Genomic DNA, 109,601 nt, shown 5'->3' with positions numbered 1-109,601 from the left:
TCTCGACAGCGGAATCGGAGGTGAGAGTCATGGTAGACGCCGGACTGCTTGACGCGATCGTCCAGGGCCTGATAACCGGATCTATCATCGCCGGCGGGGCGCTCGGACTCTCGCTCATCTACAACATCGCCGAGGTCCCGAACTTCGCACACGGCGACATGATCACCATCGGCGCGTACCTCGCGCTGGTGTTCAACAACCCCGCCGAGATACCGTTCCTGCCGGCCTTCGGCTCGGCCCCGCTTCCGGCGGCGGCTATCGTCGGCGTCGTCCTCGCCGGGGCCCTCGGCGCGGCCTACGAACTGACCATCTTCCGGAAGTTCCGGCAGAAAGACGCCGACATCATCACGATGGTCATCGTCTCGCTCGGGCTCGCGCTCGTCTTGCGAAACGTGGTGCTGTTCCTCGTCGGGTCGAAGAACATCCGTTACGAGAGCGCGAGCGTCTCGAACACGAACTTCGACTTCCTGGTGACCGGCGCCGGGATGACGGTCAGGACGACCCAGCGCCAAGCTGGCGACGTGGTCACGACAGGCCTGTGGGGATACCCGTGGTGGCTCCTCGCCGGCGGCCTGATCCTCGCGACTGCCGTCGGGTACGGCGTGTTCCGTGCCTACCGCCGGGAGGAGGGATTCGACACGGTGTATCTCGTCCCGCCGAAGATACTCGGCACTGCGGTGGCCATCGCGACCGCCATCGTCCTGGGCGCGCTGATCCAGTTAGCACCGCAGGGCACCGACCCGATCGTCGCGACGCGCATCGGCCTGAGCATCAAGCACCTCACCATCGTCGGCGTGGTCCTGGCAGCGATGTTCGCGCTGAACGTCGCGCTGAAGACGACGAAGTTCGGGCGAGCGATGCGAGCGACCGCCGACAACATGGACCTCGCCGAGGTCCGCGGCGTCGACGCCGACCGCGTGCAGTTGCTCGTCTGGGTGATCGCAAGCATGCTCGCCGCGCTCGCGGGCGTCCTCACCGGCTGGTTCGCCACGAACCTCACGCCGAACATGGGGTTTACGCTGCTGTTGCCGATATTCGCCGCGGTCATCCTCGGCGGCATCTCGTCGCCGTACGGAGCCGTCGCCGGAGCGATGATCATCGGCGTCAGCATGGACGTGAGCGTCTACCTGCTCCCGTCGCACTTTGCGACCTATCGGATCGCAGTCGCCTTCCTCATCCTCATTGGGGTGTTGATGATCAAACCCGAGGGACTGTGGGGTGACGTCTGATGGCGGTCGCTGACTTCCTCATCACGCTGGTGACGTTCATCGCCATCTACAGCCTGTTCGGCATCGGACTGAACCTCAAGTTCGGGTTCACGGGGCTGATCGACTTCGGCCACGTGGCCTACTTCATGGTCGGGGCGTACGTCACGGTGGTGTTGACGCTCCCGGCGGACGCGGCGACGTACGGCGGTATCGGCGGGTTCGACCTGCCGGGCCTGTTCGCCGCCCTCGGTCCGCTGGGGAGCCTGTTCGGCTGGGTCCTCGGCGTCGTCGGCGGCATGGTCGCCGCCGCACTCGTCTCGCTCGCAGTCGGGGTTCCGACGCTCAGACTGCGCGAGGACTACCTCGCGATCACGGCGCTCGGAATCGCGACCATCCTCAACACCGTCGTCAAGGACGAAGACTGGCTGTTCAACGGCCCCTACGGCATCAGCGGCATCCACAAGCCGCTCGTCGACGTGTTCCCCCTCAGTCTGGGGAGTTTCACCGTGAACATGGCCGTCTTCGGCCTCCTCTCGGTGGCCGTCTTCGCCTACGTCGCTTACTGGCTCGTCAACCGGTTCCGGGAGGCCGGTCGCACCGGCCGAATCGCGATGGCGGTCAGCGTCGGTCTGGTCAGCCTGTGGTACTTCGTGATGCCCGCCATCGACGGCGGGACCGTCGAACTCACGAAGAACGTCCTGTGGCTGTTCGACCCCACCGCAGGGCCAAACGGCGGACTGGACTACGACCGCTTCGTCCTGATCCTCGCCGTCGGCTTCCTCGCCGGTGGCTACCACTGGGTCGAACGGACGATCAACAGTCCGTACGGCCGCGTCCTGCGGGCCATCCGCGAGGACGAGGACGTGCCCCAGGCGCTCGGCAAGGAGACCTTCCAGTACAAGATGCAGGGCCTGATGTTCGGGTCGGCGCTGGCCGGTGCGGCCGGTGCGCTGTGGGCCGTCAACATCGGCTTCGTCTCGCCGGACCAGTTCGCGTCGACCATCACGTTCTTCGCGTTCACCGCCGTCATCATCGGCGGCACCGCGAACAACAAGGGCGTCATCCTCGGGACGACGGTGTTCTGGGCGATCCGTAACGGGACGCGGTTCATCGACGTCCCATCGCAGTACTCGATCCAGTTGGCCGCGGCCCGGCTCATCCTCATCGGCGCCATCCTCATCGTCATCCTCTACTACCGACCGCAGGGACTGCTCGGCGAGCAGGACTACGACATCGACCTGCCGGGAAGCGCCACGGGAGGGAGCGACGATGTCTGAGGACAGCTCCGTCGCACCGTCGCCGGAAGAGACCATCCTCGCCGTCGAAGACCTCGAGAAGCACTTCGGCGGCATCGTCGCCCTCGACGGCGTCGACCTCTCCGTCGGGTCGGGGATCACGGGACTCATCGGTCCGAACGGGGCCGGGAAGACGACGTTCTTCAACTGCCTGACCGGGTTCTACACGCCGGAGGTCGGCTCGATAACGTTCCAGGGGGCCGACATCACGGGGTCGCGGCCCGCCGCCGTCGCCAAGAGCGGCATGGTCCGGACCTTCCAGATCCCCCGGGAACTCTCGGAGATGACGGTCCTCGAGAACCTCCTGCTCGCGCCGCCGGACCAGAGCGGCGAGCGTCTCTCGGGCGCGTGGCTCCGGGGCGACGCGTTCGTCGACGACGAACTGTCGGTCCGCGAGCGCGCACTGGAGATGGCGGAGTTCTTCGAACTCGACCATCTGCTCGACGAACCGGCCGGGAACCTCTCGGGCGGCCAGCGGAAACTGCTGGAACTGGCCAGAGCGCTCCTGACTGACCCCGAGATGGTGTTGCTCGACGAACCGCTCGCCGGGGTCAATCCCACGCTGGAAGAGAAGATCCTCGACCGGATCCACGACCTGGAGGCGCAGGGCTACTCGTTCCTGTTCGTCGAGCACGACATCGAGATGATAATGAACCACTGCGACCGCGTCATCGTGTTACACCGCGGTGAGGTGCTCACGACGGGCACCCCCGAGGAGGTACAGACCGACGACCGCGTCATCGAGGCCTACCTCGGGGAGGTGGACGTGTGAGCGTCCTCGAAATACGGGGGCTGGACGCCGGCTACGGTGACCTCCAGATCCTCACCGACGTGGACATGACCGTCGGCGAGGGCGAGTACGTCACTATCGTCGGTCCGAACGGCGCGGGAAAGTCCACCGCGATGAAGTCTGTCCTCGGACTGACCACCTACATGGACGGGTCCATCGCCCTCAACGGGGAGGACATCGCCGGCACTGACACCAACACCGTCGTCAGCAAGGGCGTCAGCTACGTCCCGCAGTCGGACAACCTCTTCTCGACGATGACGGTCCGCGAGAACCTCCTGATGGGGGCCTACAGCCTCGAGGAGGTGCCCGAGGACCGCCTTCGGGAGGTCCTCGACCGCTTCCCGATCCTCGAAGAGCGCCAGATGCAGCGAGCGGGCACGATGAGCGGCGGGCAACAGCAGATGATCGCCATGGGGTGTGCGCTGATGGTCGACCCCGACGTGCTCCTGCTCGACGAACCGTCCGCCGGTCTCGCCCCGGACCTCGTGGTGGACATGTTCGACAAGATCGACGAAATCAACGACGCCGGAACGGCCATCCTCATGGTCGAGCAGAACGCCAAGGAAGCGCTCCGGCGGTGTGACAGGGGCTACGTCCTCGTCAACGGCGAGAACGCTTACGAGGGGCCCGGCACGGAACTGCTCAACGACCAGGAGGTCCGCGAGCGGTTCCTCGGCGGGTAGGGCTCGCCCCCGACTCTCATTCGGCCCTACGACGACGTGCGCGTCGAGTTCGCCCGGACGCGCTCGACGGCAAGGACCCGCGGCAGGTGGCTCGCCGCCACCTGCGGAAGCACGGCCACCTCCATAGTACCGATTGAAACGGTTTACACACCGATCGCGCTGTCGTCGTGCGACCGGGTGCGCGTGATTTTTCAATGGCTACTATCGGTCGTGCCGAGGGCCGACCGCCGTCGGTTGTCACGTCGACGTGGACTATGCCGCTGTCGAACACGTTTACTACCCTACGTGTGAGATGTGGTGCATGAGCGAACTGCTTCGGGACCTCTTGGCGGCGAACGCGACTCATGCCGATGAGTACCGTGACCGGTTCGACGACGTTCAGGAGTCCCAAGCGCCCGACGCCGTGACGATCTGTTGCTCGGACTCGCGGGTGTTGCAGGACCAGATCTGGGGAAACGAAGAGCCGGGTCGGCTGTTCACGTGCGGTAACATCGGAAACCGCGTCGTCCAGCGAACCGCCGCGGGAACGGCGGTGTCGGGCGACGTGCTCTATCCCATCGAACACACCGGGACCGAACTCGCCATCGTCGTCGGTCACACCGGCTGTGGCGCGGTGACGGCCACGTACGACGACCTCACGGACGGGCTGGACGAGCCGGCCGGAATCGAGCATTGCATCGGCCTCCTGAAGGACACTCTCGCGCCAGGCGTCGCGGCGCTGCCGACCGATGTGGGCCGAGCGAGCGCGATCAATCGGCTGGTCGAGTACAACGTGGACCGACAGGTCGAGTTCCTCCGCGAGAGCGACGACGTCCCCGACGACGTGGCCGTGGTCGGCGTCGTCTACGACTTCCAGGACGTGTACTCGGAGCGTCGGGGCGAGGTCCAGGTCATCAACGTCGACGGCGAGACGGACGTACCGGCATTGCGCGAGGCGAACCCAGAGATCAAGGACCGCATCAGTCGGCTCTGGACGTACTGAGACAGTTCTGGACCCGGCGTCTCCGTCAGGGCGCGTCGTCGCTCGATTCCGGGACGGCCACCCCGAGGCGCCCCTCGACGAAGGCCGCGAAGTCGGCGGCGAAGGCCTCGACCTCGTGCCAGTCGGTGTACTCGTAGTCCCGGTCGGTGTCGACGTCGCCGGTCGCTTCGGCGGCGATGCGTTTCATTATCAGGCGCTTGAGGAAGCCGTACTCCGAGTAGCGAAGCGCACCGCCGAACAGGCCGATACGGTCGGGGTGCCAGCCGGTCGAGTCGAGGAAGGACTCGACGTAGCCCGCCGCTTCGGCCCGGCGCTCTTCGTCGTCCGTCGCCGACGACATCGAGAGCTGGAAGAAAGCGGTCGGGCGATCGGACAGCGCCGCCCGGTACTCCGTGACGAACTCGCGGACCGAGTCCTGGTGTGCGCCCATGTGGATCGACGCGCCGACGGCGACGGCGTCGAATTGCCCGACGGCCAGGTCGGCGGGCGGGTCAGCGGCGTCGACGGTCGTCACGCTGTGGCCGCGCTCGTCGATGACCTCGGCGATGCGGTCGGCCACTTTCGCGGTCTGTCCCTCTCCGGTGCCGTAGCAGACGAGTATCGAAGCCATGTGTCAACAAGGATACGTACCGGTGTGAAGTAAAGATTCCCGAGCCGTGGGTCGATGGTCAGGGTTCTCGCGCTGCTCCACCTTGTTCAGGTCAATAACTCACGTAACACGCTTGCATGTACTTTGTCGGTATCCGAATAACCCATTTGTAGCAGTGTGACCGAAGCCGGCAATCTCACTTCGCTAATGCTGGAGAAACGTGCCGTGTCGAACCCGAAAGAACGGGTTCTAAAGTCGTACCCTCGGTCAAACGACCGCTCTCGCGTTACAGGCTGACCTGCTCCCCGTCTTCTGGAACGTGTACGCCCTCCGTCTCCGCCTGCAGTTCCTCGCGCGACAGCAAGCAGTGGTTGATCGCTTCCATGTGGACGACGGCGATTTGGGCATCGGTGGCCTCTCGGACGGCGGAAATGTCCTCGACGCCCATAGTGATTGGTTCTCCCTGCTCGAACTGCGCTTCGCCGCCGTTGAGGACGACCATATCCGGATCGAATCGGTCGAGCGTTTCCTCGACCGGCTCGTACCAGATCGTGTCGCCCGCGACGTAAACCGTCTCGTCACCCTCGAAGACGAAGCCCGAGACCGGAGCCATCCCCTCGGCAAGTTCGCCGTGCCCGTGCTGACCCGGTGTCCGGTAAATGGTGAGACCGTCGAACGACGTCTGGTCGTCGACGGGCCGAACGTCAGTGAAGCCCTCGTCTGTGAACTCGTCCGCTTCCTCGGGCTGACAGAACAGCGGCACGTCTGCGTCGAGTTCCGCTCTGGCCGCCTCGTCCCAGTGGTCAGGGTGGCGGTGCGTGACGACCACGGCGTCGTACGAGAGGTCGACGTCGGGCAGCGGGACGAGTGGGTTCCGTTTCTGGTTCGCCGTCGTGAGGAATTCAGGAACTGCCGGGTTATCCGTCACCGTCGGCATCTCGCCCTGTGGTGTGAACATCGGATCGACGAGAACCGTCGTGTCACCAACGTCCACGAGGATGGTTGCGTTACGAATCAGTCGAACGCTGGTTCCAGTTGTCGTTGACATACGAGACTATCTACGTGAGCCATCGGGGTGGGATTTACTTCGACATATTCCAACCCACGCGGCGTTCGACGCGCTCGCTCACTGAATGAACTCGATATCCTCGGGGTCGAGATCCACGTCGAGGTCGACATCGAGTGAATCCGCGGCGAACTGCTGTGCCAACCACGCTTCAGCCCGATTGAGGCGGTACTGGAACGTCGAACGCGACACGCCGACGTCGGCGGCAATCTCGGTGACCGACTGCTGCCGTGGCTCCTCGTAGTACCCGCGTTCGATCGCAGCCTCGAGTGCCGACTTCTGTTCGGGCGTGAGGGTTTGCTGGACGCGTCCGTCTTCGAGCAAACACGGCGGTGTTCCGAGCCGTTCGACGGTCAGCGACAGTCCCTCCCGAAGGTTCTCACGGACTTTCTCGTGGATCGCTGCGACGGGCTCGTCAATAAGTAAGCGCCATCGGAATTGATCGCCACGACGCTCCGATCGCATTATCAGCCCCTCGCCGACGTGGTTCGCGGCGACAAGCGGGATCGACCGCGGGCCGTCGCCTTCCCGGCGAAGCGAGTGGATCTTCCGTGACTCTGGGTTCGACGAGAGGATCGTGTACTCGTACTCGGTCACGGGCGCACCACACATCCCAGTCGTATTCGGATCACTGACAACGCGTTCTAGCCGGTCGTCGAGCTCGTCGAGGACAGTAGTCGGGCCGACGACTTTGTCGATTCCCCACACTGCCTCGCTGGTTGCATTGATTTCCATCGACCGGGCGTACAAGTCCCCGTGTTCGATGAAGAGGTCCATCACCTCGTCAGCCCCCTTCTCGTATTCGACTGTGAAGACGAACTCGCGCAAGATACCGTACGTTCTCGCTCGACGGGTAAAGCCTGTTAGGTGTATCCTCTGTGCGTTACGATAACCGGTCGTTGTGTGATGAATTCGGTATTCTGCATGAAGCGGTCGTCGTGGCAGCGTGTGCAACAGGCTTGCGTCGAATCTTCCGGCTGCTCATCGGGCCTGGAAATTCGCACGGGGGCGTCGAGAATCGACTCGCCCATCACTAATACGCAGTTAGAGCCCCTCTATCGACCTACCTTCCGACTATCGACTCTCTCGCTGCTCCACCTTGTTCAACTCGATCAGCAGGCGGAAGATGGCCTTCACGAGGTTGGCGTCGACGTCGAACTGCTCGGCGTTGTCGCCGGCGCGGTCCATGACGGCCTGCTCCTGTTGTTCGTCGGTGGTCGGGAGGCCCTGTTCGTCTTTTACCTGTGCGATGGTGTCGGCGACGTAGGTGCGCTGGGCGATCTTCTCGACGATCTCGCGGTCGATGGTGCGGATCTCGTCGCGCAGTTCGTCGAGCGACATGTCTTCGGGGTTCGGGTTCTGGCTCATGCTGTCTGTGTTCCCTCGGTCTGTGTCGTTGTCAGCAGCGTCCGGCCCGGGCGGTCGTCCCAGGCGTCCCTGACGGCTTCGAGCGCCTCCCGGTCGCCGACGGCGGTGAAGGACGGGCCGGTCCCCGAGAGCGAGACGCCCTCGACGTGGGGGAGCGCGTCGAGCACCGGGTCGGAGTCGAAGCCGAGCGCGGCGCAGAAGGCCAGTCCGTTGACCGTCATCGCGCGCTGGTAGTCGCCGTCGAGCGCGAGGTCCTCGACGAGGCGGGCGACGGGGGCCACCAGTCGGCACCGGTTCATATCGGCGTCCGCGCTGAACGACCGCTCGGGGGGCGTCCAGACGAGCACGTCCCAGTCGACCGTCTCGCGGGCGAGAACGGTGTCGTCGTCGTTGTCGGTGACGGTGACGCCGCCGAGCATCGAGGCGGAGGCGTCGTCGAACGCGCCGGTGGCGGTGACGCCCACGTCGCGGGCCGCCATGACGCCGAGGCGGGCCATGTCCTCGCGGCTCATCCGGTCGGTCGCGTCGAGCGCGTCGAGCGTGGCCATGACGGTGGCGTTGGCGGCCGCGCTGGAACTCTTCAGGCCCGACGCCATCGGAACGTCGCTCTCGGTCCGGACGTGGCCGCCGGAGACCGACGGAACGCCGACGTGTTGCGGGCCGCCGTGGGCGTCGATGACGTACTCGACGCAGCGCTCGATGAGCCGCGTGTCGGCGTCCGGCGCGCCGGCTACCTCGCCGGTGACGCCCTCGGTCTCGGTCGTCAACTCCACGGTCGCCGTCGTGTACTCGTCAATCGCGAACGCCGAGCCGCGGTGGGTCGCGAGCGCGTTGAGGACCGTCCCCGCCGCCGGTGCCGCTGCCTTCCCTTCCATCGCCCTGTACTCCCGCGCGGACCTATTTACCATCTGCGGTAGCCCAGCGCGCCGTCGGCGTCCGGTCGGCGCGGTGCGGCGGGCGGGGTCGACAACGCGGCACTTTTGAGCGCGCCGCCGGAACGGTGGGTATGAGCAACCGCTCGGACATCGCGCCGGACACCGTCTCGGTCGAGCTGACCGAGGACGGCATCGTCGTGGAGTACCTCGACGGCCGGCAGGCGTTCTACCGCGGCGTCCCCACGAAAGTCGAGGGGAGCGTTCGGACCCCGCCGGGGAAGGACACGCACGTCCTCGTCACCGACCAGTCGGAGACCGCGGGCGTCCTCGTCTACGTCAACGATCTCAGGACCCACGACGACATCCTGGAGACGACCGGCGTCGGCCGCGTCATCTTAGAGGACGGCGAGGAAGACGAGCTGTTCCCGGGCGTCACCGTCCGCGACCATCAGATGCGGACGGAAGTCGACGTCGACTACGGCGTGACGAACGGTCGCGTGTTCGTCTTCGAGGAGGACGAACTGGGCGAGCGAAGCTACGAAATCGTCGACGACGCGGACTGATCGTCGACGACGTGAACTGAGGGTTCCCACGCGGACGGCGCGATAGCCGGACGCTCAGGCGACGCTACTGGATGTACGACGGGTCCTCGTCGTCGCAGTTCTCCTCGTGCTGGCGCGCGTCGCTCTGGTCGTCGAACATCAGGCCACAGGTCTCGCACTTGTACCAGGTGACCTCGTCCCGCTCGGTTTGGACAACCATGTGAGAACGTCTGACGGCCGACCGTATATTATTTTCCCGCGACACAACGGGAACCCTCAAGGGCGTCGAACCGCAAGAAGGCGGCATGAGCGGCTCCAGTGACGCCGGTATCGAACTCACCGTCGAGGGTGCGAACAAGCGCGACGCCGGGCGCGGTATCGCACGGTTACCGGAGTCCGCACGCGAGGAACTGGGCGTCCTGAGCGGGTCGCCGGTCATCATCGAGGGCGACGGCATGACCGTCGTGAAGGTCTGGCCGGCCGACGACGACGGCTCGTTCGTCCGCATCGACTCCGACACGCGGGCCAACGCCGGCGTCAACATCGGCGACTCCGTGACGGTGACCAGCGGATCCGTCTCCGAGGCCCGCGAAATCGCCGTCCAGCCGGTCGAGGCGATGCCGGGCGAGAACGACTACGAGCACATGGTCCGAACACGGCTCGTCGACCAGATCATCCAGGCCGACGAGCGCACGCACATCGAGGGGCTCGGGACCTTCCTGGTCCGGGAGACCGCACCGTCCGGCCCGGTCAGGGTCACGGACTCGACGCGGGTGTCCGTCCTGCCCGGTCTCAACGCAACGAGCGGTAGCAGCGGCGAGCGAGAGGAAGACGCGGGAACGGGGACGCCCAACGCCCCCAGCGCGGAGGCGGACTCGGGGGTGAGCTACGAGGACATCGGCGGGCTGGACGAGGAACTGGACCGCATCCGCGAGATGATCGAGATGCCACTCTCGGAGCCAGAGGAGTTCCGCCGGCTGGGAATCGACCCGCCCAGCGGCGTCCTCCTGCACGGCCCGCCCGGCACGGGGAAGACGCTCATCGCCCGCGCCGTCGCCAACGAGGTCAACGCCTACTTCGACACCATCTCCGGGCCCGAGATCGTCTCGAAGTACAAGGGCGAGAGCGAGGAGCGCCTGCGGGAGGCGTTCGAGACCGCCGAGGCCAACGCGCCGGCCATCCTGTTCGTCGACGAGATCGACTCCATCGCCGGGTCGCGCGACGAGGACGCCGACATGGAGAACCGCGTCGTCGCCCAGTTGCTCACGCTGATGGACGGGCTCGAAGACCGCGGCCGCGTCGTCGTCATCGGCGCGACCAACCGCGTCGACGCCATCGACCCCGCCCTGCGCCGCGGCGGCCGCTTCGACCGCGAGATCGAGATCGGCGTCCCCGGCGAGCACGGCCGCCGGGAGATCCTCGACGTTCACACCCGCGAGATGCCGCTGGCCGACGACGTGGACCTGAACCGAATCGCCGCACAGACCCACGGCTTCGTCGGGGCCGACCTCGCCTCGCTGACGACGGAGGCCGCGATGGCGGCGCTCCGGGCGGAGCGCGACGACGGCTCGGTCCACCGCGAGGACTTCGAGACGGCGCTCGCGACCGTCGACCCGAGCGCGATGCGGGAGTACGTCGCCGAGTCGCCGACCGCCACGTTCGACGACGTGGGCGGCCTGGAGGGAGTCAAGCAGACGCTCACCGAGACCATCGAGTGGCCGCTGGCCTACGGCGAACTGTTCGCCGCGACGAACACGGACCCGCCCAGCGGCATCCTGCTGTACGGCCCGCCCGGGACGGGCAAGACCCTGCTCGCCCGCGCCGTCGCCGGCGAGAGCGACGTGAACTTCATCCACGTCGCGGGCCCGGAGATCATGGACCGCTACGTCGGCGAGAGCGAGGAGGCGGTCAGAGAACTGTTCGAGCGCGCCCGCCAGACCGCACCGAGCATCATCTTCTTGGACGAGATCGACGCCATCGCCAGCCACCGGGGCCAGGGCAACGAGGTCACGGAGCGCGTCGTCTCACAGCTGCTCGCCGAACTCGACGGCATCACCGAGAACCCCAATCTGGTCGTGCTCGCCGCCACGAACCGCCGGGACATCATCGACGACGCCCTGCTGCGCCCCGGCCGACTGGAACAGCACGTCGAGGTCCCCGAACCGGACCACGACGCCCGCGAGGAGATACTCGCCGTCCACACCGCGGGCAAGCCGCTGGCCGACGACGTGTCGGTCGCCGACCTCGCAGACGAGACCGAGGGCTTCTCCGGCGCGCAACTGGAGGCCGTCGTCCGCGAGGCGTCGATGCTCGCCATCCGCGAGGCCGCGACCGAACAGGGGCCCGAGCAAGCCGCCGAGAACGCCGACGACGTGCGGATCACGGCAGCGCACTTCGAGGCGGCGCTGGACCGCGAGCGACAGCGGTAGGGTCGACGGGCGGGCCGATGTGGGTGCTGTCTCAGGCGCAGCCGTAGGTCCCAAGCGTCGTCCGCTCGACGCGCTCCGAAGCGCCGAGCCGCGTTCGCTCGGTCATGAACGCGAGCGTCACCTGCTCCATCTCGTCGTCGTGGGTCCGGTTCCATCGAGTGCAGAGGTACGTCGCCAGCGGTCGCCTGAGTCGCGGCCGGCGACGCACGTCACCGAGGAACTTCTTCCATCGCATCCCGGGGAACCGGCTCGCCGCGTCGGCAGGCCGAGTACTGTCGACCGGCCCACCGGTGAGCGCGTCGATCCGATCTCCCGATCCCAGCGTCGCGGGGGCCACGTACCACCACGTCTGAACGGGCGGGGACGGCGCGAACATGTCCCAGCTCCGGTTCTCGATTCGCTCCGGCGTTCCGGCGGGCGCGTCGACGAAGCCCACCGCGACGGCGTTGACGGTGAGCAAGGCGACGACCGCGAGAATGGCGATTCCGGACGCCGCCGCGCGAACAGCGGGCAGGGCGCTCGTGACGGAGCGCCGAGGCCGGCGCGAGCGTATCGAACGAACGGCTTCGGGGACGGACCGCTCGACCGCATCCCAGGCACCGGCGGGGAGAAACAGGAGCAGTCCGCTGACGCACACGAGCGGGAAGACGCCGAGGCGAAGCGTCGCCGCCATGCAGAGGTGTGCGCCGATGAACCCCACGGCCAGGACCGTCCGGCGGCGACCCGTCGAGAGGATCAACAGCGGCGACCCGACGAGCATCGCGAGCCACAGGTAGTTCAGGCCCGTCAGCAGGAGCGGCCAGCTACTCAGGGCATCCCCGAGTCCGACGGTGATGTGGTCGAGTTCGAACACGTATCGCACTGCGGTCCCACGGAGCCACTGCTCTCCCCGGAGTTTCACGAGCGCGTTCGCGCCGTAGACGACCACGACCTGCAGCAGCGCCCCGGCCGTCGCCGCGGTCGCAACGGGCGTGACCGGGGACCGATCGGTGGACCGAAAGGAGCGGCCGGCCAGCGGGAGCAACAGGCTCCAGAACAGGAGCCGTCGAAATAGGGTATCGCCCGCGTTGAGGACGAACGGATTTCGGATGTGAATCGAGACCAGCAACACCAGTGAGAGTGCGGCCGCCAGTCGCACTCGGTAGCCGAGCAGAAGCGCGACTCCTGCTAGCGCCGTCAGGGCGAACAGACCGAACTGGGCCCAGCCCGCGCCCGAAACGGTCAACAGCGAAAACGGGGCCACGGTGGGGTATAGCAGTCGGAGGATCGACCGCGGGAGCACGCCGCCGTCCGTGTAGAACGCGGTCAGTTCCGTGAGTCGAGTGACGACGTCGACGACGAGACAGAGACCGAGGGACATCCGGAACGCGGTCAGCGCCCGCGGATCGACTGCGAACCGGCGACGAAGAACGCCGGGGATCTCTCGTAACGACTGAGAGATGTTCATGCGAATTCGGCTTACGGGTCCGGAATAAGTCTTGTCACTATCCGTTAGTATCCGATCCGATAGGTCTCCGCGCCGCTCGCGACAGCGTGACGGCTCACGAGCGATCGACTGGCTGGCGAATCCCGAAAGACGAGGAGAGAGTTACCCGGAACTCCGAGCGTGAAGTGAAAGAGGCTGTCCGGACAGCCTCCGGCGGACGAGCGACGCCGAGTGGCCGAGCAGCGAGACGGGCGTTAACGCCGGCATCGACGTGAAAAGCGCCTTGCCGGCAGTACACTGTAGCGAGCGCACACGCAAAAAAGGCCCGGTGTGGAGCGCCGGTTACCGCTCGCCGTCCGGCGACTCGTCTGCAGCCTCGTTCGCGTCAGTCTCGCCGGGCCCAGAGCCACCGTCTTCGGCGTCGTTCGCTGCCGTTCGATCGTCTCGCGGCGGCGGGCCGTCGGAAGCGGTCCCGCCGTCGGAGGGGCCCACGAGCGGGAGCGAGCGCCCGCGGAGGAGGCGGTGCCCGCCGACCACCGGGACGGCCAGCACCGCCAGCCACGGCGCGGCGGCGACGACGGTCACGAGCGTCGCGCGGCCGAACACGTACACGTCCTGCACCGACGAGAGGAACACGGAGACGAGCGACTGCTCGTGGTACTGGGTGCGGATCTCGTCGATGCCGGGCGTCGGTTCGTGGATCTCGACCCGGAGCGTCGAGTACGCCACGCGCTGTTCGAGCGAGCGCTTCTTCGCTTCCAGGCGCTCGATGTCGCTCTGGACAGACGAGAGTTGCTCCTCGATGCGCAGGAGTTCCTCGGTGTCGTCGGCTTCCTCGTAGAACGTGCGCAGGCGGTCACGTCGGCTTCGGAGGTTCTCCAGTCGGGCTTCGAGGTCGACCAACTGGTCGGTCACGTCCTCCGTGGTCGTCTCCTCGGAGCGGACCGTTCCCTGCTCGCTCACGGTCTCCTGCACCGAGCGGAACTGGTCGCTCGGGACCCTGACGACGACGTAGCCCGTGTACCACGACCCGTCGCCGTCGCGGTGGAGCTGACTGTTGGAATCGCTGACGTACCCGCCCCTCTCGCGGGCCGCGGCGGCGACCGCGGACGAGGCCCTCGTGAAGTTCTCGACCTCGACGACCATCCGACCGGTGCGGATGATGGCGCGGTCGGTCCGTACGGCCTGTGCACTCACGGCGGCCGCGCCGTTGCTCGCCCGGTCGGCGGCTTCCGCCCCCGGGTTCCCGGAGCCGCCGTCGCCGCCGCTCGCGGCCATCTGTGCGCCGTCGCCGCCACCGCCGTCGCCGGCCGACGCGCCGCTCCCGCCCATGCCGGCACAGCCGGCGAGCAAGAGGAGCGCGACGACGGCGAGCACCCTGCCTCTCGAAGACATACAGACCACAGTGCGACAGAGAGTGGCAAAGAAGCGGCGTACGCTCAAAAACCGCTTTTTGTGAAACGACGACTGCAGTTACCGTCAGTCCGTCCGGCGATCCTCCAGCGCCGGGAACTCCTCGCGGACGCGCTCGACGCGTTCCGGGTCGACGGTCGCCGTGACGAGCGCCGGGTCTTCGGCCGCGCTCGCCAGCGTCGTCCCCCACGGGTCGTACACCGTCGAGCGGCCGAGCAGTTCCGCGTCGTCGAACGTGCCGACGCCGTTTGCCGCCGCGACGAACAGCTGGTTCTCGACGGCGCGCGCCCGGCCGAACAGCTTCCAGTGTTCGACGCGGGGATACGGCCACGCGCTGGGGACGAGCGCCATCGTCGCGCCCCTCTCGACCAGCCGGCGGTAGAGCTCCGGGAACCGGAGGTCGTAACAGGTGGTGATGCCGATAGTGAATCCCTCGAAGTCCACGGTCGGGAGCGCCTGCCCCGGTTCCAGGAGCCGCGACTCGGCGGAGTCGTAGCCGAACAGGTGGTGCTTGCGGTACACCGCCCGCCGCCGGCCGTCGCGGTCGAAGAACGCGGCGGTGTTCGCCAGCCCCTCACTGGTCGGGACCGCAATGCCGTTGTCGGCGCTCGCTTCGAGGTCCTCGACGACGCTGCCGGCCAGCACCGCCACGTCGCAGTCGTCTGCCACTCGTCGGATGCGTGTGAGCGTCTCGCCCTCGATCCCTTCGGCCTCGCGGGCGTAGCTGTCGAAGGCGAAGTAACCGACGTTGAACAGTTCCGGGAGGACGACGAGGTCGGCCCCGTCCGCTGCCGCCTCCTCGATGGCCGCGACGGCGCGGTCGACGTTCCGCTCGGTCGATCCGCCCGCGATCTCGATCTGTGCGAGCGCGACCTTCATGCTTCGACTTCGAGGTCCTCGCGCAGCGCGTCTTCGAGGTTCCGGAGCTCGCCGTCGAGGTTTCGCTTGAAGAACCCCTCGACGCCGGGGAGTCGCCCCTCGACGACGAAGCGGTTCGTCAGGCGCGTTCCCCCGTCTTCGGTTTCCTCGAGTTCGTGCTCGCCCTGGACGCGCATCACTTTCGACGTCCCGACGAACCGGACGTACTCCGGTTCGCGGCGCTCCACGTCTTCGGTTTCGACGCGGAGCGTTCGATTGATCACCGGGATCGGGAGCGTGAGAAACCAGGTCGCGTTGCGCTCGTCCTCGACCTCCCAGTCTTCGACGACGCTGATCGGTTCGGCGCGCCGCTCCGGGTCGGCAATAAACTCCCAGACGCGCTCGGGCGGGGCCGACACAGTCATGCTCCGTTCGACCCGGACAGTCATGGCTGATACTGCGGACTACTCTCCGATGAATCCACCGATCGAACAAGTGCCGGGCGCGCGAGAATTATCCGGTGGTCGTCGTGACTCGCCAGGTCGTCGATCGGGCCCGACCCCACTTCTCGATCTCGACTTCGTCGGCCTCCTCTGCGAGCCGCGGGAGCCGCGCCCCCACTTGCTTCGACGAGAGGCCGAGTTGTTCAGCGATGTTCTTCGCGCGGAAGTAGCTCTCGCCGCGCGAGACGCTGTCTCGGAGGTACTCGAGAATGCGTCGGTCTTCCTCGCTGTAATCGGCCATAGTGGAGAATAGGTCTCTGCGTTTTTAACGGTTCCCTTCACAGGTCGGCGAATTGATACGCCGGCCGGACTCAGGCGTCGTAGGCGTGGATCGCGACGATGGCCACGCCCGCGGCCAGGATGGCGACCCCGAACGCGCCGCCGGACGTGACCAGCAGGTTCCCGGTGTCGACCTCCTGAACGTAGTGCAGTATCGCGTAGTTGTAGCCGTTGATGGCGGTCATGGCCGCCGCGCCCACGGAGACGAGACCGAACAGCAGCGCGAGACCGATACCCAGGTCGGTCCCCGACTCGGTTGAACTCATGTACGTCGCTTTCGCTGTTTCCTACTTAGTTCATTCGGGGTCGAGCCACAGGACATATACCCGCCCGTTGGAGAAAGGAAGGGTAATGAACCGGCTCAAACTCGCGGGCGTCCTCGTGGTCGTCTCAGTAGCGGTCCTCGGGGGCGGCGTGGCGCTCGGCGTCCTCGGGACACCGTCCGTCGCGGCCGTCGACAACCACTTCGCCGGCGTCTCGAACCAGACGACGACCGTCGCGACGAACCTGACCGTGTCGAATCCGAACCCCGTCGGCGTCCAGCTGGGCGGGCTTTCGGTCACCTACAGCGTCGCGATGAACGACGTGCGGATGGCACAGGGTGAGAAGCAGGGTCTCGACATCGGGTCAGGAAACACGACGGTCCCGTTCGCCACGACGATGCAGAACGACCGCATTCCGGCGTGGTGGTACACCCACGTCAGGAACAGCGAGACGACCACGGTGGCAATCGACGCGACGGCCACGTCGTCCACGCTCGGCGGCCGGTCCGTCGCCTTCGGCCAGGAGCGGACCGTCGAGACCGACATCGTCAGCCAGTTCAATTCGACCGAGACGCGCCCCGTCGAGGCGAACCAGCCGCTCGTCTCCGATCCCGTGCTGTACGTCAACGAGACGCACGGGTCCTGGGACCAGGCGAACCTCACGCGCTCGGAGACGCCGCTCGACCTCTCGTTCGACGTCTACAATCCCAAACTCTACCCCTACACCGTCTCGAAGATCGGCTACACCATCTCCATGAACGACGTGACGGTGGGCCAGGGCGAGACCGATCGCGGGTACGTCCTCAGGCCGGGCGAGGAGACGACCATCGAGGCCGACACCGCCATCCGGAACGACAATCTGGACCGCTGGTGGGTCACCCACCTACAGCGAAACCAGCGAACCGAGGTGTACATCGACTTCTACCTCGTTCTGGAGGGCGGCGGCGAGCAGTTCCGCGTCGACCTCGATTCCATCGACTACCGAACCGACATCGAGACCGACATCTTCGGCAACAAAGCACAGTACCCGACCGGGACCAACGGGACGGACGCCACCGACGAAGGCGGGACGAACGGCGGGGACGGGTCAGCGGCGACCCCCACGGACACGGAGACCGAAACCGCCACCGACGGCGGACTCTTCGACGGTGACGTGACCGACACACAGACCGACGAGGGACTCCTCGGCGGTGACGGCTCGGACACCGAGACGCCGACGGAGACTGCGACGCCGACGGAGACACCGACAGCGACCGAAACCGCCACACCGACCGAAACGGAGACACCTACCGAGACGCAGACGGACGACGGCGGACTGCTCGGCTGACTGCCGCAATCGTCAGTCCACAGTGGCTCAAGCGATGAGACATCGCGGATGCCGAACGCGGAACAGGGCGAAAAAACGGACCGGCTCGAAGTCGATTACTCGATGGTCGTGTGCTCGGACTCTTCGTTGAGCGCGAGGTTCGTCGCGATCTCGGCGCTCCGGACGGCGAACTCGGCCGTCTCCTGGAGGCTGACGAGCACCTCGCGGACCTCCAGTAAGTCCTCGTTGCCCATCTCCGGGAGGTCGTTCAGGATCTCGTGTTCCTTGTCACCGATCTCCCGGTAGAGGTCGCGGACCTCGATCGCGGTGTCGTAGTTGCGGTCGACGGCGGCCTGGACCGCGAGCTCCGTGATCTCGTTGACCTGGTCGGTGAACTCGCGGATGCGCCGCATCGTCGAGCTGTCGACCTCCAGCGAGTGGTCTTGCGTCTCCAGTGCGATCTCGGCGATGTCCTCGGCGTTGTCGGCCGTCAGTTCGAGGTTCTTCGCGATCGAGCGGTAGCCGATGAGCGGGAAGCCGTCGTTGAGGCCGATGGCCCGCGCGAGGTTCGGGTTCTGATAGGCCGTGAAGATGAGGCGAAGCAGGAGGACGAAGATCTTGTTCGCCTGTCGCTCCCGGTTGAGCGCCCGCTGGGCGAGGTCGGGGTTACCGTGGGCGAGCGACTTGATCGCCTCGTTTCGCATCGTCGAGCCGGTCGATTCCAGCCGTTCGAGGAGGTTGTCGAGCGTGAAGTCCTCGGGGTCGACCGAACAGCGGATCGCGATGCGGTCCGGCGTCTCCTCGATGACGCCCAGGCCCATCAGCTGGGTCTCGGCGTTGTACACCGCGTTGATGTGCGAGGATTCGAGCGTCTCGCCCTCCGGCGCTTCCACGTGGATGACGCGCCGGCCGAGCACGTACTGGGCGACGATGGCTCGCTCGACGGAGGCCGCGTCGAGGTTCTCGGCGTGGATGATCGCTTCCGACTCCTCGGTCTGGACCGACTCGGGCATGACGGTCAGCGTGCCCTTGCCGCCCATCCGCAGCGAGACTTCGTCGCCCTTTTCGACGTCGTGTGCGCTGGCCCACTCCGCCGGCAACGTCATCGCGAGCGTCGACGGGCCCAGCCGCTGCACTTTCCGCGTTTCCATATGTCCTTTGTCGGGCGGGAGATACCTTAATCTTGACTATACACCATAAAATTCTCCGTCCGAAATATCATGGGTCTGTGACACGCGCGTTCAGACGACTTCGACGAGTCGGCGCTCGTGGCGACCGACGCGCACCCGCATCCAGCCGCGCAGTTCCGCGTCGAGGTCGGTGTCGCCGGTGTCGACGCGGAGCGTTCCCACGCCGTCGAGCTTCCGGCGGGAGGCGACGACCTCGACGTCACAGCGCCTGATCACCGCCGGCGAGAGCTGCTGATTGCCGCGGCCGAACACGAACCCCTGGCCGCCGATTGGCGAGACGACGATGACGTTCCGGTCGCCGAGCGCGTCGAGGATGTCACTCTCCGCGGCGTCGCGGACGAGCACCTCGCCGTCGCGCCACACGTCGACGCCGAGCGTCGTCCCCTCGAACCCCAGTTCCGACTTGATCGCGCCGACGGTGCTCCCGGGTCCGAGGACGTACGTGACCCCCTCCTCGACGGCGTCGGCCACCCCTTCCGCGAGCGACGCGACGCTGCCGCCGCCCAGTTGCTTCGCGGACTGGCGCTGGTCGGCGACGGGGACCGTCGCGACGGCTCGCAGTTCCGTGATCACTTCGCCGCCCCGGTAGGCGTCCTCGTCGATGTCGTTGACCTCCGCGCGTTCCGTCTCGGAGAAGCGGGCGACGATGCGTCCGGCCGCTCGCGGCGACACGCCGAACACCGACGAGTAGACCTTCACGCCCGCTGGAACGCCCAGAATCGGCACGTCGGCGTCCAGCGCGTCGAGCGCCTCGGCCACGTCGACCGCCGTGCCGTCGCCGCCGACGAACAGGATCACGTCCGCGTCGGCCTCGACGAAGGCTCGGACCGCGTTCCGGGTGTCTTCGCTCGTGGTCCCGTCGGGGTTCGCCGGGTCGCCGACGACGGTGGGTTCGAAGCCCACGTCGCGGGCGATCTCGGCACCCATCGGCCCGCCGTACGTGAGCAGTTCGACGGGCGCTCCGCTGTCGGCGAGCGACTGCAAGGCGACCCGCGCCCGCTCGGGCGCTCGCTGCTCGGCTCCCCGACGGCGCGCCTCCTCGACTTTGCCGTCCGTCCCCTTCAGGCCGACGCGGCCGCCCATGCCCGCGATGGGGTTGACCACGACACCGATTCGTCGCATTCGAGCGGGGCTAGGCGACCCCGCGGCAAAAGGGGCCCGGGAGCGTGCCTTTCAAGCCACCCCACACAGAAGTGGCTCCTATGTCACTGCTACTCCAGAGTTCCGTTCAGACCGGTGTCATCAACGCCTCGGGGGCGGCCATCACGCTCGGCGGCCTCCTCCTCACCTTCCTCTGGCTGAACTACCTCTACCGATAGCTACTCGGCCGGCGACTCGACGCGCTCGCCGAACCACGCCGCCGCCCGCTCGACCAGTTCCTCCTCCGTTCCCTCGAACCGGACCGTCACGTACTCGCCCGGATAGCTCCCGACCTTGACGGGGAACTGCTCCTGGACCTCCGCGAGCCTGTCGAGCAGCGCGCTCTCCGGTTCGTTGGCGTCGACGGTCCGGACGTAGCGCTGTTCCCCGGCGAACTCCGAGGCGATCTCTTCGAACATCCGCTTCATCTCCGCCGGGACTCCGGGCAGGACGTAGCAGTTCTCGACGACGCAGCCCGGAGCCACGCCCTCGTGGTTCGCTAGGACGCGGGACCCCTCTGGCACCTCTCCCGTCCCGTCGGTCAGATCGTCACGGGTGTAGCCGCCGTGTTCCTCCAGCCACGCGAGGGCCTCCTCGCTCTCGACCACGTCACGGCCGAACGCCGCCGCGACTGCCTCGATGGTCTTGTCGTCGTGGGTCGGCCCGAGGCCGCCGGTGACGACGACCGCGTCGTACTCCGCGTGGTATTCGTTGACGACGCGGGCGATGTCGGCGGTCTCGTCGGGGACCACGGTCGTCCGGGCGACGGTGACGCCGCGCTCGGCCAGCTCCCGGCCCAGCCACGCGGCGTTCGTGTTGACCGTCTCGCCGGCGAGCAGTTCGTCCCCGACCGTGACTACCGCGACGCGCATACCCTCCGTTGGCCCGGGAGACACAAATACTGTCGGTCGCGAATCACGGGGCCGCGGCTGGCCGAGTGAACGTCGAAAGGAGTGCTCCGTCAGGGATTTGAACCCTAGTCATCACCGTGAGAGGGTGATATGATTGGCCGGACTACACCAACGGAGCGTACACTGATTTCTTGCGGGGAGGAACGTATAATCATTGCGTTTCGACCCCGCCCTGTGTCGGTTTCGCATGAGAACTGGAGACGGTCGACGACGGCGCGGCTCTCTACGGTCGGTTCTGCTACGAAAAAGCCCCAGCGTCAACGGGTCCGTATTCACTCGTCGTCGAACGGCGACCCGGCGGCGTCCGGTTCGTGCCCGGCGAGGCTGATGATGTTCTCGCGACCCACCCGGAGCTTCGAGATGTCTCCTTCCTCCTCCATGTCCGAGAGGAGCATGCTCACCTTGGACTTCGACCAGTCGGTGTTGTCGACGATGTCGACCTGCTTCATCCGCCCGCCGTTGTCTTCGAGCAGATTGATGACGCGGTCGCTGTCGGTGAGCAGTTCCTCGTCCGACACCGCCGGCTCGGTCTCGGACTCGGCACCGCCTTCGGATGCCGCCGTTTCGGCGGCCGGTACTGTCTCCCCACGCGTCTCGGTGGCCGCACCCCCGTCGTCTCCCCCGAACACGCGAGCCGCGGCACCGGAGCGCCAGGCCGCCGCGCCGCCGACGAGGAGGGCCACGATGGCGAGCGCGGGCAACAGCCAGGACGGGCTACCGCTCCCGGCGGTCGCGGGGGTTCCGGCGGTCTGACGCTCGTCGGTCGCGTCGCCACCGGTCGCGCCGGCCGCCGTGGCCGCGCTCTCGCGCGGTTCGAGCTCGACGTAGGGCCGGCGGTCGTTGAACGACCGCTCGCCGTTCCAGGTGACGCTCTCGCTCCCGCGAAGGTCGTCCGGGGCGCTCTGTGAGTCCGGTGCCGGACGAACGTCGGCGAAGACCACGTCCGGCCCCCGCTCGAAAACGAACGACTGGCTCTCGCCGATGTAGAAGCCGCCCTCGAACACGTCGCTGACGAGCACCGAGCCCTCGGAGACGACGGCGAAGTTGTCCCAGCGGAACGACATCCTGACCGCGCCGGTGCTCTGGAGCGGGTCGACCGAGGCCGATCGGTCGTAGTGGCCGGCCGACATCTCGCGGCCGGTTGTGTTCGACCCGTACCGCGTCAGCAGCGTCGACTGCTCGACGAAGTTCCGGTACAGCGGCGTCTCCGTGGTCTCGAACTCCTCGGCGAAGGACTCGAACTGCGACTGGTCGGACTCGTTCTGTAACGGCGTCCGGTGTTCGATCGTCCACGTGGCCGATCCGTTCCCGTACACGGTCACGCGGAACGTCGTCTGATCGAACCCGTCGGGCGTCTGCATGCGGGCGCTCGCGTCGCCCTCCTGTGCCATGGCCGGGAGCGCCACGCCGCTCCCGAGCAGGAGCATGGCAACAAGACCGGCGACCACCGGACGTAACATCTGTCGTATATCATCGATGGACCGCATAAAAGCGCTGTGAATAGGCGCGTTATCCGTCGCGATCCGGACGGCGTCTCGGGGTTCCTCCCGCGCCGCGTCCCTCCCGCTCCCGATCACCGAACCCACCGCTGTGCAGCCGAATCGGCTCCCAGGAGACCGGTGTCCCGTGGAGACTCCGTTTCGACTCGTCGGTCGGCCGGAGGTCCGTCGGACAGGGAACGCTCACCGGTGGGGCCCGAACCACCCCGCCCATGGACGGAGATCCGGATCGGTGCTCGTCGGCTGAAGAATCACGTCACGACGGCGAATTGGCAAGAATTTCCGGAGGGTTATTTAGACAGGAGGTGCATCGAACGATAACATATGGGACTCGTCGCGAACGCTGGGGATAGTCGGGCGGCGGTGGTCGACCGGCCGGGGGCAGTCGCGGTGGCCGCCGTCCTGGGCTACCTCGTCCTCGATCTCGTCGTAAAGCTCTCCGGAATCAGCGTGTTCTTCCTCGGGATGCAGGTGTTGGGTGGCTCGCTCGAACTCGGCTCGCTGCTCTCGATGGTCATCGACGGTTTGCTCGTCGGACTGGCGGTCGGACTGGCCGGCATCGGGCTGTCGATGACCTACAGCATCCTCGACTTCGCGAACTTCGCCCACGGCGACACCGTGACCGCCGGGGCGTTCCTGGGCTGGGTCGCCGCCTACATCGCGGCCGGCCTCGGAACGGGAGCGCCGATCGCGGAACTGTTCATGCTCAACTCCGGTCGACAGCTGAGCACTGTCTCGACGTTCGTCCCGGTGCTCCTCGGCCTCGTCGTCGCCGGCGTCGGGAGCGTGGGCGTGACGCTGCTCGTCGACCGACTCACGTACCGCCCGATGCGCGCCGCGGGAAACATCTCGCTGCTGATCGCCTCGATCGGCGTCGCGCTCGCGATGCGCTACCTCATCGCCTTCGTCTTCGGCACGCAGACCAGCGGCGTCGCGAGCGGTGGCCTCCGTATCACGTTCTTCGGAACCGTCTCGATGACCGACAACGAGGTCACGCTGCTCGTCGTCAGCCTCCTGCTGATGCTGGCCGTGCACCTGCTCCTCCAGCGGACCAAACTCGGGAAGGCGATGCGAGCGATGGCCGACAACGAGGACCTCGCGCGCGTGACGGGGATTCCGACCGAGCGAGTGATCCGGCTGACGTGGATCCTCGGCGGCGGCCTCGCCGGCGTCGGCGGCTACCTGCTCGTCCTGGAGAGCGGAACGATCTCGTTCAACTTCGGCTGGATCCTCCTCTTGCTCATCTTCGCCGCCGTCATCGTGGGCGGCATCGGGTCGATCTACGGCGCGATGGCCGGCGGCGTCCTCATCGGGCTGGTCGACAGTCTGGCCCTCATCTGGCTGCCGTCGGGGCTGACGCGGGCGGCGGCGTTCCTCGTGCTCATCGTCGTCCTGCTCCTTCGCCCGTCCGGCATCTTTGGGGGGGTGACGACGGCGTGAGCGTCGCCGAGTCCGTCCGCGACCGCCTCGACGCACTCCCCGATATCGGGCTGGTCGCCGGCTTCATGGGCGCTATCTGGGCGATCATGCTCGTCCTGGCGCTCTCCGTCGGCGGCGCCGAGTGGGCGAACCTCGCCGCCGGCTTCATCGGCAGCGTCACGGTGCTCATCGGCGGCTACGCGATCCTCGCGCTGGCGCTGAACCTCCAGTGGGGGTACACCGGGCTGTTCAACATCGGCATCGCCGGCTTCATGGCCGTCGGCGCGTACACGACGGCGATTCTGACTGCCCCGACCGACCCCGCCGCCGGCGCGGTGGCGGGCCTCGGCCTCCCGCTGTGGGTGGGCCTCCTCGGGGGAATGCTGGCGGCGGCGGTCATCGGCGGACTGGCCGCCCTGCCGGCGCTCAGGCTGAAGGCCGACTACCTCGCCATCGTGACGGTGGCGTTCTCCGAGGTCATCCGGCTGACGGTCAACTGGAGCGGCCTCGCGGAGTTCTCGCTGTTCGGACGGACGCTCGGGACCGGCGGCGCGACGGGCATCTCCTTCGAGTCGGCCAACGACGTGGCCGGGTCGCTCGTCAACGGCGTTGGCGCGCCGGTCGCCGCCGCGTTCCAGGGCGTCGGCGTCTCCGCACCGAACCTCGCCAACCTCACGTACGGCCTCATGCTCATGGCGGTCGTGGGCGCGAGCTACTGGGTGTTCGCCCGCCTCACGAACTCGCCGTTCGGCCGCGTGCTGAAGGCCATTCGCGAGGACGAGACCGTGACCCAGTCGCTCGGAAAGGACACCCGGGTGTTCAAGATCAAGACGTTCATGATCGGCTGCGCGCTGATGGGGCTGGCCGGCGTCCTGTTCCGCGGACAGGCGGGCTACATCAGCCCGAGCCAGTTCCGGCCGACAATCACCTTCTACGTCTTCGCGGCGCTCATCATCGGCGGCTCCGGGTCCAACACCGGGAGCATCCTCGGCGCGGCGACGTTCTCCGGTCTGCTCTTTTACCTGCCGGCCCGCATCGGCGAGAACGTCCCGCTCGGCACGCGCGCGCCGAGCAACATCGTCGAGGCCGTCGCCGCGCTCGGCTCGCTCGACCCGTTCCCGCTGGTGGCCTACACCGTCGGCAACGTCAGCACGCTCCGGTTCGTCCTCATCGGCGTCGTCCTCATCTACATCATCCAGAACCAGCCCGATGGGCTACTCGGCCACCGCAACGAGCCGGCGGCGAGCGTGGACCTCGACCGGAGCCGCGCCGATCTCGGGGGTGAGTCGGATGAGTGAATCGTCCGGGACAGAGCGGCAGACGGCGACCGTCGACAGCGATAGCATCGAAGACCCCCTGCTTGAGGTCGACGGCCTCCGAAAGCAGTTCGGCGGCGTCGTCGCCGTCGACGGGGCGACGTTCGCCGTCGGCGAGGGCTCGCTCACCGGCCTCATCGGGCCGAACGGCGCGGGCAAGTCCACGACCTTCAACTGCATCACCGGTATCCACGAGCCGACCGGCGGGCGCGTCACCTTCGACGGGCAGGAGATCACCGGCCTCCCGCCGTACACGCTCGCGAACCGCGGGCTCGTGCGGACGTTCCAGATCGCCCGCGAGCTGTCCGACATGACCGTCCTGGAGAACGTGATGCTCGCGCCGGACGACCAGGTCGGGGAGTCGGCGATTCGCTCGGTGCTGCCGGGGCTCCGCGACGACGTGATCGCCGACGAGGAGGCGGTCCGGGACCGCGCGTGGGAGACGCTCGATTTCTTCGAGATCGACCATCTCGCTCACGAGAACGCCGGAAACCTCTCGGGCGGCCAGCGCAAGCTGCTGGAGATGGCGCGGGTGCTGATGACCGACCCCGAGATGGTCCTGCTCGACGAACCGCTCGCCGGCGTGAACCCGACGCTGGAGGAGAAGCTACTGGAGCGCATCCACGAACTCCGCCGCGAGCAGGGACTGACCTTCCTGCTCGTGGAACACGACATGGACGTCATCATGAACAACTGCGAACACATCATCGTCATGCACCAGGGGAGTGTCCTCGCCGAGGGGGACGCCGAGGCAATCACGTCGGACGAGCGCGTGCTCGAGGCGTACCTGGGAGGTGAGGTATGAGCCAGCGCGCGACGGTCTCGGCGGAGGTCACGCTGCCCGACCCGTCCGAGCGCCTGCTGGCGATACGGAACCTCGACGCCGGCTACGGCGACCTGCAGGTCCTCAGCGACGTGCACATGGACGTGGCCGACGAGGAGTACGTCGTCATCGTCGGGCCGAACGGGGCCGGCAAGTCGACGGTGATGAAGTCCGTCTTCGGGCTGACGACGTACATGGGCGGCGAGGTCGTCTTCGACGGGACCGACATCAGCGAGCGCAACCCCGACGAGATCATCTACGAGGGGATCAGCTACGTCCCGCAGACCGGCAACGTCTTCGGCTCGCTGTCCGTCCGCGAGAACCTAGAGATGGGAGCGTACATCCTCGACGAGGTCCCGGAGGACCGCATCGAGGACGTGTACGAGCGCTTTCCCATCCTCCGCGAGCGCTCCGAGCAGGACGCCGGAACGCTCTCGGGCGGCCAACAGCAGATGCTCGCGATGGGGCGGGCACTGATGCTCGACCCGGACCTCCTGTTGCTCGACGAGCCCTCGGCCGGCCTCGCGCCCGACCTCGTCGAGGACATGTTCGACCGCATCGACCGCATCAACGACGACGGGACGGCCATCCTGATGGTCGAGCAGAACGCCAAGGAAGCCCTCCGTCGCTGTGACCGCGGCTACGTCCTCGTCCAGGGCCAGAACCGCTACGAGGACGACGGCTCGGTGTTGCTGAACGACGAGCAAGTGCGACAGGACTTCCTCGGCGGGTAACGGCGAAAAAACGGATCTGCGAGCGGTCTACTGGTTCATCGCGCTGTTGATCTCGGACGTGTAGGAGGACTGCTGCTGCTCGAATCCGACCTGATTGACGACCGTCCCGCCGCGTTCCTCAAACGCGCTGACGAAGGCCTCCTGGAGCGCCTGCCCGTAGCTGTTGTTGAGATACAGCGTCGAGGCGGTCTCAGCGCCCATCTCGGACATCCCGACCTGCGCGAGCACCTGCCCCTGCAGGGCGTCGCTCGGCGGGGTGCGGAAGATGTAGTCGTCGTCTTCGAGGCCCGTGAGCGTCGGTGACGTGGAGGCCGGCGAACAGCCCACGACGCCGCTGTCGACGAGGACGTTCCGGGCGACCTGGATGGACACCTCGGAGCTCGCGGCCCCGGTCAGCGAGGGGTAGCCCGCGCTGACGAGGGAGTTCGCCGCGTCGATGCCGGCCTGCGCGACGGACTGGGTGTCACCGACCTGGTAGTCGAACTCGAAGTCGACCTGGTCCTGCAGTTGCAGCGCCGGGAGCAGGGCCGCGTCCCGGATCGGTTTGCCGAGCGGACCGAGGTCGCCGGTCTCGGGCATCAGGACGCCGAAACTGACCGTTCGCCCCGCGTCGCTACCGGAGCCGCTCGGCTCGGGCTGTGGGATCTCGCCGCTGCTGCTGAAGTCGACGGTGTTGAGCGTCTCGATGCCGCCGCCGTCCTGGAAGCCGAAGACCTGGTACTGCGCCGAGGCCATATCCCCGTTCTCGTCGAAGTTGACGGTGCTCGACGCCCCTTCGTACTGGATGTTCTCGCCGGCGGCGGCCGCCTCGACGGCGGCAGGGAGTTCGGACGGGCCGTACGCGTCCCCGCCCGGATTCGCGACGACGCGCATGTGGTCGCGGATGGCCTGCCCGTCGTTCTCGCCCGCCAGGAGGTTCGCGAGGATCTGGACGGCCGTCGCGTCGTAGGCCTGCGAGGTGAACACGCCCGGTTCCTCGTAGTCGAACTCGGAGGTGAACTGCTCGGTGAACGTGTCGACGCCGGGGCCGGCCGCGGACGGCGCGGTCCCGCGGACGTTCGACATGTCGTTGCCGACGTTGCTCGGGAGCTCGCCGTCCTGCAAGCCGTCGGTGACGAGGATGTCCGCGGCGTCGTCCCCGTAATCGGCGTAGAAGTCCTTGAACAGCTGGACCCCGCTCTGGGGGTATCCGACCACCATCAGCACGTCCGGCGACTCGCCGCCACCGCCGCTCCCGTCGCCGGTCGCGGTGCCGGTCCCGCCGTCGCTGCCGCCGTCACCGCCGTCGCCGCCGTCGCCACCACTGCCGCCGTCCGTCTGCTCCGTCGAACAGCCTGCGAGTCCGCCGAGCAGGCCGACCGTGCTTACCGCTCCGGTGCGCTTCAGAAATAGTCGTCGGCTGGTATCCTGACTCATACCTACCTATACAACACTCGTGCTCTCATAAAACAGTATCCTAGCCCACGGCGGGAACCGACAGTCAGCGACCCGATTCGTGTGAGTGGCTCGTAATATTTACCGGTCCAACCGTCGGGAGAACCGACGCGCACACGCGACGCTCCCGGTGTAGGCGCGACCGCGCGAAAAAATGTCGAGTGCTGTCCGTTACTCGAAGTGTTCGACCGACTTCTGGTACTCTTCGGCGGCCTTGTCCCAGTCGACGACCTCGAAGAATGCGTCGATGAAGTCACCGCGAGCCGGACCGTAGTCGTAGTAGTAGGAGTGCTCCCAGACGTCGAGCGCGAGGACCGGGTGTGCGCCCCAGAGCGCGCCCTGGTCGTGCTTGTCGACCTTGACGTTGCGGAGCTGCTTGGCGACGGGGTCGTAGACCAGCAGCGCCCAGCCGCCGGCGGCCGAGGCCGCGGCCTCGAACTCGCCCTTCCAGCCCTCGTAGGAGCCGAAGTCCTCCTCGATGCGGTCGCGGAGGTCGCCCTCCGGCTCGCCGCCGCCGTTGGGGTCCATGTTCTCCCAGAACAGCGTGTGGAGGTAGTGACCACAGCCGTTGTGGGTGACGTTGCCGAGCGCGCCGGCGCTCGACGAGAAGTCGCCCGCCTCGCGGTTCTCGGCGAGTGTCTCCTCGGCCGATTCGAGGCCGTTTACGTAGCCCTGGTGGTGGGTGTCGTGGTGCCAGGTGAGCACCTGCTCGGAGATGTGGGGCTCCAGCGCGTCGTAGTCGTACGGGAGCGGTGGCAGTTCGGGATTGGAATGTTCGGACATATGAAAACGCCTCCATCGGTACCTGTCGCGCGGCTGCCTGTTAAACGTTTAGGAGCCGTATGGTATCACCACTCATGCACACGGTGAGGGAGTCGCCGTTCGGCCGTCGCTCGCCCAGCCAGATATCGGCGTCGAGCGGGTGTCAGGAAGCGGCACATTCACGCCGGTCGTCACGAGCGTCGTCCGCTCAGTCGTCGCCTCGTGCGCGTTCGAACATCGCCAGCGCCCGCTCGCGGCGCTCCCCGTGATCGACGACCGGGTCCGGGTAGTCGGGCGCGGCGTTTCGCCGCTGGGTGAGCGAGCACTCGTTCCAGTCGTGGATGACCTCGGGGTCGGTGTCCCGGAGCTCCGGGACGTACCGCTTGATGTACTCGGCGTCGGGGTCGTAGTCCTCGCCCTGCGTCATCGGATTGAAGATGCGAAAGTACGGCTGGGCGTCGGTCCCCGTCGACGCGGCCCACTGCCAGCCGCCGTTGTCGTTGGCCGTGTCGTGGTCGACCAGTTTCTCCCGGAACCACTCGTAGCCGTAGCGCCAGTCCACCAGCAGGTCCTTGGTGAGGAAGGAGGCGACGATCATCCGCACGCGGTTGTGCACGTACGCCTCCTCGCGGAGCTGGCGCATCCCGGCGTCGACGATGGGGTAGCCCGTCTCGCCGTCCTTCCACGCCTGCAGGAGGTCCCCGTCGTTCTCCCAATCGATGGGGTTCTCGTAGGACTTGTAGTTCGACGTGACGACGCTCGGGTACGCGAACAGCACCTGCGCGTAGAACTCCCGCCAGGCGAGCTGTGACTGGAACTCCCGGACCGACTCGCGCCGGTCGCCGCCGACGCCGTCCGCCGCCGCCTCGGTGCGCTCGTACACCTCGCGGATACCGACGGTCCCGAACTTCAGGTGTGGCGAGAGCTGGGACGTGCACTCGTCGGCGGGATAGTCGCGGCGCTCGTCGTAGCGGTAGACGTCCTCGTCCAGGAAGTCGTCGAGCAACGAACGGGCCGCGCCGGTCCCGGCGGTCGGCACGTCTGCCTCCGGGTCGTCGAAGCCGAGGTCCGCGAGCGTCGGCAGGTCGTCGCCCTCGACCGCCGCGAGCGCGTCGGCGTCGGGGGCGTCGTAGGGCGCGGCCTTCTCCCGGTCGTGCCACTTCCGTCCGAAGTAGGTGAACACGCTGTAGGGGTCGCCGTCGTTGGTCGTGATCTCGCCCGGTTCGTGCAGGACGGCGTTCTGGACGGCCTCGCGGGAGACGCCGGCGTCGTCCAGCGACCGGCGGACCGCCGCGTCGCGTTCGCGCGCGAGACCGGAGTAGTCCTTTCCCCACGTCACCGTCTCCGCGCCGTATTCCGCGGCGAGGTCCGGCACTACCTCTCGCGGGTCGCCCTCGGCGACGACGAGGTCGCTCCCGCGCTCGCGGTACCACGCCCTGAGGCTGTCGAGCGCGTCGAGCATGAACGCGACTCGCGGCGGTGCGGCGTGGTCGAGGACGGCCCTGTCGAAGACGAACACGGGGACGACGGGGTCCGACGGACTCGCCGCCGCGAGCCCGGCGTTGTCCGTCGCCCGCAGGTCTCGTCGATGCCAGTGGAGGCGCATACGGTGACAACGTCCGCACCCCGTCAAAAGGTACTGCCCAAGGACATCGGTTCGCGGCTCGCTGACAGTCACCACAGTTATCTCCGTCCCGGGAGTCGACTCGGCCATGTCAGAGGAGCTTGTCACGCGCTCGACCGACGGGGACGTGACGACGGTGACGCTGAACCGACCTGATGCCCGCAACGCCCTCTCGAAGCGGCTGGCCGAGGAACTGACCGACGCGTTCGAGGCAATCGGCGACGGGGACGCCCGATGCGTGGTGCTCGACGGCGCGGGCTCGGCGTTCTGCGCGGGCGGCGACATCGAGGCGATGCTCGACGGCGTCGAGAGCGACCAGCCGCCGTCCGAGCGCGTCGACAGCGTCCTCGCCGCCATCCACGACGCGATACTGGCCGTCGACGGCTGTGACCGCCCGGTCGTCGCGAAGATCGACGGCCCAGCGTTCGGTGCCGGTGCGGGGCTGGCGCTCGCCTGCGACGTGCAGTTCGCCAGCCCGGACGCGAAGATCGGTTTCGGCTTCCGCCGGGTGGGCCTGGCCATCGACTCGGGGGTGTCGTACTTCCTGCCCCGAATCGTCGGCCCGAACAAGGCCAAGGAACTGGTCTTCACCGGCGAACTCCTCGACGCGGACGCGGCCCGCGAACTCGGCCTGTTCACCCGCCTGTTCGAGACCGAATCCTTCGAGGAGGGCGTCGAGAACATGGTGACGACTATCGCCGAGGGACCGACGGTCGCCCTCGGACAGGCGAAGCGGCTGCTCGACCGCGGCAGCGAGGCGTCCCTCGAGCAGGCGCTCGAAAACGAGGCCGCCGCGCAGGGACTGGCGTTCACGACCCGCGACCACGAGGAGGGGGCCCGCGCGTTCGCCCAGCGGCGGGAGCCGTCGTTCGAGGGGCGCTAGCCCGCGCGTCCGAAAACGTCACAACGAGCGGTACGCGACTAGCCGTATGAACGGCGACACGCCCGACTGGGAGTTCACCGAACGGGACGTGACCATCCTCAGGGAGCTCTCTGCGGACCCCCAGCGCTCGTCTCGCGAACTCGCCGACATCCTGGAGTCGGAGTACGACATCGACGTGTCTCACGTGACCGTCAGCGAGTCCATCCGGAAGATGCGCGACGAGGGGGTGTTCAGGGAGGCCATCATCCCGAACGAGTCGCTGTTTAACTTCGCGCTCTTCGAGTTCAAGTTCAACCCCGAGCACTTCGCGGACTCGTGGCACGACGCGATGGTGTCCATCCGCGACGACCGCCACACGCTCTTTTACTTCCTCTCCGACGGCGAGTACCAGTGGAAGTCGGTGATGATGTTCCCGAGCCGGACCGCCGAGTCGCGCTGGATTCACGACTTCTACAAGGACCACGGCGAAGTGGTCCTGAACGTCCGCAACTCCGTGGTCCACAACGTCCTGAAGTTCCGGACCGACCCGGAGATGTACACCGAGCTCGACGGCGAGACCACGCTGGAGCCGTAGGTCCGCGCCGCTCCGGCGTCGGAGCCGGGAGACGGAGACGAAAAATCGAATCGAGAGAGACGAACTAGATCGTCGGCAGAGAGACCGTTACAGCTTGCGTTCGGCGTCTTCGGCCAGTTCCTTCATGCGCTTGCTGACGCGGCCCGCGTCGGAGAACTCGTCTTCGCTCATCGCCGTCGCGAGCGAGTTCCCGAGGACGAACACGGCGTGTTTGTGCTCGCTCTTGGACTTGTGGACGTCCGAGGGCCGCACGTCGAGTTCCTGGTAGGCGTCGAAGAGGTCCGGGTCGACCGAGTCCATCTCGTCGCGGAAGTACTCCATGATCGTCACCATCTGTTCGTGCAGTTCGAGAAGTTCGTCTTTGTGCATGGCTAACAGTATGTGTTGGCAGCCGCATAAGAATTGCTTGAGAAGAGATACCAGACTCTCACGGCCGCAGCCTCAGAAGACGTACTCGTCGTCGTGACCCATCATGCCGTCCTCTTCGAAGCCTGGTTCCTCGTCCTCGTCCTGCGGGCCGGAGGTCTTGTACGCCTTCAGCCCGGTCGACAGGAGGTCTTCGATTGCCTCCTCGCGGTTGAGGAACTCGCCCTGCTCGACGAGCTGAGCGATCTGCATCTCGAGATGTTCCGGGATATTGATCTCTACCTTGGGCATCGCAACATAGGGGGCTTCGACTAAGCCCTATTTAAACTTGACGGGGGTCGGTACGGACTTTCGGAAATTCCAATTCCGAAACCGTGAGAGGATGTTCGCGAATCGGGATGTGAACTTCGCGCAACCGTAATCCCTGTCGCGCCGAGTCGTGCGACGGCCACACCGGACCGCACCGCGGGTCGCACAGGTCGGTCTCCGCTCGTCGGACCGCGCGCCGGTGTCGAGAATCGAGCGTATAGTTAGGCTCAAAGGTGCGCAATCCTAAGGCCTGGGTGATGGAACCACTGCGTGGTGACGAGACGACGGTTGGTGAGACAACGGTCGTCGCACGTGGGTGTCGCCTCGAGCGCGCACCGGTGCGGGCGTTCCTCGAAACGGACGCGCGTCCCCGGTTCTACTGGGCGGCCGGCACCGAGTCGATCGCGGCCCGCGGGAGCGCGGCGACCGTGACCGCCGACGGCGAGTCGCGGTTCGCCGACGTGCGGACCGCCGTCGAGGCGCTGTTCGAGGGCTGTTCGGTCCCCGACGACCTCCCGAGCGCGGCGCGGCCGCGGCTGTTCGGTGGATTCGCCTTCCACAACGGCGACCACGACGGAGCCTCCCCCTGGACCGGCTTTCCCAGCGCGGCGTTCTTCCTCCCCGAGGTCCAGGTGACCGTCCGAGACGAGGACGCGTGGCTCACGACGGCCGCGACGGGGCCCGACGCCGCCGCGGAGGCCGCCGCTCTCCTGGACGACTGGCGCGACCGACTCGACACGCTCTCCGGGCGCGAGTCGCCCGGGCCGCCGGGAATCACGCGCCGCGAGCGGACGCCGACGCAGGCCGGCTGGCGCGACCAGGTGGGCGCGGCGCTGGAGAGCGTCGCCCGCGGCGACCTCCAGAAGGTCGTCCTCGCCCAGAGCCTCCGCGTCGCCCTCGCCTCTGACCTCTCGGTCCCCGACGTGATGGAGCGGCTCTCGCGGACCTACCCGGACTGCTACCGGTTCATGCTCTCGCCCGAGGCCGGCGGGACGTTCTTCGGGGCGACGCCCGAGCGGCTTGTCTCCGTCCGCGGACGCACCGTCAGGACGGAGGCGCTGGCCGGCTCGACGGGACGGGGCGACACGCCCGCCGAGGACGAGTGGCTGGCCGCCGAGCTCCTCGACAGCGAGAAGGATCGCCACGAGCAGAAGCTCGTCGCCGACGCCATCCGCGACCAACTGGGACCGTTCGCGACGACGGTGCGCATCGGTGACCGGACCGTCCGCCGACTCGCCACCGTCCAGCACCTCCGGACCTCGATCACGGCCGAGCTCGGGACCGACGAGCACGTCCTCTCGCTGGTGGAGGCGCTCCACCCGACGCCGGCCGTCGGCGGCCTGCCGCCGGACGCCGCCCTGCGGACCATCCGCGAGACCGAGGCGTTCGACCGCGGCTGGTACGCCGCGCCCATCGGCTGGGTCGACGCCGCCGGCAATGGCACCTTCGCCGTCGGCATCCGTTCGGCCGTCGCCACGGACCGCGAGGCGACGTTGTTCGCCGGCGCGGGCATCGTCGAAGACAGCGACCCCGACCGCGAGTGGGACGAGGTACAGCTCAAATATCGGCCGATTCTGGACGAACTGGAATGACCGCGCCCAACGTCAACACGCTGTGGGCGGAGACGCTCGTCGAGGAACTCGTCGCCGGCGGCGTCGACGCCGTGTGTCTCTCCCCTGGGAGCCGCTCGACGCCGCTGACGGTGGCCTTCGCCGAACACCCCGACGTGGAAGTGTTCTCCCACCTCGACGAGCGCTCGGCGGCCTTCTTCGCGCTCGGCCGCGGCCGCCGGACCGGGACGCCGACGCCGCTGGTCTGCACCTCCGGGACCGCCGCCGCGAACTACCACCCGGCCGTTATCGAGGCGACCCAATCGGGCGTCCCGCTCCTGCTTCTGACGGCCGACCGGCCGCCGGAGCTCATCGACAGCGGCGCGAACCAGACCGTCGACCAGGAGAAGCTCTACGGCGACGCCGTCCGCTGGTACCGCGACATGCCCGAACCGGAGGCGGAGCCCCGCAAGGTTCGGATGCTCCGGACCACGGCGGCCCGCGCGCTCGCGGCGAGCACCGGCAGCGACCCCGGCCCCGTCCACCTCAACTGTCGGTTCCGCAAGCCGCTGGAACCGACGCGAGTCCCGGCCGACCACCCGGCGGGCGTCCCCGACGACTGGGCCGGCGGCGACCGGGCGGCCGAGACGGGCCGAGACGGGCCGTTCGTGACGACCAGCGAGGGCGGCGCGACGCCCGATGCGGCCGCGGTGGAACGCCTTCGCGACGCCGTGGCGGCCGCCGACCGCGGCCTGCTGGTCGCCGGGCCCGCGGACGGCGGCCTGAGCGCCGACGCGCTGGAGCGACTGGCGGCCGCGACCGGCTTCCCGGTCCTCGCCGACCCGCTGTCGGACCTCCGCTTCGGGCCGCACGTCGAACGACTCGACGTGCCGGTCTGTGGCGGCTACGACGGCTACCTCGGCTCCGACGCGGTCGCGGGGTGGAGCGACCCCGACGTGGTCCTGCGCTTCGGCGCGTCGCCAACCTCGAAGCCGCTCCGGCGCTATCTCCGGGACGCCGACTGCCGGCAGGTCGTCGTCGATCCGACGGGCGGCTGGCCGGAGGCGGAGTTCACCGCGACCGATCTCATCGTCGCCGACGAGGACGCCACGGCGGACGCGCTCGCTGCGGAGCCGCTCGGCGACATCGACACGGCGTGGCGCGAGCGGTTCGCGACCGCCGAGCGCGTCCACTGGGACGCGGTCGCGGCCACGCTCGACGAGACGTACTGGGAGGGCGGCGTCCTCGCGGACGCGACGGCGCTCGCGCCCGACCCGACGACGCTGTTCGTCTCCAACAGCATGCCCGTCCGCGACGCCGACCGCTTCGGCCGGCCGCGGGCCGCCGACCTCACCGTCCTCGGCAACCGCGGGGCCAGCGGCATCGACGGCATCACCTCGACGGCGCTCGGAGCAGGGAGCGCGACAGACGACCCGCTCGTGCTCGTCACGGGCGACCTGGCGTACTATCACGACATGAACGGGCTGCTCGCGCTGGGACGCTGCGGCGTCGACGCGACCGTCGTCTTGCTCAACAACGACGGCGGCGGCATCTTCCACGTGCTCCCCATCGAGGACCACCCGACCTTCGAGGAGCAGTTCCGCACCCCGCACGGCCTCGATTTCGAACCGACCGGGGCGCTGTACGCGCTCGACTTCGAGCGAGCGACCGATCGACGCGAGTTCGGCGAGCGGTTCGGCGCGTCGCTCGACCGCGACGGCACGCAGGTCATCGAGGTCCGCTTCGACGCCGGAGACAGCCACGCGGTCCGCGAGCGAGTGGCCGAGCGGGTCGCCGACCGGCTTGCCGACGCGTAGCGACTCCCATCGGCGGCCGCATCACACCCGGAGCGCGGCGGCCGTCAGCAGCGAGAACCCGAACGGGAGCCAGGTCCCGGCCAGCGCGAGCAGGCCGAGTACCGAGAGCGCGCCGACGTTCAACACGACCAGCGCCGCCGCCGTCGCCAGGCTCCAGGTCCCGAACACCCCGATGGCGATGACGGGCTCGGACTGGAGGTAGCCGATCAGCAGGACCGTACAAATTCCGATGACGACGTTGACCCACAGCGGGAACGCCGGCAGCAGCGCGCTGAACAGCAACACCGGGTAGAGTGCGAAGGTGATCCCGAACAGCGTGAGCTCCCGGCCGGTGGGCATCTCGAACCGCCGTCCGCCCGTGGCCGGCGCGCGCTGGCGGACGCTGTACGTCGACGAGGAGTTCCAGACGCCGTCCCCGCCGGTGGTCCGGTCCGTCGCCGTCGATCCGGTGGTCCAGCCGTCGTCAGTTCGGGACGCGTCGCCGTCCGAGTCGCCGGCCGCGTCGCCCGTGTCGTCCCCTTCATCGGCGGTCGAATCCCCCGCCGACCGACGCCGTCGCTCCTCGCTGACCCGCTCGCCGGCCCGGCGCTCGCGCTCGGCGCGCGATTGTCCGCGCTCGTGGGCCTCGTCCGCGCTCGAACCGGCGTTCGCCGACGTGTCCCCGTCCGCTCCGTCGTCGGTCGCGTCGCCGCCGTAGCCCGCCCGCCGCGCGGCCTCCGAGACGGTGCTTCCGTCGCCCGCCCCAGCGGATTCGCCCGAGACGTACGCCGCGTGGCCGAGGCGGTCGTATCGCGCCCGCTCGTCCGCGTCGGTGAGCACGTCTCGGGCTTCGATGAGGCGCTGCGTCGCCTCGCCCGCGTCGGCGTCGTCGCTCACGTCCGGGTGGGTCTCCTTGAGTCGAGCGCGGTACGCCGCCTGGATGTCCGCGGTCGACGCGTCCGGAGCGACGCCGAGCACGTCGTAGAACGTCTCGGTCATCCGGCCGCGCTCACTCGTCCTCGACGCCTCCGCGCTGGGTGCTCTCTGCGGTTCGTGACCGGTCGCTCTCCGACTCGGCCTGCCGTTCCAGCGCCGACGCGATCCGTTCGAGCGCCCGGACGAAGCGCAAGAGGACGTACACGACGGCATAGACGAACCAGGGCAGGACGACGACGATGAGCCCGAGGAGGACCTGCTGGACGATCAGGAGACTGTACGCGAGGACGACGACCGACAGCACGGCGAGGACCGCCTGTATCGCGGTGTGGTTCCGAGTGGAGGGCATCGTTTCTGGTACACGTGCGCGGTGTCAAAGCGTTTGCGCCGCCAGTATCGGTCGCGGAAACGCGACTCGACGGCGACGCCGAGCGACGCGCGCTACGCCCGCCACGAGGTAGCTTTTTGCGAGGCCCGTCCCCAGCCACGGTATGGTCTCTGAGCTATTCGACCCGGACCGCTGGACCGCCGTCGAGCGGTTCGACTTCGCCGACATCACCTATCACCGCTCGACCGAGACGGGCGCGGTCCGCATCGCCTTCGACCGGCCCGAGAAGCGCAACGCCTTCCGCCCGGAGACGGTCGACGAGCTCTCGACGGCGCTCGACCACGCGAAGCGGCTCACCGACGTGGGCTGCGTCATCATCACCGGGAACGGGCCGTCGCCGAAGGACGGCGGCTGGGCCTTTTGCTCGGGCGGCGACCAGTCCATCCGGGGCGAGAGCGGCTACGAGTACCGCGCGGACGAGGACGGCGAGTCGCCGCGCGACGCGGACACAGCGAGCGGGAAGCAAAGCGACCCGCGAGAGACGAGCGGCGGCGTGGCCGACGACGCCCCCGAGAACGTCGGCCGCCTCCACATCCTCGAAGTCCAGCGCCAGATCCGACACATCCCGAAGCCCGTCGTCGCCGTCGTCCCCGGATGGGCCGTCGGTGGCGGCCACTCGCTGCACGTCGTCTGCGACCTCACGCTCGCGAGCGAGGAGCACGCGAAGTTCCTCCAGACGGACCCCGACGTGGGCAGCTTCGACGGCGGCTTCGGCTCTGCGTACCTCGCCAGACAGGTGGGCCAGAAGAAGGCCCGCGAGGTGTTCTTCCTCGGCAAGACCTACAGCGGCGAGGAGGCCGCCGAGATGGGGATGGTCAACGAGGTCGTCCCGCACGAGGACCTGGAGGACACCGCTATCGAGTGGGCCGAGCGGATGAACGAGAAGTCGCCGACGGCGATGCGGATGCTCAAGTACGCCTTCAATCTCGACTCGGACGGAATGGTCGGCCAGCAGGTGTTCGCCGGCGAGGCGACGCGGCTGGCCTACATGACCGACGAGGCCCAGGAGGGCCGGGACGCCTTCAACGAGGGCCGCGACCCGGACTTCGACGACGTTCCCTGGCACTACTGAGGCGGACTGCCGTCACGAGCGCGTGCGGAGATCGGGTGCGAAAACGAACCTCAGCCCTCGTAGGCCAGCGTCATGACCCACTGCGAGAAGGTGTCGTCGTGCGGGTCGACTTCCTCGTCGCCGATGAACGGCGAGAGCTGATCGCCGGCCATCAGGAGCGAGAAGTCGAGGTCGCGGGCCGCCGGCGTCAGGTAGTAGGTGTTGTGCCCCTCGTACACCGTCTCGTCGCGCTGGATGAGCCCCTTCTCGAAGAGCGACTCGACGATGCGACTCCCCTTCCGGGAGGACACGTCGAGGTTCTTCCAGAAGTCGCTCTGGTGGATGCCCCCCGACTCGCGGATCAGTTCCAGCCCGGCCCGCTCTCCCTCGGTGAGGTCGTCCTCCGACGCTGCTGAACTCATGTATCACATACACCGACTGTCGGCCGCTTAAATCTGACCTTCGACCGGACGGTACGCCGTCCGGCAGGGCGGCCCGTCGGCGAACCGGTACCGGCGCTCGTCGCCGAGCGTGACGAGCGACGACGACCGCGTGCCGAAGCCGTCGCCGTGGACGCAGACGCCGTACTCGTGGTCGCCGACGGCCTCGGCGGCGCGGTCCAGCCACTCTTCGACCGACTCCGCGGGCGTCGGCTGTAGATGCTCCCGGAGTCGGTCGGCGTTGGTCGCCTGCTCCTCGCCGACTGCAGGGCGGTGCGAGGGAATCCGGTAGTCGCCGTCCGCGCCGACGTTGACGACGACGTGGACGCCGGGCTCGAAGTTCCGGACCGCGAGCTGGCCGTCCCACTCGAGCAGGACGGCGGCGTTCTCGTCGGCCAGCAGGAGATTGAAGCCCGCGTACTCGGCCTCCCTGGTCGCTCGCTCGACGGCGCGGGCGGCCGACTCGGCCGTCTCGTGGCTCAGCGCGTCGCGCACGAGCAGGCCGCGCGAGCGCTCGCCGGCCAGGTCGTCGTCGATCCAGCGGTTCGTCACCGCTGCGAGGACGCCGTGCTCGTTGTAGCCGAGCCACGTCCCCTCTGCTTCGTCGTCGGCCGGCGCGACGACGCGGCTCCCCCATTGACGCACTTTCGGTGGCTGTGACGGTCTGTCGAAGCGCTCGTCGCGGTTCGCCGCGACCGCGACCGGGGCGTCTTCGAAGACCTGCCACGCGAGGACGATGGTACACACGGTCTCCCGTAGGCCGCCGACGGGCAAAACCGCTTGGCTCGGCGTGCGGTCACCCGGACCGCTCGGCGTCGGAACCGTCTCCCGAGAGCCGCGAGCGGACGGCTTCGCGGTCGACGGTCCCCGACGGCGTCCGCGGGAGCGAGTCCGCGACTCGGACCGTCTTCGGAACCTCGTAGGACGCGAGCGCGTCCACGCAGTGCGCACGGACCGCCTCGGGCGTCACTTCGCCGACGACCAGTGCGGCGACGCGCTGGCCCCACTCCTCGTCGGGGAGGCCGACGACGGCGGCGTCCTCGACCCCCCGAGCGGCGCGAATCGCGTCGGCGACTGTCGACCCCGCCACGTTCTCACCGCCGGTGACGATGCGGTCGTCGACGCGGCCCGCAACCCAGAGCCGGCCGTCCGCGTCTCGATAGCCGAGGTCGCCCGTTCGGAAGCCGAACTCGCCGAACGCGTCGCCGTCCCCGTCGAGGTAGCCCGGCGTCACCGTCGGGCCGTCGACGGCGATCTCGCCGCGCTCGCCGGGGTCGCAGGGCTCGCCGTCGGCCACGACGGTCACCTCGGTGAACACGAGCGGCTGACCGACGGTCCCGCGGTGCTCGAACGCCGTCTCCGGGCGCGCGGTCGCGATCTGCGAGGCCGTCTCGGTCATGCCGTAGGTCGGGCAGACCGGGACGCCCCGGTCCTGACAGCGCCCAACGAGGTCCTCGCTCGCCGGGCCGCCGCCGAGCAGGACGAACCGCAGGGCGTCTGCGGGCTCCCAGCCGGCGTCGAGCAGGCGCGAGAGCATCGTCGGGACCAGCGAGACGCCGGTCACCCCGTGATCGGCGAGCGCCCGCCGGGTCGCCGCGGCGTCGAACGAGCGCTGGACGACGACCGCCGAGCCGTACAGCGCGCTCCGGACGAACGGCGCGAGGCCGCCCATGTGGTAGGTCGGCAGGCAGACCAGCCAGCGGTCCCCGGGCGTCACGCCGAGGCGGAACGCCGACGCGACGGCGCTGGCGACGAGGTTCCCCACCGTCAGCCGGACGCCCTTCGGCTCGCTGGTGGTCCCGGACGTGAAGAGGACGAGCTGGGTCCGGTCGCGGGTCAGCTCCGCCGGCGTGACGGCCGATTCGAAGTCGTCGCCCGCGCCGCCAGGGCGGACCGACAGGTCGCCGTCGGCCGAGACGACCGGGCACGTCGCTACCTTCTCGGCGAGTGCTCGGGTCGAGGCTTCGCAGACGAGCAGGTCGGCGTCGACGGCCGCGACCTGCCCGCGGAGCGCCGCGGCGTCGAGTTCGACGTTCAGTGGCGCGAGGGTCGCGCCACAGCGCATCGCGGCGAACAGGAGCACGCCGACCGCGGGCCGCGTGGGCAGGAGCGTCGCGACGGTGGCGTCCGACCTGTCCGTCCGGCGGTCGAGTTCCCCGGCGGCGGCGTCGACCGCTCGGTCCAGGTCGCGGTAGGTCCACGACTCCCCGGTGTCGGCGTCGACCATCGCCGTCCGCTCGGGCGTGGCGCCGACGCGGTGGGTCACGAGGTCAGCGGTCGGCCAGTCGAGCGGGTCACGCATCGGTCCGCACCTCCGACGAGTCGACGCCCAGCCCCGTGTCCTGCGGGACCGCCATCTCGCCGTCGACGACGCGGGACGGGTCCGCCGCGAGGTCGGCGGCCAGTCGGTCGCCGGTCGCCAGCCCGCAGGGGGAGACGTTCGGAATCGCCGCGGCGACGTGCAGCGCCGCGAGGCGGGCGACGACGGCGTCGACGGTGGTCGTGACGACGGGCTCGACGCCCCGTTCGCGGGCGCGCATCGCCAGCGTGTGGGCGTTGCCGGGCCCACCGAGCACCATCGGCTTCAGGATCAGCACGTCCGCGGCGTCGGTCTTCAGCACCGCGTCGACGCGGCGGTCCACGAGCGACTCGTCGAGCGCGACGCCGACGGGGCCGCCGCGCAGGGCGGCGTGACCGGTCAGGTCGTCCGCCGGGAGCGGCTGTTCGACGTAGGCCACGCCGAGGTCGGCGAACAGCTCGAAGGCCCGCCTGGCCTCCTCGCGGGACCACGCGCCGTTGGCGTCGGCCCGGAGCGTCACGCCGTCGCCGACGCGGTCGCGGACTGCCCGGAGACGGGTCACGTCGTCGGCGACCGAGCGGCTCCCGACCTTGACCTTGCAGCACTCGAAGCCGGACTCGGCGGCCCGCTCGACGGCGCCGGCCGTCTCCGCCGGGGGCGAGTCACCGACCGTGGCGTTGACCGGGACGCGCTCGCAGCGCCGCTCGGAATCGAACCAGCGGTACAGCGGGACGCCGTCGGCCCGCGCGTCGGCGTCGAGCAGCGCCGTCGCGAAGCCGTGGCGCGCCGCGGGGACCTCCCCCGCGTCGAGCGCGAGGAGCGCGCCGGTGTGGCCGCCGGTCGACGCCGCCTCGCTCGCCCGGTCGAGCGCGCTCTCGCAGTCGGCGACCGACTCCGTCCAGCCCGGCAGCGGCGTCGCCTCGCCGACGCCCGTCTCGCCGCGGTGGTCGTAGCGCACGACGAACCCCGTTCGCTCGTCGATGGTCCCGCTCGCCGTGGCCAGCGGGCGAGAGAGCGGGAGCGAGAAGCGGTCGACGTTCATAGCACCTGCGGCGCGGCGAGTCCCAGCGCGAACAGCACCGAGTGGACGAACAGCGTCTGACCGACGCGTTCGAGCGCCGGGTTCAGCGCGTCGCCGTCGGTGTGTTCGAGCACCGTCTTCGAGACGCTCGCGGCCAGCGGGAGCGAGAGTAGGGGCGCGAGCGCCGGCAGACCGTAGCTGCCGTCGAGGGCAAACAGCACGGGGATGACGTAGGCCATCCCGACCATCGCGAGAAACTCGACGCGGCTCCACGCGTAGCCCAGGTAGACCGCGAGCGTCTTCTTGCCCGCCGCCATGTCCGTCTCCCGGTCGCGGACGTTGTTGACGACGAGGATGGCCGTCGAGAGGCCCGCGGCGGGGAGGCTGGCCGTCACCGCGTCGACGGTGACGGTGCCCGCGGGGAGCGCCATCGGGAACGTCCCGACGCCCGGAGCGGTCGCGGCCGCCTGCACGTAGTACGTCCCGGTGACGGCGACGAGTCCGAAGTAGACGAAGACGAACAGGTCGCCGAGGCCGCGGTAGCCGTAGGGGAACGGCCCGCCGGTGTAGAGGACGCCGGCCGCGATGCCAGAGAGACCGACGGCGACGATGGGGAGGCCGCCGACGGCGACGAGGTAGACGCCGACGACGACCGCGAGGGCGTAGGTGAGGATCATCGCCCGCCGGACCTCGCTGGCGTCGATGAGGCCGCCCGCCGTCACCCGCGTGAACCCCTCGCGCTCGTCGGTGTCGGCCCCCTTCACGGCGTCGTAGTAGTCGTTCGCGAAGTTCGTCCCGACCTGGATGAGGAGCGCTCCGACGAGCGCCGCGGCCGCCGGGAGGGGGGCAAAGACCCCCGAGTGGACGGCGAGCCCCATCCCCACGATGACCGGCGCAGCGCCCGCCGGCAGCGTCTGTGGCCGCGCGGCCATCAGCCACGCCTTTCGCTTCGACACGTCGGCCGTCGCTGTACTCATTGCCCGAAACTGGGGACGCGGTCCCCAAAGCGACTGTGGTTGGTCCCGCCACTCACCGCGGTTTGGCAACCGACGAAGCGAGCGCCGCCGAACCCCTCTATATGACCCGTAGACGCGGCGGCGATACCGGCCGTCTTCCACAACCGCTTTATCATCATTAACCATACGGGAACGTGGGATGCACAAGCCACTGTTGACGACCGACTTCCTCGACCGGGCACGAGAGTACTACGGCGATCAGGAGGCCGTCGTCGCCACGACGGGCGAGCGCTACACCTACGACGAGTTCGGCGAGCGGGCAGACGGCTTTTCGGCGGCGCTGGCCGAGCGCGGTATCGAGAAAGGCGACCGGGTGGCGGTGCTGGACCCGAACACGCACTACCACCTCGAAGCGGCCTACGGCAGCATGCAACTGGGGGCGGTCCACACGCCGCTGAACTACCGGCTGGTCCCCGACGACTTCGCGTACATCCTCTCCGACGCCGAGGTCGACGCGGTGTACGCCGACTACGAGTACGCCGAGAAGATCGAACCGATCCGCGACGAGGTCCCCACCGAGATCTTCGTGACGAACGACGCGGACGCCGTCGAGGGCGACTGGGAGTCCTTCGACGAGATCGTCGACGCGGCCGGAACGGACTACGAACGCCCCGAGATGGCCGAAGACGACGTCATCACCATCAACTACACGTCGGGGACGACCGGCGATCCGAAGGGCGTCTGTCGGACGCACCGCGCCGAGACGCTGCACGCCTACATCGTCTCCCTCCACCAGGAGCTCCGCGACGACGACGTGTACCTCTGGACGCTCCCGATGTTCCACGTCAACGGCTGGGGCCACATCTACGCCGTCACCGGCATGGGCGCGAAGCACGTCTGTACCCGCGGCGTCGACGCCGGCGGCATCTTCGAGGCCGTCGCCGAAGAGGACGTCTCCTACCTCTGTGGCGCGCCGACGGTCCTGAACATACTGGCCGACTACTACCACGACCACGACGACGTGCAGACGCAGGGGGCCAACGACGTGCGCATCGCGACGGCCGGTAGCGCACCGCCGGAGGCCAACATCCGCGCCGTCGAAGACGAGTTCGGCTGGTACCTCAAACACGTCTACGGCGCGACCGAGACCGGCCCGCTCATCACCACTTCAGACGCCCGGCGGTTCCTCGACGAGGACAGCGACGCCCGCTTCGGCGTCAAGAAGCGCCAGGGCATCGGCTACCTCGGGACGGAGGTCCGCGTCGTCGACGAGGACGGCGAGGACGTGCCACACGACGACGAGACGCTGGGCGAGGTCGTCGTCCGCGGGAACCAGGTGATGGACCGCTACTGGAACAAGCCAGAGGAGACCGAGGAGGCCTTCTCCGACCGCGTCGAGGGCTACTACCACATGGGCGACCTCGCCACCGTGGACGAGGACGGCATGATCGCGATCCGCGACCGCAAGAAGGACATCATCATCTCCGGCGGCGAGAACATCTCCTCCATCGAACTAGAGGACACGCTCTACGACCACGACGCCGTCGGCGACGTGGCGGTCATCCCGGCCCCCAGCGACGACTGGGGCGAGACGCCGAAGGCGTTCGTCGTCCCCGCCTCCGGAGACGCGGACGACCCCGGCGTCACCGCGGACGAACTCCGGCAGTTCACCCGCGAGCAACTGGCGACGTACAAGGTCGTCCGACGGATCGAGTTCGTCGAGGAACTGCCGACGACGGCGACCGGAAAGGTCCAGAAGTACGAACTCCGCCAGCGCGAGTGGGACGACGAAGACCAGATGGTCGGCGAGGGATAGTCGCCCGGTCGCGGTATTCTTCTCGGCGGTGGCGCTTCGGTTTTTTTCGGACGGAGTCAGCGAGAACAGCGCCGCTTCCCTCTCACTGGAAATCGAGAAACGGAGAATCGCGACAGGCGTCGCGAGCGGAGCGCCTGCCGTCAGTTTCCGATGAGGGAAACCGAACTCAGTCTTCGAGCGCGTCGGCGATGCGGTCGAGCGAGCGGCGCACGTCGTGGACCTCGTCGCGGAGCTTTCGCATCTCGCGGGTGAGTTCCTCGTTGTCGCTGCCGCTTTCCTCCTCGGGGCGCCCGGGCGGGCCGCCGGGGCCGCCGCCCATGCCGCCCGGACCGGGGCCGCCGGGACCGCCGCCCATCATGCCGCCCATCATCTGTGCGAAGGGGTTGCCGCCGCCCATGCCGCCGGGGCCGCCACCGCCGCCCATCATCTCTTCCATGCGCTCCTCGCGGCTCATCTCTCCTTCTTCGCCCTCCTCGCGCTCCTCGGCGCGCTGCTGGCGGATCTCTTCGACCCGCTCGCGGAAGGACTTCTCCTCCCCGTCGCCCTCGCTTGCGTCCGCCGGTTCCTCAGCGTCTTCGGGTTCGTCGTCTGCCATACGACCGGGTTCGGTTGGCCCGCTGAAAAGGGTTGTCGTCCGGGAACACCGCCACCGGACCGATCGCCTCGCCCTCAGTCGGTCACGGTCGTCCGGAGAATCGCGCCGTCCTCGGGCGACTGGTTCGCGAAATTGCAGACGAACAGCGAGTCGGCCCGCTCGCCGGTCCCGAACAGCACGTCCGAGGGGAACACCAGCCCGTCGTCGGCGTCCGCGACCGTCGACGTGGCCCCGTCAGCCGTCACCCGGACGACGCGGTTCTGGCTGTTGGCCGCGACGTAGATATGTCCGCCGCGGGCCGTGATCCCGTCGGCCCCGAAGATCGACTCGCCTTCGAGGAACGTCGACGCCTCGCCGGCGCTCCCGTCGGACTCGATCGGAACCCGGACGAGCCGCCCGGTCTCGTTCGCCGCGCGCGTGACCGCGACGTAGACGTTCCCGTCGGCGTCGCGGGTGAGGCCGTTCGCGCCGAAGCTCTCCGTGTCGAGGCGGTCGTCGTCGAGCCAGGTCGTCCGCTCGCCGTCGGTCGTGACCGCGTAGACGACGCCGCCCCGCGATTCGGTCACCAGTAGCCGGTCCCGCTCGGCGTCGAACAGGACGTCGTTGGGGAACCCGCTGATCGCGGTCAACTGGCTCGCCTCGCCCTCGGCGACCGACCACACGCCGGCCCGGTCGTCCTGGGTCGCGACGGCGACGTAGGCCGTCCCGTCGGGGGCCGTCTCGACGCCGATGGCTCCCGGGAGCGTGGCGACCTGTTCCGTGTCGTCGAGCGTCAGCCCCGTCGCACCGGTCTGGTCGGCGGGGACGCGCCGGAGTTCGCCAGCCGTGATTCCGAAGTACAGCGCCCCCTCTGGCCCGAAGGCCATGTTCTCGGGGACGCGCTCGCCGCCGATCGAGACCAGCGTCTCGACCGCCCCACCGTCCGGCGTCGCTGTCTCGGTATCCGCCGCTTCCTCCGTTTCCGTCGCCGTCCCGGTGCCCGTCGACGGCGCCGCGCCGCCCGAGGCGTCCGTCGGCGTGGCCTCCGTCTCGGCGGCCGGCGTCTCTGATCCGGAACAGCCGGCCGCCGAGACGGCGGCGAGGGAACCGACTCCGGCGACGAACCGCCGCCGCGTCGTCTGTCGTGTCATCTGTCGTTCGATCGTACCAGGGACGACTGTGGTGTCAATCCACCGAAAAGTGAAACGGCGGCTGTAGGTACCTGATCGGCGGGCGGACCGGCCTCAGACCAGGCGGCGAACGAGCACCGAGAGGCCGATCCCACAGCCCAGCAACACGACGAGGTTGAACGCGGCGTTGAACAGCGGGCGGTACCGCGACGTGACGAACGTGTCGATGGCCGCCGACGCCGAGAAGTAGAACTGCAGCGTCGCGATGAGGGCGACGAGGACGAGGATCGCGAACGCCGCCCACTGGGCGAAGACGGCGATGGACCGTCCCCCCTCGGACTCATCGGTCGCGTCCTCGGCGGCGGCGCGTTCGGCGTGCTGTCCCGCTGGGTCGCTGGATTCGGTGTCACTCATTGGTCTGTCTCCGTGCGATGACGAGGCTGCTGGCGAGCAGTGCGATCAGTGCGCCGACGGCCGTGAAACCGGGCCCCTCGGAGGCCGTGGCCATGGCTTCGTCGGGCTGACCCCCGGAGCCGCCGGCCGGTTCCTCCTCGAAGTCGCTCGACTCGAAGCCGACTTCGCGCTGCGTCTCGTTCTCGTGAAGGCGCTCGGTCGGGTGGAGGTTCGCCGGCGAACTCTCGGTGCCGACGACGACGCCGTCGGAGCGCAGGATGCCGTCCAGCCAGTAGTTGTAGCCGTCGGGGACCGTCAGCTCGGTCGAGACGGTCTCGGTCCGGCCGGGGCGAATCTGACCGATCCCGACCGTCGACTCGTCGGCGATGACGTTCGAGTCGGCCTGCCGCGCGCGGAGGCGCAGGGTGATGCCGCCCGCGGGTTCGTCGCCGGTGTTCGTGAGGTACACGGAGACGTTCAGCGTCGTCCGGTTGTCCGACACGCCGTCGATGCGGTACGCGATGGCGTCGAGGGGCGTGCCGGCGTTCTCGAAGCGCTCGAAGGTCACGGGGCTCCGGGCGAAGGCGGGCGTGAGTGCATCGACGTTCTGGACCGACTGCCGGCCGGTCGTCACCCGCTCGCCGTCCTCGTAGACGATGGTCTCGATCCGATAGCCGCCCTGTCGCTCGACCGTGATGTTCGTCGGGACCGATACCTCTCGTTCCCCGTCGACCGTGCCGACCCGCCGCGTCACCGTCGTCGCGACGAGGCCGGTGTCCGCGTCGACGGCCCGCGTCTCCACGGTGACGTTCTCCGCGGGGCCACCGCGGTGGGAGAGTCGGGCGTCGATCGAGAGCGTGACCGTCTGTCCGGTGACGGCCGCGGGCTCGATGGTCGTCTCGCGGAGGTCGAGATAGCTCTCTCGCACGTCCTCGGGAGGGTCGGCGAGAGCGCCGGGGACCGTTATCGCACCGATGAACGCGGCCAGGACGACCACGACCACGCCACCGGTCAGGAGTGCTTCGCGTCGCACGAGTGACTGGGCAACACGGCGCTGTAAATGTCTTCTGTCTGTGTGAACTGACTGACGGGCCGCGGCTCCGACACAGCGGCGGCGCGGACCTCAGCCGAACGCGCCCAGACTCGACTGGAGGTCGCGGTCCGTCCCGCCGTCGGTGAGTTCGTAGCCGACGAGCCGCCGGAGGTCGACGGCGTAGACGCTCCCGGCGTTCTCCAGCACGGCGACGCGCCCCTTCGTGCCCCGGACGGTCCCCGTCGCCAGCGTCTCGGCCATCGGGCGCTCCGTGAGGTCGAGGCCGTACTCGAAGTCGAACGTCGAGAGCGGGTCGTAGTCGCGACAGAGCGCCGCCCACCAGTCCTCGTCGACCGACTGATCGAGACCGGCCACCTTCGTCGGGACGCGAACCCGGTCGCCCAGGTCCGCGGCGATGTCGGCCTCGACCTGCCTGGCGATTCGGCCGTCGGCGACCGTTCGGAGGTGGGCGGCCCTGTCAGCGCCCTGTTCGCGGAGGCGCGTCTCCAGTCGCCACGAGCGCGTGACGCCGACTTTCACGGTGTCCGGCGCGAACGCCGCCAGGTAGACCGCGTGCTCCTCGTCGCAGGCGTCGAGCGGCTTGGCACACTGGCCGGTACAGCGGGCGCAGGGCCAGATATCGGTGTGTTCCGGGCAGTACGGCGCGGGCTCGTTGTCACAGGCGTAGTGGTCGTCGCCGTCGACCGCGCCGGCGCAGTGGCGCTCGCCGAGCGCGTAGGCCATCTCCGTTCCGGGGTCCAGTCGCTCGGTGGTGACGCGGCCGTCCTCGGCCAGGCGGAGGGCGGCGTGTTCGTCGACGCGAGCGCGGTACCCGACGACCTGCACGTCAGGCGATTCGGTACGGAAGGGCAAATGGCTGCCGGGACGACGCTTTTCTATTCGGCTGTCATATCTCTACACATGGCCGACCTCGAACTGATCAGCCCGGCGTTCGATGACGGCGAACGGATTCCCGCGGAGCACGGCTACTCGGCGGCGAACACGAACCCGCCGCTAGAGATCGCGAACGTTCCCTCGGACACGGAGTCGCTCCTGCTGATCGTCGACGACCCCGACGCCGAGGACCCGGCCGGCAAGGTGTGGGACCACTGGGTCGTCTGGGACATCCCGTCCGATCTCACGGAGATTCCCGAGGGATGGGACCCTACCGACGCGGGGGCCACAGAGGGACAGAACGACTACGGCGAGACGGGGTGGGGCGGGCCGAACCCCCCGGACCGCGAGCACACCTACCGGTTCCTCCTGTACGCGCTGGACGCGGAACTGGACCTCTCGCCGTCGGCGGGCAAAGACGACGCCTACGACGCGGCGGGCGGCCACGTCGTGGCGAAGGCGGAGCTGACCGGGACCTATCCGGCCTGAGCAGGGTTCGCCGGGGTCAGAGCTCGTCGAGTAGTTCGCGCGCGGACTGACGGACCGCGTCGTCGCTGGACTGGCTCGGTTCCCAGCCGAGCGCCGAGAGCTTGTCGACCGAGAGGCGCATCCGCGGCACGTCGCCGGTCCAGCCGCGGTCACCGCCGGTGTACTCGTGGACCGGTTCGACCCCCATCTCGTCGGCGACGATGCTCGCGATGCGGTCGACCGAGGTCGTCGTCCGCGTCCCGAGGTTGAACACGTTGTGGTCCTTCTCGGCGTGCTCGACGGCGAACAGCATCGCGTCGAGGCACTCCGAGACGTGCATGTAGGACTTCTCCTGGCGGCCGTCGCCGAGGATGGTCAGCGAGGACGGGTCTTCGCGGAGCTTCTCGACGAAGTCCGGGATGACCGCGCCGCGGAGGCGGGGCCCGACGATGTTGGCGAAGCGGAACACCCACGACTGGATGTCGTGGCTGTGGGCGTACGTGGAGACCAGCGATTCCTCGGCCAGCTTCGTCGCACCGTAGACGCTGATCGGTTCGAGCGGGGCGTAGTCCTCCGGCGTCGGCCGCGGGGCCTCGCCGTATACGGTGGAAGACGACGTAAACACGAGCTTCTCGACGCCCGCGTCGTCCATCCGTTCGAGGACGTTGAACGTGATCTCGCTGTTGTCCTCGAACTGGCGACGCGGCGTGTCGGTGTCCACCAGCTTCGAGGCGGCGAGGTGGACCACGAGGTCCACGTCTGGCGTGATGGCCTCCGCGACCACGTCCGGGTCCGTGAGGTCCCCGCCGAGGTACTCCGCCGCGTCGTGGACCCAGTCGGATCGGCCGTTGGACTCGTCGTCGACGACGAGCACGTCGTTGCCGTCGACGAGGCGCTCCACCAGGTGCGACCCGATGAAGCCCGCCCCGCCCGTGACGACAATTCGTTTATCTGATACGTTCATAGTTGCGATGCTCCCCACGCGAGAAAAAGCGTTGTGGTCGCGGCTAATCGCATCGCACCGTGGGGGTTGGTAGCAATGGAGAGGGACGGAAGCCGCTAGCGGGCTCAGATGACAACGTCGTTTTATAGCTCCCGCTTCGAGGGACGGACATGAACAGACGCACTCGCCGCGGCTTCCTGACGGCGTCGCTGGCCGCCCTCGGCGCGACGGCGGGCTGTCTCGGCGGCGATTCAGGGGCTGACTCGCCCACGGATTCGGGGACGCAGACCCCCACACCGACGCCCGTCCCGGGACAGCCCCTCCCGACGCCAGTCGCCGGCGACCCAGAGGCCGACGTGACAGTCGCCGTCTACGAGGACTACGCCTGCCCGCACTGCCGAACGTACGCCGAGGAGGTGTACCCGCAGGTCCGCGAGACGTACATCAGCGAGGGGACGATCCGCTACGAGTTCCACGACTTCCCGATCCCGGTCGACGAGACCGTCTCCTGGCAGGCCGCGAGCTCCGCCCGCGCCGTCCAGGACGAGGCGGGCGACGAGGCCTTCTTCACCTACTCCGAGCGGCTGTTTGCCAACCAGAGCAGTCTGGGACCGGAGACGTACGCCGATCTCACCGACGGCCTCGACGTCGACGGCGAGACGGTCCGAGCGGCCGCCACCGGAGAACTGTACCGCCCGACCGTCTCGGCGGACCGGCAGAACGGCATCGACCGGGGCGTCCAGGCGACGCCGGCCGTGCTCGTGAACGGCGAACCCGTCGGGTGGCAGGAGATCGCTTTCGAACCGCTGCAGTCGGCCATCGAGTCGGCCCGGGGGAACTGATGCACGAGGAACCCCGGGTGACGGTCCTCCGCCTCGGCCACCGCCCCGGCCGCGACGAGCGGATGACGACCCACGTCGGTCTGACGGCCCGCGCGCTCGGCGCTGACGGGGTCGTGCTCGCCAACGCCGCCCGCAATCAGGCCGACACCGTCGTCGACATCACCGACCGCTTCGGCGGGCCGTTCGACGTGTCGTCGACCGACGAGCCCCGGAAGCTGATCCGCGACTTCGAGGGCCGCTTGGTCCACCTGACAATGTACGGCGAACCGGTCCAGGAGGTCGAGGCCGACGTGCGCGAGGCCCACGCCGAAGGACCGCTGCTGGTCGTCGTCGGCGCGGAGAAGGTCCCCTTCGAGGTGTACGAACACGCCGACTGGAACGTCGGCGTGACGAACCAGCCCCACTCCGAGGTGGCGTCGCTCGCCGTCTTCCTCGACCGCCTGTTCGAGGGCCGGGAACTCGACCGCGAGTGGGACGACCCCGACAGGGTCGTCGTCCCCCAGGAGACTGGCAAGCGCGTCGTCGACCCCGACGACGAGTGAGGCGGCCGAGGAGCCCGGGTCCCCAAGCAGTTGTGCCGCGGGGCTTTTAGGCCGGGCCGCCAAGACTCGCGCAGATGTCGCGCCACAACGTCCTGTTCGTCGTCGCCGACAGCCTCCGCGCCCGGAACGCGTCCGTCCTGGGCTATCGGCGGCAGACGACGCCGTTTCTCGATGCCTTCGCGACGAGGCGACGGTGTACACGCAGGCCCGCAGCCCGAGCAACTGGACGGTCCCCAGCCACGTCAGCATGTTCACGGGCCACGCGGTCCACGAGCACGGCGTCGATCACACACAGAAACTCGATCCCGGACACACTGTCTTCGAAGCCCTCGCCGCGAGGGGATACGAGACGGGACTGTTCTCAGACAACCCGTTCCTGACGGACCACGAGAGCGGCCTCGACGAGGCGTTCCAGACGACGCGCGGATCGCCCGATGGCTTCGACCCGTCCTACGAGACGAACGGCTCGCTCGGCGACTGGCCGAACGGCTTCTGGTACGCCGACCGGACGCTGGAGTGGGTCGACGACCGCGACGGCGCGTGGGCGGCCTGCGTCAATCTGATGGACACCCACCGGCCGTACGAGCCGCTCGACGAATACGACCGCTGGAGCGACGACCGCTCGCGCGACCTGCAGGAGTCGATGGGCTACAAGTGGCACTGGGAGTTCCTCTCCGGGGACCTCTCGCTTGGCTTCGCTCGCATCCTCGAACAGATCTACGACGGCGCGGTGCGGCAGGCCGACGCGATCTTCGAGGCGCTCGTCCGCGGCCTCGACGAGCGGGGCGTCCTCGACGACACGCTGGTCGTCTTCGCCGGCGACCACGGCGAGGGCTTCGGCGAACCGACGGCGATCCCGAGCGAACCGCCCGCTGTCAGCCACCGAATCGGGACCCACGACGCCCTGTATCACGTCCCCCTCGTCGTTCGCGCGCCCGGCCAGCGCGAGGGCCGCCGCGTGACCGATCTGGCGACGCTCATGCGGTTCCCCGACGCCGTTCGCGCTCTCGCGCTGGGCGAGGGCCGCGCCGACGGCCCGGCATTCGTCCCCGCCGACGGGACGGCGGTCGCGTCCCAGGCCCCAATCGGGGACGCGATGCGCGAGGAGGCCGAGCGGGTCTGCGGCGACGCCGCGCCGTTCGCGAAGCACGCCAGGATCGTCTACCGCGACCGGCCCGGCGACGAAGTGCGGAGAGCGGCCGCCTGGGGGGACGACGCCCGCGAGTCCGTCGTCCGCGGGTGCGGCGGGACGGCCGACGACAGCGACATCGACGCCAGCGAGATCCGGGCCGTCTTCGAAAGCGACCGGTTCTCGACCGTAGACGTCGCCACGCCGCTGTCGGACTACTCCGAGTTCGAGGACGCGTCGGACACGCAGTTCACAGCTGACTTGGACGAGCGCCTCGAAGCGCTGGGGTACAGATGACTGAGGCTGATCTCGATATCGTGCTCCACCTCGTCGTCGCGGCCGACGAGAACAATGTCATCGGCCTCGACGGAGGCGTCCCGTGGCACTACCCCGAGGACGTGCGGCAGTACAAGGACCGAATCGCCGGCCACCCGATCATTCTCGGCCGGCGCACGTTCGACTCGATGAAGTCCCTGGAGGATTCCTACACCGTCGTGCTGACGAGCGATGAGAGCCTAGCGGCCGACGCGGAGACCGTGGAGTACGTCACCACGCCGCGGGCGGCCGTCGAGGCCGCCTCCCGGGCGACCGCGTCGGGGAGACGCGGGTCCGACGAGGACGCGCCGGCCGAACGCGGCGGCGACGGGACACCCGTCGCCTACGTCATCGGCGGCGAGGCCGTCTACGACCTGTTCCTCCCGTTCGCGGAGCGGGTCTTTCTCAGCCGCATCCACGAGCGCAACGAGGGCGACCGGTACTTCCCGGATCTGGGCGACGACTGGACCGAGGTGGACCGGGAGCCCTACGACGGCTTCGACGTGATCGAGTACGTGCAGGAGTCGCCGCGGTCGTTCGACGCGCTCTGAAGCGCGCTTCGAAGGACGGCGGGGCCCGCCGGCACGGGACCTCTCTCGTGGCTTCGACGGCCTAGGAAGTGGCGAGGACGTGGTAGTCCATCCCTCGCTCCATGAGCACTTCCGTCTCGAAGCCGGCCTGTTCGAACCGACGCTCGATCATCGCCGGTGAGTCGTCGAACTCGCGGATCTTGTCGACGTGTACCTCGCAGACGACGGTCCGGACGTCGGAGAGGTACTTCCCGAACCCCTCAAGAACGCGGCATTCTGCCCCTTCGACGTCGATCTTGACTGCGTCGGGGGCCGGGATCTCATCCGCACCGATGAGCGTTTCCGCGCGGTGCGTCGAGACACTGGTCCGGCGTCCCGACTCCCGCCCGGACAGGCGGTGAGTCCCCTTGCCGAGGCCGCCGTTGATCCGGAGCTCCGCCTCGCCGTCGGTATCCGAGAGCCCGATTTCGGCCATTTCAAACGTCGCGTCGTCAGCGTTCCGCGTCAGATTCTCCTCGGCACGGCCACAGTTCGTCGGTTCCGGTTCGAAGCCGACGACTGCACCGGTCCCGAGGGTGCGGGCGGCGAAACACGCGAACAGCCCGGTGTTCGCACCTACGTCGTAGACGATGTCGTCCGGTTCGAGGCTGTCGAGAAAGGCTCTCAGGACTGGTTCCTCGTCGGTCAGCGTCTCGACGCGGAGGTACTCCGCTCGGGTCGTCGTCCTGAACGACGCCGACACGCCGCTGACCGTCTTTCGCCGCCAGTACTGCTCGTTGCAGAGCTTGCCGGCCCAGTACCACCCCGAGAGCGTCTCGTCGATGCCGAGCCACGCTGCAGCGTCCCACAGGGGACTCGTGGCGATCCGGTTTCGCATCACCCTGCTGTTTCTCGCTTTCGAGGTTACCTATGGTGCGGATAATCGGAGTAGAACGCCGTTACCATGCATGATTTTCCGATCGCGGGCATGACTGCCCAACGATGGTCGGAAGCCGCGTGCGAGTACGTCCGTGAGTAGTGCCGGCGTGCAGTGGTCACGGTCCCGCCCGGGACGGTGCGACCCGATGGTTTTAACCACGTGACTCCCGGATGTGCGGGTAATGGCTTTTGAGGAACTCCTGGAGGATCCCGTGATACAGAAGTACCTCCACGAGCTGGTCGGACCGAAAGGGATGCCGGTCGCCGCCGCGCCGCCGGACGGCGAAGTGACCGACGAGGAACTGGCCGAGGAGCTCGGACTCGAACTGAACGACGTGCGCCGGGCGCTGTTTATTCTCTACGAGAACGATCTGGCGACCTACCGCCGGCTCCGCGACGAGGACTCGGGCTGGCTCACCTACCTCTGGACCTTCGAGTACGAGAAGATCCCCGAACAGCTCGAAGAGGAGATGTATCGCCTGCTCGACGGCCTCGAAGAGCGCCGCGAGTACGAGCGGGAAAACGAGTTCTACCTCTGTGAGCACTGCGGCATCCGCTTCGAGTTCGGCGAGGCGATGGAGTTCGGCTTCGAGTGCCCCGAGTGTGGCAACCAGGTCGAGGCGATGGAGAACACCCGTCTCGTCACCGCCATGGAGGACCGCATCGAGGAACTCCGAGACGAACTGAACGTCGATATCGACGCGGAGGCCTGATGGTCGTCCTCGGATCCAAGGTGTACGTCTCCGGCGACGCCAGAGACCGTACGCTCGACGGCCTCCGTTCGATGGTCGGGAACGAACTCGGCGACCTCGACGTGGAGTACGACGTGGGGCTGCGCCACGACGACTTCCCGACGGTGACCGTCCAGGGCCCCGACGAGACAGTCGCTCGGAACCTCCTCCGCGAGGAGTTCGGCGAGATGGTCACCGACCACGAAGACGGCGAGACCTACGTCGGAACGCTCGACTCGTGGGACGACGACGGGTTCGTCCTCGACGTGGGCTTCGGCCAGACGGTGCGGATTCCGGCCGACCAGATCGGCCTCGGACAGGGGACGCCGAGCCAGATCCGCACGCGCTTCGGCCTCGTCCAGCACCTCCCGCTCCGGTTCGTCGCCGGCGACCCGCCGCGACTGGCCGACGAGGAGCGGGACCGCCTCTACGAGTGGACCCGCGGCAACGGCCGCATCAACGCCAACAGCGTCACCCGCTCGGAGGCGCGCGCCACGGTCAACCGCGCCGGTCACGCACAGGACATCGTCACCGTCGAGCGACTGGGCCTGCTGGAGCAGAGCATCATCTGCAATCCGGACACCGACCCGCCGGGCCTGCTCGCCGACATCGGGACGTACATGCCCTCGGAGCTGCTGGCGATCGTCCCGTAAGCCGACCCATGAGACGCCGCCATCTCCTGCTGGTCGCCGTCCTCGCGGTGGTCGCCCTCTCCGGCTGTAGCGGCTTCTTCGGCTCCCAGGAGGTCGACCCAGAGCGCCTGAACCAGAACGCGAGCTACGACTGGAACACGTCCGCCGACGGGACCATCGTCATCGAGGAGTCAGAGTACACGGCCGTCTACCGCGTGCAGAACGACTCCTCGTTCCAGGTGTACACGGTCGACGGCCTCGGCCGCGAGCGCAGCGTACCGATCAGCGCCATGCGGTTCAGGTACGAGAACGGCTCCGTCGTCTCCGCGGCGAACTCCTCGATCAACGTCACCGAGACCCGCCAGCGGACGACCGTCGACTTCTCGCGCAACGTCACCGGCAAAGTCGGGTACACAGTCCCGCGAAACGGGAAGCGCTTCGCGACGCCGACGCTGGTCGAGGGCGGGTCCTACACGGTCGTCCTGCCGCCGAACACCGGCGCGGGGATCCCGTTCCTCTCGCGCATCAGCCCCGGCGGCTACGAGTCCAGCACCGTCGACGGGCAGCAGGTGATCCGCTGGGAGGAGGTCACGTCGGGCCAGATCGTCGTCCGGTACTACCTCGATCGCGACCTGCTCCTGTTCGGCGGCCTGACCGGCATCGCAGTCGTCGTGGGACTCGTCGGGACGCTGTACTACTACCGGCAGCTGCAGGCGACCATCCGCCGGCGCAAGGAGGCCGGCATCGACCTCGAAGAGGAGGACGAGGGAGACGACCCGCGCGACCGCGGACCGCCGCCGGGAATGCGGTGACCTGCGACGCACTCACTCGTCGATCTTCGCACCGTCCACCGGACGACCACCGCTGATTCCACGCCGATCGTACCGTACCACGAACTCGCCGTATTCCCCGGACGACTGCCCGAGATCTGCGACAGTGTCACACTTGGTCATGCGAATTGGAGACTTGGAGGAGGGGAAGAAGGCCTATCCCACCGCCGCACGCAGCAATGGTATGCCCGACACCGAGTTTCGCTTGCTCCCGCCCGACCGCCGCAAGGAGTACCAGCGAATCGTGGAGTACGCCTTCTCACCCGAGGACGGCGTCCGGGAAGAACCGGTCGACCACGGCGACGAGCCGGGCGATGCCTTCGGCATCTTCGTTGACGGCGACCTCGTCAGCGTCTGCAAACACTACGACTTCGAAGCGAGTCTTCGCGGCACGTGGGTCCCGCTCGCCGGGCTAGCCGCCGTTGCAACCCCGCCAGAGCATCGCCGGCGGGGCCACGTCCGAGCGACGATCGACGCGAGCCTCGACCGCTGGCGCGACAAGTTCCCCCTCGCAGCCCTCTGGCCCTTCGAGCGGGCATTTTACCGCCGGTTTGGCTGGGCGACCGCCAACAACTACCTCGAGTATTCCTGTAGTCCGACGGCGCTTTCGTTCGCCCGGGACGCCACCGAGGGTCGATTCAAACAGGTGACCCCTGACGAGTGGCGGACCCTCCGGCCAGCGCACGAAACCCACGCTTTGAGGCGAACGCTCACTCTCCGACGTGACGAAGCGTGGTGGCGCGACCGGGTGTTTCGGACCTTGGACGACGACCGCCCGTACGTGTACACCTACGAGCGCGGCGACGAGGTCCGAGGGTATCTCGTCTACACAGTCGAGCGGACTGGAGACGGCGTCGATGACCGCGAACTGGAGGTCCGTGAACTCGTCGCCGTCGACGAAGCGGCACATCGCTCCCTCCTCGGGTTCCTCGCCGACCACGACTCCCAGGTAGACTCGGTGACCGTCTCCACCGAAGACGGAAACAAGCTGCTGGACCGCTTCGACGACCCGAGCGCGGTCGACTGCCGGCGCCACGCCGGTCCGATGGTCCGTATCGTCGACGTGGAACACGCACTGGCGGCCGTCCCCTACCCCGACGACGTCTCGGCGGACCTGGTGTTTCGCGTCACCGACGAAACCGCGCCGTGGAACGACGGCGTGTTCCATCTTGACGTCTCCGGTGGGGCGGGCGAGTGTGCTCGCGTTGCGGACCCACCCGACACAGTCGGCGCATCCCTCGACATCGGCACGCTCTCGCAACTCGCCGTCGGCTATCACTCGGTCGCAGACGCCCGTCGCGTCGCCGGCCTCACCGTCGACGACGCGGCCCTCACGACAGCCCTCGCGAGCCTGTTCCCCCCTGAAACGGTGCGGCTCCGCACGTTCTTTTGAGTCTGCACTCCTCTGTCGGGACACTCGTACTGTCCCGGGGGACGCCGGGTGACCGGGCAATCGCGTAGCTTTTTCGCGTGGGGTGTCCAACCTCGCCTATGACCAACGGGTGGTTCGCCGGACTGGACCCCGACGACGACGCTGCCGCGGTCGAACGGATCCAGGCCGGTCGAGCCGACGCACCGGCGGACTGGCCCCAGCGGGCCGTCGACGCCGGGTTCGCCGCCGACGAATCGACGTACTACGAGCGCCTCCACGAGGTGACGATGGCCGCCACCAGAGCAGCGGTGCAGGACCGCGAGCGGGCCGACGACCAGCAGCTCGTCCACGCGGTCAGAGCGATGGTCGACTGCGAGCGGACGGCGAACGAACTCGCCGAGCGGGTCGCGGAGTGGGGCGGGAGCCGACACGGCGACGGCGGGAGCGGGGTCAAGTACGCGCGCTCGCTGGCCGAGGGCGACGCCGACGACGAGGGCGACCGGGCGCTGCGGTCCCTGTCCGAACGGACGGCCGCGCTCGCCGACGAGGCGGCGTCTCTCCGGGCGTACATCGAGCGGACCGCCCCCGCCGTCGCGCCGAACCTCTCGACGCTGGCGGGGCCGGTCCTCGCGGCGCGGCTGATCTCGCTCGCCGGCGGGCTGGAACAGCTGGCGAAGAAGCCGAGCGGGACCGTGCAGGTCCTCGGCGCGGAGGACGCGCTGTTCGCCCACCTCAAGGGGTCCGCACCGTCGCCGAAACACGGCGTCATCTTCACCCACGAGTACGTCCGCGGGACGCGTCGCGAGGACCGCGGCTCGGCCGCGCGAGCGCTCGCCGGCAAGCTGTCCATCGCCGCTCGCGTCGATCACTACAGCGGTGACCGGCGACCGGAACTGGAGCGAGAGCTCGACGAGCGCATCGAGCGGATCCGAGCGCGGGAGGGCGACGAATGACGCTCCCGGAAGGCGTCGAGCGACACGGCTTCGACGGGGAGACGAGCCTCGCGACGCGGGGCGAACCGGTGTACGGCGAACGGACGGACGGCGAGTGGCGGCGCTGGGACCCCCACCGCTCGAAGCTCGGCGCGATGCTGGAGAACGGGATGGAGACCGGCCTCGACGGCGGCGAGACCGTCCTGTACCTCGGCGCGGCGGCGGGGACGACCGTGAGCCACGTCGCCGACTTCTGTGGCCCGACCTACGCGGTCGAGTTCGCCCCGCGACCGGTGCGCGAACTGCTCGACGCCGCCGAGACCCGAGGGAACCTCTTTCCGCTGCTCAAAGACGCCCGCAAGCCCGAGCGCTACGCGCACGTCGTCGAACCGGTCGACGTGGTCGTCCAGGACGTGGCCACCCGTGGCCAGGCCCGCGTGGCGGCGCTGAACGAGCGCTTCCTCGACGACGACGGTCGACTCCTCGCGGCGGTCAAGGCCCGGAGCGAGGACGTGACGGCCGATCCGGACGACGTGTTCGACGCCGTCCGCGAGGAGCTGTCCGCGGAGTACGAACTCCTGGAGACGACGCGCCTGGAGCCGTATCACGAGGACCACCTCGGCGTGGTCGCCCGACCTCGGCGAGACTGACGAACGCAGCGGAGAATCGACGGCGAACCGCAGTGCGGGACTGCAGTCGGTGACGGAAGGCTTTAGCGAGTCGATTCCGATGTGCACCACAATGGACGCGACGGGGTCTGCCGAGAATTTCAGCCGGATGGGAACGCTCGGTATCGAGGAGGAGTTCTACGTCGTCGACGAGTTCGGTCGCCCCACCTCGGGAACGGACGAACTGGTCTACGAGACGGAGCCGCCGGCGATTCTCGACGGCCGGCTCGACCACGAACTGTTCAAGTGCGTCATCGAGACGCAGACGCCCCTCATCGAGGACCCGGCCAGCGCCCGCGAGCAGTTGCTCGCCGTCCGGGACGCGCTGGTCGAACACGCCGACGCCCACGGCTTCGGTATCGCCGCCGCGGGCCTGCACCCGCTGGCGAAGTGGCGCGAACTCGAACACGCCGAGAAGCCGCGTTACCGGTCGCAACTGGACCGCATCCAGTACCCCCAACACCGAAACACGACGGCCGGCCTGCACGTCCACGTCGGCGTCGACGACGCCGACAAGGCGGTCTGGGTGGCGAACGAACTCCGCTGGCACCTCCCGCTCATGCTCGCGCTCTCGGCGAACTCGCCGTACTGGAACGGCTTCGACACCGGGCTACAGTCCGCGCGCGCGAAAATATTCGAGGGACTGCCCAACACAGGGATGCCGACGGCCTTCGAAGACTACGAGGCGTTCCAGGCCTACGAGCGGCGGATGATCGAGACGGACAGCATCGACGACCGCGGCGAGCTGTGGTTCGACGTGCGCCCGCACTCCGGCCACGGTACGGTCGAAGTGCGCGCCCCGGACGGCCAGGCCGATCCCGACCGGATCATGGCGTTCGTCGAGTACGTCCACGAACTCGTCGTCGACCTCGCCGAGCGGTACGAGGACGGCGAGTCCGGCCGCGCTCACCGTCGGGAGTTCTTGGACGAGAACAAGTGGCGCGCGATCCGCTACGGGCAGTCGGCCGAACTGCTCTCTCGGGACCTCTCGGAGACGGTCCCCGTCGAGACGCTGGTCGAGCGGGAGTGCGACCGATTCGGCGTCGACGGGCTGTGGCGGCTGATCGACCGCGAGAGCGGGGCCGAACGTCAGCGCCGGCTTCGAACGGAGGAGGGGGTCGTGGCGCTCGCGGAGTCCCTCCTGCTGTCGTAAGGGCTTCTCTGTCGGAACCGCGACGCAGTACATCCCACGTCGGCGACCCGAGCCAAGGGTTTTTATCGGGCAACGACTTTCGTCCTTACAGAGACAACGCATGTCCACAGACGACGATCCACACGACGACCCCGAAGAGAACGGGGACGTCCGCGACCGAATCGAACAGGAGGCCGATCGCGCGGTCGAGCAGTTCGACGAGGGGATCGTCGACCTGCTCGCCTGGGTGCTCGACACGGAGACGCGCGCTCGGATCTACGTCCACCTGCGCCAGCGCCCCGAGAGCACGAGCGAGGAGATCGCCGAGGGGACCGGGCTCTACCCGAGTACCGTCCGCGAGGCGCTGGCGGCGCTCACCGACGAGGAGGTCGTGACGCGCCAGAAGCGCGAGAGCGACGGGGCCGGCAACAACCCCTACGAGTACAGCGCCATCTCGCCGAGCGACCTCGTGAACACCATCGTCGGCGACATCCAGGCCGAACTGAACACCGTGTTCAACCTCGACGACCACCTCGGCGGGGACACCGCGACGCTCGACACCGACGACGAACCGGTGACGATATCGGTCGAAGACGCGGACGAGGGTGGCAACGAGACCGACGTGGGATCGGACGCGGACGAAGACGAAGGTGACGAAGACGACGGTCTGGACGACATCGACGCGTAACCGCGACCCGACAGCCGAGTGTTCTCCGAGTCGATATTACTAAACCTACCCGTGCCGTTTCCCGGGATATGAATGTCGCGCTGGGGGGAACGTTCGACCCGATTCACGACGGGCACCGGGCGCTGTTCGAACGCGCCTTCGAACTCGGGGACGTAACGGTGGGACTCACCAGCGACGAACTCGCGCCGAAGACACGCCACGACCAGCGTCACGTCCGCCCCTACAGCGAACGGAAGGCGAACCTGGGCGACGAACTCGCGGCGCTCGCCGTCGACTACGACCGGGAGTGGGAGGTCCGCGAACTCACCGAACCGACGGGAATCGCCACGGAACCGCAGTTCGACGCGCTCGTCGTCTCCCCCGAGACGGAGACCGGCGGCCGGCGCATCAACGAGATCCGCGAGGAGCGCGGTCACGGCCCGCTGGAGATCGAGGTCGTTCCCCACGTCTACGCCGACGACGGCGACATCATCTCCTCGACCCGCATCGTCACGGGCGAGATCGACGAGCACGGGAACCTCACGCCGGAGCGGACCGGTCGCGAGAACATCTCGTAGCTACCAGTCCGGCGCTTCCAGCCCCGCGGTTTCGAGCAGGTCCTTCCAGCGCTGTTGTATGGAGAGCCGAGAGACGTCCGTCGCCTCCGCCACGGCCGTCTGGGATCGCTCCTCGCCGGCGACGAGCGCGCCGACGTAGACGCTGGCCGCCAGCGTCGCCTGCTTCGAGCGGTCCGCGTCAGGGATCTCCGAGAGGAACAGGTCGACCGCGTGGGACCGCGCCTGCGTTCCCAGGTCGAGCCTGTCCGCGGCGGTCTCGATGTCGGACAGCCACTCGTCGTGCTCGACTCGGTCGCTGGCGCGGTACATACCTCGGCGTTCGCCCCGGCCGTACCTAAACCTTCGTCGCCCGCAAGCGAAGGGTTCTTGACACCGTCGCGGATACGCACTGGTGCGCGCGGGTTGCCGAGCCAGGAAAAGGCGTAGCGCTTAGGACGCTATCCCGTAGGGGTCCGCCGGTTCAAATCCGGTCCCGCGCATGAGCGAACGAAGTGAGCGAAGAGCAGGACCGATTCGAACCCTGGGAGTCGCAGCGCGAACGAATGTGAGCGACCGTCTCCCTCCGGTTCAAATCCGGTCCCGCGCATAACCGATTCAAACAGACGTGAGCGGCCCATCTGTGGCTGATCCGCGTCTGAACTCCGGAGAGGTGGAGTGAGTCCAGGCCCGAGTCAAATCCGAGTCCGTCTCGGTGGTGCTTCTCACGGAATAGGAATCAGGGCGGTTCCTTATTGGTGCTGTACTCGAAGGTGTCGATGAGGCAACGACAATGTCAGTCTCCGATGCTCTCGACGATTCGTCCGCCCAGCCCGCTCACGCGGCTCTCCTCGACCTCTATTGTGCAGTCGACGACGAGGACGACCCGACGCAGGTCACGATCTACAGCGAGCGAGACGGCGAACTCCCGACCCACTGGATCTCGATGGACGTCGAGCACACCGTCGTCCTGGACGAGATGGTGTGAGCGGGCGACGATGCGCCAGCGATTGGTAGTTTTCACGACGCCGCGGACCGAGAGCGACGGCTGTCGAGTCGGTGCGGTGGGTCCGGACGGACCCAGACGTGACTGATCGAGTAGGGTCGGAAGCAAATTTGCGTGGGTGCAGTCCCAAGGGGAATGCACCTGCACTCAGAGAGTGCGTGGGACCGGATTTGAACCGGCGGACCCCTACGGGACAGCGCCCTCAACGCTGCGCCGTTGGCCTGGCTTGGCTACCCACGCGCGCTCTGTCTTACTGCGTTACATCGTTCCCCGTGGGCCAATAAAAGCGCTTTCGTTTGCGTCCCGCCGCGGGATAGTGTGGCACTCTGTCGAACCGGACGTTTCAAATACCACGAAACCGCTACCGGGGGCATGGCCAAATACTCGACCGGCAGCGGTGGCGACAGCGCCGGCGGGAGCTGTGAACTCTGTGGCAGTGAGGGCGGGGATTTGCAGACCGCCAACGTCGCGGGTGCGACCCTCCAGGTGTGCGACAGCTGTGCGCGCGACCACGGCGAGAACGACCGAACGGACACGAGCGGCGGCTCGTCCGACGAGCGGGACCGGCGGCGCAAGGCCGCCCAGAACGCCGCCCGAATGCAGGACGCGCAGAAGGGTGACCCCTCCCACTGGGAAGACGGCGCGGATTACGACGACGACCAGTTGCCGTACCTCGTCGGCGGCTACGGCGAGCGCGTGACCGAGGCGCGACAGGACGAGGGACTCCAGGCCCAGGAACTCGCGGACGAACTGGACCTTGACGAAGCTGACATCCTGGCCGTCGAACAGGGCCGCGCCACGCAGGCGAACGTGGGCGGGTCGACCATTCGGGCGCTCGAACAGCGTCTCGACGTGGAGCTCGTCGAGTCCAGCTGACCCCGATAATTTTGCCGCGTCCGCCCGTAGCGGCCGTATGGACCTCTCCGCCGAGCAGCGGGCGATCCGCGAGACCGTCCGGGAGTACGCCGTCGAGGACATCCAGCCGAGAGCGGCCGCAGCAGACCGCGAGCAGTCCTTTCCCGAGGACGTGTGGGACGGGCTCGCCGAAATCGGCGTCACCGGGCTGACGACGCCGGCGGCCTACGGCGGCTTCGACGCGGACGAGACGACCTACGCGCTGGTCAACGAGGAGCTGGCCTACGGCTCGCTGGCGGTGGCGACGGCGCTATCGGTCCACTGTCTCGCCACCTCGTGTATCGCCGAGTTCGGTTCGGAGACCGTTCGAGAGGAGTGGCTGCCCGAGATGGTCGACGGCCGGCCGGTCGGCGCGTTCGCGCTCTCGGAGCCACAGGCCGGGTCGAATCCGCGCGGAATGACGACGACGGCGCGACGCGACGGGGACGCGTACGTCGTCGACGGCGAGAAGCAGTGGATCACCAACGGCGAGCGCTCGGGCGTCGTCGTGGTCTTCGCGAAGACCGATCCCGACGACGCAGACTCGATCACGCAGTTCCTCGTGCCGAAGGACGCCGACGGACTGACCGTCGGGAAGAAAGAGGAGAAGCTGGGGCTGCGGGCGAGCGACACGACGGCGCTGCAGTTCGACGGCGTCCGGGTGCCCGAGCGCTACCGGCTGACCGCGGAGGGCGAGGGGCTGGCCGCGGCGCTGTCGGTGCTCACCACCGGGCGCGTCGCCATCGCCGCACAGGCGGTCGGGCTCGCGCAGTCGGCGCTGGACGAGGCGGTCGAATACGCCCAGGAGCGCGAGCAGTTCGACCGGCCGATCAGCGAGTTCCAGGCCATCCGGCACAAGCTCGCAGACATGGCGACGCGGGTGCAGGCGTCACGGCTACTGACGTGGGAGGCCGCGCGGACGCTTGAACGGGGCGACGACGCCCGGGCGGCGGCGAGCATGGCGAAGTACTTCGCGAGCGAGAGCGCGGTCGACGTGAGCAACGAGGCGATACAGATCCACGGCGGCTACGGCTACACGACCGACTATCCGGTCGAGCGCCTCTACCGCGACGCGAAGGTGACCACCATCTACGAGGGGACGACGGAGATTCAGCAGAACATCGTCGCGGACGACCTGCTGGAGTAGCGGGACGAAGCGGTTTTGCGGTCGTCGACCCTACGTTCAAGCGTGACACACGACGCCGTCATCTACGATCTGGACGGGACGCTCGTCCGACTCGCCGTCGACTGGGACGCCGTCGCCGCCGACGTGTCGAGCGTCCTCCGCGAGCGTGACGTGAACCCCGACGGGCGGGGGCTGTGGGACATGCTGCAGCTCTCCGACGAGACCGGGCACCGCGACGCGGTGGAGGCGGCGATAACCGACTACGAGCGCGACGGCGCGCGCGCCTCCGAAGTCCTGCCGCTCGCCGAGGGGCTGCCCCACGGCGTCCCGGTCGGCGTCTGTTCGCTCAACGCAGAGGTGGCCTGTCGCCTCGCGCTGTCGGTCCACGACATCGACGACCACGTCGGCCCCGTCGTCGGTCGCGACTCGGTCGGGTCGTCGAAGCCCGACCCCGAAGGGTTGCTGGTCGCTGCGGACGAGATGGGCGTCGCCCCGGCGGACGCGGTGTTCGTCGGCGACTCCGAGAGCGACCGGACGGCCGCACGGCGGGCGGACATGGACTTCGCGTGGGCGAGCGAGTTCGATCAGCGCCGGTACCGCGCGTAGAGGTACGCGCAGACGGCCGTCACGAACCAGACGAGCGCGCCGACGCGAACCGCGAACAGCGCCCGCGCGGTCCACGTCTGGAGCGAAACGCCGACCGAGGCGAGGACGACGATGGGCGATCCGACGAGGATCGTCGTCACGAACGTCGTTTGCATGACCCACCCGAAGTCGACGCCGTCCGGGTTCGTTTTCTCGACTGCTGGCACGTCTCCGACTACTTCGACCCCCGGCAAGCCCCTTGCGGTTTCGCGCCCGGGTCGGGAACCCGAACAGGTAAGAGGCCGGCGCGCCCCCGCACGGACATGCCAACGGTCCGGGACCTGCAGGCGATGGCCGGCGAGGAGCCGATCACGATGTTGACGGCCTACGACGCCGTCACCGCGAGTATCGTCGACGACGCGGGAATCGACGTCATCCTCGTCGGCGACAGCATGGGTAACGCCGTCCTCGGCTACGAGGACACCCTCCCAGTGACGCTCGACGAGGTGGCCTCACGCGTCGGGGCCGTCGCGCGCGGCGCTGACGACGCGCTGGTCGTCGCCGACATGCCCTTTCTCTCGTTCGGTGCCGACGAGGCCGAGAGCGTGGAGAACTGCGGCCGGATGCTCAAAGAGGAGGGGGCCAACGCCGTCAAGCTCGAATCGGGACCCCACACCGTCGACCTGACCGAGCGACTCGCCGACCTCGGGATTCCGACGATGGCCCACCTCGGTCTCACGCCACAGAGCGTCAATCAGACCGGCTACACGAGGCAGGCGACCGACCGCGAGGAGGCGGAAGAAATCATCTCCCTCGCGCGCGAGCACGAGGCCGCTGGCGCGTTCGCGCTCGTCCTCGAACACATCCCGGCGAACCTCGCCGAGCAGGTGACCGAGGCCGTCGACATCCCGACCATCGGCATCGGGGCCGGCGGCGACTGCGACGGGCAGGTGCTCGTCTTCACCGACGTGGTGGGGCTGTCAGAGCGCAGTCCGCCCTTCGCGGAACAGTTCGGTGACGTGCGAGGCGAAATCGAGGGCGCGGTCGGCGACTACGTCGATGCAGTGGCGGACGGCGACTTCCCCGGTGAGGAACACAGCCACACCGCGGACGAACTCGACGACCTCTACTGACCGCTCACCGGGCCGTCGCGATCCGGCTCTCGGTCGTCGCGGTTCGATTCTCCGCCGTTGCGGTCTGATTCTCGACCCACGCGTCGTACGCGGTCTGGTTCTTCACGACGACGGTGGCGTTCATCCTGCTGTGGCCCGACCCACACAGCTCCGCGCAGTACAGTCGGTACTCGCCGGGTTCGGTCGCGTGCGTCCGCGCGGTCAGCGTCCGGCCGGGGAAGATGTCCTGCTTGACGCCGAGGTCGGGGATGTAGATGGCGTGTATCACGTCGGCCGATCGGAGCCGGAACGTGACGTTCCGGTTCGCCGGGATCACGAGTCGCTCCTCCGTCGTCACGTTCGCCTCGGGATAGGAGAACTCCCAGCCCCACTGGTAGGCCAGCACGTCGACCTCGTGGTCGTCGGCGAAGGCGTCGCCCGGCGTCGAGGCCTGGGCCGCGGCGGGCGTGATGTAGGGATTCGCCATGACGACGAACGCGGAGATGCCGACGAAGACGAGGATCGCGCCCGTCGCTGCCGTCCAGGTGATCTCGAGCGCGGGGTCGTCGACGGTCGGGCTCGGGTCGTCGTTGTCGCGGAAGCGGTAGATGGCGTAGACCAGCGTCAGTTCGACGAACAGCGCGAGCGGCAGTGCGACGTACAGCAACTGTGCGTTCAGTTCGTCGATGGCGGCCCGGTTAACCGACTGGGCGGCGGCGGGGGCGGCGAGCGCCGAGAGACCGACAGCGAGGAGACACAGGCGGACCAGGCTCCGTCGGAGACGCATTGGCGTGTAGTTCCAAGCGCGCTGTCAAATAACTTGGCCAGGCGGCGGCGGGCCGGCCGGAGCCACGCCCGGTCTCGGTTTCCCGCGTGGTTTTATACTCGTGCGCCTGTCAGGTTCCGGTAATGTGTCGCGTGACTGGAACGGTACCTGACTCATCGCTGGAGCGGCCCCAGACATGCTGAACCGGGCCGCAGTCGAGGGAACGGCGCTCGCGCTCCTCGCGCTGTCGATGGCGTTCGTGTGGGTCCGACACCGCAGGGCGGCGCGGCCCGAGAGCGACGGGGGCTACACCACCCGCGAGGAGGTCCGCTACGAGATCGGACGGATCCAGTCGGCGGCGTACCGCTGGCTGACGACGACGAATCACCGCGACATCGGCCTGCTGTACATCGCGTTCGGGACCGTCGCGGCGCTGTGGGGCGGCATGGACGCGATGATGCTCCGGACGGAGCTGCTGACGCCGCCCGCGGACATCTGGACGCCGGAGACCTACAACGCGCTCTTTACGACGCACGGCCTGACGATGCTGATTTTCTTCGTCCTGCCCGTGTTCTTCGGCATCGGGAACTACGTCTTGCCGCTGCTCATCGGGGCCGACGACATGGCGTTCCCGCGGGTCAACGCCGTCGGCTTCTGGCTGTTGCCGCCCGCGCTGGTGCTCGTCCGGATGGGGCTGTTGATCCAGGTGACGGGCCAGCTACTCAATCTGTTCCTGCCCGAGGAGACGATTCGCTTCTTCCTGACCGTCCGCGAGGTGAGCGTCGGGTGGACGCTGTACGCGCCGCTGTCGGTCCAGCAGCCGAACCCGCAGATCGACCTGCTGTTGCTCGGCCTGCACCTCTCCGGTATCGCCACGACCGTCGGCGCGATCAACTTCATCGCGACCGTCGCCTACGAGCGCGACGACGACGTGACCTGGGCGAACCTCGACATCTTCTCGTGGAACATGCTCGTCACCAGCGGGCTCGCGCTGTTCGCGTTCCCGCTGCTCGGGAGCGCGCTCGTGATGCTCCTGTTAGACCGGAACCTCGGGACGACCTTCTTCGCCACGCAGGGGGGCGGGCCGATCCTCTGGCAACACCTGTTCTGGTTCTGGGGACACCCGGAGGTGTACATCCTCTTCCTCCCGGCCACCGGGCTGATGAGCACTATCCTGCCGAAGTTCGTCGGCCGGAAACTGTTCGGCTACCAGTTCATCGTCTACTCGACGCTCGGACTGGGGGTCCTCTCGTTCGGCGTCTGGGCCCACCACATGTTCACGACGAGCGCGGACCCGCGGATCAAGCTCTCGTTCATGGCCGTCTCCATCGCCATCGCCGTCCCGAGCGCGATCAAGATCTTCAACTGGATCACGACGATGTGGGACGGCGATATCCGGCTCTCGGCCCCGTTCATCCTCTGTGCCGGCGGCATCTCGACGTTCATCATCGGCGGCGTCACCGGCGTGTTCCTCGCCGTCATCCCCATCGACATCCTGTACCACGGGACCTACTACGTCGTCGGCCACTTCCACCTCATCGTCGTCGGCATCATCCCGTTCCTGATGATCGCGGCGAGCTACTACTGGTACCCGCTCATCACCGGCCGGTGGTACGACACGCGGCTGGCGAAGTTCCAGTCGCTGCTCATCGTCTTCGGCTCGTTCGTGACGTTCATGACGCTGCTGGTCATCGGCGGGCTGGGGCTGCCGCGCCGGCAGGCCATCTACCCGCCGGAGTACCAGCTCGCCCAGCAGATCGCGACCGTCGGCGGCTACGTCATCGGGCTGAGCGCGCTGCTGTGGCTGTACAACATGCTCGCCTCCTACTGGCAGGGGACGCCGGTGTCGACGACCGACCCGTGGGGTCTCAAGCGCACCGGGCAGTTCACCCGCGAGTGGCAGTGGTTCGAGAAGCGGATGATCGAGCGCTACGACATGGAGCCGAGCGAACCGGAGACGCGGCGGCGCTCGTACGCACCCGAGGGCGAGCCGACCGGGCTGGCCGGCGGCGTCGGGACCGTCGCACAGACCGTCTCGCGGAACGCCTGGATGGCGGCCGTGGGCGGGTTCGTCGGGACGGTGCTGATGAGCGGCGGCCTCCTCACGGCGATCCTCATCGGCGTCCTCGACCCCGCCTCGTTCGGCGAGATCTCCGAGCTGGTCGGGCTGGGCGCGAACCAGACCGTCGGCGCGGTCCTGTTCCTCGTCGGCGGGACCGTCACGTGGCCGCTGATCTTCCTGGCCTTCTCCGAGTACCTGCCCGGTCGCCTGCTGTTCGAGACCGGACTGGTGTTCGCGACCATCATCTCCAGCGGGTTCGCCATCGCCTTCTACACCGGCCAGAGCGGGCTCGCCTTCGTGGGCTATCTCACCTTCGTCCTCGTCTCGCACTGGGCGTACGGGCTCGGACTGACGGTGACGTTCCAGTTCCTCAAGTCCGACGAGGCGTTCCGGTCCGACGGAGGGATGTTCCGTCGATGAGCTCTGGGTCGCAGTCGACGGTCTTCCAGTACGTCGCGCCGTTCGTCGGCGTGTTGCTCATCGCCGTCGGCATCGCCGGCGCGGTCCCCGGCGGCTACGCCATCCTCGAACCGGACCTGGAGAACTGCGGCAATCCGACCATCGGCGTCGAGTCGCCGGAGATGACGGCCGAGCGCTTCGGCGGCGAGACGCCGCGACCCCGCGTCGCCCGGCTCGCGTTCGAAGACCTCTCCGACGCCGAGCAGACCGCGTTCCGCGAGGCGCTCGACGACGCCGTCGGCGAGGCGCAGGTCGTCGGCGACGTGCCCAACGCCGACGCGTTCCGCCGCGGGGCGCTCGTTTCCTACGAGGGCGAGGACCACTACGTGACTATCGTCGCCGAGAACACCTGCTTCCAGGCCGCGCCGCTGCAGTTCCCGCTCGGCGTGTTCGCCATCGCGCTGGGCGTTCTCGGCATCCTGACGCCGCCGCTGTACCGGCGGCTGATACGGCTCGAACAGCGGGCGAGGCGGTCCGAGTGAACGCCCGCTAGAGTGCCGCGCCGACGTACAGCACGACGACGAGGAAGACCCAGACGAGGTCAACGAAGTGCCAGTACAGCGCGGTCGTCTGGATGGCCGCGTCGCGGCCAGGTTCGTAGTGTCCTCGCAGCGCTCGTGCGAACGCGATTCCGAGCAGCACGACGCCGAGCGAGACGTGCAGGCCGTGCAGGCCGGTCAGGCCGAAGAAGGCGCTCGCGAACACGCCCGATGAGAGCGTGAACCCCTCGCCGACGACGAACTCGTAGTACTCCAGCACCTGCCCGCCGAGGAAGACGACGCCGAGCAGGAGCGTCGCCCCGAGCAGGCCGAGAAAGCGCCGCCTGTTGCCGTGTTCGAGCGCCTCGTGACCGTAGTGGAGCGTGACGCTGCTGGCCAGCAGCAGGGCGGTGTTGACGGCGACGAGCGAGCCGAGCAGGTGCGGGAGATTCGCGGGCGGCCACGCGCCGACGCGGACGAAGGCGTAGTAGACGAACCCGGCGGCGAACGTCGCCACGTCCGAGATCAGAAACAGCACCATTCCGCCGGTGTAGACCTCCGACCCCGGACCGGTGTGGTCCGCGAAGTAGTCCGCGACGAACGCCTCGTTAGCCCAGCCCGCGAGCCCGACGACGAGACCCAGTGCGCCGACGCTCCCGAGGACGAGCGGGACGATGGTGGGAACGAGCGTCAGCCCGACGAACGCGAGGCCGACGCCGAGATACAGCGAGGCGGCCCCGAGCGCCGCGACGAGCGGCCAGCGGCTCCGGTGCTCGTGGCCGTCCTCGCCGGCGTGTTCCGCGGCGACCTCAGTCGTCTCTGCCATGCGAGGGCGTAGCGGCGGATCCGGTAAAACGATACCCCAAGCGGCGGCCCGCGGTCGGGTCACCCGAATCTTTATCCCACCGTCAACCGACACTGGAAGTGTGGTTTACGAGACGGGCAACCGAACGGTAGACGAGGCCGTCGCTCGCGTGCTGGACGGGGACCGCCTCGACCGCCGGGACGGACTGGCGCTCATCGCACAGCCGGTCGACGCGCTCGCGGCCGGGGCCGACTACGTCCGCACGCGCCTCGGCGACGACACCGTCGACGCGTGTTCCATCGTAAACGCGAAGGCCGGCAACTGCGCGGAGGACTGCGGGTTCTGCGCCCAGTCGGTCCACTTCGACACCGGCATCGAGAACTACGGCTTTCTCGGCCCGGAGACGATACTGGAAGCCGCACAGCGCGCCGAGCGCGACGGCGCACAGCGCTTCGGCATCGTCGTCGCCGAGAAGGGCGTCTCGAAGGAGCACCGCCCCGAGGAGTGGGAAGAGGTCCTCGAAGCCATCCGCCTCGTGCGCGACGAGACGGACGTGGAAGTCGACGCCAGCCTCGGCATCCTCACGGAGGAGGAGGCCGCCATCCTGGCCGACGAGGGGCTGAACCACTACAATCACAACATCGAGACCTCGCCGCGGTACTTCCCGGAGGTCGTCCAGACCCACACCTTCGAGAAGCGGGTCCAGACGCTTCGGGTGGCCAAGGAGGCCGGTATGGACCTCTGTGCCGGCGTCATCCTCGGGATGGGCGAGTCGCCGACCGACAGGGTCGACGCGGCGATGGCCCTCCAAGAGATCGGCATTTCCTCGCTCCCGGTCAACATCCTGAACCCGGTGGCGGGGACGCCGATGGCCGAACAGGGGCTTCCCGATATCACGACCGAGGAGGTCGTCCAGACCATCGCGGTGTACCGACTGCTCCACCCGGAGGCCCGCGTGCGCCTGACGGGCGGCCGCGAGGTCAACCTCGACACCGACGGACAGGTGGCCGCGCTGGAGGCCGGCGCGGACGGTATGCTCACCGGCGACTACCTCACGACGGAGGGCCAGTCGGCGGCCGACGACCTCGAAATCGTCGAGCAGGCCGGACTGGAGCCCAACACCGAGGCCAACGACTTCGACCCCGAGGCGGTCAAGGAGCGCGCGAGCGACGACGCACAGACTGAAACCGAGACGGCGGCGGGAACGGCACAGAGCAACGCGGAACTCAAATCCGACGACTGACATGGACGACATACGCTTTGCAGTGCTTGGCACCGGTGGTATCGGACGGCGGACGCTCGAGGTCTCACAGCACAAGGACGGTCTCACGGCGGTCGCAGCGTGCGACCGCAACGGCGTGGCCGTCGACCACGACGGCCTGGACGTGGACGAACTGCTGGACGCGACGGAGGGCAACATCGCGAGCGGGCCGCAGGGCGGCCCGGGACAGTCGAGCGGCGACGAGCCGCGAGACAGCGGCCCCGACGAGGCGTCCGGTTCGACGCCCGCGACGCCAACGGACGACTACGCCTCCGACGGCGGTGCGGCCGCGGTCGAGGGTGGCGGCGTCAAACAACACGGCGACCAGTCCGGCATCGTCGCCAGCGAACAGGGCGAACCCACGGAGACGCCCATCGACGACATCATCGCCGAAAGCGACGCCGTCGACGCCGTCCTCCTGGCGCTCCCGAACCTCGAACACGACTTCATCCCGCGCGTGGCCGAGCGCTTCGCCGAGGCCGACTACGAGGGCGTGATGATCGACGTGCTCAAACGCTCGCGCGTCATCGGCATGCTCGACGACCGCGAGGGCCTGCTGCGAGAGTCCGGCATCACGTTCGTCTGCGGGGCGGGCGCGACGCCGGGCTTCCTGACCGGCGCGGCCGCGCTGGCCGCCCAGTCGTTCGTCGAGGTCGAGGCGGTCGAGATCTGGTGGGGCGTCGGCCTCAAATCCGGCTACGAAGACAACCGCGGGACCGTCCGCGAGGACATCGCCCACCTCGACGGCTACGACATCGAGACGGCCCGCGAGATGAGCGAAGACGAAATCGAGGCGCTCATCGACGAGCACGACGGCGTCCTGGAGTTCCACGACATGGAGCACGCCGACGACGTGCTGCTGGAGCGCGCGGGCATCTGCGACGCCGAGGACGTGCACGTCGGCGGCGTCCTCGACGTGCGCTCCGACGAGAAGCCCACCACCACGACGGTCAGCGTGACCGGGACGACCTTCGACGGCGAGACGGGGACGAACACCTTCGAACTGGACGACGCGACCAGCATGGAGGCGAACGTCAACGGCCCGGCGCTGGGGTACCTGAAGGCCGGCGTTCGAAACAACCGCGCGGGCCACTACGGCGTGTTCGGCCCCGCCGACCTCATGCCCGGGTTCTGAGCCGACGCGGAATCGCACTTCATGACCCACGGATTCGACCTCGACGGGAGACTCGACCAGCGCGAGGAGCGCGGCCTCCGCCGTCATCTGGACGTGGCGGAGTCCGTCGCGGCGCGAACGCGGTTCGCCGACGACCCGAAGGGGGACCCGGCGGACTTCGGCGAGGAGGCCGTCGTCTTCGCGTCGAACAACTACCTCGGCCTCGCCGACGACGGCCGCGTCCAGCAGGTGTCCGAACTCGCCGCGCGGACCGTCGGGACCGGCGCGGGGGCCTCACGGCTGGTCACCGGCGACACGCACGTCCACCGGGCGCTCGAACGCGACCTCGCCGACTGCAAGGGCGCGGAGCGAGCGCTCGCCTTCTCGTCGGGCTACGCGGCCAACGTCGGAACCATCGACGCGCTCGCGCCGGACGTGGTGTTCTCGGACGAACTGAACCACGCCTCGATCATCGACGGCTGTCGCGTGGGCGCGGCCGAGACGGTCGTCTACGACCACTGCGACGCCGACGACCTGCGCGCGGAGATGCGGGCGCGAGCGGACGGCGGTACCGACGAGGGGGACGGCGAGCGGTGGCTCGTCGTCACGGACTCCGTGTTCTCGATGGACGGCGACGTCGCCCCGCTGTCGGCCGTCTGCGACGCCGCCGACGAGTTCGGCGCGTGGGTGATGGTCGACGAGGCCCACGCGACGGGCCTGTTCGGCGACGACGGCGGCGGCGTCGTCCAGCGCGAGGGACTGAGCGACCGCGTCGACGTGCAACTGGGAACGCTCTCGAAGGCGCTGGCGAGCCAGGGCGGCTACGTCGCCGGCGACGAGGCGCTCGTTGAGTACCTGCTGAACGCCGCGCGGTCGTTCGTCTTCTCGACCGGACTGTCGCCGCCAAACGCCGCAGCGGCCAGCGAAGCGCTGCGGATCGCACGCGAGACCGACCGCGCCGACGACCTCTGGGACACCGTCGCGACGCTGCGCGACGGCCTGGAGGGAATGGGCTACGAGGTCCTCGGCGAGACGCACATCCTCCCGGTGCTGGTCGGCGACCGCGGCGACGCCGTCGAACTGGCCGACCGGCTCGAAGCCCGCGGCGTCGTCGCCCCGGCAATTCGGCCGCCGACGGTCCCGGAGGGAACGTCTCGAATCCGCGTCGCGCCGATGGCGACCCACACCGCCGACGACGTCGCGCGGTGTCTGGACGCGTTCAGGGAGGCCGGTGAGGAGGTGGGCGCGCTGTGAGTGGCGACGCTAGCGGACCGAACGCGCCCGTCGAGCACTCGGTCGGCGACGGCGTCTTCGTCGTCGGGACCGACACCGGCGTCGGCAAGACCGTGGTGACGGCGGGCCTGACCGGCTGGCTCCGCGAGCGCGGCCGGGACGCCGTCGCGGTGAAGCCCTGCCAGACCGGCCACCCACCGGACGACGACGCGGGTGTCGTCGCGTCGGTCTGTGGCACCGACGACGCCGCGGTCTGTCTGCGCCGCCTGGAACCCCCGCTCGCGCCGGCGGTCGCAGCGACGGAGACCGGGGAGCCCCTCGCCTACGACGACATCCGCGGCGGCGTCACCGATACCGTCGACGCCTGCGAGACAGCCGTCGTCGAGGGAATCGGCGGCCTGCGCGTCCCGCTCGCGGACGGAAAAGAAGTGCTAGACCTCGTGGCGGACGCGGCGCTCCCGGCGCTCGTGGTCGCCCGGTCTGACCTGGGAACGCTGAACCACACGGCGCTGACCGTCCGGGCGCTACGCGACCGCGGCGTTCCGGTGGTCGGCGTCGTCTGTAACCAGTACGAGGGAGCGACGACCGCCGAGCGGACGAACCCGGGCGTCATCGAACGGATGACCGACTGCCCGGTGTGGACCGTCCCGCCGCTAGACACGACGTCTGGCGAGCGAGTCGTCGACGGAATTCGTGAGAATCTGCCGGCGTCACTGCTGGGCGGGACTGCCGAGTAAGCGGAACCGCCGCGACGAATACGGTCGTCTGAAGGGGATAGGACGGGGGGATTCCCCCCGAACGTGTGACACTACGGAGCCGTGAGGCTCCATGTTCTACTAAAACGCCGATAACTAAAATACCAGGGCACGTTTCATCTGGAGATTTCGGGTAATTCGGCGAAGCCGTGACGGTAGGAGGCGACTACCTCGCAACCGAAACAGAGGATCTATAGCTCGACAGACAGGAGGTCCGACACGTCGACGCCGTCGTCGAGTAGTTCCCGCATACGGTCGATCGTGGCCTCGTTCCGGGTGCGACCGGTCCGAAGCACCTCCTCGACCCGGTCGATCGTCGTCCGGGTATCGGACTGCACTGACAGAATGGGGACGTTCCGTTCGGCCGCGCGCCCGACGACGGCGCTCGCGGGCTGGAACCCGCCCGTGAGGAGCAAGGCCTTGACGCCGGAGGCCTCGAGCGCCGCGGTCTGGACCTCCGAGCGGTCGCCGCCGGTCACGACGACGGCGTCGCGCGTCCGTCGGAAGCGGTCGAGCGCGCTGCTCCCGCTCATCGCGCCCACGCTGAACCGCTCGATGTGTACGTCCGTGTCGGCCTCGCCCGTGAGAACGTCTGCGCCGAGACTCCGGGCGAGGTCGTCGACGGTGACGCCGGCGAGCGACCGGTCCCGCGGCAGGATGCCGTGGACGGGCACGCCCTCTCCTTCGAGGAACGGGACCACGTCGTCGGCGAGTTCGTCGACCGTCGCGTCGGTGATACCGTTGAACAGGACGCCGGCCAGTCGGTCGCCGAGCGACCGCGCGGCCGCCAGAATCTCGTCCGTGTCGCTCGCCGTGGCGTAGTCCGAGACCAGCAGCACGCGAGCGTCGAGCAGTTCCGCGATGTCGGCGTCGGTGAGGTCGACGATACTCCCGGTCGAGAGGCTGTCGCTCCCCTCGACGAGCAGCAGGTCGGTCCCCTCCGCACAGACAGCCGCGCTGTCGGTGACGCGCTCGCGGAGCCCGTCGGGGTCTTCACGGCCGCGGATGGCCTCCTGAATGAACGTCGGGGAGTAGACGATGGGTTCCATCTCGTGGATCTCCGTCTCGAGGTCCAGGAGCTCGCGGGCGAGCATCGGGTCCTGGTCCCGGGTCTTCCCGACGGCGCTCTGGAGGCGCGTCCCCTTCGGTTTCATGTAGCCCACGTCGTGGCCCGCCTCGCGTGCGCGAGCGGCCAGCGCGAGCGTGATCGCCGTTTTGCCGATACCTTCCTCCGTCGACGTGACGAGTAGCGTGTTCGTGTCGGTCATAGTTCCTCCTGGTCGAGGGTGAGCCGCAGGTCGACCGCCTGGACCCCGTCGGGCGTCGCGACGAGGGGGTTGATGTCGAGTTCGACGATGGCCGGGAAGTCGGTGACGAGCTGGGAGAGTCGCTGGACGGTCTCGACGAGGGCGGCCTCGTCGACCGGGTCTCTGCCCCTGGCCCCGCGCAGCAGCGGCGCGGAGTCGATGTCGTCGAGCATCCCGCTGGCTTCGGACTCGCTCACCGGGGCGACTCTGACAGTCGTGTCTTCGAGCACCTCGACGAAAATACCACCGAGGCCGAACAGCACCAGCGGGCCGAACTGCGGGTCCCGGTTCACGCCGAGGATCGTCTCGACGCCGCTGTCGAGGTCGATCATCTCCTGGACCTGCACGCCCAGTATCGTCGCGTCCCGCTGGTAGTTGCGCGCCCTGACGACGAGGTCCTCGTAGGTGTCGCGAACGTCGTCGACGGAGACGCCGACCTCGACGCCGCCGATGTCGGACTTGTGGAGGATGTCCGGGCTGACGATCTTCATCACCACGTCGCCGCCGATGTCCTCCGCGACCGCCTCCGCTTCGGTGGGCGAGGAGACCACGGACCCCCGCGGCGTCGGGATCCCGTAGGCGTCGAGGAGATCCATCGCCTCGACGCCGAGCCGGTTCGAGTCGCGCCGTGCGGCGGATTCGAGAATCTCGCGGGCCCGCTCGCGGTCCACGTCGAAGGTTTTCGGCTCCTCGTAGGTCGTCGACCTGATCTCGCGGTAGCGCCGGAGTGCGTCGAGACTCCCGACGGCGCGGGCCGGGTCGAAGTAGTTCGGGATGCCGGCCTCGCCGAGGACCGCCGCGCCCGCGCCGACCGACTTCCCGCCCATCAGCGTCGCCGCGACGGGCGTCTCGAAGCGCTCTTGGGCCGCCGCCACGCGCTCGGCGAGGTCCTCGAAGGAGAGCACCGCGGTCGGACAGGCGACGACGGCGGCCATCGAGACGTTGTCGTCGGCCAGCACGATCTCCAGCGCGCGCTCGAAGCGCTCGGCCGGCGCGTCACCGATGATGTCGACGGGGTTGTAGATGTTGGCCTCGTCGGGCATCTCCTCGCGGAGGCGCTCGAAGGTCTCGTCGCCGAACTCCGCGAGCGAGAGGTCCGAGTCGCCGACCGCGTCGGTCGTCATCACCCCCGGACCGCCGGCGTTCGTGACGATGGCGATCTCGTCGCCGTCGGGGAGGGGCTGGCCCGAGAGGATCTGCGCGTAGTCGAACAGCTCCTGGACGGACTCGACGCGGAGCGTCCCGGCCTTGTCCAGGCCCGCCTCGTAGGCACGTTCCGATCCCGCCATCGCGCCCGTGTGGGAGGCCGCCGCGCTCGCGCCCGCGTCCGTGCGACCGGACTTGACGAGGACGATCGGCGTCTCCCGTGTCACTTCGCGGGCGGTCTCGACGAACTTCGTCCCGTCGTTGATGTCTTCGAGGTACCCCAGTATCACGTCCGTCTCGGGGTCCTCGCCCCACTCGGCGACGAAGTCGCCTTCGTCGAGCACCGCCTTGTTGCCCAGTGAGACGATGTCCTTGAAGCCCACGTCGCGCTCGGCGGCCCAGTCGAGGACGGCCGTGATGAACGCCCCCGACTGGCTCATGAAGGAGATGCCGCCCTCACTCGCCATCTCGTTGCCGAACGTGGCGTTGAGCCCGACCGGCGTCGACATCACGCCCAGGCTGTTCGGCCCGACGAGGTTCAGGTCGTACTCGCGCGCGACCTCACGGAGCCGCCGCTCGCGCTCGGCCCCGTCGCTGCCGGTCTCGCCGAACCCGGCAGTAATCACCACGACGTTCTCGATACCCGCCTCGCCGGCGTCCGCGATCACGTCGACCGCCACCGTCGGCGGCACGACGACCACGGCCACGTCGATCGTCGCCGGTTCGTCGACGGTAGCGAAGCCGTCGTAACACGTCAGTCCCAACACCGTGTCCTTGTTCGGATTGATCGCCACGATCTCGCCCGTGAACGAGTCGAGCAAGTTCGCGGTGACCGCGCGACCGACGGATCCCTCCGAATCGGTCGCACCGACCACTGCGACACGCTCCGGCGCGAACAGCGTCGATAGTCGTCCCATGCCTCTGTTCGGTGCTTACATCGGCCTCCGAATATAGCTGGTGGGGGCTCTCAGACCCCGAGAATATCGGTGATTGATTGCGTACGACTCGGGCGCGCCGTTTTAGTCCGCGCGCGTCGTAACCGTCGCCGATGACCGATTCAGACCTCCTCGCTGCCTTCGACGACGACGTGATACGCGCCGTCGCCGACGCGAACGACGCCGAAGAACAGCGACTCCGTGACGCGCTGGAAGCCCACCAGCGGACGATGCGCGAGAACCCGGGCGTCGAAGACCTCGTCTACGAGTGGCGAAAGCGGTTCGACGACGCCGTGCTCCACCGAACGCCCGAGACGTTCTACGTGGCAGTCAGAGAGGGCGTCTGGAGAGAGTACGGCGACCATCTCGAACTGGACGACCGACTCCTGGGAGCGCTCGTCGCCGTCCACCAGGAGCAGGTCCTCCGGGCCGACGCCGTCGAGAGCGACGACATCGACGCGGACGCAGTGGCCGTCGTCGTCTCGCGGCCCGCGTAGTCGCGACGCATTGCTATGCAGGGTGCAGCGAGACGCCGTCTCAGCGCGTTCTTGACGTTACTGCCGACCGCGTGGTGAGTTCATCCTACGAGAAGATCCAGTGCCATCTGAGAATATGTTTTTCGCATTCCCAAAAACAAATTTTCACAAAACAATCTTTAAGTGATACCCGTGTGTACGTCAAGACGACCATGGAAGAAACTCAAGAGCACGTCCGCCGAGAGTTCGGGACCGTCGAAGAGAACGAGCTCCGCCTCGACGTCGAGAAGTCCGAGCAGGTAATCAACGCGCTGAACCAGGACCTCGCAGACACGTACGTCCTGTACCATCAGCTCAAGAAGCACCACTGGAACGTCGAGGGCGCGGAGTTCCGCGACCTCCACCTGTTCCTCGGCGACGCCGCGGAGCACGCCGAGGAGGCGGCCGACGAACTCGCAGAGCGCGCACAGGCCCTCGGCGGGACGCCGGTCTCCAGCGGCAAGGCGCTGCAGGAACACGCGTCGATCGAACCCGAGGACGAAGACGTCTACGACATCCGCACGTCGCTCCAGCACGACCTCGAACTGTACGGCGACATCATCGAGTCGCTTCGAGACCACATCGAGTTGACGGAGAACCTCGGTGACCACGCGAGTGCACAGATCCTCCGTGAGATCATCGTCGAGGTCGAAGAAGACGCGCACCACGTCGAGCACTACCTCGAAGACGACACGCTGGTCCTCGACTGAGCGCGGCGTCGGCGAACGGACCCGGACGAACCCCGCTTTCGAACCACGAGCCTCCGTCTCGCCGGTTCGTTATCGTACCACTCTCGTCGATGTCGTGACTCGACGAGCGGCTTCATTTTTCCAGTCGGCAGGAGCGCTAGCGGCGCGTGGAAAAACGGTAGAGTGAGGAGGACCTGAACCGCAGCCAGAGTGACCCTATCTGCGAAGGTCGATGGTGAGATCAGTCGCGATCCACCCGTCACGGTTCCCGTCTTCGGTGAACACGGTTCGGTCAGCGCCACTGTCCAGCGCAGAGACGACCGGACGGTCGTCGTCGGTGTCCGCGACATCGTCCGTCTGTGTTGGCATTACTCGACTTAGGTAGGCCTAAAGTAAAAAGGATTTTGGTTGACCTAGACACCGGCCGGCGCGCCCTTTAGTACCCGAGGGCGTTACCTACGCGTATGAGTTCCGACGACGACCTCACCGCCCTGGTAACGGATCTCGTCACGACGCTCCAGGACCTCGAAACGGAGATCGAGCCGACGACGGAGTCGGGGCTGCCGCGACCGCCGACGCCGCGAGAACTGCTCCGCTTTACGAGCGACGTGACGATCCCCGCGATCATCCTCGTCCTCAAGACCAACGTCGAGGCGCTGAAGCTGCTCCGGCGGGCGTTGCGTATGGCCGAAGGACGACCCACCGCGTCCGGATCGGCGTCCGGCGAGGTCCGCCAGCGCGCGACGAGGCTGAGCCGGGCGACGCTCGCCCGCTTGGACGACGCGCTCACGGACCTCCAGCGCGCGGTCGAGGGCACACCGGAGGACGAAGAGGCGCGCGAACTGCTCGACGAGGCCCAGGAGCTACGGGCGGAACTGGCCGAGCGGCTGGCAGATGCGCCCGAGACGGACGATGCCGGGGCAGACGCGGCGGCAACTGACGTACCCGTCGACGTGGACGCCGAACTGCAGTCGATCAAGGAGGACGTCGACGGTGAGGAGGGCGGCAACGCGGGCGAGGAGAGCGGGGACGGAACCGACGAGTCGTGACCGATCCGCCGCCCGAATAAACGTCCGACAACAACCATAATGTTTTATTATTTTGGAAGTGGTGGTATGGGTACTCATGACACTGACAAGCGCGCAAGGGGAGCGCCGCGCCAGGCTGTTCGTCCGGTCAGACCTTCCGACACCGTCGCGAAAGCGGTGTACGGCCATCGAGTGCGAGGTCGAGTCGCTCGTGTGCCAGGGAGTGATCGACGGCGTCGAGACCGTCGAGTGGCGAAAGCGGGTGCCGCTGCGGGGTGACAACCGCGGCGAGCGGGAGCTGTACAACGCGTTCGCCGCGTGGGCGCGCGAGGCGGATGTCGCGCTCGCACCGTTTTTCGACACCCGACTCTGCTACAGCACGTCGACCGGCGAGCGCCGTCGGGAACTCGTCCTGCCGGTCGTCTGCCTCGCCCTCTACGATGACGGTGCCCTCGTGCGTGTCGCGCCGTTCGCCGACGGCGGCCGAACGGAGTCAGTCGAGGAGTGCATCGCCGCGCTCGCCGACAGCGACGGACTGTCCCGCCTTGAGGCGACCACGGCGTCTACCGCCTGAGTCGGTCCGAACCCACCGATACGGCTATCCCCTCGTCCGACGTATCTCTATCCGATGTAGGTGACACAAGTATGACTGCCGAGCGTCGCGTCGTCGCGTTCCTCAGAGCGCCCGTGGCGACCGAGACCCAGAAGCGACAGGAGACCGTGCTGGCCCGGATCGAGGCCCTGAAAGAGTCGGGCGCGATCGATGGGGTCGCGGTCAGACACTGGAAGCGCCTCGCCGAACTCAAGGCCGAAGATTCGGTGCTCCCGTCGCTCGCAGAGATGGACGCGTGGGCCGCCGCCCGGGGCGTCACGCTCGAACCGGCATTCGACCGCCACGAGCGGCGGAGCGGCTACACCGGCGTCCGCGACGAGGTCGTGACGCTCCCAGTGGTGTGTGTCACGGTGCTCGACGGCGACGAACTCGTCGGCGTGTATCCCCACGTCTGTCCCGGCGGCTACCGGACCGTCGCCGACTGCCTCGACGAGCTCGAATCGGAGCCGACGGCCCTCGGTTCGGCGGAAGGCTGAGCGCAGTTAACCTGCTTACACCGGTTCCCAGCGGTAGCCGTCCCAGTCCTGGCTCTCGGGGACCTTGATGCCGATCTCGGGGTCGCGAAGTTCCTCGGCGTAGACGGGCTCGACCGCGTCGCCGGTCTCGATCTCGTCGGTCGTCGCCTGTCCGAGCGCGCGAACGAACTCGTCGGTCGCGCCCGATACGTCGGTGATGTCGAACTCGACGATGGCCAGCGTGTTGGGCTGGCGGACGCCCGGCGGCGTCGCCGTCGACGTCGTCCAGGTGACGACCTCGCCGGTGCGGTCGGCGAGGTCCAGCGTCTCCTCTTGGGGTTCGCCACAGTCCGGACAGCGCGGGTGGGTGGGATACGAGACGTGACCGTTCGGACAGATGCCTGCTTCGAGCGTCATTCTGCGGCCTCCATGATGGTCGTGATAACGCAGTTCCCGAATCCGCCGACGTTACACGCCAGCGCCGTGTCGGCCGCGACCTGGCGCGGGCCGGCCTCGCCGACGAGCTGTTCGTAGATCTCGACGCCCTGGGCGACGCCGCTGGCCCCCAGCGGGTGCCCTTTGGACTTGAGTCCGCCCGAGGTATTGATCGGTAGATCGCCGTCCTTCTCGGTCGCGCCCTCCATCGCCAGCTCCCAGGCGGTGCCCTGGTCGGCGACGCCGATGCCCTCCAGCTGGAGGAACTCGAGAATCGTGAACATGTCGTGCAGTTCCGCCACGTCGAGGTCGTCGGGGCTGAGCCCGGCCATCTCGTAGGCTTCCTTGCTCGACTCGACGACCCCGCCCATGACCGTCGGGTCGTCGCGTTCGTGGACGACGTGGGTGTCCGTCGCCCCGCCGATGCCGGAGACCACTGCGTACTCGTCGGTGAGCTCGGCCGCGCGCTCCTCGGTGGTAAACATGAGCGCGGCGCTCCCGTCCGTGATCGGACAGAAGTCGTACAGCCGAAGCGGGTCGGCGATGATCGGGGACTCCAGCGCTTTCTCCACCGAGATCTCCTTCTGGAACTGCGCGTGGGGGTTGTCGACGCCGTTCTTGTGATTCTTGACCGCCACGCGGGCTAACGACTCTCGCGGGGCATCGAACCGTTCGAGATAGTGGCGAGCGGTCAGCCCCGCGAACGACGGCAGGGTCACCCCGTGTTTGTACTCGTCCGGGTGCGTGATGGAGGCGATGACGTCGGTCGCCTCGCCGGTCGATTTGTGGGTCATCTTCTCGCCGCCGACGAGCAGCGTCATCTCGCTAGCCCCGCTAGCGACCGACTGCCAGGCCTCGTAGATCCCGGCCCCGCCCGACGAGGACGTCTGGTCGACCCGCTCGCTGTAGGCCGGCAGGACGCCCAGGTCGTGGGCCAAGAGATTCATGATCCCGGTCTGACCCTCGAACTCGCCGCTGGCCATGTTCGAGACGTACAGGTGCTCTACCTCCTTGGGTGCGACACCGGCGTCCGCGAGACACTCCTCGCCCGCCTGCGAGAGCAATTCGCGGATCCAGGCGTCGCGTTGCCCGAATTTCGTCATCGACGCACCGATTACAGCGACTCCCATGTGCGGAGACTCTCGGGGCGGTCGTGTATTCGTTACGGTCCGACCGATACCAGAACGAGAATTTTCAAACGGCAGTAACGACCGAAAGTCCGTCCGCCGGCCGGTCGCCGGCGACGGACACGAGGAGTCGCCATCCGTCGTCGGTCCGCTCGGCCTCGGCCACCTGGGGCGTGACGCTCGTCCACCGGAGGAGTTCGACGACGAGCGGCAACACCGGACAGCGCGACGGTGACAGCGACGGCCGGTAGTTGGTCAGCGTGACGTAGCGGGGCCGACGACCGGGACCGTCGGCGGCCGGTTCGACGGCCGTCTCGTCGAGCAGTCCCGCCGATTCGAGCGCGTCGAGTGCGTCTCGCAGCGGGTCGGGTCCGGGGGACTTCTTCGGGAGCTGGCCGGCCGCGTCGAGAAGCGTATCGGCCTGCTCCGCGGGGTCGAGGTGCGTGTCGAGCGCCGTCGCCATGCTCTCCAACATCGCCAGACAGAGTCGTTCGCGGTTCTCCGTCTCCTCGGCGGCCGAGAGATAGCTGTCCATGACGGCCCGCTCGACGGCGCGGTGGCGACCCGACAGCACCTCGAACAGCGCGCCGGCGATGGTGTGACAGTACTCCGGAAGCGACGGGGAGGCGGTCGAGACGGCGCTGGTCCCGAAGGCCCCCTCACAGACGATCAGGTCGTGGACCGGCAGTCGCGGATCGTACCGGCGGAGTGCACTGCGGTAGGCCGTCGCGACGCTCGCGGCCTCGGCGGCCGTCTCCCGATCCGGGAACTGCATCCCGGAGACGGGGAGCGGCGGCGTCCCGGTCCGGGCACTGACGACGCGATACGGACCGACGGCGACGCTGAGTTCCGACAGGCGGGCGCGGATATCCGCGAGAGTGCGTCCGACCATGGTTACAGTGACCGCTTCGGGACGATCTCCGGGTCCGGCGTGTACCGAACCGCCGCGTCCACGTCGAAGACGTCTTCGAGCAGTTCCTCGGTCACCACGTTAGTCGGCGGCCCCCAGTCGTACACCGACCCGTCGTCGAGCGCGATGAGGTTGTCGGCGAAGCGAGCCGCCTGCGCGATGTCGTGGAGGACGATGGCGATGGTGACGTCGCGCTCCTCGTTGAGGCGGCGCACGGTCTCCATCACCCGGAGCTGGTGGTGCAAGTCGAGGAACGTAGTCGGTTCGTCGAGCAGGAGTACGTCCGTCTCCTGAGCGAGGACCATCGCGATGAACACGAGCTGTTTCTGCCCACCCGAAAGGTTGCCCACGCTCTTCTCCCGGAGGTGGTCGATGCCGGCCAGGTCGATTGCGCGTTCGACGGCTCGTTCGTCGGCGTCGTCGACGCTCTCGAAGAACCCACGATAGGGATAGCGGCCGTGATAGACCAGGTCCTCCACGCTGACGCTGTCCGGCGCGGTGTTCTCCTGTGAGAGGTGGCCCAGTTCGCGGGCCAGTTCTTTCTGGCCGAAGGACTCGATGTTCCGATCGTTGAGCCGTATCTCGCCAGCGTCGGGTCGGTGCTGACGGGCCAGCGCTTTCACCAGCGTGCTCTTGCCGCTCCCGTTGGGACCGACCAGCGCCGTGACCTCGCCTTCTGGCACGTCGACCCGGTCGACTGTGACGACCGGTTCTTCGAGCGTCGGATACCCGATCTCCAGGTCGGTGCCGACGAGGGCGCTGTCAGTGGCTGCGTCGGAGGGCTGTGCGTCTTCGTTGTGGGTGTCCTGTGTTTGCATCAGAGATCACCGAGGTGTTTGCGTCGCCGCATCAGGTACAGGAAGTACGGGCCGCCGACCAGCCCGGTGACGATGCCGACTGGCAGTTGTGTGTCGCTGACGACGGGACCGCCCGCGAGCCACGCAAGCCCGAGCATCCCCGCGCCGACGACGAGCGCGACCCCGGCCGGGCGGGTGTATTCGGCTTCGTAGCGCGCCCGGACGGCCGTCGAGCCGACGAGGCCGCCGATGCCGAGGACCAGTCCGGCCACGAGGATGACCACGCCGGCGGCGACGGCGACGACCGATGGGCCGAGTCGCGCGCCCACGTCTGCGGCGGTCACCAGCGCCGGCCCGACGAACAGCGAACCGGCGATGATCCGCCGGTAGTCGCTGCCGACCACGGTCCTGACGACGTGGGGGACGATGAGACCGACGAACGAGACGATGCCGGCCACCGCGATGGCGGAACTGGTCGCGACGATGGCGACCGCCGAGAGCCCGAAGCGGGCCCACTCGACTTTCATCCCCAGCGACTTGGCCGTGCTCTCTCCCAGCACGAGGACGTTCAGGTGGCGCGCGCCGATGGCGGCGACGAAGATGGAGACGACGCTCCAGGGGGCGACGAGGCGAACCTGCTCCCAGTCGGTCCCGGTGAGCGAGCCGGTGATCCAGGCCAGCGCGGACTGGACGACGCCGATGTCGTCGACGAAGAAGAACAGGCCCCGCTGGAGCGACCACGCGACCATGCCGACGACGACGCCGGCGAGGACGAGTCTGACCGGGCTGGTCCCGCCGTTCCAGGCGATGGCGTACACGACGATGAAGGCGAGCGCGCCGCCGACCGCGGCCATCAGCGGGACGAGGTGGGTGAGTCCGCTGAAGAAGACGAACGTCACCAGCACGCCCAGCCCCGAGCCGTGGCTCACCCCGAGGATGTACGGGCTCGCGAGTTCGTTCCGGGTGACCGCCTGGAACACCGCGCCGGCGACGGCGAGGTTCATCCCGACGAACGCCCCGACGATGACGCGCGGCACGCGGATGTTCCAGACGATGAGCGCGCGCCGGTTCATCTCCGGAAGGGCGGTCCCGAGCAGGAACGCCCGCCAGGCGTCGCCGTTGAACAGGACCGCCGGGTTCGTGACGGCGCTCCACGCCTCCGGGAGCGTCATCGAATACGCGCCGAAGCTGACCTGGATGAGTCCCCCCAGCACGGTCACGGCGATGCTGACGCAGATGAGCCCGACGAGCGTGGCGTCGATCCAGCCCGTCGTCCCCCTCGCGGTCCCGCTCTCGCCGGTGGTACGTGTTTCCCCAGCCATCGGCGCCCCCTACGCGTCCCCGGCGACGATGTCGGCCACGCGCTGGCGGTCGAACAGGTCGTCCTCGACACCGTAGACCTGCGAGGCGGCCCGCTCGGTCACGACCAGGTTCGTGATCGGTCCCTGGTACAGCGGCCCGCCGCGGTGGACGTTCCCGTTCTCGACGGCCGTCAGCTGGCTGGCGACCGAGTGGTCTTCGAGGAAGGCGACGAGCGTGTCCTCGAACTCGGCGCGCGTCTGGTTCTCGTGGCCGCGCATCATGAGGTACTCGGGGTCGATCTCCAGCAACGTCTCGAAGTCGACCTGTCCGCGGTCGGAGTGGAAGTCCCGAACGTCGGTCTCGGCGAAGGCGTCCCGGACCTCCAGGTCGCGCCACTGCTTGAAGCTCGTCCCGGACTCGATGAGGTACGGCGAGAACTTCTCGGGCTCGTTGCCGGCCGCCCACATGATCGCCACCCGCGGTCGCTCCGAACTGGATCCGGGGACGACGTCCCCAACGGCCGTCTGGAACTCCTCGTGGAGCGACTGGAACGCCTCGAACCGCTCGGTGCGCTGGAACGCCTGCGAGAGCTTCTCGAAGGCCTCGTACAGCGAGTAGTACGTGTAGTCGTGCCAGGTGTAGCCCGTCGAGAAGATGCTGTTGCCGAAGAAGGGCGCGACCTGGTTCTCGATCTCGTCGACGTCCGCCTGCTTCCAGCTCCCCCGGTTGACGAGGAAGTTCGGGTCGATGACGTGGACGTCGGCGTCGAGTTCGTAGAACTGCTCCTTGCCGACGCCGCCCTCGCCCCAGAGCTGCTTGATCGAACTCCCGTCGACGCTCACGCCGGGGATGTCGTCGTAGTACTGCGTGTGATAGCGCGACGGGAGCCAGACGCCCTTCGGCGGTTCGAGGCCCAGCGCGATGCCCATGTCGGCCCAGCTGCCGTTGTTCGCCACCCACGTCTCGGGGACCGAATCGAACGTCACGTCGCCGACCGGTTCCATCGAGACGGTGTAGCTCGAACTCGTCGATTCCTCCGTGGCCGTCTCCGCCGCTTCGGTGGCCGTGTCGTCACTCGCGGCAGCGGTCTGCGTCGGTGTCGACGCGTCACTCTCGCTCGTTCCGCCGCTCTCGGCCGTCGAATCGCCCGAACAGCCGGCGAGCGCACCTGACAGACCAACACCGGTCGCAACCACGAACTCACGTCGGTTCATACCGTTTTAGGCTTGCCTAATACGTTTAAAAGTTCCTATTTTTAGAGAACCTGAAGTATCGGCCGGGACGGGGCGTCTCGGTACCGGCCACTGGGAGTCCACACAAAGTATATCCGTCTGTCCTATTTCACGAGCAAGTATGCAGGAGGCTTGGCTCCAACTTCAGTGTCCGGCGTGTAACGAGAGCTGGGAAGAGCGAGTTAACGACCTTTCGGCCCCGGACACGCAGTTCGCGTGTGACGACTGCGGGAGCGAACGGCCGCTCTCGGAGTTCATGCAGACCGCCCGCGACCTCGAAGTCCTCCGGGAGTTCACCGGGTAGGCTCAGTACCGCGCCCGCGCCGCCGCCTTCCACTCCTCGCCGCGCTCGACGTTCGTCGGGCACCGGCGCTTTCCGACGCTCGCGAGCCGGCTCGTCATCTTCCACTGGTCGACGTACTCGACCGTCTCGCGCTGGTTCGCGGCCGCCGCGGCCCGCTGGCGGTCGGTGACGTGCGCGCTGATCGCGGCCGCGATGGCCGCCGCCTCCGATTGCGAGGCGTCGTCAGGCAGTGCCAGCGACAGTTCTTCGAGGGCCCGCGAGCGAGGCGGTTCGGTCGCCCCTTCGGACTCGACTGCCGTCTCGGGTGATTCGAGCGCCGACATCTTACAGCGGGATGTTCCCGTGGTCTTTCGGCGGGCTGTCCTCGCGCTTGCGCTGGAGCAGATCGAGGTCCTGAATGAGCCGTTTGCGGGTGTCTTTCGGTTCGATGACGTCGTCGAGGTAGCCGCGCTTCGCGGGCCCGTACGGGTGGGCGAACTCCTCGCGGAACTCGTCCATCAGCTCCTGGCGCTTCGCGTCCGGGTCGTCGGCCTGCGCGATCTCCTTGCGGTAGAGGATGTTGACCGCGCCGCGCGGACCGAGCACCGCCATCTCCGATCCCGGCCAGGCGTAGTTCACGTCGCTGCCCAGGAACTTCGAAGACATGACGATGTACGCGCCGCCGTAGGCCTTCCGGACGACGACCGACAGCAGCGGGACGGTCGCCTCGGCGTAGGCGTAGATGAGCTTCGCGCCGCGCCGGATGATGCCGTTGTGCTCCTGGTCCGTCCCCGGCATGAACCCGGGCACGTCGACGAACGTCAGGATGGGGATGTTGAAGGAGTCACAGAAGCGGACGAACCGCGCGGCCTTCTCCGCCGCGTCGATGTCGAGCGTCCCCGCGCTCACGCGGGGCTGGTTCGCGACCACGCCGACGGACTGGCCGTCCATGCGCGAGAAGCCGACGACGACGTTGCGGGCCCAGTTGCCGTGGACCTCGAAGAACGAGCCTTCGTCGACGATGCTGTCGATGACCTGCGTCATGTCGTAGGGCTTGCGCGGAGCCGACGGGACGGTGTCGGTCACCTCCGGAACCTCCCGGTCGGGGTCGTCCCACGGCTTGACCCGCGGCGGGTCCTCCATGTTGTTCGCCGGGAGGTACGAGAGGAGCCGGCGGATGTTTTCGAGGGCCTCCTCCTCAGAGGGGTAGGTGAAGTGCGCGACCCCGGACTTCGTCGAGTGCGAACTGGCCCCGCCGAGTTCCTCTTTGGACACCTGCTCGCCGGTGACCGTCTCGATCACGTCCGGCCCGGTGATGAACATGTGGCTCGTGTCCTGGACCATGAACGTGAAGTCCGTCAGCGCCGGGCTGTAGGTCGCACCGCCGGCGCAGGGACCCATGATGGCTGATATCTGCGGGATGAGCCCGCTCGCCTTGGTGTTTCGCTCGAAGATCTTGGCGAAGCCCACCAGCGAGTCGACGCCCTCCTGGATGCGCGCGCCGCCGGAGTCGTTCAGACCGATGACGGGCACGCCGTTCTCGATGGCCTTGTCCATCACCTTGCAGATCTTGTCGGCGACGACCTCGCCGACGGAGCCGCCGAGGACGGTGAAGTCGTGGGCGAAGAGGAACACCTTCCGGCCGTCGACCTCGCCGTAGCCGGTGACCACGGCGTCGCCGGGGAAGCGCTTGTCTTCCATGCCGAAACTCGTCGAGCGGTGTTCGACGAACGGGTCGACCTCGTGGAACGTGCCGTCGTCGACGAGGAAGTCGATGCGTTCCCGGGCGGTCATCTTGCCCTTCTCGTGCTGGGACTCGATGCGGGCCTCACCGCCGCCGAGTTCGGCCTCCTCGCGCTTGCGCCGCAGTTCCTCGACCGCGTCGTCGGGCGCACCCTCGTCTTCGGGTTCTTCTTGCTTGCTCATGTTACCACTCCATGCCGCCGTTGACGCCGAGTACCTGTCCGGTCATGTAGCTCGACTCCTCGCTCGCGACGAACCGAACGATGCCGGCGATGTCTTCCACGCTTGCGAACCGATCCAGCGGGATCTCCCGCAGAATCTTCTCCTGGACGCGCTCGGGCACCTCGTCGAGCATGTCCGTCTTGACGAAACCGGGCGCGACGCAGTTAGCGGTCGACCCCGTGTGAGCGAGTTCGAGCGCGAGCGTGCGCGTGAACCCGAACAGCCCGGACTTCGTGGTGGCGTAGTTCGCCTGGCCGATGTTCCCCTGCTGGCCGACGACGCTCGAGATGTTGATGAGGCGACCGTGCTCGGCCGCCTTGATGTCGTCGTAGAACGCCTTCGTCCCGTTGAACACGCCACCGAGGTTGACGTTGATGACCGCGTCCCAGTCCTCACGGGTCATGTTCTCGAACTTCTTGTCGATGGTGATGCCCGCGTTGTTGACGAGCACGTCGGCGGGACCGAACTCGTCGGCCACCTGCTCGCGCATCGCGCGAACCTCGTCGAGCTTCGCAACGTCGGCCTGTGCGGCGATCGCGTCGCCGCCGCTCTCGCGGATGTCCTCGACGACCGCACGCGCCTCCGCCTCCGACGAGCGGTAGTTCACGACGACGTTGGCCCCGTTCGCACCCAGGTCCTTGGCGATCCCGCGCCCGATACCTCTCGACGAACCGGTGACCACACAGGTTTGATTCTCCAAGTTCATTGGTGTAGTAAGGTGCCCCTCACACTTCGTACGCTCATCACTTAATGGGGCAAAGCACAGTCAAATAATAGTTCTCCTTATACAAAGTAATATCAGATGGGCTGTATATTATGATTCGGCGCGACAGAGTCGACTTCCTCCCTCGAAAACATTTCCACGAAGGCAGCTATTCGACAGCGACAGATACTTTAGGCTGTCCTAAAGAGGTGTGGACAGCTAATGACACCGGACATCTGCGTCATGGTTCCGACGATTCGGAATCACGAGTGCATGCGAACGTACTTCCAGAACGCCCGCGACCACGGCTTCGACCTCGATCGGCTGTTCGTGGTCCTCATCACCGAGGATTTCTGTGACACCGACGCGATGGAGCGGATGCTTGACGAGGAGGGCGTCGACGGGGCCGTCTTCGACGAGAGCGACCGCGAAGCGTGGTTCGCCGACCACGGCATCGGCGAGTACGCCCACCTTATCCCCGAAGCCAGCCACGCCCAGACGTCGTTCGGCCTCCTCTATCTCTGGGCCAACGACTTCGAATTCGGCGTGTTCATCGACGACGACACGCTGCCCCACGAGGACGTCGACTTCTTCGGCACGCACATGACGAACCTCGCCTACGAGGGCGAGATCGAGACGGTGCGTTCCGACGAGCAGTGGGTGAACGTCCTCTACCAGAACGAGGACGAACACGGGCTGTACCCGCGCGGCTACCCGTACGCCGCGATGGACGAGTCGGTCGAGACCGAAGCGACCGAGGTCGACGACGTGGTCGCCTCTCAGGGCCTCTGGACGAACGTCCCGGACCTCGACGCCGTTCGCATCCTCATGGACGGAGACCTCCAGGGACAGGCCCAGACCCGGACCACCGCCGAGGACTTCGGCGAGGACTTCGTCGCCGCCGAGGGCCAGTACCTCACCGTCTGCTCGATGAACCTCGCCTTCCGCCGCGAGGTCGTCCCGGCGTTCTACCAGCTCCCGATGGACGACAACGAGTGGGACGTCGGCCGCTTCGACGACATCTGGTCGGGCGTCTTCCTCAAGCGCGCCTGCGACGTGCTGGGCAAACAGATCTACAACGGCGACCCGCTGTGCGAGCACAACAAGGCGCCCCGGTCGACCTTCTCCGACCTCACCAACGAGGTCCACGGTCTCGAACTCAACGAGCACGTCTGGGAGATCGTCGACGAGGCCGGTGAGGACGCCGACTCCTACGCGGAGGTCTTCGAAGCCATCGCGTCGGCCCTCGCCGAGGGCGACTACGACGACTGGGAGAACGGTCCCTTCCTCAACTACTGCGGGGAGTTCATGCTCGACTGGCTCGGCTGCCTGGACGCACTCGAAGCGGCGGACCTCGAGCAGGTCCCCGCCGCGGCCGACGACTAGAGCACAAGCGTTTAGGCACCCCTAAATCAAACCCACAAACGATGACTGATACCAACGACACGTCCGATCGTATCGGATCAAGCTCGTCGCGTCGTCGCTTCCTCGCACTCGGTGGCGCCACGGCCGCGACTGCGCTCGCGGGCTGTAACTCGCTCTTCGGTGGCGGGGACGGAGACGGGAGCGATGGCGGTGGCGGTGGCGATGGCGGTAGTGGCACCTCCCAGGGCGCACCCGCCGAGATCCCGTCGCTGTCCGCGTTCCGCGGCTCCGGGACTCTCGTCGAAGACCGCCCCGCACCGGACGGCACATCGATTCAGGACCTACCGAACCTCTCCGGCTCGATGAACCTCTACATCGGCGGCGGCGAGGGTGGCATCTACTTCCAGTTCGTGGAGATGCTTCAGGAAATATACCCCGACTTCCAGGTGTTCGCCAGCAGCGCGTCGTCCTCGTCGCTGGCCCAGACGGTCGTCCAGGAGGTCGAGGCCGGCTCGCCCCAGGCCGACGTGTTCTGGTCGATCGACGCCAGCTCGCTCGGCTACGTCGCCGACAACGAGGCGTACGAGCCGCTGCCCGAGGACGTCGTCGAGCCGGTCCCGTCGGGCTTCCGGGGGGCGGACAACGCGTGGGTCGGAGTCGCCGGTCGCGCTCGCAGCATCCCGTACAACACGAACGAACTCAGCGAGAGTGACATCCCCAACAAGGTCGCCGAATTCCCGAACACGGACGTGCTGGCGGGGACGATGGGCTGGGCGCCGACCTACGGCGCGTTCAAGTCCTTCGTGACGGCGATGCGACTGCTCCGGGGCCCCGAGGCGACGAGAGAGTGGCTCGTCTCGATGCGCGAGGCCGGCACCGAGCGGTACCCCAACGAGTTCGTCGTCTCCAACCAGGTGGCCGACGGCGCGCTGAACGCCGGCTTCGCGAACCACTACTACGCGCTCCGCGTCAAGAACCAGCGGCCGAACGCTCCCATCGACCTCGCGTTCACCGAGGGCGACGCGGGCGCGCTCGTCAACGTGGCCGGCGCGCTCCGCATCCAGGGGACGGAGAAAGACGACCTGGTCAACAACTTCATCCGGCATCTCCTGTCTGCCGAGGCCCAGGAGTTCTTCACTACGGTCAGCTTCGCCTACCCGATGATCCCCGGCGTCGCGCCGCCCGGAGGCCTGCCGACCACCGACCAGCTGAACCCGCCGGACATCGACCTCGCTGAACTGTCCGACCTCGAACCGACCCTGGAGCTGATGCGCGAGGCGAACGTCCTCGGATGAAGGTCAGGGAGCGAGTCGCGACTGCTCGGGCGCGCGCCTTCGAGGACGAGGAGTCGGCTATCGGTCGGGGACTGACGCTGCTGGCGGCGGCCGTCGCCGCCGCACTCGTCGCCCCGCTGGGCTGGCTCCTCGTCGACGTGTTCGCGCTGGGCTCGCGAGCGTTCTCGCTCACCGTCGCTCCACAGACACTGCAGGTGCTCGTTCGGAGCGTCGCGCTGGTCGGTGCCGTCACCGCCGGAAGCGTCCTCGTCGGCGTCCCGCTGGCCGTCCTGACCGTGCAGGGCGACCTGCCGCTGAAACGGTTCTGGACCGTCGTCGCGGCGCTTCCGCTCGCGATTCCGAGCTATCTCGGGGCCTTCGCCGCAGTCTCCGCGTTCGGTCCACGGGGCGCGCTGGCGGACGTGCTCTCCCCGCTCGGTATCCAGCAGATCCCGACCATCTACGGCTTCGTCGGTGCCGCGCTCGTGCTCACGCTGTACACCTACCCGTACGTCTTCCTGACGACGCGAGCGTCGCTGCTGTCCCTTGACGCCTCGCTGGTCGAGGCCGCACGGACGCTCAACGCCAGTCGCTGGGCGGCGTTCCGTCGGGTGACGCTCCCGCAGATACTGCCCGGGATCACCGCGGGCGCGCTGCTGGTTGCGCTGTACACGCTGTCGGACTTCGGCACGCCGAACATCATGCGTGTCGAGGTGTTCACGCAGTTCATCTACGCCCGCTACAACGCCTTCATGCGGGAATACGCGGCCCTGCTGTCCCTCGAGCTGTTCGCGGTGACGGCCGTCGTGCTCGCGCTGGAGTCCCGTATCGGCGCCGACGACTCCGGGGCCTACGGCAGCAGCGGGAACCGCGGCGCGTTCGACCTCGACCTCGGGCTCTGGCGCTATCCCGCGGCGTTACTGCCAGCGCTCGTGGGGCTGGTGGCGATTCTGTTACCGATCGCCATCTTCGGGATGTGGTTCCTCCGGAGCGGCCCGGGCTACGCCACGGGGTCGATGGCGTTCTCGTGGTCGTACGGGCTGAACTCGGTCTGGGTGGCGCTGTTGGCCGCCGGCGCATCGGTGCTCGTCGCGGTCCCCATCGGCCTCCGGTCGGCGACCTCGGACTCGTGGGCGGCCTCGCTGGCCGACCGGGCGCCGTACGTCGGCTACGCCGCACCTGGCATCGTGCTGGCCATCGCGCTGGTGAGCTTCAGCCTCGACGTGCTCCCGTGGTTCTACAAGACGCTCCCCCTGCTCGTGTTCGCCTACGTCGTCCGGTTCATGCCCCAGGCGATCGGCTCGATCCGTACCTCGCGGCTCCAGGTCGACACGGGGCTCGTCGAGGCGGCCCGCACGCTCGGTCGGTCCCGCGCGAGCACGTTCCGGTCGGTGACACTCCCGCTCGTGCTGCCGGGCATCGCGACTGGGGCGGCGCTGGTCTTCCTCACGACGATGAAGGAACTCCCGGCGACGCTGATCCTGCGGCCGCTCCGGTTCGACACGCTCGTGACCTACATCTGGCGCGTCCAGGAGGCGGGGCTGTACGGCGCAGCCGCCGTCCCGGCGCTCGCGCTCGTGGTCGTCTCCGGGCTCTCGATGGCCGTCATCCTCGCACAGGAGCAGCGAACCGACTGATACACAGCGATGGCCCGCCTCACGGAACTCCGCCGGGATCGGTTGACTGCGGCCGCACTGAGCCTGGTCGCCGGCGCGGTCATCGCGTTCGTCTCGACGCAGGTGTTCCCCTACCACTCGCTGAACCACGACGAGGGAGTGTACCTCCAGCAGGCCGCGATGTTGCTGGAAGGGCGGCTGTTCCTCCACTCGCCCGTCGAGGGCGCGTTCCGACCGTGGTTCTTCGTCGAGAGCGAGCGCGGGATGTACCCGAAGTACGCACCGGTTCCGGCGATGATATTCGCCGTCGGGAAGCTGCTGGGCGGGTACCGGGTGGCACTGGTCGCCGTCGCCGCGGGGAACGTGCTCGGGGTCGTCGGCGTCGTCCGGGAGGTGTTCGACCACCGGACCGGCCTCGTGGCGGGGCTGTTCGTCCTCGCGTCGCCGCTGTTTCTGATCGACTCCTCTGTGTTCCTCCCGTACGCACCGACGACGCTGCTGAACCTCGGGTTCGGCTACGCCTATCTCGTCGCTGACCGGACCGGGGACCGCCGCTACGCCGCGGCGGCGGGGGCGGCCGTCGGGCTCGCGTTCTTCTCGCGGCCGTACACCGCGGTGCTGTTCGCGGCGCCCTTCATGGCGCACGCCTGCTGGACGCTCTGGCGGGACCTGCGAGGAGCGCTCCCGCGCCAGGCCGCGACGGCGGTCCTCGGCCTCGTCGGCGTCGCAACCACCCTCACGTACAACGCTATCGTGACGGGCGAGCCGTTCAGATTTCCATACCAGGTGTTCGCGCCGGAGGACGGCCTCGGCTTCGGCCACCGTGAAATACTCGCCCACGAAATCGTCTACACACCCGAGCTGGCGCTACGGGCGAACCGGCTGGTGCTGGAGCTGTTTTTCACCGAGTGGATCGCCGGCGGACTGCTCGGTGCGGGGCTTGCCGCGGTGGGGATCGCACTCGCCGCGCGGGCCGGCTTCACCGCTCGGCAGTTGGTCGTCGCTGGGCTGTTCGTCAGCGTCGCGGCGGGCAACGTCTACTTCTGGGGGAACTTCAATATCCTCGGGGATCTGGAACAGGCGGGCGACGGGCTCGTCTCCGCACTCGGCCCGTACTACCACTTCGACCTGCTGATCCCGACCGCGGCCTTCGCCGCACGCGGGGCGGTCGGGGGCGCTCGTACTGTACAGTCGGCGCTGGCCGACCGGGCCTCTCGGCGCTCCGCGCGTGCGCTCGTCCTCGCGCTCGTGCTCGTGAGTACGGCAGGGATGGGCGGCGTGACCGCGGACGCCCTCGACGCACCGCTCTCGGAGAACATGGAGGTGACCCGGACCTATGAGAACGCCTACGAACCGTTCGAGGGCGGCCCACCGGAGAACGCGGTGGTCCTGCTGCCTGACCCGTACGGCAACTGGCTCAATCACCCGTTCCAGTATCTCCGCAACGACCCGGGCTACGACGAGGAAACCGTCTACGCGATCAACGACCGTCCCTTCGCGGTCCACGACGAGTTCCCCGACAGGCGGTTCTACAGGTACGTTTACCGTGGCGCATGGGCGCCGTACGCTGGCTCGCCGAGAGCCGCGCACCTCCAGCGCGTCCGTGACGTCGACGGCGAACGCGTCAGGCTGCGGACCTCCGTCGGGATCCCCGACGGTGCAGCCGGGGTCACGATCAGGGTCGGTATCGACGGCCGGAGCGCCTACTACGTGGTGCCCGACCCCGACGGGGACGTCTCGCTCACGCTACTCGTCGACGACCGCGTCAGACTCCGCGGGGACGCCAGACCGCTCCAGAACGAGACCCTGACCGTCGAGGGCCGAGAGACCGTCCGCATGACGGTGTTCGTCGACCAGGGAGGCGGGAACGGCTTCTCCTATCGGTTCGATCTCCCGGTAGCCGCCGAGGACCGCGAACTCCGCGCACTCACACCGCGGGTCGAACGCTGCCGGAACGCGCGCGCCTGTGGCGGTGCGGCCGCGCACGTTCCCGGGACCGGACCCGACGGGACGTTCGTCGAGACGAACTTGACCGCGTCCGAGCGCAATCCATAAGTTTAGGCGAACCTAGGCCATCGAATATGGAACTGAGTCGCCGGGACGCACTCGTCGCGCTGTCGGCGGCCGGTGTCGCTGTCGGTGGCGGTGGTGCCGTCCTCCTCGCGGGTGACGAGGAGCCGGACCGCGAGGCGGGGGGGAGCGGCGGCTCGTCCGCCTCGCTAGGACCGATTGACGAGGGCGGACTCGAGACACTCACAGCGGCGGCAGACGTGCTCTATCCCGACCAGGTCGCCGGCGTCGACGAGTTCGTCGAGCGGTTCGTGCGCGGGCGGGCCAGGACCCAGCCGGACCACGTCGCCGGCATCGCGGACGCAGTCGCGTACCTCGACGACTACGCTCAGGCGTGGTTCGACGAGGAGTTCGCCGACCTGGCCCCGGCGACCCGTGACCGGGCACTCCGTCGGATGAACGCTGATACGGTCGATCCCGACCCGGACGGCTCCGACGAACAGCGCGTGCGGTACTTCGTCGTCAACGAGCTCCTGTTCGCGCTGTACGCCTCTCCTACCGGCGGGAAGCTGGTCGGTATCGAGAACCCGCAAGGGCACCCCGGCGGGACAGAGAGTTACCAGCGGGGACCGAACGCGTGACCGGAGCGCACGGTACCGACGGTCGCACCGATTCCGTTACGTACATCCGGGCGGTGGTCCCAATCACAGACGAGCATCGCCGTCCCGTGGTCGGGCGGGCGGTGTCACGCACACACCCACAGGAGCGCCGATAGGATGGAACACCGACAGGCAAGCCAACACGTTTCGGACTTCGACTCGGTCGAAGCGGCGGTCGAAGATCCCGATCGAACTGTCCTGCAGATGGAAGGAGTCACGAAAGACTACGGCCGAGAGCTGGCCGTCGACGAGCTCTCGCTGTCGGTCAAGGACGGGGAACTCCTCACACTTCTGGGCCCCTCCGGCTGCGGCAAGACGACGACGCTACGCCTGCTCGCGGGTCTCGAACGACCTACGGCGGGCTCGATACGTATCGCCGGGGAGACAGTCACCGGCGGGGGGAAAGACGGATTTCGCCAGCCCGACCAGCGAGACGTGGGTATCGTCTTCCAGAACTACGCCCTGTTCCCTCACCTCTCGGTGGCCGAGAACGTCGCGTTCGGGCTGACCGACCGCGACGACGACGAGACGAAACAGCGGGTTGACGACCTGCTGGAGCTAGTGGACCTCACCGACCACCACGACAAGATGCCGAGCAACCTCTCTGGCGGTCAGCAGCAACGGGTGGCGCTGGCTCGCTCGCTCGCGCCGGAACCGGACGTGCTCTTGCTCGACGAGCCCTTCTCGAATCTCGACATCCGACTCCGGGTCGAGATGCGCGAGGAAGTTCGGCGGATCCTGAAACGGGCCGGCGTCACCGCCGTCTCCGTCACGCACGACCAGGAGGAGGCCCTCTCGATCAGCGATCGGGTGGCGGTCATGCACGACGGGACGATCGAACAGATCGGCGATCCGGCCACCGTGTTCCAGAACCCGGAGAGCCGGTTCGTCGCGAGCTTCCTCGGCCAGGCGAGCTTCCTCTCGGGACAGATTACCGACGGGGGTGTCGAGACGGCGCTGGGCACGTTCCCGCTGAATCGGTTGAACGGATCGCTGACTAGCTACGACGGTGCGGCGGTGGACATCCTCGTCCGGCCCGACGATCTGCGGGCGACGCCCGCGGCCCAGGCGACCGCGGACGGAACCGTCGTTCACCGGCAGTACAACGGGCCATCGTTCGTCTATCGCGTAAACCTGGACGGCGGCGACGTGGTCCACTGCATGCACAATCACGTCGAGACGTTCGCCGCGGACGAGTCGGTCGAGGTAGACCTCGTCGCCGACCACGAGCTCGCGTGGTATCCCGCTGAATGAACGGTCTGCGACGACCGGAGGTCCAGGCCGCCGTCATCGCTGTTTTCGGCGGGCTCGCCGTCTTCGCGCTCTCGCATCTCCTCTTTCCGTACCACACGAGCAACCACGACGAGGGGGTGTACCTCCAGCAGGCCGCCATGCTACTGGAGGGGCAGCTGTATCTCCGCCCACCGGTGGCAGAGGCCTTTCGACCGTGGTTCTTCGTCGCGAGCGAGCAGGGCCTCTATGCCAAGTACACGCCTGTCCCGGCCGCGATGTTCGCCGCCGGGAAACTGCTGGGCGGGTATCGCGTCGCGCTGGGGCTCGTCGCGACCGGTGCGCTCGCCGGCACCTACCACACCGTCCGCGAGGCGTTCGACCGGGAGACGGGCGTCATCGCGACCGCCCTCTTGCTCGGCTCCCCGCTCTTCCTCGTCGACGCGTCGGTGTTCCTCTCGTACGTTCCCGCGACGTTCTGGAACCTCTCGTTCGCGGCCGGCTACCTCCACGCGGATCGGACCGGGAGTCGATGGACCGCCGCGTTCGCGGGTGCCTGTGTGGGGATCGCCTTCTTCACCCGTCCGTACACGGCCCTGTTGTTCGCGACGCCGTTCGTCTGTCACGCGCTCTGGACGCTTCGGACCCTGGAACGGCCGGTCGTGGAACGCATCGGCCTCACCGCCGTCTTCGGGCTGTCCGGCGTCCTGGTGGCGGTCGGGTACAACGCGATGACGACCGGTGACCCGCTCGTCTTTCCGTACCAGGCGTTCGCGCCGGGGGACGGACTCGGGTTCGGAGAGCGGTCGATCCTGGGCCACACGCTGGAGTTCACGCCAGCGCTCTCGCTCCGAGCCAACGGGGAGCTCCTCTGGAAGTTCGCGACGCGGTGGCTCGTCGCCGGTCCGCTCGGGGCCCTCGCGGCCGTGCTCGGCGTCCTCGTCTCGCGCCGCCGCGGGTTCGACAGCCGACAGCTGGCGCTCGCGGGCGTCTTCCTCACGGTTCCGCTCGGGAACCTCTACTTCTGGGGGACGGTCAACATGCTCGGGCGACTGTCGGATCCGACCGACGGGCTCGTCCGCTTCCTCGGACCTTTCTACCATGTCGATCTGCTCGTCCCGTCCGTCGCGTTCGGGGCCGTGGGCGTTCTCTGGGCCGCCGGCGCTCTCCGTCGAACCGTCGAAGACCACGTCGCGGCCGAGCGCGCTCGCCCGAGCCTCGCTGCCGTCGCGCTCGTCTGTGTGGCGGTCGGCGGCGGGGCGGCCACCGTCGGGGTCGCGGCGCCGGTGCACGACAACTACACTGTCACCGAGCAGTACGAGCAGGCGTACGAACCCTTCGAGGAAAGCGACCTCTCGAACACCGTGGTGTTCCTTCCGACCCCCTACGGGGAGTGGCTGAACCACCCGTTTCAGTACCTCCGGAACGACCCGGGGTTCGACGGCCAGACCGTCTACGCGATGCAGGATCGTCCGTTCGCGGTCGTCGACAGCTATCCAGACCGGCGCTACTATCGCTACGACTACCGCGGTGAGTGGGAGCCGTACGCAGGTCGGTCAGTCGAACCGAGACTCCAGCGAGTCCGTCTCGTCGAGGGCGAGACGGTGACGACGAGCGTCACTGCCGCCTCGCCAGCCCCGGCGCGACTCCGCATCGTTCGACTAACGAACGACGACCGAACTGCCGAGGCGACGCTGGACGGGTCCGACCCACTCTCGCTGGAACTGGTGGCCGGCACCGACACCACGCGACTCCGTGGCCTCACTCAGAACGAGTCCGTCGCCGTCCCGACGCCCGATCGCGGCACGGTCACGCTCGTCGCCGTCGTGGACTACGGCGCCGGTTCGGGGTACGAATATCGGGTCGAACTGCCGGTCGAGCGAAGTGCCGGGAGCGTGCGCGCGCTCACGCCGCGACTCGACGTGTGCTGGACGGAGCAGCGGTGTGAGGGGCAGGCGGCATACGTGGCCGGCAGCCACCAGTTCACTATGGACCTGAACGTCACACTGACGGGCCGGGCAGCGTTCGAAGATACCTGACGCCGCGTCTCTCGCTCTGTCGCCGCCTCACCTGAACCGCTCTTCGAGGGCGACCCGGACGATCGACTTGGCGATGGCCGCACCGCCGGAGAAGGGGTCCAGTTTCGTCTCGCCCTTACGCTCGTCGTACTCGATTGGGCGCTCGCGAACGTCGTAGCCGCGCATCAGCGGCCGCATGAGCAGTTCCGCCGAGAGGCCGGTGTTCTCGGTCCAGGCGATCTTCTGGACGACCTCGCGGCGGTACGCGCGCATGCCGGTCGTCGTGTCGTGGACTCGCTTCCCCATGAGGGCGCTCGCGAGCAGGGCGAACAGTTCGTTACCGAGTTTGTTCATCCCCGGCATCTCGTCGGCCCCGTAGTACAGTCGGTCGCCGCTGACCACGTCGGCCCCGTCGTTGACTTCGTCGAGGAAGTCCGGGAGTCGCTCCATCGGATACGTGTCGTCGCAGTCCGTCGTCACGACGATCGGCCGTTCGGGCGTCAGGACCGCCTCGCGGACCGCGACGCCGTAGCCCTGCGGTTCCTGTTCGATCACCGTCGCGCCGTGCTCGCGAGCGATCTCGGGCGTCCGGTCGGAGGAGCCGTCGACGCAGACGACCTCGGCGCGCCCGTCGGTCACCGAGTCGATGTCTTCGAGCACGGTCCCGATGGCTTCGGCCTCGTTGTACGTTCCCATGACGACGGCGAGATCGTCGAACGTGAACGGCTCGTCCCCCTGTGTTGCGGATTTCTGCGTACTCATTGCCCGTTGTCTGTCCCGGCCATCCTTGAATGTTTAGGTTCGCCGAAACCTCAGTGATCCGCGAGGTACGCTCCCAGCGGCGTCGCGTCCGCCCAGATAGACTCGAAGAGTTCAGTTCCCCACGCGACCGCCTCGCTGGTCTCGGAGACGAGTTTAGCCGACGGCCACGCTCCGTCCATCTGCGGCAGGGTCAGGATCACCCACTCGGTCGAGACGCCGAGCGCGTAGTCGACCGGTGTCACACGCACGGCCGTCTCGTCGAATGTCCGCCTGTCGCCGTCGTCGATACCGGCGTCGATCATCCCGTCGATCACGTCGCACCCGACCACTAGACGCGAGCCCGGGGTGTCCGGCATCGCTGCCTCGTACTCTCGGTGGTACACGGGCGACACGACCTGACAACTCTCGACGCTCTCGACGCGGGTGACCACCTCGCGTACGGGCCGGTCGATGTCCGTCTGTGTGCCGCGAACGACCTCGTACGACCCGAGTTCGCACAGTCGGTGTCTGAACGGCTGGGAGATGACCGAGGCGTCGTGGCGCTCCCAGTACTCGGTGTCCCCTTCGATGAGTTGCTCAGTGAGTCGCTGTCGGTGGATGGTGTCGGCGATGAGCCGGCCGGTCCCGGTCAGTCGCCACGTCCCGTCGCTGGAGACGAGCAGTCCGCGGCGTTCGAGGTTGGCGAGCGCATCGTAGACTGCCGACTCGCTCGCGTCGAGGTCCGCCAACAGGTCGGCGGTGGTCCTATCCTGTGGACACAGCGCACTGATGATATCCGTTCGCACAGACGACGTACTAACGTACTGCACGACGGAGTCGCGAACCATACTGAACAGTTACCATAGCACTCGACAGACGCATACATATCAGTTTCCATTTGTAACGGACCACTCCGAGGGGCGGAGAAGGCTCCTGCACCGACTAGAATTTTTGCTCAGAGATGTGTTCATCTTTTTTATCTCGTAGATCGGACGTAACATTGCTGTCCGCCACGGCGACCACGTCCCCGCTGACCGCGACGGACTACCTTGGTCTCGTGGACCTCTCGAATTCGGGCAGTGACACGCCTCTGACAAGTGCTCGTCTGCCCGACGGGTCATGCGAAGCCGTGGGTTGCCCGCCCACGGCTCTCAGTGTCTCAGTCCAGGTTCTCACAAAGCGACGGCTCCCTCTTCGAAACGGGATCAGGCGTCCGGCGGTTCGTCGCGCCCGACGCGAATCTCGTAGGCCTCGATGTCCTCGTACGTGGCGACCTGTCCGCCGACCTCGACCGGGCCGTCCGCGGTCTGGACGACCATCGTCGCCACCTCGCGATTGGAACTGAACGACGTCTGATCGACCTTGCCTTCGATGACCCGATGGTCGCCCGTCTCCACGTCTCGCCCCTCGATGGTGGCGTAGAACTCGCCGTCGAGCGTCATCAGGTCGGAGATACACCGGCGGATCGTCCCGTAACGCCGCGGGAACGGCAGTCCGTCGCCGTCGTCGGTGATGACCTCGGCCGTCGTCCACAGCACCGTATTGAGAAACCCGGAGACCAGAAAGCCGAGTTCTGACCGATTGAAGATGACCCCGTAGCGGTCGGTGTCCCCGCGGACGCTCTCACGGGTCGCGTACATCGAGTAGTTCCCGTCCGCGACGGCGACGACCGGAGTCGTGATACCGCGTCGCCCCTTGACCGTCGTGGCGATGGACTGGTAGTCGAAGCGGTCCGGGTCCGGCGCGTCGGAGGCGGGCGAGATGAGTATCTCGATAGCGATCCCCGACCGCTTTCGCTCCGCGAGTCGGTCTTCGAAACGATCCAGCAGCGCCGGCGTCAGCGAGAGCGTCAGTTCGTACTCCGCCGTGTCGATGATGTCTTCGAGATACCGGAGTATCGTCGGGCGGGACTTGACCAGCGAGACCGCTTCGGGCTCTCTCGCGGGCGCGGTGTACCGCGAGGAGAGGTCGTCGACGAGGTCGTCGAGCGAGTTCTGGATCCCTTCGAAGGCCTCCCGGGGGTCGATCGCCAGCACCTTCATCGGGCGCGATTCCTTGAGTTCGACCAGTCCCACGTCGCTGAGGCTCCTGACGGTGTCGTACACCCGCGGCTGCGGGATGTCCGTGTTTTCGGAGATCTCGGACGCCGTCAGCTCGCCGTGCTGGAGAACGGCCAGATACGCCGCGATCTCGTACTCGCCGAGATTGAACCGCGCGATTACCTGCTCGAGCGATGCTTCCAAGTCGTCACTGGACATACGCAGGCGTTTGCGAGTCGAGTACTAAGAACTTCGGCACTCGGCCCGGTTCGCGGGAACCGAAACGGCCGTTTCAGCCGCTCGAAGACGGGGCTATCCGCGTCGCGTCCCGACGACTGCTGCGGCGGGATACGGGTGAACCGTCGCGTTACTGGTAGGCGCTGGACATCTGCGAGACCACGTCGGCCGGGGCGGCCCCGGAGTTCAGCGACGAGATCGCCGATTCGAGCGAGGACTGGACCGCGGGCGGTGCGGCCAGGCCGTGCGCGACCGACGGCGGCTGGGCTTCGCTGTTCTGGAAGTCCTCGATCTGCCCGGTCGAGAACTCGTTGAACGGCTCGGTGCTCACGTCGCTTCGCGGCGGAATCGAGCCCTTCTTCGGGTTGAAGATCTCCTGGGCCTCGGCGGTGCCGACGTAGCGGCACCACAGCGTCGTCGCCTCGGGCGACGGGTTGTTGATCGGGTACGGGAACGAGTCCATGTTCAGCGAGTAGTAGCCGCTGGTCCCCGGGAACGCGACGTGATCCCAGTCCTCGCCGTAGACGAGGTCGTTCGTGATGTAGGTCCCGGCCGCCCAGTCGCCCTGGTGCAGGAAGGCCGCCTCGCCGTTGATGACCTGATTGTTCGCCTCGGTCCACGAGATGGATCCGGCGTCGCTCGGGATGTACTCGAGGTAGGACTGGGTCGTCTCGACCGCCGTCTGCAGGGCGTCGCTGTTGGCGTCGACCTGTCCGTCCTCGAAGATGGCGCTGTAGGTCTCGGCGTCGGTCTGGCCGAGGAGAACGGTCGCGAACATCTGGAAGCTGGACCACGGGCTGCCGGTCTGGTGTGCCATGCCCGTGTAGCCAGCCTCCTCGACCGTCTGCATCGCGCCGACGAGGTCCGCTGGCGTCTCCAGACTCGTCGGGTCGACGCCCGCGTCCTCGACGACCTCGACGTTGTAGAAGAGGTTGTTGATCCGGTGGATGTTGAGCGGGACCGTGACGTAGCTGCCGCCGGGCTGGGCCGCGTTCTTGACGCCGCCCAGGTACGCGTCTTTCATGCCGTTCTGGGACCACACCGACTCCCCGATGTCCTTCAGCAGGTTCGCGTCGGTGAACGGGGTCAGGTTCTTGCCCGGCCACGCCTGCCACGTGCTCGGGTGGTTCCCGTTCTGGACGCGGGTCCGGATGTTCGCCTGGAGGTTCTCACCGGCGCCGCCGGCGATGAGGTTCTCGTCGAAGGGAACGTCCGGGTGCTTCTCTCTGAAGGCGTCCATCACGGACTGGATGGCTTCCAGACCGTCGCCCTCGCCCCACCAGTGTGCGACCTCCAGCGTGCTGTACTGGGTTCCGCTGGACGTGCTGCCGCCGTCGCTGGAGCCGTCACCGCTGGAGCCGTCGCCACTGCTGCCGTCGCCGCTGGAACCGTCACCGCTGGAACCGTCGCCACTCCCGCCGCAACCGGCGAGCGAGGCCGCACCCGCAGCACCGGCGATCCGAAGAGCGTTACGTCGTGTCAGCCGCTTGTCCGCGTTATCGTCAGTCATGGGTACACCAATACCTCATAATTCTGTATTGAAGATTAATACTTAATACTTCTGTATGGCAAAAATCGCCATTTCACATACGGAACGATCTTCTTAAAACGGCGTTATGTGCGTATTTCTGGCCCCTCAGGGCTTGAAAGTATTATACTCTACTGAGTAAATAAATCATGTACATACATCATTCTTCATATATATTGGGCGTAGAAGTCTTCACTTTCCCCCGATCACTCTCGTCCTGTGCCTGAGTGGAACGGCGGGCGCGGTCGCCGCTACAGCGAATCGAACTCGACCACGGCCTTGATCTGATCGTCGCCGTCCTCGAACGCGGCCTCGACGTTCTCCGGGTCGGCGACCGTCGTGACGAGGTCGTCGAGCAGCCACTCCGGGAGTTCCTGGAGGGTCTCGACGGCGTCCTCGAAGTGCGAGACGTGGGAGTTGACCGTCCCGATGAGACACTTGTTGTGGAGAACGATGTCGTTGTGCAGCGACCCGCCGTCGACCTCGAACTCCCACGGCTCGGGGATGCCAAGCAACACGCCGACGCCGTTCTGGTCGAGGGCCGAGACCGTCTGGACGGCGTGTGGGGCGAACCCGGTCGCCTCGTAGACGTAGTCCATCGACTCGTAGTCGGCCGGGAGTTCGTCGACGGGCGTCTCCCGCGAGTCGACGTACGTGCCCCCGATCCGCTCGACGACGTCGACGGTCGGATCGGGTCGGTCACGCCTGCCGACGCAGTAGGTCCGGTCGTACTCCCGTTCGAGCATCCACAGCGTCAGCAGACCGAGCGAGCCGTTCCCGAGCACGCAGGCCGACTCGGGTCGCCAGTCGAACGGTTCGCGCGTGGCGTAGGCGTGCTCGTTCGCTTTCTCGGTAATAGAGAGCGGTTCGACGAGGAAGCCGTACTCGGCGACCGACTCCGGAACGGGGACGAGGAAGTCCGCTGGCGAGGTGAAGTACTCCGCCATGAAACCGTGTGCTCCAACGATGCCGCGCTCGACGTAGTCGCCGTCGGGGGCCATGTCGGGTTCGCCCCGACGGAAGTACTCGTTCGTCTCTCCGCCGGGCTTGCGCCGGACGGTCGGCGCGACGATCTGCCCCGCTTCGAGCCCCGTGCCATTGGGCTCTTCCACGACGCCGACCGCCTCGTGTCCGAGGATCATGTGCTCCGCGCCGTCGGGATAACCGCCGTGGGAACCGTTTATCACCTCGTGATCTGTGCCGTCGACACCGACCCGCAGCGTCCGGACGAGCGCCTCGCCAGCCTCGGGGACTGGCCGCTCTCGCTCCAGAAGCTGGGGCCCGGCCGCGTCGGGCCGAACACCAATTGCTTTCATACGCACGCGGACAGTCAAAACACTCCGAATTAAGTCTTTCCTCAGTCGGACGCGTCGACGCTGACGGCCGCGCCAGCGTCGCTGGACCGATAGATCGCGTCCATCACCCGCTGGACGCGCAGCGCCTGCGAGACGGTGTTTCGAACCGGCGACGTCCCGTCGGTGACGGACTCGACGAACCGCGCAAGCGTGCGCTGATGCGCGTTCGCGTCCTGCGTCTCGACGGCCGTCGTCCGGTGGTGCATCGTCCCGTTGTCGACCGTCTCGTACATCGTGAGCGAGTCGTCCGCGAGGTCGAGTCTGGCCCCCGCGTCAGTTCCGCGGACGTAGTACTCCTGGCTGTCCGGTCGGTTCGTCGCCCACGCGACTTCGAGCGAGACGGTCGCCCCGTTCGCACAGCGGACGAACGCGCTCGCCGAGTCGTCCACGGTGAAATCGGCCGCGCCACCGTCCTCGCCCCACATGTCGACGTACGCGTAGTCGTCGTCGACACCGAACTGCGCCCGCGTATCCCCCGTGACCTCGGTGACCTCGGGATACCCCAGGAGGTGCAGCGACAGGTCGATGGCGTGCGCACCGATGTCGATCAGCGCCCCGCCGCCGGCGACGTCCTTTCGCGTGAACCACGAGCCGCGACCGGGGACGCCGCGTCGGCGGACGTAGTTCGCTTCGACGTGCGAGACATCGCCCAGCGTGCCGTCGGCCCGGTAGCCGGCGAGCGCCTCCACCGAGTTCGCAAAGCGGTTGTGAAAGCCGACCATGCAAAACCCCTCCGCATCCGCCGCGGCCGCGGCGATTCGCTCCGCACTCTCGACGGTGTGCGCCAGCGGCTTCTCGACGTAGACGTCGAGTCCCGCTTCGAGCGCGTCGACGACGTACTGCTCGTGGAACCTGTTCGGCGTGGCGACGAGTACGGCGTCGACCGATTCGTACATCTCCGCGGGATCTTCGTACGTCGCGGCGCCGTACCTGGCGGCGAAGGCCTCCCGTGCTCCGGGGTCGATATCCACCCCGGCCTCGAGGGACACCGGCCGGTCCAGCGCCTCCAGATTGGTGACGTGAATCTTGGCGATGTTCCCGAGGCCGACGATCCCGACCCGCACTGTCTCGGTCATTGGTGCTCGATACTGTCGCCCGTCAGATAATTAATACAACTGCTTTTCACGCTCCTCGCGCTCCTCCTCGCGCTCCTGTTGCTCCCGCGCTCTACGACGCCCGCGCCGATACTGGATGATCCCGGGAATGATCTTGTTCTTCAGGTCCAACACGAACGAGCCGATCCCGTACGCCCAGAAGAAAAACAGGACGAGCATCCCGCTCCAGTACAGCGTCGCGAGGTGGCTGCTCATCGTCAGTCGTCGGTCTCCACTTCGCTGCCGGACGTCGTGCTGTCCGTCCCGACAGGGCGGAGGTCGTGGACGATGGCCTCGCCGCTGGCCGAGTCGAACAGGTGGACGTTCCGCCTGTCGATGACGACCCCGACTTCGTCTTCTTCCTCGATGTCGGAGTCCGGGTCGATACTCATGAGCAACTGGTCGTTCGTCGCCAGCTCCTGTGACATCGACGTCTCGCCGTCGCCGAGCAGCAGATACGCGAATATCTCGTCGCCCATCGGTTCGAGGATGTCCGTCCGCGCCTGGATGATCCCCGACGGGTCCGCGACCTCCTCGCGGAGATCGGCGGGGTAGATGTCCTCGGGCCGGATCCCGAGCGTGACCGAATCGCCCACGCTCACCCCCTCGATCGACGACGGGTCGAACGCCAGCGAGAAGTTCGGCGTCTCCAGAGCGTCTTCCGTTACCGTGCCCTCGACGAAGTTCATCGACGGCGAGCCGATGAAGCCGGCCACGAAGAGGTTGTCCGGCTCGTTGTAGCACGTCAGCGGCGGGTCGATCTGCTGGAGGCTCCCCGAGTCGAGGACGGCGATGCGGTCCGACAGCGTCATCGCCTCTTCCTGGTCGTGCGTGACGTAGATGATCGTCGTGTCCAGTTCCTTGTGGAGGCGCTGGAGTTCGGTCCGCATGTGGACTTTCAGCTTTGCGTCCAGGTTCGCCAGCGGCTCGTCCATCAGGAACACGTCCGGTTCGCGCACGATCGCGCGGGCGATGGCGACGCGCTGGCGCTGCCC

The 109,601-nt window shown here is 67.8% G+C and carries 114 protein-coding genes, 3 tRNA genes and 1 pseudogene; 57 read left to right on the top strand and 61 right to left on the bottom strand.

All coding sequences use genetic code 11. The features are described 5' to 3' along the window. Positions 1–29 precede the first annotated feature (29 nt). The 5 genes from GM656_RS11990 (at position 30) to GM656_RS11970 (ending at position 4,958) form a co-directional block, all read left to right on the top strand. Positions 30–1,229, top strand: coding sequence for a branched-chain amino acid ABC transporter permease (locus tag GM656_RS11990; RefSeq protein ID WP_162413920.1), 1,200 nt, complete (start codon positions 30–32; stop codon positions 1,227–1,229). Further along, positions 1,229–2,485: a branched-chain amino acid ABC transporter permease gene (locus tag GM656_RS11985; protein WP_162413919.1), complete on the top strand. Its 1,257-nt coding sequence runs from the start codon at positions 1,229–1,231 to the stop codon at positions 2,483–2,485. The genes GM656_RS11990 and GM656_RS11985 overlap by 1 nt, the downstream gene beginning before the upstream one ends. Further along, positions 2,478–3,275, top strand: coding sequence for an ABC transporter ATP-binding protein (locus GM656_RS11980; RefSeq protein WP_162413918.1), 798 nt, complete (start codon positions 2,478–2,480; stop codon positions 3,273–3,275). Before GM656_RS11985 ends, GM656_RS11980 begins: the two co-directional genes overlap by 8 nt. Next, positions 3,272–3,976 carry an ABC transporter ATP-binding protein gene (locus GM656_RS11975; protein ID WP_162413917.1) on the top strand — a complete coding sequence of 235 codons (705 nt, stop codon included), beginning with the start codon at positions 3,272–3,274 and terminating at the stop codon, positions 3,974–3,976. The genes GM656_RS11980 and GM656_RS11975 overlap by 4 nt, the downstream gene beginning before the upstream one ends. A gap of 301 nt (positions 3,977–4,277) precedes the next feature. Further along, positions 4,278–4,958 (top strand): carbonic anhydrase, encoded by a 681-nt coding sequence (locus GM656_RS11970; protein ID WP_162413916.1) that lies wholly within the window; start codon positions 4,278–4,280, stop codon positions 4,956–4,958. A 25-nt stretch (positions 4,959–4,983) separates the two neighbouring features. Here the strand turns inward: GM656_RS11970 and GM656_RS11965 are convergent, their stop codons facing one another. From GM656_RS11965 to GM656_RS11945, 5 genes are all read right to left on the bottom strand, one after another. Beyond that, positions 4,984–5,568 (bottom strand): flavodoxin domain-containing protein, encoded by a 585-nt coding sequence (locus GM656_RS11965; RefSeq protein ID WP_162413915.1) that lies wholly within the window; start codon positions 5,566–5,568, stop codon positions 4,984–4,986. A gap of 265 nt (positions 5,569–5,833) precedes the next feature. After that, complete coding sequence (locus tag GM656_RS11960) at positions 5,834–6,595, bottom strand: MBL fold metallo-hydrolase (RefSeq protein WP_162413914.1); 762 nt, start codon at positions 6,593–6,595, stop codon at positions 5,834–5,836. Positions 6,596–6,673: 78 nt separating this feature from the next. After that, positions 6,674–7,441 (bottom strand): helix-turn-helix domain-containing protein, encoded by a 768-nt coding sequence (locus GM656_RS11955; RefSeq protein WP_162413913.1) that lies wholly within the window; start codon positions 7,439–7,441, stop codon positions 6,674–6,676. A 246-nt stretch (positions 7,442–7,687) separates the two neighbouring features. Next, positions 7,688–7,981 carry a chorismate mutase gene (locus tag GM656_RS11950; RefSeq protein ID WP_162413912.1) on the bottom strand — a complete coding sequence of 98 codons (294 nt, stop codon included), beginning with the start codon at positions 7,979–7,981 and terminating at the stop codon, positions 7,688–7,690. Beyond that, the gene (locus GM656_RS11945; protein WP_162413911.1) at positions 7,978–8,856 is read right to left on the bottom strand and encodes a shikimate kinase; all 879 of its coding nucleotides are present in this window, start codon (positions 8,854–8,856) and stop codon (positions 7,978–7,980) included. Before GM656_RS11945 ends, GM656_RS11950 begins: the two co-directional genes overlap by 4 nt. A gap of 131 nt (positions 8,857–8,987) precedes the next feature. Here GM656_RS11945 and GM656_RS11940 point away from each other — a divergent pair, with 131 nt between their 5' ends. Further along, on the top strand, positions 8,988–9,419 hold the full coding sequence (locus tag GM656_RS11940; RefSeq protein ID WP_162413910.1) for a DUF5796 family protein: 432 nt from the start codon (positions 8,988–8,990) through the stop codon (positions 9,417–9,419). A gap of 64 nt (positions 9,420–9,483) precedes the next feature. On the opposite strand, the gene GM656_RS19520 is transcribed toward GM656_RS11940, so the two are convergent. Beyond that, entirely contained in the window at positions 9,484–9,618 is a 135-nt protein-coding gene (locus GM656_RS19520) for a DUF7128 family protein (protein WP_004517924.1), read from the bottom strand. Positions 9,619–9,703: 85 nt separating this feature from the next. Between GM656_RS19520 and GM656_RS11935 the strand changes: the two genes are divergently transcribed. After that, positions 9,704–11,827: a CDC48 family AAA ATPase gene (locus GM656_RS11935; RefSeq protein WP_162413909.1), complete on the top strand. Its 2,124-nt coding sequence runs from the start codon at positions 9,704–9,706 to the stop codon at positions 11,825–11,827. A 31-nt stretch (positions 11,828–11,858) separates the two neighbouring features. On the opposite strand, the gene GM656_RS11930 is transcribed toward GM656_RS11935, so the two are convergent. The 6 genes from GM656_RS11930 to GM656_RS11905 form a co-directional block, all read right to left on the bottom strand. Then, positions 11,859–13,274 carry an HTTM domain-containing protein gene (locus tag GM656_RS11930; RefSeq protein WP_162413908.1) on the bottom strand — a complete coding sequence of 472 codons (1,416 nt, stop codon included), beginning with the start codon at positions 13,272–13,274 and terminating at the stop codon, positions 11,859–11,861. A gap of 321 nt (positions 13,275–13,595) precedes the next feature. Further along, positions 13,596–14,648 carry a DUF4349 domain-containing protein gene (locus tag GM656_RS11925; RefSeq protein ID WP_162413907.1) on the bottom strand — a complete coding sequence of 351 codons (1,053 nt, stop codon included), beginning with the start codon at positions 14,646–14,648 and terminating at the stop codon, positions 13,596–13,598. Positions 14,649–14,732: 84 nt separating this feature from the next. After that, on the bottom strand, positions 14,733–15,545 hold the full coding sequence (locus GM656_RS11920; RefSeq protein WP_162413906.1) for a carbon-nitrogen family hydrolase: 813 nt from the start codon (positions 15,543–15,545) through the stop codon (positions 14,733–14,735). Continuing rightward, positions 15,542–15,973, bottom strand: a complete 432-nt coding sequence (locus tag GM656_RS11915; protein WP_162413905.1) for an SRPBCC family protein — start codon at positions 15,971–15,973, stop codon at positions 15,542–15,544. The genes GM656_RS11920 and GM656_RS11915 overlap by 4 nt, the downstream gene beginning before the upstream one ends. A gap of 64 nt (positions 15,974–16,037) precedes the next feature. Beyond that, positions 16,038–16,268, bottom strand: a complete 231-nt coding sequence (locus GM656_RS11910) for a DUF7123 family protein (RefSeq protein WP_162413904.1) — start codon at positions 16,266–16,268, stop codon at positions 16,038–16,040. Between the two features lie 70 nt (positions 16,269–16,338). Beyond that, the gene (locus GM656_RS11905) at positions 16,339–16,572 is read right to left on the bottom strand and encodes a hypothetical protein (RefSeq protein WP_241692759.1); all 234 of its coding nucleotides are present in this window, start codon (positions 16,570–16,572) and stop codon (positions 16,339–16,341) included. An 85-nt stretch (positions 16,573–16,657) separates the two neighbouring features. Here GM656_RS11905 and GM656_RS11900 point away from each other — a divergent pair, with 85 nt between their 5' ends. Next, positions 16,658–17,896 carry an LEA type 2 family protein gene (locus GM656_RS11900; protein ID WP_162413903.1) on the top strand — a complete coding sequence of 413 codons (1,239 nt, stop codon included), beginning with the start codon at positions 16,658–16,660 and terminating at the stop codon, positions 17,894–17,896. 95 nt (positions 17,897–17,991) lie between these two features. Here GM656_RS11900 and GM656_RS11895 read toward each other — a convergent pair whose 3' ends face one another. From GM656_RS11895 to GM656_RS11875, 5 genes are all read right to left on the bottom strand, one after another. Continuing rightward, entirely contained in the window at positions 17,992–19,026 is a 1,035-nt protein-coding gene (locus GM656_RS11895; protein ID WP_162413902.1) for a phosphate uptake regulator PhoU, read from the bottom strand. A 90-nt stretch (positions 19,027–19,116) separates the two neighbouring features. After that, complete coding sequence (locus GM656_RS11890; protein WP_162413901.1) at positions 19,117–20,187, bottom strand: ATP-NAD kinase family protein; 1,071 nt, start codon at positions 20,185–20,187, stop codon at positions 19,117–19,119. A gap of 197 nt (positions 20,188–20,384) precedes the next feature. Beyond that, positions 20,385–21,077, bottom strand: a complete 693-nt coding sequence (locus GM656_RS11885) for a competence/damage-inducible protein A (RefSeq protein WP_162413900.1) — start codon at positions 21,075–21,077, stop codon at positions 20,385–20,387. Between the two features lie 82 nt (positions 21,078–21,159). After that, positions 21,160–21,234, bottom strand: a tRNA-Glu gene (locus GM656_RS11880). A 154-nt stretch (positions 21,235–21,388) separates the two neighbouring features. After that, entirely contained in the window at positions 21,389–22,603 is a 1,215-nt protein-coding gene (locus tag GM656_RS11875) for a helix-turn-helix transcriptional regulator (protein ID WP_162413899.1), read from the bottom strand. A 336-nt stretch (positions 22,604–22,939) separates the two neighbouring features. Between GM656_RS11875 and GM656_RS11870 the strand changes: the two genes are divergently transcribed. The 4 genes from GM656_RS11870 to GM656_RS11855 are packed head-to-tail and all read left to right on the top strand — an operon-like array spanning position 22,940 to position 26,907. Next, positions 22,940–24,055, top strand: coding sequence for a branched-chain amino acid ABC transporter permease (locus GM656_RS11870; protein WP_162413898.1), 1,116 nt, complete (start codon positions 22,940–22,942; stop codon positions 24,053–24,055). Further along, a complete protein-coding gene (locus GM656_RS11865) occupies positions 24,052–25,332 on the top strand; it encodes a branched-chain amino acid ABC transporter permease (RefSeq protein ID WP_162413897.1) in 1,281 nt (426 codons plus the stop codon). Before GM656_RS11870 ends, GM656_RS11865 begins: the two co-directional genes overlap by 4 nt. Then, on the top strand, positions 25,325–26,155 hold the full coding sequence (locus tag GM656_RS11860; RefSeq protein WP_162413896.1) for an ABC transporter ATP-binding protein: 831 nt from the start codon (positions 25,325–25,327) through the stop codon (positions 26,153–26,155). The genes GM656_RS11865 and GM656_RS11860 overlap by 8 nt, the downstream gene beginning before the upstream one ends. Then, the gene (locus GM656_RS11855; RefSeq protein WP_162413895.1) at positions 26,152–26,907 is read left to right on the top strand and encodes an ABC transporter ATP-binding protein; all 756 of its coding nucleotides are present in this window, start codon (positions 26,152–26,154) and stop codon (positions 26,905–26,907) included. The genes GM656_RS11860 and GM656_RS11855 overlap by 4 nt, the downstream gene beginning before the upstream one ends. Positions 26,908–26,934: 27 nt before the next feature. On the opposite strand, the gene GM656_RS11850 is transcribed toward GM656_RS11855, so the two are convergent. From GM656_RS11850 to GM656_RS11840, 3 genes are all read right to left on the bottom strand, one after another. Then, entirely contained in the window at positions 26,935–28,323 is a 1,389-nt protein-coding gene (locus GM656_RS11850) for an ABC transporter substrate-binding protein (protein ID WP_162413894.1), read from the bottom strand. A gap of 189 nt (positions 28,324–28,512) precedes the next feature. Continuing rightward, entirely contained in the window at positions 28,513–29,124 is a 612-nt protein-coding gene (gene sod / locus GM656_RS11845) for a superoxide dismutase (RefSeq protein WP_162413893.1), read from the bottom strand. A 187-nt stretch (positions 29,125–29,311) separates the two neighbouring features. Beyond that, positions 29,312–30,709, bottom strand: a complete 1,398-nt coding sequence (locus GM656_RS11840; RefSeq protein ID WP_162413892.1) for a cryptochrome/photolyase family protein — start codon at positions 30,707–30,709, stop codon at positions 29,312–29,314. Between the two features lie 106 nt (positions 30,710–30,815). On the opposite strand from GM656_RS11840, the gene GM656_RS11835 reads away from it, so the two are divergent. Continuing rightward, positions 30,816–31,610, top strand: coding sequence for an enoyl-CoA hydratase/isomerase family protein (locus GM656_RS11835; RefSeq protein ID WP_162413891.1), 795 nt, complete (start codon positions 30,816–30,818; stop codon positions 31,608–31,610). A 46-nt stretch (positions 31,611–31,656) separates the two neighbouring features. Continuing rightward, complete coding sequence (locus GM656_RS11830; protein WP_162413890.1) at positions 31,657–32,184, top strand: Lrp/AsnC family transcriptional regulator; 528 nt, start codon at positions 31,657–31,659, stop codon at positions 32,182–32,184. 87 nt (positions 32,185–32,271) lie between these two features. Here GM656_RS11830 and GM656_RS11825 read toward each other — a convergent pair whose 3' ends face one another. Both GM656_RS11825 and GM656_RS11820 read right to left on the bottom strand, forming a co-directional pair. After that, positions 32,272–32,553, bottom strand: a complete 282-nt coding sequence (locus GM656_RS11825; protein ID WP_162413889.1) for a UPF0058 family protein — start codon at positions 32,551–32,553, stop codon at positions 32,272–32,274. Positions 32,554–32,625: 72 nt separating this feature from the next. Then, a complete protein-coding gene (locus GM656_RS11820) occupies positions 32,626–32,841 on the bottom strand; it encodes a ribbon-helix-helix domain-containing protein (RefSeq protein WP_162413888.1) in 216 nt (71 codons plus the stop codon). Between the two features lie 275 nt (positions 32,842–33,116). Between GM656_RS11820 and GM656_RS11815 the strand changes: the two genes are divergently transcribed. Next, a complete protein-coding gene (locus GM656_RS11815) occupies positions 33,117–34,451 on the top strand; it encodes an isochorismate synthase (RefSeq protein ID WP_162413887.1) in 1,335 nt (444 codons plus the stop codon). Continuing rightward, complete coding sequence (gene menD, locus GM656_RS11810) at positions 34,448–36,226, top strand: 2-succinyl-5-enolpyruvyl-6-hydroxy-3-cyclohexene-1-carboxylic-acid synthase (RefSeq protein ID WP_162413886.1); 1,779 nt, start codon at positions 34,448–34,450, stop codon at positions 36,224–36,226. The genes GM656_RS11815 and menD overlap by 4 nt, the downstream gene beginning before the upstream one ends. Positions 36,227–36,247: 21 nt before the next feature. On the opposite strand, the gene GM656_RS11805 is transcribed toward menD, so the two are convergent. Continuing rightward, a complete protein-coding gene (locus GM656_RS11805) occupies positions 36,248–37,204 on the bottom strand; it encodes a J domain-containing protein (protein WP_162413885.1) in 957 nt (318 codons plus the stop codon). A gap of 10 nt (positions 37,205–37,214) precedes the next feature. Beyond that, on the bottom strand, positions 37,215–37,490 hold the full coding sequence (locus tag GM656_RS11800) for a hypothetical protein (protein ID WP_162413884.1): 276 nt from the start codon (positions 37,488–37,490) through the stop codon (positions 37,215–37,217). A gap of 142 nt (positions 37,491–37,632) precedes the next feature. Between GM656_RS11800 and GM656_RS11795 the strand changes: the two genes are divergently transcribed. Beyond that, positions 37,633–38,601, top strand: coding sequence for a 1,4-dihydroxy-2-naphthoyl-CoA synthase (locus GM656_RS11795; protein WP_162413883.1), 969 nt, complete (start codon positions 37,633–37,635; stop codon positions 38,599–38,601). Positions 38,602–38,651: 50 nt separating this feature from the next. On the opposite strand, the gene GM656_RS11790 is transcribed toward GM656_RS11795, so the two are convergent. The 5 genes from GM656_RS11790 to GM656_RS11770 are packed head-to-tail and all read right to left on the bottom strand — an operon-like array spanning position 38,652 to position 43,317. Then, positions 38,652–39,002: a helix-turn-helix transcriptional regulator gene (locus GM656_RS11790; protein WP_162413882.1), complete on the bottom strand. Its 351-nt coding sequence runs from the start codon at positions 39,000–39,002 to the stop codon at positions 38,652–38,654. A gap of 27 nt (positions 39,003–39,029) precedes the next feature. After that, entirely contained in the window at positions 39,030–39,767 is a 738-nt protein-coding gene (locus GM656_RS11785; protein WP_162413881.1) for an NRDE family protein, read from the bottom strand. Positions 39,768–39,816: 49 nt separating this feature from the next. Further along, positions 39,817–41,322, bottom strand: a complete 1,506-nt coding sequence (locus GM656_RS11780; protein ID WP_162413880.1) for a class I adenylate-forming enzyme family protein — start codon at positions 41,320–41,322, stop codon at positions 39,817–39,819. Continuing rightward, positions 41,315–42,361, bottom strand: a complete 1,047-nt coding sequence (locus GM656_RS11775) for a mandelate racemase/muconate lactonizing enzyme family protein (protein WP_162413879.1) — start codon at positions 42,359–42,361, stop codon at positions 41,315–41,317. Before GM656_RS11775 ends, GM656_RS11780 begins: the two co-directional genes overlap by 8 nt. Further along, complete coding sequence (locus GM656_RS11770) at positions 42,358–43,317, bottom strand: 1,4-dihydroxy-2-naphthoate polyprenyltransferase (RefSeq protein ID WP_162413878.1); 960 nt, start codon at positions 43,315–43,317, stop codon at positions 42,358–42,360. Before GM656_RS11770 ends, GM656_RS11775 begins: the two co-directional genes overlap by 4 nt. Positions 43,318–43,495: 178 nt before the next feature. On the opposite strand from GM656_RS11770, the gene GM656_RS11765 reads away from it, so the two are divergent. Further along, positions 43,496–45,112, top strand: a complete 1,617-nt coding sequence (locus GM656_RS11765) for a long-chain-fatty-acid--CoA ligase (protein ID WP_162413877.1) — start codon at positions 43,496–43,498, stop codon at positions 45,110–45,112. A gap of 166 nt (positions 45,113–45,278) precedes the next feature. Here GM656_RS11765 and GM656_RS11760 read toward each other — a convergent pair whose 3' ends face one another. From GM656_RS11760 to GM656_RS11740, 5 genes are all read right to left on the bottom strand, one after another. After that, positions 45,279–45,707 (bottom strand): hypothetical protein, encoded by a 429-nt coding sequence (locus GM656_RS11760; protein WP_162413876.1) that lies wholly within the window; start codon positions 45,705–45,707, stop codon positions 45,279–45,281. Between the two features lie 74 nt (positions 45,708–45,781). After that, complete coding sequence (locus GM656_RS11755; protein ID WP_162413875.1) at positions 45,782–46,837, bottom strand: SMP-30/gluconolactonase/LRE family protein; 1,056 nt, start codon at positions 46,835–46,837, stop codon at positions 45,782–45,784. Positions 46,838–46,930: 93 nt separating this feature from the next. Further along, positions 46,931–47,230 (bottom strand): hypothetical protein, encoded by a 300-nt coding sequence (locus GM656_RS11750; protein ID WP_162413874.1) that lies wholly within the window; start codon positions 47,228–47,230, stop codon positions 46,931–46,933. Further along, a complete protein-coding gene (locus GM656_RS11745) occupies positions 47,223–48,242 on the bottom strand; it encodes a DUF7490 domain-containing protein (protein WP_162413873.1) in 1,020 nt (339 codons plus the stop codon). The genes GM656_RS11750 and GM656_RS11745 overlap by 8 nt, the downstream gene beginning before the upstream one ends. A 90-nt stretch (positions 48,243–48,332) precedes the next feature. Continuing rightward, positions 48,333–49,088: a DUF2797 domain-containing protein gene (locus GM656_RS11740; protein WP_162413872.1), complete on the bottom strand. Its 756-nt coding sequence runs from the start codon at positions 49,086–49,088 to the stop codon at positions 48,333–48,335. Between the two features lie 75 nt (positions 49,089–49,163). Here GM656_RS11740 and GM656_RS11735 point away from each other — a divergent pair, with 75 nt between their 5' ends. Then, positions 49,164–49,625 (top strand): YbhB/YbcL family Raf kinase inhibitor-like protein, encoded by a 462-nt coding sequence (locus GM656_RS11735; protein ID WP_162413871.1) that lies wholly within the window; start codon positions 49,164–49,166, stop codon positions 49,623–49,625. Positions 49,626–49,641: 16 nt separating this feature from the next. Here the strand turns inward: GM656_RS11735 and GM656_RS11730 are convergent, their stop codons facing one another. After that, positions 49,642–50,568 (bottom strand): NAD-dependent epimerase/dehydratase family protein, encoded by a 927-nt coding sequence (locus GM656_RS11730; protein ID WP_162413870.1) that lies wholly within the window; start codon positions 50,566–50,568, stop codon positions 49,642–49,644. 149 nt (positions 50,569–50,717) lie between these two features. Here GM656_RS11730 and GM656_RS11725 point away from each other — a divergent pair, with 149 nt between their 5' ends. From GM656_RS11725 to GM656_RS11710, 4 genes and pseudogenes are all read left to right on the top strand, one after another. Further along, positions 50,718–51,389, top strand: coding sequence for a DsbA family protein (locus GM656_RS11725; RefSeq protein WP_162413869.1), 672 nt, complete (start codon positions 50,718–50,720; stop codon positions 51,387–51,389). After that, positions 51,389–51,931: a tRNA (cytidine(56)-2'-O)-methyltransferase gene (locus GM656_RS11720; protein ID WP_162413868.1), complete on the top strand. Its 543-nt coding sequence runs from the start codon at positions 51,389–51,391 to the stop codon at positions 51,929–51,931. The genes GM656_RS11725 and GM656_RS11720 overlap by 1 nt, the downstream gene beginning before the upstream one ends. A gap of 74 nt (positions 51,932–52,005) precedes the next feature. Beyond that, a pseudogene (locus GM656_RS11715) lies at positions 52,006–53,357 on the top strand (sulfatase). Next, positions 53,354–53,926 (top strand): dihydrofolate reductase, encoded by a 573-nt coding sequence (locus tag GM656_RS11710; protein WP_162413867.1) that lies wholly within the window; start codon positions 53,354–53,356, stop codon positions 53,924–53,926. Before GM656_RS11715 ends, GM656_RS11710 begins: the two are co-directional and overlap by 4 nt. A gap of 61 nt (positions 53,927–53,987) precedes the next feature. Here GM656_RS11710 and GM656_RS11705 read toward each other — a convergent pair whose 3' ends face one another. Continuing rightward, positions 53,988–54,782, bottom strand: a complete 795-nt coding sequence (locus GM656_RS11705; RefSeq protein WP_162413866.1) for an FkbM family methyltransferase — start codon at positions 54,780–54,782, stop codon at positions 53,988–53,990. Positions 54,783–55,005: 223 nt separating this feature from the next. Between GM656_RS11705 and tfe the strand changes: the two genes are divergently transcribed. From tfe to GM656_RS11660, 9 genes are all read left to right on the top strand, one after another. Continuing rightward, positions 55,006–55,536: a transcription factor E gene (gene tfe, locus GM656_RS11700; RefSeq protein WP_162413865.1), complete on the top strand. Its 531-nt coding sequence runs from the start codon at positions 55,006–55,008 to the stop codon at positions 55,534–55,536. Then, entirely contained in the window at positions 55,536–56,207 is a 672-nt protein-coding gene (locus tag GM656_RS11695) for a DUF2110 family protein (protein ID WP_162413864.1), read from the top strand. Before tfe ends, GM656_RS11695 begins: the two co-directional genes overlap by 1 nt. Before the next feature lie 8 nt (positions 56,208–56,215). Continuing rightward, positions 56,216–56,998, top strand: a complete 783-nt coding sequence (locus GM656_RS11690; protein WP_162413863.1) for a DUF5803 family protein — start codon at positions 56,216–56,218, stop codon at positions 56,996–56,998. Positions 56,999–57,200: 202 nt separating this feature from the next. Further along, positions 57,201–58,409, top strand: coding sequence for a GNAT family N-acetyltransferase (locus tag GM656_RS11685; RefSeq protein WP_162413862.1), 1,209 nt, complete (start codon positions 57,201–57,203; stop codon positions 58,407–58,409). A gap of 98 nt (positions 58,410–58,507) precedes the next feature. Further along, on the top strand, positions 58,508–59,341 hold the full coding sequence (locus GM656_RS11680) for an NOP5/NOP56 family protein (protein ID WP_162413861.1): 834 nt from the start codon (positions 58,508–58,510) through the stop codon (positions 59,339–59,341). Then, a complete protein-coding gene (locus GM656_RS11675) occupies positions 59,338–59,970 on the top strand; it encodes a fibrillarin-like rRNA/tRNA 2'-O-methyltransferase (protein WP_162413860.1) in 633 nt (210 codons plus the stop codon). Before GM656_RS11680 ends, GM656_RS11675 begins: the two co-directional genes overlap by 4 nt. Positions 59,971–60,061: 91 nt before the next feature. After that, positions 60,062–61,141, top strand: coding sequence for a glutamate--cysteine ligase (locus GM656_RS11670; protein WP_162413859.1), 1,080 nt, complete (start codon positions 60,062–60,064; stop codon positions 61,139–61,141). 100 nt (positions 61,142–61,241) lie between these two features. Next, the gene (locus GM656_RS11665; protein WP_162413858.1) at positions 61,242–61,808 is read left to right on the top strand and encodes a winged helix-turn-helix domain-containing protein; all 567 of its coding nucleotides are present in this window, start codon (positions 61,242–61,244) and stop codon (positions 61,806–61,808) included. Positions 61,809–61,876: 68 nt separating this feature from the next. Next, positions 61,877–62,365: a phosphopantetheine adenylyltransferase gene (locus GM656_RS11660; protein ID WP_162413857.1), complete on the top strand. Its 489-nt coding sequence runs from the start codon at positions 61,877–61,879 to the stop codon at positions 62,363–62,365. On the opposite strand, the gene GM656_RS11655 is transcribed toward GM656_RS11660, so the two are convergent. Further along, on the bottom strand, positions 62,366–62,674 hold the full coding sequence (locus GM656_RS11655; RefSeq protein ID WP_162413856.1) for a cyclin family protein: 309 nt from the start codon (positions 62,672–62,674) through the stop codon (positions 62,366–62,368). Between the two features lie 86 nt (positions 62,675–62,760). On the opposite strand from GM656_RS11655, the gene GM656_RS11650 reads away from it, so the two are divergent. Together GM656_RS11650 and GM656_RS11645 are read left to right on the top strand one after the other, a co-directional pair. After that, a tRNA-Leu gene (locus tag GM656_RS11650) sits at positions 62,761–62,844 on the top strand. A gap of 290 nt (positions 62,845–63,134) precedes the next feature. Then, positions 63,135–63,329, top strand: a complete 195-nt coding sequence (locus tag GM656_RS11645) for a hypothetical protein (RefSeq protein ID WP_162413855.1) — start codon at positions 63,135–63,137, stop codon at positions 63,327–63,329. A gap of 173 nt (positions 63,330–63,502) precedes the next feature. Here the strand turns inward: GM656_RS11645 and GM656_RS11640 are convergent. Continuing rightward, positions 63,503–63,587 (bottom strand) — tRNA-Leu (locus GM656_RS11640). Positions 63,588–63,719: 132 nt separating this feature from the next. Here GM656_RS11640 and GM656_RS11635 point away from each other — a divergent pair. From GM656_RS11635 to GM656_RS11625, 3 genes are read left to right on the top strand one after another with little or no spacing between them, the layout of a single operon-like run. Beyond that, a complete protein-coding gene (locus GM656_RS11635) occupies positions 63,720–64,223 on the top strand; it encodes a helix-turn-helix domain-containing protein (protein WP_162413854.1) in 504 nt (167 codons plus the stop codon). Between the two features lie 37 nt (positions 64,224–64,260). Beyond that, positions 64,261–65,388 (top strand): acyl-CoA dehydrogenase family protein, encoded by a 1,128-nt coding sequence (locus GM656_RS11630; RefSeq protein WP_162413853.1) that lies wholly within the window; start codon positions 64,261–64,263, stop codon positions 65,386–65,388. Between the two features lie 42 nt (positions 65,389–65,430). Beyond that, the gene (locus GM656_RS11625; protein ID WP_162413852.1) at positions 65,431–65,973 is read left to right on the top strand and encodes an HAD family hydrolase; all 543 of its coding nucleotides are present in this window, start codon (positions 65,431–65,433) and stop codon (positions 65,971–65,973) included. Here GM656_RS11625 and GM656_RS11620 read toward each other — a convergent pair. After that, a complete protein-coding gene (locus GM656_RS11620) occupies positions 65,952–66,179 on the bottom strand; it encodes a DUF5822 domain-containing protein (RefSeq protein ID WP_162413851.1) in 228 nt (75 codons plus the stop codon). The genes GM656_RS11625 and GM656_RS11620 overlap by 22 nt on opposite strands. Before the next feature lie 96 nt (positions 66,180–66,275). On the opposite strand from GM656_RS11620, the gene panB reads away from it, so the two are divergent. Beyond that, positions 66,276–67,085 (top strand): 3-methyl-2-oxobutanoate hydroxymethyltransferase, encoded by an 810-nt coding sequence (panB, locus tag GM656_RS11615; RefSeq protein WP_162413850.1) that lies wholly within the window; start codon positions 66,276–66,278, stop codon positions 67,083–67,085. Between the two features lie 4 nt (positions 67,086–67,089). On the opposite strand, the gene coxB is transcribed toward panB, so the two are convergent. Next, complete coding sequence (gene coxB, locus GM656_RS11610; RefSeq protein ID WP_162413849.1) at positions 67,090–67,851, bottom strand: cytochrome c oxidase subunit II; 762 nt, start codon at positions 67,849–67,851, stop codon at positions 67,090–67,092. A gap of 175 nt (positions 67,852–68,026) precedes the next feature. Here coxB and GM656_RS11605 point away from each other — a divergent pair, with 175 nt between their 5' ends. Together GM656_RS11605 and GM656_RS11600 are read left to right on the top strand one after the other, a co-directional pair. Beyond that, complete coding sequence (locus GM656_RS11605) at positions 68,027–70,312, top strand: DUF6789 family protein (RefSeq protein ID WP_162413848.1); 2,286 nt, start codon at positions 68,027–68,029, stop codon at positions 70,310–70,312. Beyond that, positions 70,309–70,833, top strand: a complete 525-nt coding sequence (locus tag GM656_RS11600; RefSeq protein ID WP_162413847.1) for a hypothetical protein — start codon at positions 70,309–70,311, stop codon at positions 70,831–70,833. The genes GM656_RS11605 and GM656_RS11600 overlap by 4 nt, the downstream gene beginning before the upstream one ends. A 7-nt stretch (positions 70,834–70,840) precedes the next feature. On the opposite strand, the gene GM656_RS11595 is transcribed toward GM656_RS11600, so the two are convergent. After that, positions 70,841–71,656: a cytochrome c oxidase subunit 3 gene (locus GM656_RS11595; protein WP_162413846.1), complete on the bottom strand. Its 816-nt coding sequence runs from the start codon at positions 71,654–71,656 to the stop codon at positions 70,841–70,843. 100 nt (positions 71,657–71,756) lie between these two features. On the opposite strand from GM656_RS11595, the gene bioB reads away from it, so the two are divergent. Genes bioB through bioD form a run of 4 tightly spaced genes read left to right on the top strand, consistent with a single transcriptional unit; the run spans position 71,757 to position 75,980 of the window. After that, entirely contained in the window at positions 71,757–72,878 is a 1,122-nt protein-coding gene (bioB, locus tag GM656_RS11590) for a biotin synthase BioB (RefSeq protein WP_162413845.1), read from the top strand. Position 72,879: 1 nt separating this feature from the next. Next, positions 72,880–74,031: a transcriptional regulator gene (locus GM656_RS11585; RefSeq protein WP_162413844.1), complete on the top strand. Its 1,152-nt coding sequence runs from the start codon at positions 72,880–72,882 to the stop codon at positions 74,029–74,031. Positions 74,032–74,052: 21 nt separating this feature from the next. Next, positions 74,053–75,264, top strand: a complete 1,212-nt coding sequence (locus tag GM656_RS11580; protein ID WP_162413843.1) for an aminotransferase class I/II-fold pyridoxal phosphate-dependent enzyme — start codon at positions 74,053–74,055, stop codon at positions 75,262–75,264. Continuing rightward, complete coding sequence (bioD, locus tag GM656_RS11575; RefSeq protein ID WP_162413842.1) at positions 75,261–75,980, top strand: dethiobiotin synthase; 720 nt, start codon at positions 75,261–75,263, stop codon at positions 75,978–75,980. The genes GM656_RS11580 and bioD overlap by 4 nt, the downstream gene beginning before the upstream one ends. A 209-nt stretch (positions 75,981–76,189) precedes the next feature. Here the strand turns inward: bioD and GM656_RS11570 are convergent, their stop codons facing one another. Both GM656_RS11570 and acs read right to left on the bottom strand, forming a co-directional pair. Beyond that, positions 76,190–77,266 carry a phosphotransacetylase family protein gene (locus GM656_RS11570; protein ID WP_162413841.1) on the bottom strand — a complete coding sequence of 359 codons (1,077 nt, stop codon included), beginning with the start codon at positions 77,264–77,266 and terminating at the stop codon, positions 76,190–76,192. Then, complete coding sequence (gene acs, locus GM656_RS11565; protein ID WP_162413840.1) at positions 77,263–79,368, bottom strand: acetate--CoA ligase alpha subunit; 2,106 nt, start codon at positions 79,366–79,368, stop codon at positions 77,263–77,265. Before acs ends, GM656_RS11570 begins: the two co-directional genes overlap by 4 nt. Positions 79,369–79,499: 131 nt before the next feature. On the opposite strand from acs, the gene GM656_RS11560 reads away from it, so the two are divergent. Both GM656_RS11560 and dpsA read left to right on the top strand, forming a co-directional pair. Next, positions 79,500–79,883 carry a hypothetical protein gene (locus GM656_RS11560; RefSeq protein ID WP_162413839.1) on the top strand — a complete coding sequence of 128 codons (384 nt, stop codon included), beginning with the start codon at positions 79,500–79,502 and terminating at the stop codon, positions 79,881–79,883. A gap of 191 nt (positions 79,884–80,074) precedes the next feature. Continuing rightward, the gene (gene dpsA / locus GM656_RS11555) at positions 80,075–80,611 is read left to right on the top strand and encodes a DNA starvation/stationary phase protection protein DpsA (protein ID WP_162413838.1); all 537 of its coding nucleotides are present in this window, start codon (positions 80,075–80,077) and stop codon (positions 80,609–80,611) included. Between the two features lie 195 nt (positions 80,612–80,806). Here dpsA and GM656_RS19130 read toward each other — a convergent pair whose 3' ends face one another. Then, a complete protein-coding gene (locus tag GM656_RS19130) occupies positions 80,807–80,959 on the bottom strand; it encodes a hypothetical protein (RefSeq protein ID WP_174242976.1) in 153 nt (50 codons plus the stop codon). A 95-nt stretch (positions 80,960–81,054) separates the two neighbouring features. On the opposite strand from GM656_RS19130, the gene GM656_RS11550 reads away from it, so the two are divergent. From GM656_RS11550 to GM656_RS11540, 3 genes are all read left to right on the top strand, one after another. Further along, complete coding sequence (locus GM656_RS11550; protein WP_162413837.1) at positions 81,055–81,639, top strand: DUF7547 family protein; 585 nt, start codon at positions 81,055–81,057, stop codon at positions 81,637–81,639. A gap of 76 nt (positions 81,640–81,715) precedes the next feature. After that, positions 81,716–82,192 (top strand): HTH domain-containing protein, encoded by a 477-nt coding sequence (locus tag GM656_RS11545; RefSeq protein WP_162413836.1) that lies wholly within the window; start codon positions 81,716–81,718, stop codon positions 82,190–82,192. A 71-nt stretch (positions 82,193–82,263) separates the two neighbouring features. Continuing rightward, a complete protein-coding gene (locus GM656_RS11540) occupies positions 82,264–82,707 on the top strand; it encodes an HTH domain-containing protein (protein WP_162413835.1) in 444 nt (147 codons plus the stop codon). A 15-nt stretch (positions 82,708–82,722) separates the two neighbouring features. Here the strand turns inward: GM656_RS11540 and GM656_RS11535 are convergent, their stop codons facing one another. The 6 genes from GM656_RS11535 to GM656_RS11510 all read right to left on the bottom strand — a co-directional run bounded on the left by GM656_RS11535 (position 82,723) and on the right by GM656_RS11510 (position 88,471). Continuing rightward, positions 82,723–83,103 carry a Zn-ribbon domain-containing OB-fold protein gene (locus GM656_RS11535; protein WP_162413834.1) on the bottom strand — a complete coding sequence of 127 codons (381 nt, stop codon included), beginning with the start codon at positions 83,101–83,103 and terminating at the stop codon, positions 82,723–82,725. Beyond that, entirely contained in the window at positions 83,100–84,251 is a 1,152-nt protein-coding gene (locus tag GM656_RS11530; protein ID WP_162413833.1) for a thiolase family protein, read from the bottom strand. The genes GM656_RS11535 and GM656_RS11530 overlap by 4 nt, the downstream gene beginning before the upstream one ends. 64 nt (positions 84,252–84,315) lie before the next feature. Then, positions 84,316–85,140: a DUF7551 domain-containing protein gene (locus GM656_RS11525; protein ID WP_162413832.1), complete on the bottom strand. Its 825-nt coding sequence runs from the start codon at positions 85,138–85,140 to the stop codon at positions 84,316–84,318. Positions 85,141–85,142: 2 nt separating this feature from the next. Beyond that, the gene (locus GM656_RS11520) at positions 85,143–85,976 is read right to left on the bottom strand and encodes an ABC transporter ATP-binding protein (RefSeq protein WP_162413831.1); all 834 of its coding nucleotides are present in this window, start codon (positions 85,974–85,976) and stop codon (positions 85,143–85,145) included. Continuing rightward, positions 85,976–87,277 (bottom strand): FecCD family ABC transporter permease, encoded by a 1,302-nt coding sequence (locus tag GM656_RS11515; protein WP_162413830.1) that lies wholly within the window; start codon positions 87,275–87,277, stop codon positions 85,976–85,978. Before GM656_RS11515 ends, GM656_RS11520 begins: the two co-directional genes overlap by 1 nt. 9 nt (positions 87,278–87,286) lie before the next feature. Then, entirely contained in the window at positions 87,287–88,471 is a 1,185-nt protein-coding gene (locus GM656_RS11510; RefSeq protein ID WP_162413829.1) for an ABC transporter substrate-binding protein, read from the bottom strand. A gap of 139 nt (positions 88,472–88,610) precedes the next feature. Here GM656_RS11510 and GM656_RS11505 point away from each other — a divergent pair, with 139 nt between their 5' ends. After that, positions 88,611–88,793: a DUF7836 family putative zinc-binding protein gene (locus tag GM656_RS11505; RefSeq protein WP_162413828.1), complete on the top strand. Its 183-nt coding sequence runs from the start codon at positions 88,611–88,613 to the stop codon at positions 88,791–88,793. A 2-nt stretch (positions 88,794–88,795) separates the two neighbouring features. Here the strand turns inward: GM656_RS11505 and GM656_RS11500 are convergent, their stop codons facing one another. Genes GM656_RS11500 through GM656_RS11490 form a run of 3 tightly spaced genes read right to left on the bottom strand, consistent with a single transcriptional unit; the run spans position 88,796 to position 91,443 of the window. Next, on the bottom strand, positions 88,796–89,116 hold the full coding sequence (locus tag GM656_RS11500; protein ID WP_241692757.1) for a hypothetical protein: 321 nt from the start codon (positions 89,114–89,116) through the stop codon (positions 88,796–88,798). A gap of 1 nt (position 89,117) precedes the next feature. Next, complete coding sequence (locus GM656_RS11495) at positions 89,118–90,698, bottom strand: acyl-CoA carboxylase subunit beta (protein ID WP_162413827.1); 1,581 nt, start codon at positions 90,696–90,698, stop codon at positions 89,118–89,120. A 1-nt stretch (position 90,699) separates the two neighbouring features. Next, positions 90,700–91,443, bottom strand: a complete 744-nt coding sequence (locus GM656_RS11490; protein WP_162413826.1) for a beta-ketoacyl-ACP reductase — start codon at positions 91,441–91,443, stop codon at positions 90,700–90,702. Between the two features lie 219 nt (positions 91,444–91,662). On the opposite strand from GM656_RS11490, the gene GM656_RS11485 reads away from it, so the two are divergent. From GM656_RS11485 to GM656_RS11455, 7 genes are all read left to right on the top strand, one after another. Continuing rightward, on the top strand, positions 91,663–92,826 hold the full coding sequence (locus GM656_RS11485; RefSeq protein ID WP_162413825.1) for an alpha-1 4-glucan-protein synthase: 1,164 nt from the start codon (positions 91,663–91,665) through the stop codon (positions 92,824–92,826). Between the two features lie 41 nt (positions 92,827–92,867). Continuing rightward, on the top strand, positions 92,868–94,100 hold the full coding sequence (locus GM656_RS11480) for an extracellular solute-binding protein (RefSeq protein WP_162413824.1): 1,233 nt from the start codon (positions 92,868–92,870) through the stop codon (positions 94,098–94,100). Continuing rightward, complete coding sequence (locus GM656_RS11475) at positions 94,097–95,716, top strand: ABC transporter permease (RefSeq protein ID WP_162413823.1); 1,620 nt, start codon at positions 94,097–94,099, stop codon at positions 95,714–95,716. The genes GM656_RS11480 and GM656_RS11475 overlap by 4 nt, the downstream gene beginning before the upstream one ends. Positions 95,717–95,725: 9 nt before the next feature. Next, positions 95,726–97,750, top strand: a complete 2,025-nt coding sequence (locus GM656_RS11470) for a DUF7846 domain-containing protein (protein WP_162413822.1) — start codon at positions 95,726–95,728, stop codon at positions 97,748–97,750. 26 nt (positions 97,751–97,776) lie between these two features. Beyond that, positions 97,777–98,346, top strand: a complete 570-nt coding sequence (locus GM656_RS11465) for a gluconate 2-dehydrogenase subunit 3 family protein (RefSeq protein WP_162413821.1) — start codon at positions 97,777–97,779, stop codon at positions 98,344–98,346. Between the two features lie 135 nt (positions 98,347–98,481). Beyond that, positions 98,482–99,618: an ABC transporter ATP-binding protein gene (locus GM656_RS11460; RefSeq protein WP_162413820.1), complete on the top strand. Its 1,137-nt coding sequence runs from the start codon at positions 98,482–98,484 to the stop codon at positions 99,616–99,618. Continuing rightward, positions 99,615–101,633, top strand: coding sequence for a DUF7846 domain-containing protein (locus tag GM656_RS11455; RefSeq protein ID WP_162413819.1), 2,019 nt, complete (start codon positions 99,615–99,617; stop codon positions 101,631–101,633). Before GM656_RS11460 ends, GM656_RS11455 begins: the two co-directional genes overlap by 4 nt. Before the next feature lie 27 nt (positions 101,634–101,660). On the opposite strand, the gene GM656_RS11450 is transcribed toward GM656_RS11455, so the two are convergent. The 8 genes from GM656_RS11450 to GM656_RS11415 form a co-directional block, all read right to left on the bottom strand. After that, positions 101,661–102,374, bottom strand: a complete 714-nt coding sequence (locus GM656_RS11450) for a dolichyl-phosphate hexose transferase (RefSeq protein WP_162413818.1) — start codon at positions 102,372–102,374, stop codon at positions 101,661–101,663. Positions 102,375–102,424: 50 nt separating this feature from the next. Continuing rightward, a complete protein-coding gene (locus GM656_RS11445) occupies positions 102,425–103,201 on the bottom strand; it encodes a helix-turn-helix transcriptional regulator (RefSeq protein ID WP_162413817.1) in 777 nt (258 codons plus the stop codon). A 357-nt stretch (positions 103,202–103,558) separates the two neighbouring features. After that, positions 103,559–104,611, bottom strand: a complete 1,053-nt coding sequence (trmB, locus tag GM656_RS11440) for an HTH-type sugar sensing transcriptional regulator TrmB (protein ID WP_162413816.1) — start codon at positions 104,609–104,611, stop codon at positions 103,559–103,561. A gap of 148 nt (positions 104,612–104,759) precedes the next feature. Next, positions 104,760–106,139 (bottom strand): ABC transporter substrate-binding protein, encoded by a 1,380-nt coding sequence (locus tag GM656_RS11435; protein ID WP_162413815.1) that lies wholly within the window; start codon positions 106,137–106,139, stop codon positions 104,760–104,762. Between the two features lie 269 nt (positions 106,140–106,408). Then, the gene (locus GM656_RS11430) at positions 106,409–107,473 is read right to left on the bottom strand and encodes a glucose 1-dehydrogenase (protein WP_162413814.1); all 1,065 of its coding nucleotides are present in this window, start codon (positions 107,471–107,473) and stop codon (positions 106,409–106,411) included. A gap of 41 nt (positions 107,474–107,514) precedes the next feature. Next, positions 107,515–108,588: a Gfo/Idh/MocA family protein gene (locus GM656_RS11425; RefSeq protein ID WP_162413813.1), complete on the bottom strand. Its 1,074-nt coding sequence runs from the start codon at positions 108,586–108,588 to the stop codon at positions 107,515–107,517. A 30-nt stretch (positions 108,589–108,618) separates the two neighbouring features. Further along, positions 108,619–108,822, bottom strand: a complete 204-nt coding sequence (locus GM656_RS11420) for a hypothetical protein (RefSeq protein ID WP_162413812.1) — start codon at positions 108,820–108,822, stop codon at positions 108,619–108,621. Between the two features lie 2 nt (positions 108,823–108,824). Then, positions 108,825–109,601, bottom strand: a 777-nt coding sequence (locus tag GM656_RS11415) for an ABC transporter ATP-binding protein (protein WP_162413811.1), incomplete at its 5' end; no start/stop codon positions are given.

Source organism: Haloarcula salina (assembly GCF_010119195.1).
Classification (GTDB): Archaea; Halobacteriota; Halobacteria; order Halobacteriales; family Haloarculaceae; genus Haloarcula; species Haloarcula salina.
Note: the sequence above shows the minus strand (reverse complement) of the source record. Positions and strands in the feature narration are given on the sequence as shown.

What these genes read in the sequence shown, in the direction of transcription:
- GM656_RS11705 (WP_162413866.1), bottom strand. Translation starts at nt 54,782, where the DNA reads ATGCGAAACCGGATCGCCACGAGTCCCCTGTGGGACGCTGCAGCGTGG.
- GM656_RS11475 (WP_162413823.1), top strand. Translation starts at nt 94,097, where the DNA reads ATGAAGGTCAGGGAGCGAGTCGCGACTGCTCGGGCGCGCGCCTTCGAG.
- GM656_RS11525 (WP_162413832.1), bottom strand. Translation starts at nt 85,140, where the DNA reads ATGGTCGGACGCACTCTCGCGGATATCCGCGCCCGCCTGTCGGAACTC.
- GM656_RS11645 (WP_162413855.1), top strand. Translation starts at nt 63,135, where the DNA reads ATGTCAGTCTCCGATGCTCTCGACGATTCGTCCGCCCAGCCCGCTCAC.
- GM656_RS11900 (WP_162413903.1), top strand. Translation starts at nt 16,658, where the DNA reads ATGAACCGGCTCAAACTCGCGGGCGTCCTCGTGGTCGTCTCAGTAGCG.
- coxB (WP_162413849.1), bottom strand. Translation starts at nt 67,851, where the DNA reads ATGCGTCTCCGACGGAGCCTGGTCCGCCTGTGTCTCCTCGCTGTCGGT.
- GM656_RS11485 (WP_162413825.1), top strand. Translation starts at nt 91,663, where the DNA reads ATGACACCGGACATCTGCGTCATGGTTCCGACGATTCGGAATCACGAG.
- sod (WP_162413893.1), bottom strand. Translation starts at nt 29,124, where the DNA reads ATGTCCGAACATTCCAATCCCGAACTGCCACCGCTCCCGTACGACTAC.
- GM656_RS11515 (WP_162413830.1), bottom strand. Translation starts at nt 87,277, where the DNA reads ATGGCTGGGGAAACACGTACCACCGGCGAGAGCGGGACCGCGAGGGGG.
- GM656_RS11850 (WP_162413894.1), bottom strand. Translation starts at nt 28,323, where the DNA reads ATGAGTCAGGATACCAGCCGACGACTATTTCTGAAGCGCACCGGAGCG.
- GM656_RS11825 (WP_162413889.1), bottom strand. Translation starts at nt 32,553, where the DNA reads ATGCACAAAGACGAACTTCTCGAACTGCACGAACAGATGGTGACGATC.
- GM656_RS11795 (WP_162413883.1), top strand. Translation starts at nt 37,633, where the DNA reads ATGGTCTCTGAGCTATTCGACCCGGACCGCTGGACCGCCGTCGAGCGG.
- GM656_RS11780 (WP_162413880.1), bottom strand. Translation starts at nt 41,322, where the DNA reads ATGCGTGACCCGCTCGACTGGCCGACCGCTGACCTCGTGACCCACCGC.
- GM656_RS11530 (WP_162413833.1), bottom strand. Translation starts at nt 84,251, where the DNA reads ATGGGAGTCGCTGTAATCGGTGCGTCGATGACGAAATTCGGGCAACGC.
- GM656_RS11455 (WP_162413819.1), top strand. Translation starts at nt 99,615, where the DNA reads ATGAACGGTCTGCGACGACCGGAGGTCCAGGCCGCCGTCATCGCTGTT.
- GM656_RS11985 (WP_162413919.1), top strand. Translation starts at nt 1,229, where the DNA reads ATGGCGGTCGCTGACTTCCTCATCACGCTGGTGACGTTCATCGCCATC.
- GM656_RS11570 (WP_162413841.1), bottom strand. Translation starts at nt 77,266, where the DNA reads ATGACCGACACGAACACGCTACTCGTCACGTCGACGGAGGAAGGTATC.
- panB (WP_162413850.1), top strand. Translation starts at nt 66,276, where the DNA reads ATGCCAACGGTCCGGGACCTGCAGGCGATGGCCGGCGAGGAGCCGATC.
- GM656_RS11950 (WP_162413912.1), bottom strand. Translation starts at nt 7,981, where the DNA reads ATGAGCCAGAACCCGAACCCCGAAGACATGTCGCTCGACGAACTGCGC.
- GM656_RS11655 (WP_162413856.1), bottom strand. Translation starts at nt 62,674, where the DNA reads ATGTACCGCGCCAGCGACCGAGTCGAGCACGACGAGTGGCTGTCCGAC.
- GM656_RS11990 (WP_162413920.1), top strand. Translation starts at nt 30, where the DNA reads ATGGTAGACGCCGGACTGCTTGACGCGATCGTCCAGGGCCTGATAACC.
- GM656_RS11535 (WP_162413834.1), bottom strand. Translation starts at nt 83,103, where the DNA reads ATGACGCTCGAAGCAGGCATCTGTCCGAACGGTCACGTCTCGTATCCC.
- GM656_RS11830 (WP_162413890.1), top strand. Translation starts at nt 31,657, where the DNA reads ATGAACGGCGACACGCCCGACTGGGAGTTCACCGAACGGGACGTGACC.
- GM656_RS11775 (WP_162413879.1), bottom strand. Translation starts at nt 42,361, where the DNA reads ATGAACGTCGACCGCTTCTCGCTCCCGCTCTCTCGCCCGCTGGCCACG.
- GM656_RS11935 (WP_162413909.1), top strand. Translation starts at nt 9,704, where the DNA reads ATGAGCGGCTCCAGTGACGCCGGTATCGAACTCACCGTCGAGGGTGCG.
- GM656_RS11460 (WP_162413820.1), top strand. Translation starts at nt 98,482, where the DNA reads ATGGAACACCGACAGGCAAGCCAACACGTTTCGGACTTCGACTCGGTC.
- GM656_RS11840 (WP_162413892.1), bottom strand. Translation starts at nt 30,709, where the DNA reads ATGCGCCTCCACTGGCATCGACGAGACCTGCGGGCGACGGACAACGCC.
- GM656_RS11820 (WP_162413888.1), bottom strand. Translation starts at nt 32,841, where the DNA reads ATGCCCAAGGTAGAGATCAATATCCCGGAACATCTCGAGATGCAGATC.
- GM656_RS11895 (WP_162413902.1), bottom strand. Translation starts at nt 19,026, where the DNA reads ATGGAAACGCGGAAAGTGCAGCGGCTGGGCCCGTCGACGCTCGCGATG.
- GM656_RS11720 (WP_162413868.1), top strand. Translation starts at nt 51,389, where the DNA reads ATGCACGAGGAACCCCGGGTGACGGTCCTCCGCCTCGGCCACCGCCCC.
- GM656_RS11710 (WP_162413867.1), top strand. Translation starts at nt 53,354, where the DNA reads ATGACTGAGGCTGATCTCGATATCGTGCTCCACCTCGTCGTCGCGGCC.
- GM656_RS11940 (WP_162413910.1), top strand. Translation starts at nt 8,988, where the DNA reads ATGAGCAACCGCTCGGACATCGCGCCGGACACCGTCTCGGTCGAGCTG.
- GM656_RS11730 (WP_162413870.1), bottom strand. Translation starts at nt 50,568, where the DNA reads ATGAACGTATCAGATAAACGAATTGTCGTCACGGGCGGGGCGGGCTTC.
- GM656_RS11470 (WP_162413822.1), top strand. Translation starts at nt 95,726, where the DNA reads ATGGCCCGCCTCACGGAACTCCGCCGGGATCGGTTGACTGCGGCCGCA.
- GM656_RS11600 (WP_162413847.1), top strand. Translation starts at nt 70,309, where the DNA reads ATGAGCTCTGGGTCGCAGTCGACGGTCTTCCAGTACGTCGCGCCGTTC.
- GM656_RS11520 (WP_162413831.1), bottom strand. Translation starts at nt 85,976, where the DNA reads ATGCAAACACAGGACACCCACAACGAAGACGCACAGCCCTCCGACGCA.
- GM656_RS11690 (WP_162413863.1), top strand. Translation starts at nt 56,216, where the DNA reads ATGAGACGCCGCCATCTCCTGCTGGTCGCCGTCCTCGCGGTGGTCGCC.
- GM656_RS11735 (WP_162413871.1), top strand. Translation starts at nt 49,164, where the DNA reads ATGGCCGACCTCGAACTGATCAGCCCGGCGTTCGATGACGGCGAACGG.
- GM656_RS11760 (WP_162413876.1), bottom strand. Translation starts at nt 45,707, where the DNA reads ATGGCAGACGACGAACCCGAAGACGCTGAGGAACCGGCGGACGCAAGC.
- GM656_RS19130 (WP_174242976.1), bottom strand. Translation starts at nt 80,959, where the DNA reads ATGCCAACACAGACGGACGATGTCGCGGACACCGACGACGACCGTCCG.
- GM656_RS11945 (WP_162413911.1), bottom strand. Translation starts at nt 8,856, where the DNA reads ATGGAAGGGAAGGCAGCGGCACCGGCGGCGGGGACGGTCCTCAACGCG.
- GM656_RS11920 (WP_162413906.1), bottom strand. Translation starts at nt 15,545, where the DNA reads ATGAAGGTCGCGCTCGCACAGATCGAGATCGCGGGCGGATCGACCGAG.
- GM656_RS11480 (WP_162413824.1), top strand. Translation starts at nt 92,868, where the DNA reads ATGACTGATACCAACGACACGTCCGATCGTATCGGATCAAGCTCGTCG.
- GM656_RS11790 (WP_162413882.1), bottom strand. Translation starts at nt 39,002, where the DNA reads ATGAGTTCAGCAGCGTCGGAGGACGACCTCACCGAGGGAGAGCGGGCC.
- GM656_RS11605 (WP_162413848.1), top strand. Translation starts at nt 68,027, where the DNA reads ATGCTGAACCGGGCCGCAGTCGAGGGAACGGCGCTCGCGCTCCTCGCG.
- GM656_RS11910 (WP_162413904.1), bottom strand. Translation starts at nt 16,268, where the DNA reads ATGGCCGATTACAGCGAGGAAGACCGACGCATTCTCGAGTACCTCCGA.
- GM656_RS11965 (WP_162413915.1), bottom strand. Translation starts at nt 5,568, where the DNA reads ATGGCTTCGATACTCGTCTGCTACGGCACCGGAGAGGGACAGACCGCG.
- GM656_RS11980 (WP_162413918.1), top strand. Translation starts at nt 2,478, where the DNA reads ATGTCTGAGGACAGCTCCGTCGCACCGTCGCCGGAAGAGACCATCCTC.
- GM656_RS11695 (WP_162413864.1), top strand. Translation starts at nt 55,536, where the DNA reads ATGGTCGTCCTCGGATCCAAGGTGTACGTCTCCGGCGACGCCAGAGAC.
- GM656_RS11890 (WP_162413901.1), bottom strand. Translation starts at nt 20,187, where the DNA reads ATGCGACGAATCGGTGTCGTGGTCAACCCCATCGCGGGCATGGGCGGC.
- GM656_RS11500 (WP_241692757.1), bottom strand. Translation starts at nt 89,116, where the DNA reads ATGTCGGCGCTCGAATCACCCGAGACGGCAGTCGAGTCCGAAGGGGCG.
- GM656_RS11490 (WP_162413826.1), bottom strand. Translation starts at nt 91,443, where the DNA reads ATGAACTTGGAGAATCAAACCTGTGTGGTCACCGGTTCGTCGAGAGGT.
- dpsA (WP_162413838.1), top strand. Translation starts at nt 80,075, where the DNA reads ATGGAAGAAACTCAAGAGCACGTCCGCCGAGAGTTCGGGACCGTCGAA.
- GM656_RS11930 (WP_162413908.1), bottom strand. Translation starts at nt 13,274, where the DNA reads ATGAACATCTCTCAGTCGTTACGAGAGATCCCCGGCGTTCTTCGTCGC.
- GM656_RS11915 (WP_162413905.1), bottom strand. Translation starts at nt 15,973, where the DNA reads ATGACTGTCCGGGTCGAACGGAGCATGACTGTGTCGGCCCCGCCCGAG.
- acs (WP_162413840.1), bottom strand. Translation starts at nt 79,368, where the DNA reads ATGGGACGACTATCGACGCTGTTCGCGCCGGAGCGTGTCGCAGTGGTC.
- GM656_RS11420 (WP_162413812.1), bottom strand. Translation starts at nt 108,822, where the DNA reads ATGAGCAGCCACCTCGCGACGCTGTACTGGAGCGGGATGCTCGTCCTG.
- GM656_RS11630 (WP_162413853.1), top strand. Translation starts at nt 64,261, where the DNA reads ATGGACCTCTCCGCCGAGCAGCGGGCGATCCGCGAGACCGTCCGGGAG.
- GM656_RS11885 (WP_162413900.1), bottom strand. Translation starts at nt 21,077, where the DNA reads ATGCGCGTCGCGGTAGTCACGGTCGGGGACGAACTGCTCGCCGGCGAG.
- GM656_RS11855 (WP_162413895.1), top strand. Translation starts at nt 26,152, where the DNA reads ATGAGCCAGCGCGCGACGGTCTCGGCGGAGGTCACGCTGCCCGACCCG.
- GM656_RS11660 (WP_162413857.1), top strand. Translation starts at nt 61,877, where the DNA reads ATGAATGTCGCGCTGGGGGGAACGTTCGACCCGATTCACGACGGGCAC.
- GM656_RS11560 (WP_162413839.1), top strand. Translation starts at nt 79,500, where the DNA reads ATGACCGATTCAGACCTCCTCGCTGCCTTCGACGACGACGTGATACGC.
- GM656_RS11685 (WP_162413862.1), top strand. Translation starts at nt 57,201, where the DNA reads ATGCCCGACACCGAGTTTCGCTTGCTCCCGCCCGACCGCCGCAAGGAG.
- GM656_RS11595 (WP_162413846.1), bottom strand. Translation starts at nt 71,656, where the DNA reads ATGGCAGAGACGACTGAGGTCGCCGCGGAACACGCCGGCGAGGACGGC.
- GM656_RS11430 (WP_162413814.1), bottom strand. Translation starts at nt 107,473, where the DNA reads ATGAAAGCAATTGGTGTTCGGCCCGACGCGGCCGGGCCCCAGCTTCTG.
- GM656_RS11925 (WP_162413907.1), bottom strand. Translation starts at nt 14,648, where the DNA reads ATGTCTTCGAGAGGCAGGGTGCTCGCCGTCGTCGCGCTCCTCTTGCTC.
- GM656_RS11585 (WP_162413844.1), top strand. Translation starts at nt 72,880, where the DNA reads ATGGACGACATACGCTTTGCAGTGCTTGGCACCGGTGGTATCGGACGG.
- GM656_RS11905 (WP_241692759.1), bottom strand. Translation starts at nt 16,572, where the DNA reads ATGAGTTCAACCGAGTCGGGGACCGACCTGGGTATCGGTCTCGCGCTG.
- GM656_RS11725 (WP_162413869.1), top strand. Translation starts at nt 50,718, where the DNA reads ATGAACAGACGCACTCGCCGCGGCTTCCTGACGGCGTCGCTGGCCGCC.
- GM656_RS11970 (WP_162413916.1), top strand. Translation starts at nt 4,278, where the DNA reads ATGAGCGAACTGCTTCGGGACCTCTTGGCGGCGAACGCGACTCATGCC.
- trmB (WP_162413816.1), bottom strand. Translation starts at nt 104,611, where the DNA reads ATGTCCAGTGACGACTTGGAAGCATCGCTCGAGCAGGTAATCGCGCGG.
- GM656_RS11545 (WP_162413836.1), top strand. Translation starts at nt 81,716, where the DNA reads ATGACACTGACAAGCGCGCAAGGGGAGCGCCGCGCCAGGCTGTTCGTC.
- GM656_RS11675 (WP_162413860.1), top strand. Translation starts at nt 59,338, where the DNA reads ATGACGCTCCCGGAAGGCGTCGAGCGACACGGCTTCGACGGGGAGACG.
- GM656_RS11870 (WP_162413898.1), top strand. Translation starts at nt 22,940, where the DNA reads ATGGGACTCGTCGCGAACGCTGGGGATAGTCGGGCGGCGGTGGTCGAC.
- menD (WP_162413886.1), top strand. Translation starts at nt 34,448, where the DNA reads ATGACCGCGCCCAACGTCAACACGCTGTGGGCGGAGACGCTCGTCGAG.
- GM656_RS11445 (WP_162413817.1), bottom strand. Translation starts at nt 103,201, where the DNA reads ATGGTTCGCGACTCCGTCGTGCAGTACGTTAGTACGTCGTCTGTGCGA.
- GM656_RS11465 (WP_162413821.1), top strand. Translation starts at nt 97,777, where the DNA reads ATGGAACTGAGTCGCCGGGACGCACTCGTCGCGCTGTCGGCGGCCGGT.
- GM656_RS11805 (WP_162413885.1), bottom strand. Translation starts at nt 37,204, where the DNA reads ATGACCGAGACGTTCTACGACGTGCTCGGCGTCGCTCCGGACGCGTCG.
- GM656_RS11505 (WP_162413828.1), top strand. Translation starts at nt 88,611, where the DNA reads ATGCAGGAGGCTTGGCTCCAACTTCAGTGTCCGGCGTGTAACGAGAGC.
- GM656_RS11960 (WP_162413914.1), bottom strand. Translation starts at nt 6,595, where the DNA reads ATGTCAACGACAACTGGAACCAGCGTTCGACTGATTCGTAACGCAACC.
- GM656_RS11680 (WP_162413861.1), top strand. Translation starts at nt 58,508, where the DNA reads ATGACCAACGGGTGGTTCGCCGGACTGGACCCCGACGACGACGCTGCC.
- GM656_RS11750 (WP_162413874.1), bottom strand. Translation starts at nt 47,230, where the DNA reads ATGAGTGACACCGAATCCAGCGACCCAGCGGGACAGCACGCCGAACGC.
- GM656_RS11765 (WP_162413877.1), top strand. Translation starts at nt 43,496, where the DNA reads ATGCACAAGCCACTGTTGACGACCGACTTCCTCGACCGGGCACGAGAG.
- GM656_RS11860 (WP_162413896.1), top strand. Translation starts at nt 25,325, where the DNA reads ATGAGTGAATCGTCCGGGACAGAGCGGCAGACGGCGACCGTCGACAGC.
- GM656_RS19520 (WP_004517924.1), bottom strand. Translation starts at nt 9,618, where the DNA reads ATGGTTGTCCAAACCGAGCGGGACGAGGTCACCTGGTACAAGTGCGAG.
- GM656_RS11435 (WP_162413815.1), bottom strand. Translation starts at nt 106,139, where the DNA reads ATGACTGACGATAACGCGGACAAGCGGCTGACACGACGTAACGCTCTT.
- GM656_RS11635 (WP_162413854.1), top strand. Translation starts at nt 63,720, where the DNA reads ATGGCCAAATACTCGACCGGCAGCGGTGGCGACAGCGCCGGCGGGAGC.
- GM656_RS11540 (WP_162413835.1), top strand. Translation starts at nt 82,264, where the DNA reads ATGACTGCCGAGCGTCGCGTCGTCGCGTTCCTCAGAGCGCCCGTGGCG.
- GM656_RS11755 (WP_162413875.1), bottom strand. Translation starts at nt 46,837, where the DNA reads ATGACACGACAGACGACGCGGCGGCGGTTCGTCGCCGGAGTCGGTTCC.
- tfe (WP_162413865.1), top strand. Translation starts at nt 55,006, where the DNA reads ATGGCTTTTGAGGAACTCCTGGAGGATCCCGTGATACAGAAGTACCTC.
- GM656_RS11550 (WP_162413837.1), top strand. Translation starts at nt 81,055, where the DNA reads ATGAGTTCCGACGACGACCTCACCGCCCTGGTAACGGATCTCGTCACG.
- GM656_RS11835 (WP_162413891.1), top strand. Translation starts at nt 30,816, where the DNA reads ATGTCAGAGGAGCTTGTCACGCGCTCGACCGACGGGGACGTGACGACG.
- GM656_RS11670 (WP_162413859.1), top strand. Translation starts at nt 60,062, where the DNA reads ATGGACGCGACGGGGTCTGCCGAGAATTTCAGCCGGATGGGAACGCTC.
- GM656_RS11425 (WP_162413813.1), bottom strand. Translation starts at nt 108,588, where the DNA reads ATGACCGAGACAGTGCGGGTCGGGATCGTCGGCCTCGGGAACATCGCC.
- GM656_RS11510 (WP_162413829.1), bottom strand. Translation starts at nt 88,471, where the DNA reads ATGAACCGACGTGAGTTCGTGGTTGCGACCGGTGTTGGTCTGTCAGGT.
- GM656_RS11815 (WP_162413887.1), top strand. Translation starts at nt 33,117, where the DNA reads ATGGAACCACTGCGTGGTGACGAGACGACGGTTGGTGAGACAACGGTC.
- GM656_RS11495 (WP_162413827.1), bottom strand. Translation starts at nt 90,698, where the DNA reads ATGAGCAAGCAAGAAGAACCCGAAGACGAGGGTGCGCCCGACGACGCG.
- GM656_RS11665 (WP_162413858.1), top strand. Translation starts at nt 61,242, where the DNA reads ATGTCCACAGACGACGATCCACACGACGACCCCGAAGAGAACGGGGAC.
- GM656_RS11580 (WP_162413843.1), top strand. Translation starts at nt 74,053, where the DNA reads ATGACCCACGGATTCGACCTCGACGGGAGACTCGACCAGCGCGAGGAG.
- GM656_RS11800 (WP_162413884.1), bottom strand. Translation starts at nt 37,490, where the DNA reads ATGCCCTCCACTCGGAACCACACCGCGATACAGGCGGTCCTCGCCGTG.
- GM656_RS11770 (WP_162413878.1), bottom strand. Translation starts at nt 43,317, where the DNA reads ATGAGTACAGCGACGGCCGACGTGTCGAAGCGAAAGGCGTGGCTGATG.
- GM656_RS11450 (WP_162413818.1), bottom strand. Translation starts at nt 102,374, where the DNA reads ATGAGTACGCAGAAATCCGCAACACAGGGGGACGAGCCGTTCACGTTC.
- GM656_RS11875 (WP_162413899.1), bottom strand. Translation starts at nt 22,603, where the DNA reads ATGCGGTCCATCGATGATATACGACAGATGTTACGTCCGGTGGTCGCC.